This window comes from Brevundimonas sp. 357, from assembly GCF_003938605.1.
Taxonomy (GTDB): Bacteria; Pseudomonadota; Alphaproteobacteria; order Caulobacterales; family Caulobacteraceae; genus Brevundimonas.
The window spans coordinates 164,061-249,833 of the sequence record NZ_RHWX01000003.1 but is presented as its reverse complement, the minus strand read 5'-3'; the positions used below and the strand labels follow the sequence as shown (position 1 = coordinate 249,833).

Here is an 85,773-nt window from a genome sequence, read left to right as displayed (position 1 = left end):
GGACAGGCTCGCCCCTGGTGCCTGCAGCCCGGCATCAGGGGCGAGGTGCGCCTTGTGGAGAGAGCTTTTGGCATTGGACCCTCGGCGCTGACGGAGGCCATGGGCATGCTCAACCACCATTTCGCAGCAGCCGCCTGATCGGCGCAGAGCGACAGCCTACCTCTGACTGCCGCCAATCTTTGCAACAGAGCCACGGCGACTTCATCGCTGTCGCTGCGACAAAGAAAATCAAACGTGAAGATATTGAAGCGGGGCAGTATAGTCACGCTGGATTAAGCATAGACGGCTCCTTCATCATCGCCGTTGGTCCAACCCACCCCCCTGCCGATGCAGGAAAGTGGTCTGAGCGGAACGCTTATGGCTGGGACCGTAAGCGTGAGGATTGGCCGATGGTCCAGAAGACATGGACCTTCGAGTCACCCAACTTCGGGGACGGCGCGCGCAACGGCTGGACAATGCGTTCTTGGACAAAAGACGTTTACCAGCACCAAATTTTTGAACCGCAGGGCATGACCATCGAAGCGAGTGTACTTGAAGATAGAGGCGGCGAGCAGGTGGTAGTCAAATTTGCTCTCGCGCCCATGCTTAGCCGAAGCGCAGCCGAGTTCGACTTAATGCTGCTTTGGGCGATCAACGTCCTGCAAGAGAATACGGGCGTCACGGGCGTGTTCGCGAGCGACGCGACGCGCGAAGAATACATTTCAACCGTCGCGCTGGACTGGCAAATTTTCCCGCCGGGCAACGCTGACGAAGTTGTTGCTCGCTTGTTGGGATCGGCCGATCCGACGAACGCCGCCGACTTTGAGAAGCATGTTCGCGAGCGGGTGCGACTGTTCGAGGGTTTCGAGCCGAGGGCCTACATACGCGGTCAGGGCGGCTTCGGCTCATATTTCGGAGCACAGTTTGCTGACGATTTAGTCGTGTTCGAGAACCTTAGATACGGCAACGCGGTCTATTTGCTGTATCAAGATTGGAATGAAGCATCGCAACGGTCGCGGCTCGATCTTCTCCGCGATCAGGACGCACACTTTGATCGCGTAGTGCATACTGATGGATGGCAAGATAGGCTTGTATCACTGTTGCACGATAAGCTCTTTGAACGCGGCCTACGGCGGCGGCGGAGTGGCTACCGGTCAAAACGTAGCGGCCGCTGACTTGCTGGAAAACAACTTCAACGTTCCGACAGAACAGTGGATGAGCAGGAGGGGGAGAGCATATGGCTAGATGTACTGCACCAGTAAGGGGACACCGCTCGGCGGCGGCGGCAGCCGACTGCCCCGCATGCGGAGGGCGTTATGGTCGCTCGGGGGGGTATGGCAGCTACGGCAGTTACAGTGATTATAGTAGCTATCGGCCATCTCCCACCCCTTCTTCGTCGGTTAACCGGGGCGGTGGCAGTTCGGGGCAGCGCAGCTCAAAGCCGCGCTGGTCCCCATCGAGTTCCGGGGTGTGGTACACGACTGAAGAAGTGAGGACACTTACTCCTGTCCGTGAATCTGTCGAAAGCCTCGCAGTTTCGCAGCCTGATCTCCGAGACGTTTTCCTGTGCCACGCGTGGGATGACCGACAGGGGGCCGCGAAAGACCTTCATGACCTTCTCGAAGCGCGCGGTGTTCGCGTGTGGTTTAGCGAAAAGGACCTCGGCCTTGGGGTGCCAATGATGCGGGCGATTGACAAGGGCTTGGTGAACTCTCGCGTAGGTATCGTGCTGGTTACGCCGGCCATGTTGCGTCGCCTACCGGCAGAAGGTGTCGCGGACAAAGAGCTTTCAGCGCTTCTTCGATGTGAGCGGCTCGTGCCAGTTGTACACGGAACGACGTACGAGGAACTTGAGAAGGTCAGCCTTCTACTAGCGTCTCGGGCTGGGTTGAACACTGCCGAAGAATCTATGGCGGCAGTTGCGGCTAAGATTGCCGAGTTGGTCGCGGCTTAGGAAAATCGGGTGATAAGCGGGTTGAGCGTCCGAACTCGGGACTAGGTGCCACCAGATCGCGATTGTGCCTGAAAGGCGGGTTTCATGGAATGTCCGCTGGAACCCGCTACTCCGCTTCGCACCCCATTTTAGCCATTCGTTCTTGCTTCAATTTAGAGGGCTATAGCGTAGGTGTAGTTCTCCGTTTCGTCGGCTTCGGCCCGCCATTAACTTCCGACATTTTCCCCTCACCCGGAGTACTCGTCGCCCACGGCTTCGGCGCTACGGTCTGCAGGCGCCGCATGCTCGCCGTCTGGTCGCCGAGCTATCGCGTTCTTTCATCCGCTACGCAGGCGGAGCTCCCTTGTCATCCGCAGCCCGCGCGGCGCCCGCCGCATTTTCTCTTCTCGTGCTACCGTCGATCCAGCCCTCTGCCGCGCAAACAAGACTTTGCGTGATATCGAGGGTGCGGCACGCCCTGACGCCGTGGCCGATTTGAGCGATGCTGCAGGACGGGAGGCGTGATCCTGGAGTACAGCCTGGTGGTCAGCGCTGTGGCCGTCAGCTGGTCCGGCTATGCGGCGCCCCTGCTGCACGACTGGCTGGGCCTGCCCATGGCCCTGATGCAGGGCCCGCACGCGTGCGGCGTGGCCAACGTCCCGGCCCTGTTCATCATCCTGGTCATCGCCGGAATGCTGATCATCGGCACCCGCAAGAGCGCCACGCTGAACCTGGCCCTGGTGGTCGTGAAGCTGTCGGCCCTGGTGCTGTTCGTCTGGTTCGCCCTGCCCCACTTCAACGGCGCCAATCTGGAGCCGTTCAGCCCCTACGGCTTCGGCCGCACCATGGGCGAGGACGGGGTCGAGCGCGGCATCATGGCCGCCGCGGCCATCATCTTCTCGGCCTTCTAAGGCTTCGACGCCATCGCCACTGCGGCCGAAGAAACGCGCAATCCCAAGCGCGACCTGGCCATCGGCATCATCGGCTCCATGCTGGTCTGCGCGGCCATCTACACCGTCATCGCCACGGCGGCCCTGGGCGCCGCGCCCTTCACCTTGTTCGCCAACAGCCCCGAGCCGCTGGCCCTGATCCTGCGCGAGCTCGGCCAGCCGGGCGCCGCTCACTTCCTGGCGGTGACGGCCGTGCTGACCCTGCCGACCGTCATCCTGGCCTTCTTCTACGGCCAGAGCCGCATCTTCTTCGTCATGGCGCGTGACGGCCTGCTGCCGCGCGGCCTGTCGCAACTATCGGCCAAGGGCGCGCCCCTGCGCATCACCGCCTTCACCACCGCCGTCGTCGGGACCATCGCCCTGTTCTTCCCCCTGGGCGAGATCGTCGCGCTGGCCAACGCCGGGACGCTGGTGGCCTTCAGCTCGGTGGCGCTGTGCATGCTGATCCTGCGCCGCCGCTCTCCGGAACTGCCGCGCGGCTTCCGCACGCCCCTGGCCTGGGTCATCGGCCCCGTGGCCATCGCCGGCTGCCTGTATCTGCTGGCCAGCCTGCCGCAGAAAACGCAGCTGTGGTTCCTGATCTGGAACGTGATCGGCGTCGGCGCCTATCTGCTCTACGGCCGTCGCTTCAGCGTCGCCCGCCGCGAGGCCAAGGAAGCCGAACAGGCCGCCGCCGACTGATCCCTATAGAGGGGGCGCTGCAACCGGCGCCCCCGCTAATCCGCAACTGGCCCAGGCGGCCCCCGGCGCCGCCTGCTATCCAGACGCCTCGCCCCGATGGCCGGATGGCGGAGCGGTTACGCGGCGGAGTGCATATCCGTCCAGCCTGGTTCGATTCCAGGTCCGGCCTCCATCGGGCGCCCTGCCGTTCAGGAGCCGCCGCCATGCACCGTCTCGCCCCCTCGATCGACGCCGTGGAATGGCTGAACACGCCCGAGCCGGTGCGCCTGGAAGACCTGCGCGGCAAGGTCGTATGCATCGCCTTCCTGCAACGCCTCTGCCCCGGCTGCTCCCACTACGCCCTGCCCCAGGCCCGGCGCGTGGCCGAGACCTTCACCTCCGGCGAGGTCGCCGTCCTGGGCGTCCACAGCGTGTTCGAGCATCACGACCAGCAGTCGGACCGCGCAGGCCTGACAAAATGGCTGGCCGAGCACGGCTGCCGTTTCCCGGTCGCCGTCGACGCGCCCTCGGCCGATACGACGGCGCCGCGCACCATGACCGCCTTCAATCTTCAGGGCACGCCCAGTCTGGTGCTGGTCGACCGGCTGGGCCGGATGCGGATGCGCCGTTTCGGCCCCGTCTCGGACTTGATGCTGGGCGCCGAGATCATGGCCCTGCTGCTGGAGCCCGCAACCCCCGCGTGAAAAGCCGCCCGCGCCTGCTTGCCCCAGTGTCAAATGCTCATTTTATTGAGCACTCAGAACACAAAATCAGTGGCTTAGACCAAAACCATAAAGGGCTTGGCGCCTGATCCGTTATCGTGCCCACTATCCTGGACGGCGAACCAGAGGGGGATCGCCCTCACAGTGAGCCTAACGACATGGTCGCGCCCTTCCCCACGGATAAGGTCTTCATCGGCGGCGTCTGGCGCCCCGCAGACGGCGACGCGACCCTGCCGATCGAGAACCCGTCGACGGGCGAGGTCATGGGCCGGCTGGCCGCCGGAACCGCCGCCGACGTGGACGACGCCGTCCGCGCCGCGCGTACCGCCTTCGACGGAGGCTGGGGCCGCACCACCGCCGTCGAACGCGGCCGCATCCTGGCCCGCATGGGGCGCGAGGTCGAAGCCCGCATCGACCTGCTAAGCGAACTGGAAGCGCTGGATGTCGGCAAGCCGCTGAAGCAGGCCCGCAACGACGTGATCGCCCTAGCCCGCTATCTCGAATTCTACGCGGGCGCGGCGGACAAGCTGCACGGCGAGACCATTCCCTTCCAGGACGGCTACACCGTCTACACCCTGCGCGAGCCGCACGGAGTGACGGGCCACATCATCCCCTGGAACTATCCGATGCAGATCATCGGCCGCTCGGTCGTGGCCGCCCTGTGCGTCGGCAACGCCGTGGTGCTGAAGCCCGCCGAGCAGGCCTCGCTGACCGCCCTGGCCTTCGCCCATATCGCCGCCGATTGCGGCCTGCCCGCAGGCGTCTTGAACGTCGTGACCGGCACGGGCGCCGAAGCGGGCGCGGCTCTGGCGGCGCATCCGGGGATCAACCACCTGTCCTTCACCGGCTCGACCGGGGTGGGCGTGGCCATCCAGCAGGCGGCGGCGCTCAACGCCGTTCCGGTGACGCTGGAGCTGGGCGGCAAGTCGCCCCAGCTGGTCTTCGACGACGCCGATCTGGACAAGGCCCTACCCTTCCTTGTCAACGCGGGCGTCCAGAACGCAGGCCAGACCTGCTCAGCCGGATCGCGCGTCCTGGTCCAGCGCGGCGTCTATGACGAGGTCGTGCGCCGCATGGCCGAACGCTTCGCCGCCCTGACCGTCGGCCCCGCAATGGACGACCGCGATGTCGGCCCGCTGGTGTCGAAGAAGCAGCAGGCCATGGTCGACAGCTTCATCGAAAAGGGCCGCGCCGACGGCCTGATCGTGGCGCAGGCGACCCTGGCCGACCTGCCCGAGGGCGGCGCCTATGTCGCGCCCACTCTGTTCGCAAACGTCGCGCCCGACCACCCGCTGGCGCAGCAGGAAATCTTCGGCCCCGCCGTCGTCGTCATCCCGTTCGAGACGGAAGACGAGGCTGTCGCCATCGCCAACGGCACCGACTACGGCCTCGTCGCCGGGGTCTGGACTAGCGATGGCGGACGGCAGATGCGGCTGTCCAAGCGGCTACGGGCCGGACAGGTCTTCATCAACAACTACGGCGCGGCGGGCGGGGTCGAACTGCCCTTCGGCGGCGTCGGCAAGTCGGGCCACGGTCGCGAGAAGGGGTTCGAGGCGCTCTACGCCTTCACCACCCTGAAGACCGTCGCGGCCCACCACGGATAGCGCAAGGGAGTAGCGTCTTGGAGGGGAACAGATCGAAGCGGCTGGAGGGCAAGCGGGCGATCGTCACGGGCGGGGCCTCCGGCTTCGGCGCCGGAATCGCGCGCCGCTTCGCCGAGGAAGGCGCCCGCGTCATCGTCGCCGACCTGAACGGCGAGGACGCCCGCACGCTGGCCGCTGAACTGGGCGACGCCGATCTGGGCGTAAAGGTCGACGTGTCCAGCGCCGCTGACGTCGTCGCTCTGGCCGAGACCGCCAACCGCCTGCTGGGCGGCGTCGACATCGTGGTCAACAACGCGGGCGTCGGCCACACGCCCCAACCGCTGGACGAACTGTCGGACGAAGCCTTCGACCGCATCGCCGCCGTCAACATGCGCTCCATCTATCTGATGTCGAAGGCCTTCGTCCCCGCGATGAAGGCGCAAGGGTCCGGCGCCATTCTGAACATCGCCTCGACCGGCGGGGTCAGCCCCCGCCCGAACCTGACCTGGTACAACGCCTCAAAGGGCTGGGTCATCACGGCGACGCGGGCCATGGCGGTCGAACTGGCGCCCTTCCAGGTGCGGGTGAACGCCCTGAACCCGGTGGCGGGCGACACCCCCCTGCTGAAGACCTTCATGGGCGCCGACACCCCCGAGGTGCGGGCCAAATTCCTGGCCTCCATCCCCATCGGCCGCTTCTCGACGCCCGAGGACATGGGCGCCGCCGCCGCCTTCCTGTGTTCGGACGACGCCTCGATGATCACGGGCGTGGCGCTGGAGGTCGACGGTGGCCGCTGCATCTGACTGCGTGTTCAAGCTTCTGGTCCTGCCCGGCGACGGCATCGGACCGGAGATCATCCGCGAGACCCTGCGCGTCGTCGACTGGGCCCGGAACGCCGGGCTGCGGATTGAACTGAGCGAGGGATTGGCGGGCGGCGCCAGCATCGACATCGTCGGCGCGCCCATCGCCGAGGATGTGGTGCAGCAGGCGCTGGCCTCCGACGCCGTCCTGTTCGGCGCCGTCGGCGGGCCGAAGTGGGACCACCTGCCCCGCGCCCAGCGCCCCGAGATGGGTATCCTGCGCCTGCGTCAGGCGCTGGACCTCTACGCCAACCTGCGCCCCGCCGTCTGTTTCGACGAGCTTCTGGACGCCTCGGCGCTCAAGCCCGACCTGATCCGGGGCCTCGATATTCTGATCGTGCGCGAGGCCACCGCAGGCGTCTATTTCAGCCTGCCCCGCGCCAATGAGGTCGGCCCCGACGGCCAGCGCCGCGCCTATGACACCCAGGCCTACACCGAGGCCGAAATCGCCCGCGTGTGCCGCACAGCCTTCGAGCTGGCCCGCACCCGCCGGCGCCGCGTCTGCTCGGTCGACAAGGCCAATGTCATGGAGACCGGCGCCCTGTGGCGCGCGGTCGCCACCGAGGTCGCCGCCGACTATCCCGACGTGGAGCTGTCGCACATGTACGCCGACAACTGCGCCATGCAGTTGGTGCGACGACCCGACCAGTTCGACGTCATCGTCACCGACAACCTGTTCGGCGACATCCTGTCCGACGCGGCGGCGGCCCTGACCGGGTCGCTGGGCCTGCTGCCCTCGGCCTCCCTGTCCGGGCTTGGGCAGGGCGGCAACAGCCGGGGCCTGTATGAACCGATCCACGGCTCGGCGCCCGACATCGCGGGACAGGGCGTCGCCAATCCCATCGCGACCATCCTGTCCTTCGCCCTGTGCCTGCGCTGGTCGTTCGACCGCGCCGATCTGGCCGACCGGCTTGAGCGCGCCGTTCGGCGCGTCGTGTCCAGCGGCGTCCGCACCCCGGATATCGCCCACCCCGGCGTCGCCGCCGTTTCCACCATTGAGATGACCGACGCGGTTCTGGCCGCCTTGGCCGCCGAGTGAGGTTCCACCGATGAGCGCCCCGACCCTGCAGACCGTCATGGACCTGATCGACGGCCGCACCGACGAACTGGTCGCCCTGACCCAGGATCTGATCCGCTTCCCCACCATCAACCCGCCGGGCGAGGCCTATCGCCCCTGTGCCGAATACATCGGCGAGCGGCTGAAGAAGCGCGGCTTCACCGTCGAATATGTGCGCGGCGAAGGCTCGCCGGGCGACAGCGATCAATACCCCCGCACCAACGTCATCGCCCGCTGGACCGGCTCCGAACCCGGCCCCTGCGTCCACTTCAACAGCCACATCGACGTGGTCGAGGTCGGCGGGGGCTGGACCGTCGATCCCTTCGGCGGCGAGGTGAAGGACGGCCGCGTCTACGGCCGCGGCGCCTGCGACATGAAGGGCGGGCTCGCCGCCTCCATCATCGCGGTCGAGGCCCTGATCGATTCCGGCCTGCCCCTGCCCGGCGCGCTGGAGATCTCCGGCACGGTGGACGAGGAGTCGGGCGGCTACGGCGGCGTCGCCTATCTGGCCGAGCGCGGCTGGTTCTCGGAGCCGCGCGTCAATCACGTCATCATCCCCGAGCCGCTGAACGTGGACCGGGTCTGCATCGGCCATCGCGGCGTCTGGTGGGCCGAGATCGAGACCAAGGGCCGCATCGCCCACGGCTCCATGCCCTTCCTGGGCGACTCGGCCATCCGCCACATGGGCGCGGTGATGGAAGAGTTCGAGAGCAAGCTCTACCCCGCCATGGCCGCCCGCCATTCCGACATGCCGGTCGTCCCTGAAGGCGCGCGTCAGTCGACCATGAACATCAACTCCATCCACGGCGGTCAGGCCGAGGGCTTCGACGGCCTGCCCGCGCCCTGCGTCGCCGATTCCAGCCGCATGGTCATCGACCGCCGCTTCCTGATCGAGGAGACGCTGGAGGACGTGAAGGGCGAGGTGAAGGCCATCCTCGACGGGCTGGCGGCCCAGCGTCACGGCTTCCGCTACGAGATGCGCGACCTGTTCCAGGTAGCGCCCAGCATGGCCGACCGCGACGGCCCCGTGGCCAGCACAACCGCCGCCGCCATCGAGACGGTGCTGGGCAAGAAGGCCCAGTTCGTCTGTTCGCCCGGCACCTATGACCAGAAGCACATCGACCGTATCGGCAAGCTGAAGGACTGCATCGCCTACGGCCCCGGCGTGCTGGATCTGGCGCACCAGCCGGACGAATGGGTGGGCATCGACGACATGACCAACTCAGCCAAGGTCATGGCTAGGGCGGCCTATGATCTGCTGACCCGCAAGCGGAGCTGACAGGATGGCGCGTGGCGACATGGAAGAAGAGAACATCATCGGCCCGCGCCTGCGCGCCCTTCGGGATCGCCTGGGCCTGTCGCAGCGCGCCCTGGCGCGCAAGGCCGGCGTGCCGTCCAGCACCGTCAGCCTGGTCGAAAGCGGCCGCACCAGCCCCTCCGTCGGCTCGCTGAAACGGCTGCTGGACGCGGCGGGCATATCGCTGGGCGACTTCTTCAGCTCGGAGTTCGAGACCCCGACCAAATACTTCTATCGCCACGACGAACTGACCGACATTTCGCGCGGCGAAGTCTCCTACCGCCAGTTGGGCTCCAGCCAGGATTCCAGCCTGCAGATCCTGTATGAGACCTATCAGCCCGGCTCGGACAGCGGCCGGGTCATGCTGTCCCACGAGGGAGAGGAAGGCGGCATGATCATCTCCGGCCGTCTGGAAGTCACCGTCGACGGCCAGTCGCGGGTGCTGAAGGCGGGCGAAGGCTATCTGTTTCCCAGCGTCCTGCCGCACCGCTTCCGCAACATCGGCGACGCGCCCTGCGTGGTCATCAGCGCCTGCACGCCGCCGACCTTCTAACGGCGCCGTTGCGAATGATCAGTATTCCGATCATTGGATTATTTTATCCTTACGCGACAGGAAGATAGGCACCCAAAGAAACAGTCTTGCTCCAAATCGACCCAAGGCAGCTACTGATTGCCGAGGGAAGAGAGGTTTCCGTCGCCGACAGAGCAGCCGCACAAATGTGCTGCATTGCACAAGACGTCGACTACGGAGACAGTTCGGCGACCGGGCAATCCCGGCCGCGACGGCTGAACGCGGCCATAGACCGCGACGGCCTCATGGGGAGGAAGACGATGAATCGTCTGATGGTCAGCGTTTCCGCCGGGGCCCTGTTCGCCCTGTCCGCCACCTCCGTCGCCGCGCAGCGCGCGCCCGACGAGCCGGCCGCCACCACGGTCGACGAGGTCATCGTCACCGCCCAGCGCCGTGAACAGGCGGCCCAGGACGTGGGCATCGCCCTCAGCGTGCTCAGCGGTGAAAGCCTGACGCAGCAGGGCGTCACCAACGTCAACCAGCTTCAGAACGCCACGCCCAACCTGGAGGTCGAACCGGCCTTCGGCGGCGGCGCGGCCCAGTTCCGCATGCGCGGCGTCGGCTTTCAGGACTACGCCTCCAACAACTCGCCCACGGTCGGCGTCTACGTGAACGAGGTCGCTTATCCGGTCCCCGTCATGACGCAGGGACTGATCTTCGACATCGACCGGGTCGAGGTGCTGCGCGGGCCGCAAGGCACCCTCTACGGCCGCAACACCACCGGCGGCGCCATCAGCTTCGTCACCAAACGCCCGACCGAGGAGCTGACCGCAGGCCTGATGACCGAATGGGGCAGCCACAACCTGTTCCGGGGCGAGGGCTATGTCTCCGGCCCGCTGACCGACACGTTGCGCGGCCGTCTGGCCGTCTCGACCGAACAGGGCGGCGCCTGGCAGCGCAACCGCGACACGGGCGAAAGCCTGGGCGACGCCGATCGCACCGGCGCCCGCGCCCTGCTGGAATGGACGCCCAATGAGACCTTCACGGCCCTGCTCGACGTCCACGGCGGCGTCGACAAGTCCGAGAACCAGGGCCTGTATCTGATCAGCGAGCTGCACACCCGCCTGGGGACCGGCCCGGTCATTCCCGCCGACAAGGACCGCTCCAAGACCGGCTGGGGTCTGTCTCAACGCTTCGCTGACGCCATCGGCCGGGATGTGAACGCCAAGCCGGGCCGGGACAACTCATCCTGGGGCGCCTCGCTGAACGCCAATCTGGCGCTCAAGGGCATGAACCTGTCCAGCATCACCAGCTATGAGACCCTGGACCGCAGCGAATACGGCGACTGGGACTCCAGCGCCTCGGTCGAGGCCGACACCTTCTTCGGCAGCGACGTGAAGGTTCTGTCGCAGGAACTGCGCCTGGCCTCGGACAACGACAGCCCCCTGACCTGGGTGGCCGGATTCTACTATTCCAAACAGGATCTCAACGAGCGCTACTTCTCGGACTTCATCGACATCTACAACACCTACGCCCAGGTCACCTATGACCAGAAGGTCGAGTCGTGGAGCCTGTTCGGTCAGGCCGAATACGCCTTCTCCGAGCGGTGGAAAGCCATCCTGGGCCTGCGCTACGAAGAAGAAACGCGTGAACTTGAAGGCTTCGGCTCGGCCTTCGGCGGCGCCACCGCCCTGCCCCCGACCAGCGTCGACACCAAGATGACGCCTTTGACCGGCAAGGCGGCGCTGGAGTTCAAGCCCGCCGACAACGTCCTGATCTACGGTTCGGCCAGCCGGGGCGCCAAGTCGGGCGGCTTCACCACCTACAACACCGGCGACAGCAGCGGCATCGAGCCCTTCGATCCGGAAATCCTCTGGGCCTATGAGCTGGGCTTCAAGGCTGACCCGTCGCGCGCGGTGCAGATCAACGGCGCGGCCTACTACTACGACTACAACGGCCAGCAGGTGCTGTCGGCCGTCTGCGGCGCCAACGGCCCGGTCGGCCGCTTCACCAACGCCGATTCCAAGATCTACGGCGCGGAGCTGGAGGGCGTCTTCCGCCCCGCCGCCGGTCTGCGGATCAGCCAGAACCTCAGCTACAAGAAGGGCGAGTACACCGACTTCGTCGACCTGGACATCGGCGCCTGCCAGCAGATTCCCCGCGCCACCGTCTACATCGACAAGTCAGGCCAAAAGATCCCCTTCCCCGCTTGGTCGTACGGCGGCTCGGTCAGCTACGACTGGACGGTCGGCGGCTTCGCGGTCACGGCCGAGGCCAACTACAGCTATCGTGACGAGTACCCGTCCTGGCTGGGCGCCAAATACGATGTCGAGGCCTATTGGCTGGCCAACGCCAGCGTCACCATCGGCCCCGAGGACGCCGCCTGGTCCGTGGCCTTCTGGGCACGGAACCTGTTCGATCAGGACTACGACCTGACCCGCAACTTCTTCACCAGCGCCGACATCGCCCAACCCGGAACGCCGCGCACCATCGGCGCGCGGCTGACCCTGCGCTACTGATCGATCACCCCGCTCAGTAAATCGAGCATGCAGGCAAAATACCTTTTTTTATCTGCATGTTGCGCCTGACAAGTAACAGTCTTCCCTTTCGTCGCGGTTCGTCCGCTACTGGCGAAAGACAGAGGATGACCGCATGACCGCTGCAAGCGTCGGCAAGGCCGCCAACGACCTTGATCCATTCTGGATGCCGTTCACGGCGAACCGCGTCTTCAAGGCGCAGCCTCGCCTGTTCGCCTCAGCCAGGGACATGCACTACTTCACGCCGGACGGCCGGGCGGTGCTGGACGGCACCGCCGGCCTGTGGTGCGTCAACGCCGGTCACGCCCGCCGGCCGATCGTCGAGGCCATCCAGCGTCAGGCCGAGATTCTGGATTACGCCCCGACCTTCCAGCTGGGTCACCCGCTGGCGTTCGAGCTGGCCTCGCGTCTGGGCATGCTGCTGCCCGGCGACCTGAACCACGTCTTCTTCGCCGGTTCGGGGTCAGAGGCGGTCGACACCGCCCTGAAGATCGCCCTCGCCTATCAATCGGCCAGGGGGTTCGAGAACCGCACGCGCCTGATCGGCCGCCAGAAGGGCTATCACGGCGTCGGCTTCGGCGGTATTTCCGTCGGCGGGCTGGAGAACAACAAGCGCGGATTCCCCACCCTGCCCGGCGTCGACCACCTGTCGCACACGCTGAACCTGGACGAGGCCGCCTTCACGCGCGGCCAGCCCGCCTGGGGCCTGCATCTGGCCGATGAGTTGGAGGCCCTGATCGAGACCCACGGCGCCGAGACCATCGCCGCCGTCATCGTCGAGCCCATGTCCGGCTCGGCCGGGGTGATCGTGCCGCCGCTCGGCTATCTGGAGCGCCTGCGCGAGATCACGGCGCAGCACGGCATCCTGCTGATCTTCGATGAGGTCATCACCGGCTTCGGCCGCCTGGGCGCCCTTACGGCGGCCGAGGCCCTGGGCGTCACGCCCGACCTGATGACCTGCGCCAAGGGGCTGACCAACGGCGCCGTGCCGATGGGCGCCGTCGGCGTCAGCAGCGCCGTCTACCAGGCGGTGGTCGAGGGCGCCGCCGGGCCGGGCATCGAGTTCTTCCACGGCTACACCTATTCCGGCCACCCGCTGGCGGCGGCGGCCGGTCTGGCGACGCTCGACGTCTATGAGAGCGAAGGCCTGTTCCAGCGCGCGACCGAACTGACGCCCTATTGGCAGGACGCCGTGCACAGTCTGAGGGGGCTGCGCCACGTCATCGACATCCGCGATCTGGGTCTGGTTGCGGGGATCGAGCTGGAGCCGCGCCCCGGCGCGCCCGGCGCCCGCGCGACCGAGGTCTTCCACCAGGCGTTCGACGAAGGGCTGCTGATCCGGGTGACGGCGGATGTCATCGCCCTGTCGCCCCCGCTGATTATCAGCCGGGAACAGATCGACGAACTGATCGGCCGCCTGTCAGGGATCATAGAAAAAACACCCTGATCAGGGGTGTCGAGGAGAGGGAATAGAATGAGAAAACACCTACTGGCGTCGTCGGTCAGCCTGCTGACCCTGGCCGCCTTCTCCAACGCGAACGCTCAGAGCGACGCCCGATCGGGGGATCAGGCCACGCGCGTCGACGAGATCATCGTCACCGCCCAGCGTCGCGAGCAGGCCAGCCAGGACGTGGGCGTCTCGCTCAGCGTCATCGGTGGCGAACAACTGGACGAGAAGGGCATATCGGTCGTCAACGACCTGGAGAACGCCGTCCCCAACATGGAAGTCGACAGCCAGTTCGGCGGCGGCCAGCCTCAGTTCCGCATCCGCGGCATCGGCGCGCGCGAATACTCCTCAAACAACGCCTCGACGGTCGGCATCTATGTCGATGAAGTGGCCCATCCCTATACGGTGACGACCCAGGGCGCCCTGTTCGACGTGGCGCGCATGGAAGTCCTGCGCGGCCCGCAAGGCACCCTCTACGGCCGCAACACCACCGGCGGCGCCGTCAACATCATCACCAATGCGCCCACGGCCGACTTCCGCGCCGGCTTCAACGCCGAATACGGCACGTTCGATCGCTTCAAGGTCGAGGGCTATGTCTCGGGTCAGATCGCGCCCAACCTGCTGGGCCGCCTGGCTGCCGTCACCGAACAGGGCGGCGCCTGGCAATACCACCGCGATACCGGCGAAAAGCTGGGCGACCTCGACAAGAGCGCCATCCGCGGTCGCCTGACCTGGGACGCCAGCGAGGCCGTCACCGTCGACCTGGCCGCCACCTATTCAATCGACAAGTCGGACGGCCGCGGCTTCCGCCTGCTGGGGCCGTACACGGTCTCGGGCGGCGCCGTGACCTATCCCAAGGATACGGCCTGGAGGATCACGGGCTGGGGCATATCGCCGGAAATGGCGGCCGTGGCCGGGGTCGGCCTGAACGCCAAGCCGTTCCGCGACAACGACGGCTTCGACGTCAGCGCCCGCATCAAGGCCGACCTGGGCTGGGCCGACCTGACCTCGATCACCGCCTACCAGACCTTTTCGCGCAGCGAGTTCAACGACTGGGACAGCACCCGCTTCAACGAGTCGAACGTCTTCTTCTACAACGACATCGACGTCTTCGCTCAGGAGCTGCGCCTGAGCTCCAACGGCGACGGCCCCCTCAGCTGGATGATCGGCGCCCACTATGCTGACGAAAGCATCGACGGCGGCTTCTACACCAACTTCCGGGGGCAGCCGAACCTGATCAACACCGCCTATGGCCAGTCAGTGTCAGCCTTCGGCGTCTTCACCCACAACTCCTATCAGGTGAACGAGCGCCTGAACCTGATCGCCGGCCTGCGTTGGGAGACGGAAGAGCGGACCCTGGACAGCGGCGGCACCTCGGTCGCGCCCAATCCGCCGCCGCCGACCACCAGCTACGACACTGATCTGAACGAGGTCTCCGGCCGCCTGGGCCTGGAATACAAGCTGACGGACGACGCCCTCTTCTACGCCAGCGTGGCGCGCGGGGTGAAATCGGGCGGCTTCACCACCTACAACGCCACCTCGGCGACCCCGTTCAAGCCGGAAATCGTCATCGCCTATGAGACCGGGATCAAGTCGGACCTGTTCGACCGCCGCCTGCGTCTGAACGGCGCCCTGTTCTACTATGACTACAAGGACCAGCAGGTTCAGGGGCTGGAATACGACCGGATCACCGGCCGCCTGGGCAAGATCACCAATGTGCCCAAGTCGCACATCTGGGGCGGCGAGATCGAGCTGACCTGGGTGCCGGTCGACGGCCTGACCATCAGCCAGAACATCGGCTACAAGACCGGCGAGTATGACGAGTACTTCGCCATCGACGGCGCCAAGACCGACGCCGCCAATCCCAAGGACGGCCCCTGGGACGTCATCATCACCAACGACCGCTCCGGCGAGCGCCTGTCCTTCCCCAAGATGAACTATGGCGGCTCGGTCGCCTATGACTGGGAAGCGGCCGGGTGGGAGCTGCGCGCCGAGACCAACTACAACTATCGAGACGAGCTGTATTCCGTCAGCTCCTCATCGATCATCGACGCCTACTGGCTGTGGAACGCCAACTTCAGCGTCAGCCCGGCGGGCGCCAACTGGCGCGCGGGCCTGTGGGTGCGGAACATGTTCAACACCTATTACGAAGAGACCCGCAACGGCTTCAACGGCTCGGCGCGTCCGACCACCTCGCCCAGCCAGGGCCGCACCTACGGCGTGCGCCTGTCGGTGGACTTCTAAGGCTTCCTCCCGAGTGAGGCGGGCCGGTTCCGGCCGGTCCGCCTTGCGCCTTTTCCTGATGGTATGATGGCTTACTCCGCTTCCCGCCTTGATCGCCGCACCCTGCTGACGGGTCTGGTCGTCGCGCCCGCCGTGCTGAGTTTCGGTCGCGCCCAGGCAGGCGGCGCCTATCTGTTTCCGCTGGGCGTCGCCAGCGGCGATCCCGCGCCGGACGGCTTCGTCATCTGGACCCGGTTGGCCGCCGATCCCCTGGCCGCCGACGGTCTGGGCGGCCTCGACGCCGCCATTCCCGTGCGCTGGGAAGTGGCCGCCGACGACCAGTTCCGCCGCATCGTCGCCGCCGGCAACGCGACCGCCGACCGCGACGCCGCCCACAGCCTGCACGTCGAGGTCGCGGGCCTCAGCCCCCATCGCCCCTACTGGTACCGCTTCACCGCCCAGGGCCAGCAGAGCCCGACCGGCCGCGCCCTGACCACGCCCGCCCCGAACGCCAGCGCCGACCGGCTGCGCCTCGCCGTCGCCTCCTGCTCGCACTGGGAGCGCGGCTATTTCAGCGCCTACGGCCACATGGCCGACGAACAGCCGGACCTGACCCTGTTCCTGGGCGACTACATCTATGAGTACAGCCTGGGGCCGGACCGCGCCGACCAGGTGGTGCGTCCCTATAATCTGGAAGAGGCGACATCGCTGGCGGGCTATCGCAACCGCTACGCCCTGCACCGCACCGATGCGAACCTGCAGCGTCTGCACGCCGCCGCCCCCTGCCTCGCCGTCTGGGACGATCACGAGGTTCAGGACGACTATTCCGGCGTCTGGTCCAAGATTTCGGGCGTTGCGCCCAATGACTTCCTGCAACGCCGCGCCGCCGCCTACCAGGCCTTCTACGAAGCCATGCCGATCCGCCGCACGCGCCTAAGCGCCGCCCTGCAGATGCCGATCTATCGCCGCGTCCGCTATGGCAAGCTGGCCGAGTTCTTCATGCTGGACGGCCGCCAATACCGCTCGAAACAGCCGTGCAGCGACGGCGCCAACGGCGGCAAGGGCCAGATCGTCACCGACGCGACTTGCACCGACCGCCTGGACCCGTCGCGCACCTTCCTCGGCTTCGAGCAGGAACGCTGGCTGTACGACGGCCTGGCCCGCGCCGAGGCGCGCTGGAACATCCTGGGCCAGAACCTGGTCATGGCGGGCCTGCGCCTGGCCCGCAGTCCGGCCGAGGAGAACCGCTACTGGACCGACACATGGGACGGCTTCCCCGCCGCCCGCGAGCGTCTGACCTCGGCCCTGTCCGAGCTGAAGCCGTCCAACCCCGTGGTCCTCAGCGGCGACTACCACTCCTTCTGGACCAATGACGTGAAGCTGGACAGCCGCGACCCGTCGTCGGCCACAGTGGCGACCGAGTTCGTCGGCACCTCCATCACCTCGACCGGCCCCAGCTACGACGGGCTGATGGCCGTCATGCCCAATAATCCGCAGGTGAAGTTCTTCGACAGCCGCCCGCGCGGCTATATGTCGATCGACGTGCGCCCCGACCGCATGGATACGCGCTATCAGGTCATCAGCGACGTGCGCGACCCCAAGGCCAGCCTGTCGACCCTGAAATCCTGGACCGTTGAATCGGGCCGCCCCGGCGCCGTCGCCGCATGATCCCTTCTACCCGGAGTTTTCCCATGACCACCTCGCGCCGCTCTTCTTCCCTCATCGCGATGAGCCTGGCTCTCGCGCTCGGCGGAGCGTTGAGCGGCTGCGCCGGGGCCGTGTCGACGCAGACGGCGGCGACTGCGCCCGTCACTTTCTGGGAAGGCTTCCGCGATCATCCGCACGGCTATCTGACCGCCGAGAACACGCCCAACGCCGCCAACTTCCTGCCGCCGCCGCCCGCCGAAGGCTCGCTGCGCGAACAGGCCGACATCGCCGCCTATCGCGCCATGCGGTCGCTGGAAGGCACCGAGCGCTGGGCCATCGCCCGCGCCGACAATGAGATCGAAACGCCCGGCGCCCCGCGCGCCTTCGACTGCGCCCTCGGCTTCAAGTTCGAGCCGGAACAGATGTCCACCCTGACGCTGTTGATGGGCAAGATGCTGGGCGATCTGGAGATGATCCAGACCCCCGCCAAGAAGGGCTATTTCCGCAAACGTCCCTTCGTGGTCGAATCCCTGCCGACCTGCATCGCGCCGGAAAGCTGGCTGGGGGCCAGCGGTTCCTATCCGTCGGGCCACTCGGCCTTGGGCTGGGCCTGGGCCCTGGTGCTGGCCGAGTTGGCGCCGGACCGCGCCGACGCCATCCTGCGACGCGGCCTGGCCTATGGCGAAAGCCGCGCAGTGTGCGGCGTCCACTATCCCAGCGACGTCGAGGCGGGCCGCATCGTCGGCGCGACCATCGTCACCCGGCTGAAGGCCGATCCGGCGTTCCAGGCCGACTTCGCCCGCGCAAAGCATGAGTTCGACGCCGCCCGCGCCGCCGCGACCGAAGCCACGGCCGCCTGCCCCGCCTCGCTGGCGCGCCAGCCATGGTGAGGCGCACTTAATCCATGGCGTGAAAGCAAATCCATGACGTAGGCTGACGAAGATCGGCCACGTCGCAAGGGGGAGACCGAGGGAAGGTGACGAAGACAGGGGCGACACGCGTCGCGACAGCATCCCGACGGCGCGGCCGGAACGGCGGGCTTCGGCCCGGCCTGATCACGCTTATGCTGTCGCTGGCCCTGTGCCTCGTCTGGGGCCTGACCGCGCCACAGGTTCAGGCGCAGGCGCCGCGTGACCGCCTGATCCTCGGCCTGCCGCTGGAGCCGCCGAACCTCGATCCGACCTCGGGCGCGGCGGCGGCGGTGGATGAAGTCGTCTATGCCAACGTCTTCGAAGGCCTGACCCGTCTGACCCAAAACGGCGCGGTCGCCCCGTCGCTGGCCGAGTCGTGGGAGGCCGCACCCGACGGCCTGACCTGGACCTTCCACCTGCGGCGCGGCGTGACCTTCTCCGACGGCGCGCCATTCGACGCCGCCGTCGCAAAATTCTCTCTCGACCGCATCACCGCCGAAGGCTCGACCAACGCCCAGAAGGCCCTGTTCGAGCCTATCCGCAATGTCGAGGTCATCGACCCGGCCACCATCCGCATCCACCTGTCGCGGCCTATGGCCCCCCTGCCCTATGTTCTGGCATGGGGCGACGCGGTCATGGTCTCGCCCAAGACCGCCGCGACCAACGCCGTCGCGCCCGTCGGCACCGGCCCGTTCAAGTTGCAGAACTGGCAGCGCGGCAGCCAGCTGACCCTGGTGCGTCGCGACGGCTACTGGGGAACGCCGCCGCACCTGAACACCGTCGTCTTCCGCTTCATCAGCGACCCGACCGCCGCCTTCGCCGCCGTCAGCGCCGGCGACGTGGACGCCTTCCCCAACTATCCCGCGCCCGAGAACGTCGCCCAGTTCCAGCGCGACCCGCGCTTCCGCGTCGTCGTCGGCGCATCCGAAGGCAAGGTCATCCTGGGCATCAACAACACCAAGGCGCCGTTCAACGACGTGCGGGTGCGCCGCGCCCTCTCCTACGCCATCGACCGCGACGCCCTGATCCAGGGGGCCATGTTCGGTTTCGGCCAGCCGATCGGCAGCCACTATTCGCGTCAGGCGCCGGGCTATATCGACCTGACCGGCCTGTCTCCCCACGACCCGGCCAAGGCGCGCGCCCTGCTGGCCGAGGCGGGCTATCCCAACGGCATCGACGTGACGCTGCGCCTGCCGCCCCGCCCCTACGCCCGGCGCAGCGGCGAGGTGCTGATCTCGCAACTGGCCGAAGCCGGCATCCGCGCCAAGATCGAGAATCTGGAATGGGCCCAGTGGCTGGACCAAGTGTTCAAACGCCGTCAGTTCGACCTGACCATCGTCGAGCACGTCGAGCCGATGGACTACGACATCTACGGCCGAAAGGACTACTATTTCGGCTACGACAGCCCCGCCTTCGACGCCCTGTTGGCTCAGGTCAACGCCGCCCCGGACGAGCCGACGCGCAACCGCCTGCTGGGCGACCTGCAACGCCGCATCGCCGATGACGCGGTCAACGGCTTCCTGTTCCAGTCCTCGCGCATCGGCGTGTGGAAGGCGGACGTGAACGGCCTTTGGATCAACGGCCCCATCGCCGCCAACGACGTCACCGGGGCCGGATGGACCGGCGCGGGCGCAGCCGGGGCGGCGAGCGTCGAACGCGCGGGCGGCGCCCTGCCCTGGGGCTGGATCAGCCTGATCGCGGGCGTAGCGCTCCTCGCCTTCGTCGCCTGGCGCTTCGGCGCCGCATGGCTGCTGAAGAAGCTGGGTGGTCACGCCCTGACGCTTCTGGCCGCGACCGTCGTCATCTTCCTGCTGCTGCAGGTCGTGCCGGGCGATCCGGCCAGCTATATGATGGGGCTGAACGCCAGCCCGGAATCCATCGCCGCCCTGCGTCATCAGATGGGCCTCGAAGGCTCGGGCCTTGAGCGCTACTTCGCCTGGCTGGGCGACCTGCTGACCGGCAAGTTCGGGACCAGCTACACCTATCAGGTGCCGGTCGGCGGCCTGATCGCCGAACGTCTGGCCGTGTCCGCGCCCCTGGCCCTGATGGCCACCATCCTGTCGCTGCTGGTCGCCCTGCCCATCGGCGTCACCGCCGCCAGCCGCCGAGGCACCGCCGTCGACACCGGCCTGATCGGCGTGACGCAGGTCGGCGTCGCCCTGCCCAACTTCTGGATCGCCATGCTGCTGATCCTGCTGTTCTCGGTGAACCTGGGCTGGTTCTCGGCGGGCGGCTTCCCCGGCTGGAGCGCCGGCTTCTGGCCCGGCTTCAAGGCCCTGATCCTGCCCGCCGTCGCGCTGGCCGCGCCGCAGGCCGCCATCCTCGCCCGCGTCCTGCGCACCGCCCTGCTCGACACCATGAACGAGGACTATGTCCGCACCGCCCGCGCCAAGGGCCTGTCGGTCAATCAGGCCCTGTGGCGGCACGCCCTGCGCAATGCCTGGATCCCGGTCCTGACCATCCTCGGCCTTCAGTTCCCCTTCCTCTTGGCCGGCGGAATCATCATCGAGAACGTCTTCTCCCTGCCCGGCCTCGGCCGACTGGTCTTCCAGGCCATCACTCAGCGCGACCTGATCGTGGTGCAGAGCGTGGTGGTGGTGCTGGTCTTCGCCGTGGTTCTGGTCAGCTTCCTGATCGACCTGGCCTATCTGTTCGCCGATCCGCGCCTGAGGGGTCGCCGCGCATGACCGACGCCCCCGCCATTATCGCCCCCGCCAAGCCCCGCATGCGCTGGCCGCTGTCGCTGATCGTCGGCGCCACGCTGACCGCCGTGGTGCTGGCGACCGCCCTGCTGGCCCTCGTCTGGACGCCATACGACGTCGAGGCGGTCGACATCGCCGCCAAGCTGACCGCCCCCTCCGCCGCCCACTGGATGGGCACGGACCACTTCGGCCGCGACGTGCTGTCGATGATCATGGCGGGGGCCCAGAACTCCCTCGTCGTCGCCTTCGTCGCCGTCGGCATCGGCGTCGCAATCGGCACGCCTTTGGGCCTGACGGCGGCGGCGCGCGGCGGTTGGATCGACGAACTGGTCATGCGCGGCAACGACCTGATCTTCGCCTTCCCCGCCCTGCTGCTGGCCGTGATGATCACCGCCGTCATGGGACCGGGCGCGATCAACGCCGTCATCGCCATCGGCGTCTTCAACATCCCCGTCTTCACCCGCGTCGCGCGCGGCGCGGCGCAGGGCCTGTGGACCCGCGAATACGTCCTGGCCGCCCGCACGGCGGGCAAGTCCAAGACGCTGATCTCGATCCAGCACATCCTGCCCAATCTGATGAGCCTGCTGGTCGTGCAGGCCGCCATCCAGTTCGCCGTCGGCATCGTCGCCGAGGCGGGCCTGTCCTACGTCGGCCTAGGCGCCCAGCCGCCCGCGCCCAGCTGGGGCCGGATGCTGGCCGAGGCCCAGACCATGATCGGTTTCGCGCCCTGGCTGGCGATCATGCCGGGGCTGGCCATCTTCGTGACCGTGCTGGGCCTCAGCCTGACCGGCGACGGCCTGCGCGACCTGTTCGACCCGCGCGTGCGGCGGGAGCGTTGATCATGACCGTCCTCGACATCCGCGACCTCAGCCTCTCGATCGGCTCTATGCCGATCCTGAAGCACGTCAGCCTGTCCGTCGCCCCCGGCGAAATCCTCGGCCTTGTCGGCGAGAGCGGCTCGGGCAAGTCCATGACCTCGCTGGCCGTGCTGGGCCTGACGCCGCCGCGCGCAACCCTGACCGGCGAGATCCGCCTGAACGGCCAGCTTGTCTCGAACGCCTCCGACGCCGTGATGCAGCAGGTGCGCGGCCGCGACGTAGGCATCATCTTTCAGGAGCCGATGACGGCCCTGAACCCCGTCATGACCATCGGCGATCAGGTCGCCGAGACCGTGCGCCTGCACAAAAAGACGTCTCGCAAGGAAGCCCTCGCCGTCGCCCGTTCCGTGCTGGACCGGGTCGGCCTGCCCGCAGAGCGCTTCCCCCTGACCCGCTATCCGCACGAGCTATCGGGCGGCCAGAGACAGCGCGTCGCCATCGCCATCGCCATCGCATTGACGCCGAAACTGCTGATCGCGGATGAGGCGACGACGGCGCTGGACGTGACGACGCAGGCCCAGGTGCTGGACCTGCTGAAACGGCTGGTGCGCGAGGACGGCATGGGCCTGATCCTCATCACCCACGACCTCGCCGTCGTGGCCGAGACCGCCGACCGCGTGGCGGTGATGAAGGACGGCGAACTGGTCGAGGAAGCCCCCGTCTCGTGCATCCGCACCGGCATGGCGCATACCTATTCCCGTCGCCTTCTGGCCAACGCCACCCACGCCCCGACGCGCCGCAGCCGCCCGCAGGCCGACGCCGCCCCTGTGCTTCAGGTCGAGGGTCTGGTGCGTGAATACGGCGGCGCGCCCGCCCTGTTCGGCAAGTCAAAGACCTTCCGCGCCGTCGATCAGGTCAGCCTGTCGATCCAGCCGGGTGAGAGCGTCGGCCTGGTCGGCGAAAGCGGCTGCGGCAAGTCCACCCTGCTGCGCGCCATCCTAGCGCTCGAAACGCCGCAGTCGGGCCGCGTCCGGGTCAAGGGCCGCGACATCACCGCCGCGCGCGGCGACGCTCTGAAGTCCATCCGGCGAGACATTCAGGTGGTGTTCCAGGACCCCTACGGCAGCTTCGACCCGCGCTGGAAGGTCAGCGATCTAGTGGCCGAGAATTTCCACCTGCTCGACGCCAAACCCACCCCCGCCGAGGCCCGCCGCCGCGTCGATGAAATGCTGGAGCGCGTCGGCCTGACCAGCAACGCCGCCGACAGTTATCCGCATGAGTTCTCGGGCGGCCAGCGCCAGCGCATCGCCATCGCCCGCGCCCTGATCACCGAACCCTCGGTCATCTGTCTGGACGAGGCGGTCTCGGCGTTGGACGTGTCCGTGCGGGCGCAGGTGCTGGACCTGCTGGCCGACCTGTCGGACCGCTTAAGCCTGTCCTACCTCTTCGTCACCCACGACCTCAGCGTCGTGCGCACGGTGACGGATCGCCTGCTGGTCATGCAGGCCGGAAGGATCGTCGAACAGGGCGAGACAGCCGCCGTCTTCGCCGCGCCTTCGCACCCCTATACGCAGAAACTTCTGGCGGCGACGCCGGATCTGGTTCGCAATAAAGCTCTGGAAAAGGAAACCGCCGGATGAACCGCAGAACCGTCCTCGGCTCGGCCCTGATCGGCGCCGCAGCCTCCGCCGCCGGCGCTGCGAGCGCAAAACCCGCCGCTCAGAGCGCCGCCCGCGCGTCCGGCCGCACCGGGCCGCTGAACCTCATCACCGACGTCGAGGGCATCAAGGTCGGTCAGGCCCATGACGCGGGCGTCCGCACCGGCGTCACCGTCATCCTGGCCGAAAAGCCCGCTGTGGCCGCCGTGGACGTGCGCGGCGGCGGCCCCGCCGGGCGCGAGACCGACGTGCTGCGCCCCGAAAACCTGGTGCAGGAGGTGGATGCCATCATCCTGTCGGGCGGGTCGGTCTACGGCCTCGGCTCGGCCGACAGCGTCGCCGCCTGGATGGGCATGCGCGGGCGCGGCTACGGCATGGGCGGGGCGCCGGGCGTGCCCCCCTCGCCCATCATCCCGACCGCCTGTCTCTACGACCTGGCCAACGGCGGGAACAAGGCGTGGGAGATGGAGCCCCCATATCGCCGCCTGTCGGTTCAGGCGCTGGAGGCCGCGAGCGACCGCTTCGACCTCGGCACCGCAGGCGCGGGCTATGGCGCCGAGGCGGGCGCGCTAAAGGGCGGGATCGGCTCGGCCTCGGCGGTCATGGCGGCGGGCTGGACGGTCGGCGCCATCGTGGCGGTCAACAGCGTCGGCTCGGTCGTGGCGCCGGGCGGCAAGAGCTTCTGGGCCGCCCCCTATGAGATCGGCGACGAGTTCGGCGGTCTGGGATCATCGGGCCTGCACGCCTCGGCCGAGGACTGGGGGCCGTCCAAGTTCCGGCCCCAGCCGCGCGAGAACACCACCATCGCCTGCATCGCCACCGACGTGGCCCTGACGCGGGTCGAGCTTCAGCGCGTGGCCATCATGGCCCAGGACGGCATGGCGCGCGCCATCCGCCCCGCCCACGCGCCGTTCGACGGCGACACCCTGTTCAGCCTGTCCACGGGCAAGAAGGTCATCGCTGACCCGGCCCTGCGTCAGGTCGTGGTGGCCCAGCTCGGCAACGTCGCCGCCGACGTCCTGGCCCGCGCGGTGGCGCGCGGCGTCTATCACGCGACCAACTATGAGGGCATGACCGGCAAGACCTGGCGGGAGCTGTAACCCTCTCCTGTTGGGAGAGGGTCGCCTCTTCAGTCAGGGTCAGATCGGCGCCCCCGGCGGCACCGCCTGCGCGACCGGCAGCGTCTCGCTCAGCGCCTTCAGCCCCTCGACCGGCCCGGTCAGAGCCTCCGCCAGATAGGCGCACTGCGCCGTCTCCAGCCGGTCGCCGCGGCAGCGTTTCAACTGCTCCCCGAACCGCCGCGCGCTGTCGCGCACCGCGCCCTGCGCCGTCGAGGACAGATCCTTGCCCTGGATCAGCGCGGCCAGATGGGCGGTGTAGCGGGCGCGGGCGACGCGGCGCAACTCGGCCTGACGCGGGCTCAACGCCGCCCCTGGTCCGACGGCGACCGCCACCCGATCCAGCGTCTCGACCAGGCCCAGTTGCCCCGGATCGCGGCGCTCCTGCTCGACCAAACGGTTCAGCCGCTCCGGCGCCAACAGAGTTTCAAACACCACCTCGGTCGCCGCCGCCGCCGCCGAGGACGGATCGAACACGGCGTCGGTCTTGCCCTCGAACAGCTCGATCTGGGTCTGGCGATCCGAATTGCCCGACTGGGCCGAGGACAGCAGATCGATCAGATCGTCGCGCAGGTCCAGTTCGGCCGGAGACAGGGCCAGCATCAGGGCCTCCAGCGCCGCGCGCTGTTTGTCCGCAGGCACGACCTCGGCCCGCTCACGCCCGTCGCCGCTGACGGCGTAGCTGTAGTCCAAGCCCCCGATCTGACGCCCCACCGCCGTCGTCTGATAGCGGTGATAGAGATAGATCGGCACGATGACCCGGCGCAGGTCCGCCGCCGGCGCGCCCGCCGGCAGATTGGCCAGGCCGAAGCGCGACAGGGCGATGCGCCGCACCGCCAGGGTGTTGGCGAACTCGGCGGTCGGGTCTGTTCCGTTGTCCCACATGGCGCCGTAGGGCTGCAGGCTGCCCAGCGGACGGGTATCGGTGTCGTTGACGAAGCGGTAGCCCTTTGCTTGCGCCTCGGCGGCCAAGGCCGCTCGCCGTGCGATCGGATCACGTCCCGGCGCGTCGCCATAGAGCCAGTCGACGACATAGCGGTCCCAGGCGCCGACGCCGGTCGTATAGGCCTGGCTGAAGTCCAGCCGATCCCCGTCCGCGATCACCCACGGCGCCGGATAATCCATGACCGAGGCCCGCCCCTCGAAGGTGGAGGCGGCGAAGTTGTGAGCAATGCCCAGAGCGTGGCCGATCTCGTGCGCCGACAGGTGGCGCAGGCGGTGATAGGCCAGACGGTCCGGGTCGTCCTCGCCGCCCGTGCCGCTGCGGGCGGCGCCGATCAGGCCTTCGATGATCATCTTGTCCTGACGGTCGCGCAGGGAGCCCAGTTGCACCACGCCGCGCACGATCTCCCCGGTGCGCGGGTCGTTGACGCTGGTGCCGGTGGACCAGCCACGCGTCTCGCGGTGAACCCAGGAGATGATGTTGTAGCGGGCGTCCATCGGATGCGCCCCCTCGGGCAGGAGCTCGACACGGAAGGCGTTGAGATAGCCCGCCTGTTCAAAGGCCTGCGCCCACCAGTTGCCGCCCTCGATCAGGGCCTCGCGGATGGCGGGCGGGGCGGCGCGATCGACGTAGAAGACGATGGGCTTCTTCACCGGCGAACGGGCGGCGAAAGGATCCGTCTTCTCCAGCCGGAACCGGCGGGCCAGCCGACTGACCACCGGCTGATCCAGGTCGGCGGCGAAATCCGTCACCGTCACCTGAGCCGAGGTGCCCGACCGCGGATCATGCAGCACAGGCAGGAAGCCCTCGTCCGGCAGTCGGATGAACGAATGGCGCACCGCCAGGGTGACGGAACGGGTTTCCGGCGAAACGCGCGACAGCTCGCCGCCCGGCTCGTCGCTTGTGAAGGTCTGGACCGTCTGGAACTCGACATTGTCAGGGAAGACCAGGGTCTGGGCCGTATCGACGTAGCCGAGGCTGGCGGCCGGCTTGAACGTCCCCAGCCGCGCACGCTTCAGACGGGAAACCACATTGACCGCGTCGCGCTCGAGAAAGCCCGAAAGGTCCACCGTGACCGAACCGTCGGCCCCGGCGTCCGTCGCCTCAGTCGACCAGACGACCGGCGAGACGAAGGAGGCGGCGACGGCGTTGACCTGATCCGGGTCGGCGTCCACGGCGCGGAAGCGATGGTTCTCGAAGGCGGCGAAGACCCGGTTCCCGACCTTGCGGAAGACCACGATCTGCGTCTGCCCCAGGCCGGAACGATCCAGCCCCGCTCCGTCCATGCCCAGGCCCGCCGACAGACCCGGCTGATACAGATAACGGCCCAGAACCCCGTCCGCGTCCGGCGCGGGCAGGCGCACCGAGACCTTGCCCTTGTCGCTGTCCTGTCGCACGCCGAACAGGCCGTCCCGCCAGGCGGCCGACGCCGCCGCCGAGGCGGGCGCGGACTGCGCCGCTACGGGAGCCGCTGCTCCAGCCAGAACCAGACCCGCGGCGCCCGCCAGCAGAACCTTGCGCAACATCGGCTTCCCCCTCCGATTGATTCAACAGCGGTCGTTCAGACCATCGAACGGCCGAAACAGCAAGCGGCGGCTCAGCGTACGCCCAGGGCCAGAGCATCCGGACGCCGAGTGTCGGCCGCGCCCAGGAAACGGTCGCCATCGACCATGATGGACTGGGTGCTCCCCATGGTCATCGACGGACGCACGGCGTGCCCCCGCTCGCGCAGCAGGCGCTCGACGTCGGGCGAAAAACCGCCTTCCAGCTCCAGCGGACTGTCGCCTCCCGCCTGGTTCAGACGCGGACGCATGGCCGCCTCGGCCACGTTGAGATCGTGGTCGATCACGTTGGAGATCAGTTGGACCATGGTGGCGATGATGTAGCCGCCGCCGGGCGTGCCTGTGACCAGCCAGGGCTTGTCGTCCTTGAACACCACCATCGGCGTGATGGTCGAACCCAGGCGCTTGCCCGGCGCGGGCGAGTTCGGCTCCCCGCGCGTGCCCCACGAGAAGTTGTCCAGGTGGTTGTTCAGCAGGATGCCCGTCCCCACCGGGGCGACGTGCGCGCCGTAGGAGTTGGACAGGGTGTAGGTGTTCGACACCGCATTGCCGAAAGCGTCCGCGACCGAATAGTGGGTCGTGTCCTGGCTCTCATAGGGATAGGGGTTGCCCTCGGGGATATCGGCCGCTTTCAGGGTGCGGTCCAAGGCGATCAGTCGAACGCGTTCGGCGGCGAATTCCTTGCTCGCCAGCCCATGCGCCGGGGTGGTCCACTGCGGCGCCCCGCCGATCAGGCGACGGTCCGACGAGGTGATCTTCATCGCCTCGGAGATCAGGTGCAGGCTGTCGACGCTGCCCCACCTCATCGCGCGCAGGTCGAAATGCTCCAACAGGTTCAGCGCCTGGGCGACGCTGACGCCCGAGGCCGTCGGCGGCATATAGGCGATGCGATGGTCGCGATAGCTGCCCCAGATCGGCTCTGACACGTCGGCGCGGTAGGCGGCCATGTCGGCCATGGTGATCACCCCGCCCTGGGCCTGGACGCCCGCGACGATCTGGCGGGCCAACTCGCCCTTGTAGAACTCATCGGCCCCGCCGCGCGCCACCTTGCGCAGGCTCTCGGCCAACAGAGGCTGACGGAAGGTCTCGCCCGCGCGATAGGGGGTTCCGTCCGCCTTCAGATAGGCTTCGCGCGCGCCCGGATCGGTCGCCAGCACCCGCGCCCGCCCGGCCGTGGCGTCGGCCTCGCCGTCCGACAGGACATAGCCTTCCTCGGCCAGCTTGATCGCCGGCGCGATCAGATCGGCCCAGGGCATGGAGCCGAAGCGCGCGTGCGCCTCCCACATGCCCATGACCGTGCCCGGCACCGAGACGTTGATGAAGCCCGACGGCTTGCTGCGGTCAAAGCGGCCGCTGTCGTCCAGCAGCAGGTCCGGCGTCGTCGCCGCCGGGGCCGTGCCGTAATAGTTGACGGCGATGGTCTGGGCCGGCCGCTCGGCCGTGGCCGCCATATGGACGATCATGTAGCCGCTGCCGCCGATGTTGCCCGCACGCGGCAGGGTCACGGCTTCCGCGAAAGCCACGGCGACGGCCGAATCCACCGCATTGCCGCCCTGACGCAGGATTTCGACGCCCACGCGGGTGGCCGGGTCGCTCTGGCTGACCACCATGCCGCCGCGCCCCACCACAGGGCTGTGGATCTGGCCGTAGTTGACGATGTCGCCGCCGCTGCCCGCGGCGGGCCGGACCGGCGCGGTCTGTTTGGCCAGGACCGGCCCGCCCATCAGCATCAGGGCCGCCGTCAAGGCGACCAGGGTTCTGGGTTTGGTGATGTGCATGCAGCCCCCGTCACAATCTATCGCCGCCCCGCCTCGAACAGCGACGAGCGGACCGCGACGACTGACCTCAAATCCGATGAGCGAGCGATAGCATTGCTAAAAAGTCGACTTCAAGGGCATTTCTTAGTGATTATTGCGCTCATTATTTTTAATATCAGCAATATTTAACCCAAAAAGGTTGACGCCGCCAACTATGGCGTCTTTTAGTCCGAAGTGCGGCGCATTGTCCGCCATCGATAAAAACTCAGGCGACGGCGCGCTGCGCGACGGTCGCCGGCCATCAAACGACGCTCAATCGGAGGGGATGCCGAGGCGATGATCAAACACGGGGATGCCAAGCTCATGCGTTCAGTCCATGCACGTCGAAACATAAAGGCCGCCATGCTGGCCTCCACCGCCTTGCTCGCCGCCGGAACGGCGCACGCCCAGCAGACGCCAGCCAACGAACAGGCCGTCCAGGTCGAAGACATCGTCGTCGTCGGCTCCCAGATTCGGGGCGCGAAGGTCACGGCCGCCCTGCCCGTCACGGTCGTGGGCGAGGAATTGATCCAGGCGACCGCCGCCACCTCGGGCGACGAACTGCTGCGCTCCATCCCCCAGATGGGCGATGTGACGTTCAACTCGGGGTATCTTCCGGCCTCGTCCAACTCGGCGCGCGGCGACACCGGCTCGGTGAACCTGCGCAACCTCGGCATCGGCAACACCCTGGTCCTGCTGAACGGCCGCAGGGTCGTGGGGCACCCGACGTCCCAGGCGAACGAGCACCTGGTCCCCGTCCTGACCTACAACACCAACGCCATTCCAGTGTCGGGCCTGAAGCGGCTTGAAGTCCTGCGCGACGGCGCGGCGGCCATCTACGGCGCCGACGCCGTGGCGGGCGTGGTCAACACGGTCCTGCGCGACGACATGAACGACTGGACCGTCTCGGCCCAGTACGGCGCCGCCGAGGGCACCGACATGTGGGAGAGCAATTTCTCCTTCTACGGCGGCAAGGACATCGCCGACGGACGCGGCAACCTGTCCCTGTTCTTCAACTACGACCACCGCGACGAGCTTTCAACGCTGGATCAGGACTACACCGCCTCCGTGGACATCCGTTCTCTGTTCGCCGGAACGGGCTTCGAGAACGACACCACGCTGAACGGCGTCTCGTCGCTGACGCCCTGGGGCTATTTCCGCGTCGCGGACGGCGCCGCCTCGATCGGCGGCGCGAACCGCTCGGCCTTCACCATCCAGCCCAACACCCTGTCCGGCTGTATCCGGCAGTTGGGCGACGGCTTGTGCATCAAGAACGGCACCACGGTTGACGCTGCCTTGCGCGCCGATACGGCCCAGGAAGACCTGACGGTCATTCCCCAGGTGGATCGTTTCAACCTGTTCCTGACCGGCCGCTACGAGATCAACGACAACGTCGAATTCTTCGGCGAGCTGGGCGGCTACTACGCCAAGTCCAAGGCGCGGCAGGCGCCGATCAACACCCTGTCGTCCGTGGTCATGACGATTCCGGGCACGAATTTCTACAATCCGACCGGCGAGGATCTGCTGCTCAGCGGCTATCGCTTCAACGACTTCGGTCCGATCGGCGTCGAGGTCACGAACAAGCAGTTCCGCGCCCTGGGCGGACTGCGCGGCGAATGGCGCGGCTGGAACTGGGAAACCGCCCTGGTCTGGTCCGAAGCGACGGCCGAGGACGTGTCGGACAACATCTCGACCACGCGCCTGTTCGAGTGGGCGTCCAAGTCCACGCCCGACGCCTACAACTTCTTCAACGGCGGCGACCCGACGCACCCGCGCTACGGCGACTCCACCCCGTCGAGCCAGGCGGCGCTGGACGCCATCGGCGTCGACATGGTCCGCAAGACCAAGACCGAACTGGGCATGTGGGACTTCAAGATCTCGCGGCCTGACCTCTTCACCCTGCCGGCCGGCCCGGTCGGCATGGCCGCCGGCGTCGAGGCCCGTACGGAGACCCAGCTGGACGACCGCGACAGCCGCATCGACGGCACGATCACCTATACCGACCGATCGGGCGCGACCTACAGCGACCTGATCAACTCATCGATGAACCCCGACACCTACGGCGAACGGGACGTGCTGTCGGCCTATATCGAGTTCGCCGCCCCGCTGGTCTCGCCGGAGATGGGCGTGCCCCTGGTCCACAACCTGGAGGTCCAGATCGCCGGGCGCTTCGAGAATTATTCCGACTTCGGCGACGTGGCCAAGCCCAAGTTCGCGGCGGCCTGGGACATCGTCGACGGGTTCCGCGTTCGCGGTTCGTGGGCCCAGGGCTTCCGCGCCCCGAACCTGGAACAGATCAACGCCACGATCATCACCCGCTCCAACACCAGCACCGACTGGGCCTATTGCGAGGCCCTGCTGCGTCGCGGCGCGCTGAGCAACATGAACCTGTGCGGCGGCAGCTTCACCCCGCCCTCCACCTTCCCCGACGCCGACGCCGTCAGCACGGCCCGGATCGCGCGCCTGACCGCCGAGCAACGCTCGGGCAATCCGGACCTGCAGCCCGAGGAGTCCGAGACCCTGTCCTTCGGCCTGGTGGTGCAGCCGCGCTTCATCCCGGCGGACTACGGCGACTTTACCTTCACCGCCGACTGGTGGCGGGTCGAGCAGACCGGCATGGTCGGCATCTTCCGCGGCCAGAACGCCATCACCCTGGACTATCTGCTGCGCAAGAGCGGCGGCTCGAACCCCAACGTGGTGCGCGCGGCCCCGACGCCCGAGGACATCCGCCTGTTCGCGGGCACCGGCCTCGCCCCCGCGGGCGAGATTCTCTACATCAAGGACGCCTACACCAATCAGCAGCCCCAGACCGTCGAGGGACTGGACCTGGGCGCCATGTGGAGCCTGCGCGGCACCCGCTACGGCGACTTCAACCTGAACCTGAACGTCTCGCATTTCCTGAAATACTATCTGGAGCCGTCACCGGGCGTTCAGGAGCTGATGGACGCGATGGACGCCGGGGACATCGATCCGGCGATCAACTTCTCGGGCAGCGCAGGCGATCTGCTTCGCGACTTCGGCCGCCCGGAATGGAAGTGGTCGCTGTCGGGAACCTGGCGCTATCAGAACATCACCGTCGGCGCCTTCACCCAGTACATCTCGTCGCTCTACGACGACTCCGTCACCAATGCGGCGAACGAGCCCTGGACCGTCGACGCCACCCTGACGGGTAATCTGTACGGCGAATATCAGTTCGAGGACGGCGGCCTTCTGTCCGGCACGGCGGTCCGCGTCGGCGTGCGCAACATCACCGACGAACAACCGCCCCTGTCCAGCGGCGGCTATGTCGGCACCGTCTATCAGCCCTACGGTCGCTACTGGTACGCTAGCATCCGCAAGACCTTCTGACCGATCTCTGATCGTCCGGGGACGGCAGGCGGCGACGCCTTCCGTCCTCCCTTCTTTTGTTCCCGGAGTACTCCATGAAGCCCGTTTCAATGCGCGCCCTCGCCCTCGCCGCCGCCCTGGCCGGCGTCGGCGTCCCCGCCCTGGCCGGCGAGCTGTCGCCCCAGGCCCAGCAGCAGATCGTCTCGACCGTCGACCGCAATCAAGCCGCCCTCGACCACGCCGCGCTCGAAATCTGGAAGTTCGCCGAGTTGGGCTATCAGGAGACCCAGAGCTCGGCCCTGCTGCAGGGCCAGCTGCGCGACGCCGGCTTCACCGTCACGCCCGGCATCGCCAATGAGCCGACCGCCTTCCTGGCCAGCTTCAAGAACGGTTCCGGTCCGGTCATCGCGGTCCTGGCCGAATACGACGCCCTGCCCGGCCTGTCGCAGACCCTCAGCCCGATCCAGGAATCCGCGGGCGGCCATGCGGGCCACGGCTGCGGCCACAACCTGTTCGGCGCCGCCTCGATCCACGCCGCCATCGCGGTGAAGGACTGGATGGTCGCCAACAACATCAAGGGCGAGCTGCGCGTCTACGGCACGCCCGCCGAGGAAGGCGGCTCGGGCAAGGTCTACATGGTCCGCGACGGCCTGTTCGACGACGTGGACGTGTCGCTGCACTGGCACCCCGGCAATGTGAACTCGGCCCGCCAGGGCGACACCATGGCCAACGTCTCGGGCAAGTTCCGCTTCTACGGCACGGCGTCCCACGCCGCCGCCGCGCCGGACAAGGGCCGCTCGGCCCTGGATGGCGTCGAGGCCATGAACGCCATGGTCAACCTGATGCGCGAGCACGTGCCCGACCGCACCCGCATCCACTACGCCATCACTGACGGCGGCAAGGCGCCGAACGTCGTCCCGGCCTACGCCGAGGCCTATTACTACGTCCGTCACAACAACCCGGAGATCGTCCGCGACGTGCTGGAGCGGGTGAAGCTGGCGGCCGACGGCGCGGCCTTGGGCACCGGCACCCGCGTCGAGTTCGAGGCCATTGGCGGCGTCTACTCCATGCTGCCGAACGAAGCCCTGATGCACGTCATGGACCGCAACCTGCGCCATGTCGGCGGCATCAGCTGGACGGCCGAGGAAACCGCCCTGGCGTCGGAAATCCAGAAGACCCTGACCACCAAGCCCGACCTGGCCTCCGTCGGCCAGATCGAGGACGCCGTGATCGGCGGCGACTTCGGCGGCTCGACCGACGTCTCAGACGTGTCCTGGGTCACGCCGACGGTCGGCCTGTCGACGGCGACCTTCGTGCCGGGTTCGGCCGGTCACTCGTGGCAGAACGTGGTGGCGGCAGGCTCGACCATCGGCCTGAAGGGCGCCCATCTGGCGGCCAAGACCCTGGCCCTGACCACCGCCGAACTGTTCCAGAGCCCCGAGACGATCCAGGCCGCCAAGGCCGAATTCGAGCGCCGCCGCGGCCCTGACTTCCAATACCGCGCCCTGCTGGGCGACCGCGCCCCGGCGCTGAACTACCGCGACTAGCCGCCGCGCCCCTTCTCCCCTTGTGGGAGAAGGATCGAACATCGCCTATCGCGTCGCTCTAATCCCGGCAAAACACGGCGATTGCGCGTGGCTTACTGCGATCAGCCCGCCGCCTCCCGTCCGTCCGCCATCATGAGCGCTCCACCGACGGCGCGGAGCGATTTCAGACGATTCAGACGAATTGGACTCTGTTTTTTCGGCGGGGCCGATCAGGCCTCCGCGCGTGACGCCGGACGGCTCCTGACCGCCCGCGCGGGCTGGCCGGCGTGGATATCGCGGCCGCGCCGCTCGACCTCCTGCAGGATGGCCGCCAGCTCCTTGTCGGTCAGGTGCTCGATGCCGATGAAGCCCGCATCGGCCTTCTTCACCGCATAGATCAGCTCGTCCATCTTGGCGTGCATGGCGGCGGCGTCGCGGTTCTGGGTGTTCTGGATCAGGAACACCATCAGGAAGGTGACGATGGTCGTGCCGGTGTTGATCACCAGCTGCCAGGTCTCGTTGAACTTGAACGCCGGCCCCGTCACGGCCCAGATCAGCACCACCGCCAGGCAGACGATGAAGGTCCACGGCCGCCCCGCCAGCTTGGCCGTCGCGTTCGCCAGATGATTGAACAGCTTTTCCATTCCGGCGGAACGGCGGCCGCACGGCCGGGTTCCGCCGGATCAGAGTTGGCCTCAGTCCGCCTTCTGCGGCGCCCGCGTCCCGATCGTGCGGTCCAGGAAGTCCAGATAGGTCCGCCACTGATGCAACTGACGATCATTGCCCCGGATGCCGTGGCGCTGGCCCGGATAGAGCATGGTCTCGAAGGGGATGCTCTTTTCCTGAAGGGCGTTCAGAACCCGCGTGGTGTTCTCGAAGATGACGTTGTCGTCGGCCATGCCGTGCATCAGCAGCAGACGGCCGGTCAGATTGTCGAGCCGGTTCACCACATCCGAGGCGGCGTAGCCGTCCACATTGGCCTGCGGCGTCGACATATACCGCTCGGTATAGGCGGTGTCGTACAGACTCCACTCCGTCGGCGGAGCGCCCGCCAGCGCGGCGGCCAGCCCCATCTTCGGCTCGGTCAGCGCCATCAGGCTCATGAACCCGCCATAGGACCAGCCCATCATGGCGATCCGGCTGTCGTCGACATAGGGCAGCGAGCGCAGATAGTCCGCGCCGATGACCTGATCCGCGATCTCGGGCTGGCCCATCTTCAGATAGAGGGCCTGTTTGAAGGCCGCCGAACGGTCGCCTTCGCCCCGGTTGTCCAGGCGGAAGACGATATAGCCGGCCTCGGTCAGCAACTGGGTCTTGGCCGGCTGCCAGGCGTTCTTCACCCCGCCGCCCGACGGCCCGCCATAGACTTCCATCACCACCGGATAGGTCTTCGACGGATCAAAGCCCGGCGGCGTCGTCATCTGCCACATCAGCGTCTCGCCGTGGCTCTGAAGGGTTCCGAAGGTCGGCTTCTGCTGACGCTCGGCATAGGGCCAGAAGGGGTGGCCGGGTTGCAGCCTGTTCTCCTCGATCCAGCGCACGCGCTGTCCGTCGATCGAGTACAGCGCCGACTGCGCCGGGGTGTTCACGTCGCTGTAGTTGCCGACATAGGCCGTGCCGGTGTTGTTGACCGACGCGCTCCACCAGCCGCCGCGCGGGGTGACTTCGGTCGGGTTCAGCGTCCGCTTGTAGCTGGCGCGGAACAGTTGCTGCTCGATCGGGTATTCCCGGCCGTCGCGCATGGAGGCGGTGAAGAAGACCTCGCCCGTCTCCTGATTCACGCCCGCCAGCGACTTGACCGGATAGTCGCCGCGCGTGATCGGCCGCAGGCGGCGGCCGTCCTTGTTATGGAGATACAGGTGACGCCACCCGCTCTCCTCGCTGGACCAGATGAAGTTGCCGTCCTTCAGCGCCTTGAAATCATGAGTGACGTTGACCCAGGCGTTCGAGGTCTGGCTGACGATCACCCGGCTGGCGCCCGTGGCCGGATCGACGCTCAGCAGGTCCAGCCGCTTCTGGTCGCGCGACAGGCGCTGGACATAGGCGACCGAACCGTCCGCCGCCCAGTTCACCCGGCCCAGATAGATGTCGTTGTCGGCGCCCAGGTCGACCTTGACCCTCTGGCCGCTCTGCACGTCCTGCACATAAAGCTCGACCACGGCGTTGGGCCGCCCGGCGCGAGGATAGCGCTGCGAGATGACCGAGGCCCCGCCGCCCGTGATGTCCAGGCGCGGAATGACGTCGACCGTGCTCTCGTCCGTGCGTTGCAGGGCGATGTAACGTTCGTTCGGGCTCCACCAATAGCCGGTGTCGCGGTCCAGCTCTTCCTGAGCGATGAACTCGGCCGTCGCCCAGGTGATCAGATCCTTGCCGTCCGTGGTGATGGCCTGTTCGGCGCCCGTCTCCAGATTGACCAGGAACAGGTTCTGATCGCGCACGAAGCTGACGAAGCCCCCCTTGGGCGAGACCTTGGCGTCGATCTCATCGGCCGCCGTCTCGGTCAGACGCCGCACCGAGCCGTCGGCGCGATTGGCCAGAAAGACGTCGCCTTCCAGCGGGGCCAGGATGTAGCGGCCCTGTTCGTCCCACGAATATTCGACCACGCCGCGCTGGGAAATCCGCATCCGCTCGCGCCGCGCCTTCTCGGCCTCGGACAATTCGCCCGCATCGGGGACCAGGGCGCGGGCGTCGATCAGCTTGAACGGCTCGCCCCCCTTCACCGGCGCGGCCCACAGATCCAGCACGTCCACGTCGTCCTCGCGCGAGCGCAGGAAGGCGACCAGCTCGCCGTCGGGCGAAAGGCTGACCCCCTTGGCCACCGGCCCGGCCAGGGACGGATTGGCGAAGACCCGCTCGACCGTCAGGATCGAGGACGCGGGCGCCGTGGCGGCGGGCGGAGCCGCCGGGTGCGGCGAGGATTGGGCGAAGGCCGAGGTCGCAGCCATCAGGATCGTCGAAGCAAGAAGAAAAGTGCGCATGGCGGTGAAGCTAGAGACGGAATCTTCCGTCGTCATCCGCAATTCGTCCTTCTCCCCTTGTGGGAGAAGGTGGCAGGCGAAGCCTGACGGATGAGGGGTCTCGCGACCTGTCCGACCACGCGGCTTTCGCCACTGCCCGAGAAACCCCTCATCCGAGCCCTTTGGGCCCACCTTCTCCCACAAGGGGAGAAGGAAGAAAAACAGAGTCCAATTCGTCTGAATCGTCTGAAATTCCACGCGGTGCGCGATCGCTCACCCCTTGGATGGAACGCAGCCTAGCACAGGCCGAGAGGCAGGCTGGCTGATTGCGGTTCAGCCTGCCTTACGCCGCGAGGACGGAAGGATCGCCGCAGCACTCTTTCGCAACCGCCCGCGACGGCCTAGGTAGTCGCCATGTCTGACGCCTCCCTCTCCGCGCCGCCCGTCAAGGCCAGTCCGTTTCATGAGTTGGAAGTCCTGTGGGTCCGCCACTGGAACGACCAGTTGTTCAGCTTCGGCGTGAAGCGGCCCGAGGATTTCCGCTTCCGCTCGGGCGAATTCGTCATGATCGGCCTGCCGGGCGAGGACGGCGGCAAGCCCGTGCTGCGCGCCTATTCCATCGCCTCGCCCTTCTGGGCCGAGGAGCTGGAATTCTTCTCCATCAAGGTCGAGGACGGCCCCCTGACCTCGCGCCTTCAGAAGATCGTCGCGGGCGACAGCATCCTGATGGGCAAGAAGCCGACCGGCACCCTGGTGCTGGACGCCCTGACCGGCGGCGAGCGTCTGTGGCTGATCGGCACCGGTACCGGCCTGGCGCCGTGGCTGTCGGTGGCGCGCGATCCCGAGACCTATTCCCGCTTCAAGCAGGTCATCGTCTGCCACACGGTGCGCAACGTCGCCGACCTGGCCTACCGCGACTTCTTCAGCCACGGCATCCACGACGACCCGCTGATCGGCGACGAGGCCAAGGCCCAGCTGACCTATTATCCGACCGTGACCCGCGAGCGGTTCGAGACGCCGGGCCGCATCACCGACCGCATCAAGTCGGGCGACGTCTTCGCCGACCTGCAACTGCCCATCGGCTTCTCGCCCAACAGCGACCGCGTCATGCTGTGCGGCTCGATGGCCATGATCAAGGAGACTGGCGAGCTGCTGGAATCCTACGGCCTCAAAGAAGGCTCGAACGCCGAACCCGGCGACTATGTTCTGGAGCGCGCCTTTGTCGGCTGACCTGATGACCTCTCCCGCCGCTGTCGCCATCGACGCGCGCAAGGCCCCGGAAGACTGCGCCACCATGCTGGACGTGCGTCAGGGCGTGGACGCCCTTGACCGCGCTCTTGTGACCCTGCTGGCCGAGCGTCAGCGCTATATGGACGCCGCCGCCCGCATCAAGCCGAACCGCGACGCCGTCTTCGATCAGGCCCGCATCGACGACGTGGTGGCCAAGGTGCTGAAGGCGGCCGAACCCGCCGGCCTGTCGCCCGACATCGCCGAGCCGGTCTGGCGCCTGCTGATCGACCGCTGCATCGCCCACGAGTTCGGAACCTGGGACAAGACGCGGGTCTGACGACCTTTCAGCCCTTCAGGCTCTTCAACGCCAGTTCATGGCGATAGGCCGCCACATCGGCCAGGGCCGCATCCAGCGCCGTCTTCACCCGCTCCAGCCCGGCGGGCGCGGCGGATTGTTCGCCGAACTCCACCTCTTCGCAGACCTGGGCCAGGGCCTTGGCCCCGATGCCAGCCCCGGCGCCGCGGATGGTGTGAACCGCGTCGCGCCAGCCCTCGCTGGACGCGTCCAGCATGGCCGACCACATGCGGGCCTGTTCTGCGAACAGGCCCAGCACTTCTTCCGTCACATCATCCATGCCCGCCGTCATGGCTTCGAGGACGGTGAAATCCACCGCCCCCGACAGGTCGCGTCTCGCCATCAGGCCTCGGACTCCTCGCCCTTGGCCAGGCGCGAGTTGCGCGACGACCACAGCAGGTACAGAGCCAGACCGAACAGGTTCCACAGCAGGAAGTAGAGCTGCGTCGAGCTCTTCAGGCTGAAGAAGAACACGATGCAGCCGATGATGGCGATGCCGCCGACCAGCCACCACAGCGGCGCCTTGAACTTGCGCTCGCGGTTCGGTTCACGCACGCGCAGCACGATCAGGCTGACGCCCACGGCCATGAAGGCCATCAGGGTGCCGGCGTTGGCCAGCGAGGCCAGCTCGTCCAGACGCATGATGCCGGCCAGGAAGGCCACGACAATGGCGGTGAAGATCGTCACCACGGCCGGAACGCCGCGCTTGGAGATCTTGGCCAGGCGGTTGGGCAGCAGGCCGTCGCGCGCCATGCCCAGGAAGATGCGGCTCTGACCGAACAGGAAGGCCAGCAGCACGGTCGGCAGGGCGATCACGGCGGCGGCGGCGATCCATTGGGCGGCGACGCCCTGGCCCAGGCCGCGCATGATGTGCGCCAGCGGCTCGGGACTGTCGGCGAAGCTGGCGACCGGGGCGGCGCCGATCGCAGCGGCCGCGACGGCGATATAGAGCACGGTGCAGACCACCATCGAGCCGACGATGCCGATGGCCAGGTCGCGCTCGGGCTTCTTGGTCTCTTCCGCCGCCGTGGCGATGGCGTCGAAGCCGTAGAAGGCGAAGAAGATGATGGCGGCCGCGGCCATAACCCCTGTCTGCACGAAGGGCGCGCCGAAGCCGTGCGGCATGAAGGGGGTGAAGTTGGCCGTATCGAAGTGCGGCATGGCGATGGCCACGAACACCACCAGGGCGGCGATCTTCACGAACACCAGGATGGCGTTCAGCGTGGCGCTTTCCTTCGTGCCCAGCAGCAGCAGGCCGGTCACAATGGCGATGATGAAGATGGCCGGCAGGTTGATCAGCCCGCCCTCGACGTGCGGTCCCACGGTCAGGGCGAACGGCAGGTCGACGCCCAGCCCCGCCAGGAAGGGCACGGCGTAGCCGGACCAGCCGACGGCCACCGTCGACACCACCAGCGAATACTCCAGGATCAGGCTCCACCCCACGACCCAGGCGAAAATCTCGCCCAACGCGGCGTAGGAATAGGTATAGGCGCTGCCCGAAGCGGGCATGATCGTCGAAAGTTCGGCGTAGGCCAGGGCCGCGCAAGCGCACACCAGACCGGCCAGGGCGAAGCTGATCAGCACCGCCGGACCCGCCAGACCCGCCCCGACGCCGATCAGCGTCAGGATACCGGTTCCGACGATGGCGCCGACGCCCAGCGCCATAAGATGCGGCCAACCCAGGGTTTTCTTGAGCCCCGGCCCCGAATGCGGGGCCAGCATCGCGTCGATCGAGCGACGACGGTTCCAGAACGCCATAATCTTTACTCCCCCTCGCCGCGTCTTCTCGGCGGCTGATTCAAGGCGCGACCTTAGCGCGCGATGCAATCGCGATAAAAGACGCATTTGGCGCTTGCGTCGCCCCCCGGTCCTGAGTAATAGGAGCGCCCTTCGCCGAGGCCATCAACGCCGCCGCGAAGGACCGGCGCCACACCAAGGGCGCAGACGACGGTGCGGGTGATTAGCTCAGTTGGTAGAGCAGCTGACTCTTAATCAGCGGGTCCACAGTTCGAACCTGTGATCACCCACCATCGTCTCCTTCTTTTCATATGTTGGATGATCGTCGCGCCTCGGCGCGAGGCCATCCGGCTGCGCCCGGTTTCTGCTAGAAGGCGGACATGTCTGACACCGCCTCGATTCCCGCCGCCCCTTCCTCTTATGGCCCGCTTCACGGCGTGCGCGTGCTGGACCTGTCGCGGGTTCTGGCCGGGCCGTGGGCGACGCAGACGCTGGCGGACCTGGGGGCCGAGGTCATCAAGATCGAACGGCCGGGCGCGGGCGACGACACCCGCCACTGGGGGCCGCCCTTCACCACCACGGCTGAGGGAAAGCCCGGCGACGCCGCCTATTTCTTGTGCGCCAACCGGGGCAAGAAGTCGGTCGAGCTGGACATCGCCAGCCCTGAAGGCGCCGAAGCCGTGCGCCGTTTGGCGGCGACCTGCGACGTGGTGGTCGAGAACTTCAAGACCGGCGGGCTGAAGAAGTACGGACTCGACTACGCCTCGCTGGCGGCGGTCAATCCGAAGCTGGTCTATTGCTCCATCACCGGCTTCGGCCAGGACGGGCCGGACGCGCACCGGGCGGGCTACGACTATATGATCCAGGCCATGGGCGGGCTGATGTCCATCACCGGCCAGCCGGACGGCGCGCCAGGCGCCGAGCCGATGAAGGTCGGGGTGGCGGTCGTGGACCTGTTCACCGGCCTGTACGCCTCCAACGCCATCCTGGCGGCCTTGTGGCACGCGCGAGCGACGGGCGAAGGCCAGCACGTCGACATCGCCCTGTTCGACGTTCAGGCGGCCATGCAGGCGAACCAGGCGACCAACTACTTCGTATCGGGCAAGGCGCCGACGCGGATGGGCAACGCCCACCCCAATCTGGCCCCCTATCAGCCCTTCCCATGTTCGGACGGCATGGTGATCATCGCCGTAGGCAACGACGGCCAGTTCCGCGCCCTGTGCGGCGCCTTGAGGCTGCAAGTCGAGGATCGCTTCGCCACCAACGCCCTGCGAGTCGCCAACCGCGAGGCGCTAGGACCGTTGATCGCCGCGCAGACGCAAGGCTTCACCATGCAGGGGCTGATGCAGGCGCTTGAGGCGGCGGGCGTGCCCTGCGGCCCGGTCAACACCATCGATCAGGTGTTCGAGGAGCCCCAGGCCATCCATCGCGGCCTAACGGTCGAGCAGACGCGGCCCGACCTGGCCGATCCCGTCCGCACTGTCGCCTCGCCCATCCGCCTGTCGAAGACTCCGGTGCGATATGACGCCCCGCCGCCGAAGTTGGGACAGGATACGGAAGCCGTGTTGGGGGCGTTGAAGACGGAGAGGTGAGCCTTCCCTCTCTCTCTCAGTTCGTCATCCTCGGGACAAGCCCGAGGATGACGCCTGAATAGGGCAGGTCTCAGCTGACCTGCCGCTTCTCCAGTTTCCGCGCCAGGGTGCGGCGGTGCATGCCCAGGCGACGCGCGGTCTCGGAGATGTTGAAGTCGGTCTCGGCCAGCACCTCGTGGATGCGCTCCCACTCCAGCGTCTTGATCGAGGTCGAGCGCGCCGTCAGAGGCGCATCGGGATCGCCCGCCTCGCGGCCGAAGGCGGCCTCGATGGCGTCGGTGCCGGCGGGCTTGGCGAGGTAGTGCCGCGCGCCCAGCTTGATCGCCTCGACCGCCGTGGCGATGCTGGCGAAGCCGGTCAGCACCACGATCACCAGGTCGGGATCAAAGGCGTGCAGCGTCTGCACGCAGGTCAGGCCTGACGCGGTTCCCAGCTTCAGATCCACCACGGCGTAATCAGGATGGTGCGTCTTCAGCAGTTCGACCATTTGATCGTGGCTGTGCGCCGAGACGACCTGATAGCCGCGTCGTTCGAAAGATCGGCGCAGAGTGCGCGAAAAGGACTCGTCGTCCTCGACGATCAGAAGCTGGCGGGGCTCGTCGGTCATCTCATTCCCTCTTTCCAGGCCCCTCATTTCGGAGCCAGGGCGTCGATCGGCAAGGTCAGGCGCACCATGGCCCCCTGCCCGCCTTCCTGCTTTCTGGAACGGTTCACGGCCACCACCGTCCCGCCCAACTTGCGTATCACATTCACCAGCAGGAACAGGCCCAGGCCCGAGCCCGCCCGCGCCTTGGTCGACTGATAGGGCTGGCCCAGCTTCTCGAGGATCGCCGACGAGAAGCCCGGACCGTCGTCCTCGAAGGCGATGAACAACCCGCCCGCGTCGGCGGCGGCCCGCACTTCCAGGTTCCGCGCCCCAGCCTCGTGGGCGTTGTCCAAAAGCGCGCTGAACACCTGTTTCAACGCCGGGTCGGCGATGATCGACGGATTGCCAGGCGTCGGGCCGTCCAAGGTCACGCGCATGACCTCGCCCGCCTTGTCGGACCATTCCGCAATGATCTCCTGCAGGAAGGCTTTCAAGGTGGTGACGGTGGGCGCCTCGCCGCGCGCTTCGCCCGCCGACATCAGGATGTTGGTGACGATGGATTTGCAGCGCTCGACCTCGGCCTGCATCTGCTCGATGTCCTGCACCATATCCTCGTCGCGGTTCAGCGCGGGCATCCGTCGCCAGTCGCTGAGAATGACCGACAGCGAGGCGAGCGGCGTGCCCAGCTCATGCGCCGCGCCCGAAGCCAGCAGCCCCATGCGCACGATGTGGTCCTGTTCCGCCGCCTGCTGCCGCGCCTCGGCCAGATAGGCGTCGCGGGCGCGCACGTTCTGGCTGGTGCGGGTGACGAAGGCGACCAGCAGCACGGCGATCAGGATGAAGTTGATCAGGGCGCCCTGCTGGATCAGGCCCAGCCGCGCATCGGCTCCGGCAGGCAGGTCCAGCGGCTGCCGCCAGATCGCCAGGAAGGCCAGGCAAGCGCCCGTCGCCAGCACGAAGCCCCAGGCGTAGGCCGGGCGCAGCAGCACCGCCGCCAGCACCACCTGCATCAGGTACAGGGCCGCGAACGGATTGGTCGCCCCGCCGCTGAAGTAGAGCAGCCAGCTCAACGCCGCCACATCGACGCACAGGGCCAGCAGGATCTCCGGGTCGGTCACGACCTTGCGCCGCAGCGTCACCGGCGCGCTGACCAGGTTCATCACCGCCAGGGCCGTCGGTGCCAGCAGCAGCGGCCCCAGCGGCAGGCTGATGCCCAGGCCCCAGTGGACGATGACGATGGTCGCCACCTGACCGATCACCGCCAGCCAGCGCAACTGGATCAGCAGCAGCATGTTGCGGCGACCGGCCGCGCCCGGCGACACGGACGTCTCGGCATTGGCGTCCATGCCCATCAGGGTGCGGGCGAAGCGGCTCAGGGTCTGGGTCTGCATCATCGCCCCCCCAGCCTGCGGCGCCGCTCTTCGCGCAGCCACAGCACCGCCCCGCCCGCCGACATCAGCGCCAGGCCGAACCAGGTCAGGGCATAGACCAGATGGCTGTTGGCGAACCGCACCACCGTCAGCCCGCCGCGCGGCCAGCCGCCGGGATTGGGCGTCGCGTCCGCGTCGATGAAATAGGGCGCGACCGGGCCGCTCAACTGCTTGGCCTCAGCGATCGCGGCCACGTCGCGCGAGAACCAGCGGTCGCCCGCCGGATCGTTGTCGCGCAGAAAGCCGCCCTCGGGTTCGCTGATCCGCAACAGGCCGGTAACGGACACCGGCCCTTCCACCTGACCCTCAGCGCGGCTTTCGGGCGCGGCGCGCTCGGACGGAACGAAGCCCCGGTTGATCAGGACGGTGAAGCCGCGCGCGTCCGTCAGCGGCGTCACGACCCAGAAGCCAGGCCCCAGGTCCGTCACCGCCTTCACCCGCGTCTCGCGGTCATGCAGGAACCGGCCGCTGGCCGTGACGCGGCGGTACTGGTCCGCATCGCGCGTCACCGCATCGAAACCTGCAGGCCCCGGCGTAGGGACAGGGTCGGCGTGGATGCGGCTGTCGACCTGGCGGATCAGCTCCTGCTTCCACGCCAGGCGCTGGACCTGCCAGACGCCCAGCGCCGAAAAGCCCGCGATCAGTACGGCGAACGCCGCCAGTCCCGCGACCGTTCGACGGCGTGACGCCGGACGGGCGGCGGGTTCAGGGGCCGACGATGACGTCAAGCAGCGTCTCCGCGTGCGAGAGGGCTCAGCCCATCCCCTGCATGTCGTGGACGGGCATCATGTTGGTGTTCAGGTGATACATGACCCAGACCGAACCGGCGACGGCGATGACCACGATCACCAGGGTGAAGATCAGCGCCAGCATGTTCCACCCGCCCTCAGACTTATGGTTCATGTGCAGGAAGAAGATCATGTGGACCACGATCTGCACCACGGCGAAGGCGGTGATGATCAGGCCCGTCAACTGCGGCGCCAGCACCCCGGCCATGACCAGCCAGAACGGAATGGCGGTCAGCACGACCGACAGGGTGAACCCGATCAGATAGCCCTTGTAGGTGCCGTGATCATGGTCGTCGCCGTGGTGATCGTCGTGATGGTCCACGGCGTGCTCATTGTGGGCTTCAGCGCTCATCGCAGCATCCCGAACAGATAGACGAAGGTGAAGACGCCGATCCAGATGACGTCCAGGAAGTGCCAGAACAGGCTCAGGCACATGAGGCGGCGCTTGTTGGCCTGGATCAGGCCCTTCTGACCCACCTGGATCATCAGCGTGACCAGCCAGATGACGCCGAAGGTGACGTGCAGGCCGTGCGTGCCCACCAGGATGAAGAAGGCCGACAGGAAGCCGCTGCGCTGGGGCGTGGCGCCCAGGTGGATCATGTGGGCGAACTCATAGAACTCGATCCCCAGGAAGCACAGGCCAAACAGACCCGTGACCGCCAGCCAGACCTGCGTCTGCGCCACCTTGTTGCGGTACATCGCCAGCATGGCGAAGCCGTAGGTGATCGACGAGAACAGCAGCATCGACGTGTTCACCGCCACCAGCGGCAGGTCGAACAGATCCTTGGGCGCCGGGCCCGCCGCATAGTTGCCGCCCAGCACGGCGTAGACGGCGAACAGGATCGCAAAGATGAGGCAGTCGCTCATCAGATACATCCAGAAGCCCAGCATGGTGCTGTGGCCTTCCGGGTGGTGCGGCTCCTCTACCGGGTGGAAGATCGGCCGCCCGGCGTCGTCGACATAGTCGGGGTTGAGGGTTGGTGCGTGGCTCATCGGATCTTACCCTCGCGTCGCTGCTGCGGCCGCCAGGGCCTTGGTGCGCGCGTCTTCGGTCGCCTGAACCGTCTCGGCCGGGATGTAGTAGTCGCGCTTGTAGTTGAAGGTGTGGAAGATGGCGTAGCCGATCAGCGCCGCGAAGCTCGCCGCCGCCAACCACCAGATGTACCAGATCAGCGCAAAGCCCAGGATCAGCGACAGCGCCGACAGGATGAACCCGGCCCCCGTATTTGACGGCATGTGGATCGGCTTGAAGCCAGCGGTCGGGCGCTCATAGCCGCGCGCCTTCATGTCCCACCAGGCGTCGCCGTCGTGGATGATCGGCGTCTTGGCGAAGTTGTAGTCCGGCGGCGGCGACGAGGTGGCCCACTCCAGGGTGCGCCCGTGCCAGGGATCGCCCGTCTCGTCGCGCAGCTTGTCGCGGTTGATGATGCTGACGGCGAACTGGATCAGCATGGCCAGGATGCCGACGGCGATGATGGCCACGCCCACGCCCGCGATGATGAACCAGATCTGATAGGCCGGATCGTCGAAGACCCGCATCCGCCGCGTCACGCCCATGAAGCCCAGGACATACAGCGGCATGAAGGCCATCCAGAAGCCGACCACCCAGCACCAGAAGCTGACTAACCCCCACTTCTTCTCCAGCTTGAAGCCGAAGGCCTTGGGCCACCAGTAGTTGATGGCGGCGAACAGGCCGAACAGCACCCCGCCGATGATGACGTTGTGGAAGTGGGCGATCAGGAACAGGGAGTTGTGCAGCACGAAGTCCGCCGGCGGCACCGCCAGCATGACGCCCGTCATCCCGCCGATCACGAAGGTCAGCATGAAGGCGACCGTCCACATCATCGGCAGCTCGAAGCGGATGCGGCCGCGGTACATGGTGAACAGCCAGTTGAACAGCTTGGCCCCTGTCGGGATTGAGATGATCATCGTCGTGATCCCGAAGAAGGAGTTCACGGACGCGCCCGAGCCCATGGTGAAGAAGTGGTGCAGCCACACCAGGTAGGACAGGATGGTGATGACCACCGTCGCATAGACCATGGAGGTGTAGCCGAAGAGCTTCTTGCCCGAGAAGGTCGAGGTGACTTCGGAGAAGACGCCGAACAGCGGCAGGATCAGGATGTAGACCTCGGGGTGGCCCCAGATCCAGATCAGGTTCACGTACATCATCGGGTTGCCGCCGAAGTCGTTCGTGAAGAAGTTGGTGCCCACGTAGCGGTCCGCCGACAGCAGGACCAGCGTCGCCGTCAGGATCGGGAAGGACGCCACGATCAGGACGTTGGCGCACAGCGACGTCCAGGTGAAGACCGGCATCTTCATCAGGCCCATGCCCGGCGCGCGCATCTTCACGATGGTGGCGATCAGGTTGATGCCGGACAGGGTTGTCCCTACCCCCGCCACCTGTAGCGCCCAGATATAATAATCGACCCCGACGCCGGGGCTGTAGTCGATGCCCGACAGCGGCGGATAGGCCAGCCAGCCGGTGCGCGCGAACTCGCCGATAAACAGCGAGGCCATGACCAGCACGGCCCCCATCGTGGTCATCCAGAAGCTGAAGTTGTTCAGGAAGGGGAAGGAGACATCCCGCGCCCCGATCTGCAACGGCACCAGATAGTTCATCAGGCCGGTGATCATCGGCATGGCCACGAAGAAGATCATGATCACGCCGTGGGCGGTGAAGATCTGGTCATAGTGGTGGGCGTTCAGATAGCCCTCGGACCCGCCGAAGGCCATGGCCTGCTGAATCCGCATCATGATGGCGTCAGCAAAGCCGCGCAGGAACATGATCAGGCCCAGGATCATGTACATGATCCCGATCTTCTTGTGGTCCACGGTGGTGAACCACTCCTTCCAGAGATAGCCCCACAGCCTGTAGCGGGTGAGCAGGGCCAGCACCCCCAGCCCGCCGATGACGACGACGGCGAAGGTGGCGACCAGAATGGGCTCGTGGAACGGAAGCGAGTCCCAGTTCAACCGACCCAGAAGCGGCGATGAGGTTTGTTCGACAGTCATGATCGTTCAGGCGCTCAGGATTGCGACGCGGCGGGCGCGGACGCCGTGGATGGCGCGGAGAAGAGGGAGGCGAAACGCTCGTTCGGTTCGGATCGGCCGGGGCGTTGCAGCCCCTGCCCCATGACCCGGTTCAGCGGGGTGTCGCGGGCGACGTCCTCGCCGAAGGCCTGACGGCGGCGGGCGGCCTCGACGGCGGCGGCCTCGGCCTCCAGCGGGGTGCACAGCGTCATCACATAGGACTCGCCCGCGCCGAAGACGGCGTCGCCGCGACGGGCGTATTTGTCATAGACCAGCGGCAAGGTGTTCTTGACCGCCGTCAGACCCAGACCGCCCTTGCGATCGATGTCCATCATTTCGCCCATGCACATCTTGCCCGGCTCGACGCACATGTTGACCACGGCGTCGAACAGACGGTCGTCGACCGAGGCGTAGTGGATGACCGGCACCTTCTCGCTGGGCTTCTCCAGCTCCAGATAGGTGTCGCGATCCAGACCCTGACCGGCGGCGCGCACGCCCGCGACCCACTGATCGAAGCCGGCCTGATCCAGACCGTGGAAGGCGAAGCGCATGTTCGAGAAGCCGTCGCCGGAATAGTTGGCCGAGAAGCCGACGTATTCGCCCGGACGGTTGATGACGGCGTGCAGCTTCGTCTCCATGCCCGGCATGGCGTAGATCTGACCGGCCAGGGCGGGGATGTAGAAGGAGTTCATCACCCCGGTCGAGGTGATGTGGAAGCGGATCGGCCGATCAACCGGCGCGGCCAGCTCGTTCACCGTAGCGATGCCGTATTCGGGGTAGATGAACAGCCACTTCCAGTCCATCGCCACCACCTCGACCTGCAGCGGGCGATGATCTTCGGAGACGGCCTTGCCTTCAGCGATGCGGTCCAGCGGGCGATAGGGATCCAGCAGGTGCGTCCCGGCCCAGGTGATGGCGCCCAGGCAGATGATGATCAGCAGCGGCGCGGCCCAGATCACCAGCTCCAGATGGGTCGAGTGGTCCCAGTCCGGCTCGTACCGGGCTTCCCGGTTCGATTCCCGATATTTCCAGGCGAAGAAGACGATCATCGCCATCACCGGAATGACGATGATCAGCATCAGCGCCACCGACCATACCAGCAGATCGCGCTGCTGGGCGGCGATGTCGCCGGCGGGCGCCAGGACCACGGCCTCGCAGCCGGGCAGCAAGGCCAGAAGGGGCAACAGCAACAGGGGGCGCAGTCGGCGCACGGCGGCTCCAGTCGAGGTTCGAGGCAAGGGCACGGTCATCGTGCAGGCCCCGTAACCCCGCCCCCGAACAGGCGACATTGGACAATCTGCCCTATCCCCTGCTCCGACCATCGGGAGCAAAGGGGCTGTTTCAACATTCTATTGTCGCGGGCGCGCGTGCGCCCCGGTTCCTGGAGCCTCATCGGTCATGAACGCAGCCAGCGGCGCGCCTTCTTCAGAGCCCCTTGAACGGGACGCCAGCCGGATCAACGCGCGAGACGGCAAAATCGACGCGGGCGAAATCGCCATCGGCGTCATCATCGGCCGGACGTCGGAATTCTTCGACTTCTTCGTCTACGCCATCGCCTCGGTCGTGGTCTTCCCGCAGTTGGTCTTCCCCTATGCGGGGCCGCTGGGCGGGACGCTGCTGTCCTTCGCCGTCTTCGCCGTGGCCTTCATCGCCCGCCCCTTCGGCACCGCCCTGTTCATCGCCATCGACCGGCGCTTCGGGCGCGGGACCAAGCTGACCATCGCCCTGTTCTTGCTGGGCCTGTCGACCGTCTGCCTGGGCTTCCTGCCGGGACACGCGCAGGTCGGTCACTGGTCGGCCGCCGTGCTGATCGCCCTGCGGATCGGTCAGGGCGTGGCCCTGGGCGGCGCCTGGGACGGCATGGCCTCGCTTCTGGCCGTCGCCGCGCCCGAGAAGCGCCGCGGCTGGTACGCCATGGCGCCGCAACTGGGCGCGCCCTTCGGCCTGATCGTGGCCAGCGCCCTGTTCGCCTACTTCCTCAGCAAGCTGTCGGCCGCCGACTTCATGGACTGGGGCTGGCGCTACCCGTTCTTCGTGGCCTTCGCCATCAACGTGGTGGCCCTGTTCGCGCGCCTGCGCATCGTGGTGACGCCCACCTTCCAGGCCGCCTTCAAGACGCTGGAGCTGCATCCCACGCCCGTGACCAAGGCCGTGCGCGAAGAAGGCGGAAGCATCGTCATCGGCGCCTTCGCCCCCCTGGCCAGCTTCGCCATGTTCCACATGGTCACGGTGTTCCCGCTGTCGTGGGTCTTCCTCTACACGGACGAGGCGCCCAGCCGCTTCCTGATGATCGAACTGATCGGCGCCGTCTTCGGCCTGATCGCCATCATGGCCTCGGGTTGGCTGGCCGACCGCTACGGCCGACGCGCCCTGCTAGCCGTCACGGCGGCGGGCATCGCCGCCTTCTCGGGCTTCGCGCCCCAGCTTCTGGACGGCGGCCCGGCGGGCGAGCTGACCTATATGATCCTGGGCTTCATCCTGCTGGGCCTGTCGTTCGGCCAGGCCTCGGGTTCGATCGCCTCCAGCTTCAGCCTGACCAATCGCTATACCGCCTCGGCCCTGACGTCGGATCTGGCCTGGCTGTTCGGCGCGGGCTTCGCCCCGCTGGCGGCGCTGGCGCTGTCAGGCAAGTTCGGCCTGGTGGCGGGCGGCGCCTATCTGCTGTCAGGCGCCGTCTGCACCCTGCTGGCCCTGTGGCTGAACCGCGAACTGGCGAAGGGTAACGCGGGCGCCAAGGCGTAGAGCTACCCATCGTCCCATAAAGAAGGGGCGCGGCCGGCCGGTCGCGCCCCTTTTTGGTTGCGCTAGCGCTCGGCGCACGACGCCTCGCTGCTTGAGCGCATATTGATGTGGTGTTCAGCCCTGCGCCTTCGCCTTGCGGCGCCAGTGGGTCAGCAGGTGTTCGGTGTAGCCGTTCGGTTGCTCCCTGCCCTTGAACACCAAATCGCAGGCCGCCTGCCACGCCGGGCCGTCATACCCCGGCGACAAGGGGCGATAGTCCGCATCGCCCGCGTTCTGGCGATCCACCACCACGGCCATGCGCTTCAGCGCCTCCATGACCTCGTCCTCGGTCGTGACGCCGTGGCGCAGCCAGTTGGCCAGATGCTGGCTGGAGATGCGGAGCGTCGCCCGGTCCTCCATCAGGCCCACGTCGTGGACGTCCGGCACCTTGGAGCAGCCGACGCCCTGATCCACCCAGCGCACGACATAGCCGAGGATGCCCTGCGCATTGTTGTCCAGCTCCTGCCGGATCTCGTCGGCGCCCGGCGTTCCGGTCGCGAACGGCGGAGTCAGCAGAGACGTCAGCCCGGTCGGCGCGCGCTTAGCGATCTCGGCCTGACGCGCCCAGACGTCGACCTCGTGATAATGCAGGGCGTGCAGGGTCGCCGCCGTCGGCGAGGGCGTCCACGCCGTCGAGGCGCCCGCGCGCGGATGGCCCGCCTTGGCCGCCAGCATGTCGCCCATGCGGTCCGGCGCGGCCCACATCCCCTTGCCGATCTGGGCCCGGCCCGACAGGCCCGCCTTCAGGCCGATGTCGACGTTGCGGTCCTCATACGCCTTGATCCAGCCGGTCTCGCGCACCGCCTCCTTGCGGACGACGGGGCCGCCTTCCATCACCGTGTGGATCTCGTCGCCCGTGCGATCCAGGAAGCCGGTGTTGATGAAGACCACCCTGCCCTTCGCCGCCGCGATGCAGTTCATCAGATTGACGCTGGTGCGGCGCTCCTCATCCATGATGCCCATCTTCAGCGTCAGGGCGGGCAGGCCCAGCATGGTCTCGACCGCGCCGAACAGCTCGTCGGCGAAGGCTGTCTCGTCCGAGCCGTGCATCTTGGGCCGCACCACATAGACCGAGCCCGCCGGACTGTTGCGCGCCTCGGCCGGACGACGCAGGTCGTGCAGGCCGATCAGACCTGTCATGGCGATGTCCAGCAGATGCTCGGGCGTCTCGCGCCCGTGGGCGTCCAGCACGGCGTCGGTCGTCAGGTGCAGGCCGACGTTGCGCACCAGCATCAGGCTGCGCCCCTTGAGCGCCACCCGCGATCCATCCGGCGCCGTATAGACGCGATCGGGGTTCAGGCGCCGCTCGACCGTGCGGCCGTCCTTCTGGAAATCGGCCTGAAGATCGCCGCGCATCAGGCCCAGCCAGTTGGCGTAGATCAGCCGCTTGTCCGCCGCATCGACGGCGGCGACGCTGTCCTCAGCGTCGGCGATGGCCGACAGGGCCGCCTCGACCAGCACATCGGCGACGCCCGCTGAGTCGCTCTCGCCGATGCGGTGCGCGCGGTCGATCACGATCTCCAGATGCAGGCCGTTGTGGCGCAGCAGAACCCCCGACGGCGCGTCGGCCTTACCCGAATAGCCCGCGAACACATCCACGCCGGCCAGCCCCGTCTCCAGCCCGCCGTCCAGCGTCACGATCAACCGGCCATGCTCGACCCGATAGGCCACGGCCTGTGCGTGCGATCCGGTCGCCAGCGGCGCCGCCTGATCCAGAAGGGCGCGGGCGCGGGCGATGACCCTGGCGCCGCGTTCGACGTCATAGCCGCCCGCCTTCGGCGCCTCGCCCAGCGCATCGGTGCCGTAAAGCGCGTCGTACAGGCTGCCCCAACGCGCATTGGCGGCGTTCAGCAGATAACGGGCGTTGGTCAGGGGCACGACCAATTGCGGCCCGGCCAGGGTCGCGATCTCGGGGTCAACGTTCGCCGTCTCAGCCCGCACGCCGTCGCGCTCTGGCTCGATATAGCCGATCTCGCGCAGATAGGCCTGATAGGCCGCCTGATCCGGCTGGCCCGGATAGGCGCGGTGCCAGGCATCCAGCTTGCTCTGCAACTGGTCGCGGCGTTCCAAAAGGTCGCGGTTGCGGCGGCTAAACTGAGCCAGCAGCCCCTCGACACCGGCCCAGAAGGCGTCAGCGCTGACGCCCGAATCCGGCGCCGCCTGATCGCGAACGAAGGCGTCAAGCTCGGCGGCGACCTTCAGGCTGCCGTGGCGGACATAGGCATCGGCGGGGGTCTTGGGGGCGTCGAACATGGCGGTCTCCTTCAGGCTGAAGACTAGGCCGCGCGGCGCGCGCTATCCACGGCTAAGGAAGGCGTCTATCTTTGCCAAATATGCAATGATGAGACCCCGCCATGCTGGCCGAGTATGAAATCTTCGTCCGGGCGCTGGAGGAAGGCAGCCTGTCCGCCGCCGCGCGTCGGCTGGACCTGTCGCCCGCCGTGGCCTCGCGCAGGCTGGCGCGGCTGGAGGACCGGCTGGGCGTGCGGCTGATCGAGCGCACCTCGCGCCGTCTGGCCCCGACCGAGGCCGGGCGGCTGGTCTATGACCGCGCGGCGCAACTGCTGGAGGGGGTCGAGGATCTGGAGGCCGTGGTGTCGCGCCGCACGACGCAGGCGCGCGGTTTACTGCGCGTCTCGGCGCCGACCTCGTTCGGACGGCGGCGGCTGGCGCCGCTGCTGCAACCCTTCCTGGCGGCGCAACCCCGCCTGACGCTGGAGCTGAACCTGACCGACGCCTTCGTGGACCTGATGGCCGAGGACGTGGACGTGGCCGTGCGGATCGGCGGCTATGAGGCGGAAAACCCGCTGATGCATCGCCTGGCGCCGAACCGGCGAGTGCTGTGCGCCTCGCCCGACTATCTGGCCGAGCACGGCGCGCCGGGCGGTCTGGACGACCTGCGCCGCCATGCTCAGCTGGCGGCCGAGAACCAGTCGATCTGGCGATTGGAAGGCCCCGAAGGCCCCGTCGTCTTCCGCGCCCGCAGCCGGGTGCGCACCAACTCAAGCGAAGTGGCGCGCGAGCTGGCGCTGGCGGGCGGCGGCGTCGCCCTGCGCTCGACCTGGGACGTCGGCGACGAACTGCGCGACGGGCGGCTGAAGGTGGTGCTGCCGCAGTATGCCGGATCGTCGGACGTGGCGATCTTCGCCCTGACGGCCGGGCGGGCGCGGGCCGAAACCCGCGTCCGCGCCTTCATCGAATTCCTGTCCGGCCTCTACGGAGAGACGCCGGAGTGGGATCGCTGATCACTCCTGTCCAGCGATCGCCGTCGGCTTCATCCAGCGATCCAGCCAGGCGCCCATCTCGTACAGGGTGTGGCCGACCGATTCCCGCGCGCGATAGCCGTGATCCTCCTTGGGAAGAACGACATAGCGCGCCGTGGCGCCGTTGCCCTTCAGCGCGGCGTAGAAGCGTTCCGTCTGGATCGGGAAGGTGCCCGAGTTGGCGTCCGCCTCGCCGTGGATCAGCAGGATCGGCTCGTTCACCTTGTTGGCGTAGGTGAAGGGCGACATGGCGTTATAGGTCTCGGTCGCCTCCCAATAGGACCGTTGCTCCGCCTGGAAGCCGAAGGGCGTCAGGGTGCGGTTATAGGCGCCTGAACGCGCGATGCCGGTCTTGAACAGGTCGGTGTGCGCCAACAGGTTCGCCGTCATGAAGGCGCCGTAGCTGTGCCCGCCCACGGCGATGCGTTCGCGATCCGCCACGCCCAAGGCCACCACGGCGTCGACCGCCGCCTTGGCGCTTGCCGACAGTTGCTCGATGTAGGTGTCGTTCGGCTCGGCCCCGTCGCGGCCGATGATCGGCATCGTCGGGTTGTCCAGGATGGCGTAGCCCTGGGTCAGCAGGAACAGGTGGCTGGAGCCGCCGGGCCGCACGAAGCGGTTGTCGGTATCCACGACCTGCCCCGCCACGGCGGCATCCGTGAACTCGGCTGGATAGGCCCACATCAGCAACGGCAGCGGGCCGTCACGGCCCTTGTCGTAACCAGCCGGCAGATACAGCGTGCCTGACAGCTGCACGCCGTCTTCGCGGGTATAGGTGATCAGTTCTCGGCTGACACCGGCCAGTTGCGGCGCAGGGTCCGGGAAGGCGGTCAGGGCCGTCACGCCGCCATCCAGGTCGCGCACCCGCAGGTTGGCCGGATCAGTGCGGCTTTCGCGGTAGGTCACCAGCTTTCGGCCGTTCTCGTCCAGCACGCCGACCACGGTCTCATACTCGCCCTGCGCCGAGCGCCACAGACGCTCCGTTTCGCCGGTCTTCAGGTCCATCAAATCAAGAAAAGGATACTGACCCTGGCGCGTGGCGCCGTCGCCCTCGACGAAGACCTTTGAGCCGTCGGCGTTGAAGCGCATGACCGAGCGGCCGCGCGCGTTCGGTTCTGTCATCACCGAGCCCGGATCGTTGTAGCGGTCCTGATAGTTGCGATCGACCAGGACGCGACCCTGACCCGGATTCGACGGATCGACCAGGGTGCGGGTCTCGTGGCGGGTGTTGAACCAGCGGCTGTTGACGATGGCGACATCGTCGCGGCCCCAGGTGGTCCCGGCGTAGCGTTCTTTGAGGTCGAGCAGAGTCTGCGCCCGGTCGTTGAACGGCGCGCGCAGCATGAAGACGCGGTCGCGCACCTCGGCGGCGGTGCGCGGATCGCCGCCGTCCTGAGCCTCGGTCCAGACCAGGGTGGCGTCGGCGTCCGCTCGCCACTGGACCGAACGCGGCCCCGGCGCCACCGCGTCAAACGGCGTCGGCACATTGTCCCGCAACGGCAGGTCGGCGACGCGATGCGCCTCGCGGCCGTTCAGGTCGGTGACGATAATTTCAGACGGGAACAGACTGGCCGGCACGACATAGCTGTAGGGCTTCTTCACCCGCGTTTGCAGGATGTAGCGGCCATCCGGCGAGTTCGAGACGCCCAGGATGACGCCCGGCTGGCCCACAGTACGGGCGCGGCCGTTCAGCGACACCACGGTCGGCTGGCTGGTGAAATAATAGTCGAACAGGGCCTCGTCGCCCGCATTGGACAACAGATCCTGATAGGTGCGGACCGGGGCGGCGCGGCCGCCCGTCTCGGCCACGATGGGGCCCTCGGGCGGATGCTCGACGTTCGGCGCCACGCCGCGACCGGCTGGAACGGCCAGGACCAGCAGGCCAGACGAGTCCGGCAGCCACGAGAAGCCCGCGCCTGAGGCCGCGTTAACCATCGGTCCGTTCAATTTGCGCGCCTTGGCCTGGGCGACGTCAGCAACCCACAGATCCAGTCCGCCGGGCACGTTGACGAGGAAGGCGACCGTCTTGCCGTCCGGCGCCCAGCTGGTGTTCGTCAGGCGCGCATTGGCGGGCAGACCCGACACGGGCCGCGCGGGGCCGCCGTCGATCGACTGGAAGCTGAGCCCCGTCAGCCAGGAAACGCGGCTGTTGGCCGGGCCGTTGTTGCGAGGGTTGATACGATAACCGGCCAGTCGCAGCATCGGCTCAGACAGTTCTGCGATACTGGGCAGGTTTGAGCGGTCGGTCAGCAGCAGGGTCTTGCGGTCCGGGCTGACGCTGACGCCCGGGTTCGGCTTGGCGTCCAGGATTTGAGCGATCGGCTGCGGCGGCTGCTGGTAGGTCGGAGCCGCGTCCTGGGCGAGGGCGGCGGCGGGCAGAGCCAGGGCCGGCACGGCTGCGGCCAGCACCAGGGCGGGCAAGGCGGCCCGCATCAGTCGATTGCGCATGGAATTTCCCCAATGAGACGAGTCTTCTATGGCGATAGGTGTGTAGCCCTTGAGACGTGGGGTCAACCGCTCAGCCTCCGCCAGAGCTTCGCCATGCCTTCCCCTGCGTCGCGCTTGCCGCTTGCCCCTCTTCCCGGCCCGCTTTAAGGACGGAAGAGACCGCGATATTCATCAGACGGTGAAAAAGGGAGTCCGATGGGCAAGATTTACGCTGACGTGAAGTCCGCGCTGGAGGGGCTGACATTCGACGGCATGACCGTCATGTCCGGCGGCTTCGGCCTGTGCGGCATCCCCGAGAACCTGATCGCGGGCCTGCGCGACACGGGCGTCAAGGGTCTGACCGTCATCTCCAATAATGCGGGCGTGGACGGCTTCGGCCTGGGCCAGCTGCTGGAGACGCGTCAGATCGCCAAGATGATCTCGTCCTACGTCGGCGAGAACAAGGAGTTCGAGCGCCAGTATCTGGCCGGCGAGCTGCAGCTGGAATTCAACCCGCAGGGCACCCTGGCCGAGCGCATCCGCGCGGGCGGCGCAGGCATCCCCGCCTTCTTCACCGCCACCGGCGTCGGCACCCTGGTCGCCGAAGGCAAGGAAGTGCGCGACTTCGACGGGCGCAAGTACGTCATGGAGACGGGACTGGTCGCCGACCTGTCCATCGTCAAGGCGTGGAAGGCCGATGAGCGCGGCAATCTGGTGTTCCGCAAGACGGCGCGTAACTTCAACCCGATGATGGCCACGGCCGGCAAGATCACGCTGGTCGAGGTCGAGGAAATCGTCCCCGTCGGCTCGCTGGACCCCGACCACATCCATACGCCGGGCGTCTATGTCGACCGCCTGATCCAGACCGTGTCCGAAAAGCGCATCGAACAGCGCACTGTTCGTCAGCGGGAGGCTTAATCCAATGGCTCGTACTCGCGAACAACTGGCCGAGCGCGCCGCCAAGGAACTGCAGGACGGCTTCTATGTGAACCTGGGCATCGGCATTCCGACCCTGGTGGCCAACTACATCCCCGAGGGCATGGTCGTGACCCTGCAGTCGGAGAACGGCATGCTGGGCATGGGCCCCTTCCCCTATGAGGGCGAGGAAGACCCCGACCTGATCAACGCCGGCAAGCAGACCATCACCGAAATCCCCGAGAGCAGCTATTTCAGCTCCTCGGACAGCTTCGCCATGATCCGCGGCGGCCACATCAACCTGTCCATCCTTGGCGCCATGGAAGTGGCCCAGAACGGCGACATCGCCAACTGGATGATCCCCGGCAAGCTGGTGAAGGGCATGGGCGGCGCCATGGACCTGGTCGCGGGCGTGAAGCGCGTGGTCGTGGTCATGGATCACGCCAACAAACACGGCCAGTCCAAGGTGCTGAAGGCATGCACCCTGCCGCTGACCGGCACGGGCGTGGTCAGCCGCATCATCACCGATCTGGCCGTCTTTGACGTCAAGCCGGACGGTTCGGGGCTGGAGCTGATCGAACTGGCCGACGGCGTCACGCTGGACGAGGTCGCGGCCAAGACCGAGGCCGACTACACGGTGGCGGCGAACCTGGGCTGAACCGCCCGCCCCGCCTGAAACGCAAAACCCCGGCGACCGCGAGGCCGCCGGGGTTTTTCATGCTCACTTCGAAGGCAGAAGAAATTTAGTCCCGCGTCGCCTGGAAACCCTGCTGGTCGGTCCACAGGACGATCTGGCGGCTGGCCTCGGCCGTGGCGCGGTCGAAGGCGGCGACGATGGCCGACTGGCGGTTCTCGCCCGCGCTTTCGCGCACCGTGATGCGGTCCTCGACGACAAGGCTGCGGTCGCTCATGCGGAACAGACGCAGCAGCACCACGATGTTCGCATCCGGCACGGCGCCCGGCGCGGCGTAGGCCGCCTCGAAGCGGCGCACGTCCACGCTCAGCAGCAAGCCGTTGCGCGACAGCGGCCCGCTGCTCAGGACGGTGCACGTGCCGCCGTCCAGAAAGGCGTTGCGCAGAGCTTCCTCGAACAGGGTCTCGGCCGGCGACACCCAGCGCGCGCCCTTGATGTAGGCCGCCTCGGCCCCGGTGACGGCCAGGATGCGATCACCGCGCGCCGCCTCGGGGAAGTCCACCCGGCGCATGGAGACGTGAACGTCCGGACAGGCCGAGGTCGCGCCCGTCCCGGCATAGGCCGAGGCCCCGCCGAAGCGATACAGTTGAACCGGATCGGGCGACGACAACAAGGCGCACCCCGACAAGGCGACCGACGCCGCAGCGATCATGAAGGTAGAACGGATCACGGCTGCACCTCGATTTCCTTGGACGGCGCCTTGGCGATAAAGTCGCGCGGGCTTTCACGCACATTGTCGATCAACGACTGCAGCGACCGCGTCGCCTGATCCAATTGGCGGATGGTGTCGTTGAGCTGCGGCACGGTCTGGGTGCCGAAGTCGCCCAGCGGCCCTTCCAATCCTGTCGCCGAACGGTTGATCGAGGCGATGGCGGCCTGGGCCTCGCGCGTCGCGGCGTTGATGTTGGCGATGGCCTGCTTGCCGTCGGTGTCGACCATCTGGCGCGCGCTGGCGCCCAGGGCCTGATATTCGCCGACGGCGGCGTTGGCCTTGGTGATGGTCTCTTCAAGCTGTTGGAACATGCCCTTGCGGGCCTCCAGCTCGGCGGTCAGGGCCTCGACGTTCTTCACGCTGGTCGAGAAGCTGCGGATGTTGTCGTCCGACATCACGCGGTTGATGCGGTTCAGGGCGTCCACGGTCTGCGCCAGCACCGTGCCCGATCCGCTCAGCAGCTCGGCGATGGGGCTGGGCTGGCTCTGGATCACCGGCACGACATGGTCGGGATACTGATCCTTCAGAATGGGGCTGTCCGGCGAACCGGCAGTGATCTGAATATAGTTCAGGCCGGTGATGCCCTGCGGCTCCAGCTGGGCGCGCGAGGTCACGCGCACCGGCGTCGTGCCGTTCAGCCGCACGCGGGCGATGACCTGATCGCCCTTCTTCGGATCCAGATTCAGGTTGGTCACCTCGCCGACGCGGATGCCGTTGAAGTGCACCTCGCCGCCTTCCGACAGGCCGCGCACCGGGCCGTAGAAGACAATGTCATAGACGTCGAAGTCCTTGTTGAACTGCAACCGGGCCAGCCAGATGGTGAACACCGCCAGCGCCAGCATGAGGGCGACTGTGGCGATGCCGACGGCGGCGTAATGGGCGTCTCTTTCCATCGTTTCGCGCCCTCCTCAGGCCGCGCTCTTGTGGGCGGCGCGTCCGCGCGGCCCCAGGAAGTATTCCTTGATCCAAGGGTGGTCCGAGCGTTCCAGCTCGGCGACCGGCGCCTTGGCCACCACATGCTTGTCCGCCAGCACGGCCACCTGGTCGCAGATGGCGTAAAGGCTGTCGAGGTCGTGGGTGATCATGAAGACCGTCAGCCCCAGATCGTCCGACAGCTGACGGATCAAATCATCGAACGCCGCCGCCCCGATCGGGTCCAGCCCGGCCGTCGGCTCGTCGAGGAAGACCAGTTCGGGGTCCAGCGCCAGGGCGCGGGCCAGGCCGACGCGCTTCCGCATCCCGCCCGACAGCTCAGCCGGCTTCAGATAGAGGGCCTCGGGCTTGAGGCCCACCATGGCCACCTTCATCTCGGCCAGCTCGCGGATCGTCGACTTGGACAGCTTCGTATGCTCGACCAGCGGCGAGGCCACGTTCTCCAGCACCGTCAGGGACGAGAACAGCGCCCCCTGCTGGAACAGGACGCCGGTGCGCCGCTCGACGGCGGCCGCCTCGGCCTTGGACATGGCCGCGCGATCCTCGCCGAACAGACGGACCTCCCCGCCCTCCGGCTCCTTCAGGCCGATGATGGAGTTCAGCAGCACGGTCTTGCCGGTGCCCGACCCGCCGACAACGCCCAGCACTTCACCGCGCATCACGTCCAGGTCCAGATCCTGATGGATCACCCGCTCGCCGAACTGGCTGAGCAGGCCCCGCACCTGAATGACGGCCTCGCGGTCGTCCGATTTATGCGTCTCGTCCGTCATATCTTCAGCTCGATGAAGATCAGAGCGAAGACGGCGTCCAGAAGGATGATGGCGAAGATCGCCTGCACCACCGCCGCCGTCACCCGGCGCCCCAGGCTCTCGACGTCGCCCGCCACGGACATGCCCTGACGGCAGCCGATGGCCGCGACCACCAGGGCGAAGACCGGCGCCTTGATCAGGCCGACCATCATGTGCGTCGGCATATAGCCGTCCTCGACCAGCCGCTGAAAGAAGAAGGCCGGGCCCAGGTTCAGCTGGCTCCACGACACCAGCACCCCGCCCAGCAGGCCGCCCATCATGGCCAGGAAGGTCAGCAGCGGCAGCATGACCAGCAGCGCCGCCAGGCGTGGGATCACCAGGGCCTGGAAGGGATCGACGCCCATGACCTGCATGGCGTCCACCTCCTGCGTCATGCGCATGGAGCCGATCTCGGCGGCGAAGGACGAGGCCGAACGACCCGCCAGCAGCACGGCGGTGATGACCACGGCGAACTCGCGGAAGACGGCGACGCCGATCAGTTGCACGGCGAAGACCCCCGCCCCGAACTGGGTCAGCAGGTCCACGCCGATGAAGGCCACCACGGCGCCGATGAAGAAGTTGGTCACCACCACGATCGGGATGGCGTCCAGTCCCGTGCGCTCCGCCTGGCTGAACCAGGCGGCCCAGCGGATGCGGCCGGGATGCTTCAGCGTGGTCAGCACTGCGGCCATCAGACGGCCCAGGAAGGCCAGCGACAGCATGGCCTCGGCGCCGAAGTCATAGACCCCGCGCCCGACCTTGGCGAAGCCGCGCGTCATGGGAGCCGAGCGGCGCGGCGGCTCGGCCGTCATGCAGTCCAGCTTGGCCACCATGCGATACAGGCGCCCGGCTTCGGGGCGTGCGGACCAGGCGGATTCAGGGATAGGGCGGCTCATGGCCTGGGCCACGGCCAGGGCGCCGGCGGTGTCGAAACGACCCAGATCATCCAGGTCCAGCGCCGTCACGGCTCGACCGTCCAGCTCGGTCTTCAGCCGATCGCCCAGGCGGCCGACGGCGACGGTCGACCAGTCGCCGGCCAGCCGCAAGCGCGCCTGACCGTCCTGGTGTTCGTCAATCTGGAAGTCCGCCCGATTCATGAATCCGACACTGACACAGGCCCGCCTGCTCGCATACGCCGCTTAAAGCTCTGATTTTCGCGTCGCGTCAACGACTGATGACAAAACTCGATCTCTTCCGGCGTTGCTCGACGCAAGCCAAGGCCCTCCCGTCACGGCGCAGCTTTGTGAACGTCGTCGGGCGATTTTCGTTCAGCGTCCCGCGAATAACGGCGGCGTGAAAAGACCTAGCGCAGATAGTCGAGCAGGGAGACCTGGCGAAGCTGGCTGACCACCTGGGCCGACGCCTGCAGGGAGATCTGCGCCAGCTCCAGTTCGGTGACGGCTTCGGCCATGTTGGCGTCGGTCTTGCCGGACAGGATGGTGTCGATCGAAATCTTGCGCGCCTCCTGGGACTCCAGCAGACGGTCGACACGGTTCTGCATCCCGCCGTTGGCGGCCTGCAACTCGACCACCCCTTTCGCCGCCGCCTCGAAGCGGCCCATCTGCGTGGTCAGGAAGGTCTTCTGAGCGTCCGTCATCTGGCCGTCCAGCGGCGCCGCCTCATGGGCCAGCTGGATGTCGCGGAAGATGGCGAACAGCTCAGAGCCGATGGCGTCGGCCAGGAAGCCCGTGTCCATCGACACGTTCTCGTCCAGCCAGGACGACTGCTTCAGCTGGTCGTTGCGGAAGGCGGCGTTCTCGTCGGGCAAGGCCGCCAGCTTGGCCATCATGCTGGCCCCCGGCTGGCCGGGGATGTCGGGCAACTCCACCGCCGCGCGGTCTGTGACCCCGCCCCCGAACAGATACTTGCCCTGGTGCTTCATGTTCAACCCGTCCTGAGCCTCCACGAACAGGCTGTTCAACGTCCCCATCAGCGTGTCCATCCGCCCGGCGGCGATGGCGTCGGCGATGGCCTGACGCGCCGCCGTAGAAGCGTCCGCGACCCGGTCCATCGCCAGATCCTGGGTCTCCAGCCGCGCCGCGACGGTCTTGTTGGTGTCGATGAAGGTCTCGATGCGGGTCTGGCTGGACTTCAGCGCGCTGACCGTCTCTGAGCTCCGACCGAAACCGACCAGGTCCGTGGCGTTCTTCTTGGTGTTCACCTTCTGCTGGGCGTCCGCCATGCGCGACTGGGCCGACATCAGGTCAAGCAGGGCCGACTGATAGTTTCCGTAAGTCGAAACGCGGGTCATCGCACCATTCCCAGCAGGATGTCGTACATGTCCTTGGCGGCCTGAACCATGCGGGCCGAAGCGTTAAAGGCTTGCTGATAGGTGGTCATCAGCACCAGCTCCTCGTCCAGATTGACCCCTTCGACCGAGACGCGACGCGCCGTCGCCTCCTTGGCCAGAGCCGTGGCGCTGACGGCGTTGTTCTTTGCCATGGCGGCCCGGCTGCCGATCTCGCCCGACAGCTCCGACGCATAGCGCGCCAGCGACATGGAGCCGCCCGCCGCCCCGCCCGCCGCCGAGAAGGAAGCGGCGTTCTCGCCCGCGCTGGCCAGCAGACGCGCGCCGCGCGCATCGTTCTTGCTGACCACGGCCGTGCCCAGCCCGCCCGTCGCATCGGCCTTGGCGAAGGCCATCAGGGCCGGATCGCGGGCGATGTCAGCCCGGATCGAGAAGGCGTCGGCCCGCGAGGCGCGCGCCCCGCCCAGACCGAACAGTTCACTCATCGACACGTTCGAAGGAACCTGGGTCGTGCGGTCCTGAAGCACCGACAGGTTCGCGCCCGAACCGGGGCGCGGCGTGAACGTCATCTCGCCCGCCGGATTGAGACTGAACGTCCCCATCCGCCCCGCGCCCGTCATCGGGTCGTTCAGCGCCGCCAGCAGGCTGGTCATGTCGCCGCCGGGGGGGACCGCCACCTCGATGTCGCGCAGCTTGGCGCCCGCCGCGTCGCTGAAGCGGAAGGTGATGGTCTCGCCCGGCGTGAAGCCGTGCTGCGACGCCCCCGTCATGCCCGTTTCATAGATCGCCGGCTGCTCGCTGGTGATCAGATCGTTCAAGCCGAAGAAGTGCGAGAAGCCTCGCCCGCCCTTGTTCGAGGGCGCGGCCGGATCATCGACCACCACCACCCCCGTTCCGGGTGCGCCTTCTATCTTCAGACGCCCGTCGACGAAGCTGGCGCTGCCGTTGGTTCCTAGCTGGGCGTTCAGGTCGGCCAGGAAGGTCGCCGGATTCAGCGTCGCCAGGTCCAGGTCGATCTTCTGCAGGGCCACGCCCTGATCATTGGTGATGACGATGGAGGTGCGGCCGGTGAAGCCCTGCAAGGCGGTCTCGAGCGACTGTCCGACATTACGGCCGGTCAGGCTGTTGGGCGGCGGCGCGGCCGAGGAGGCGTTGTGCGCCCGGTTCAGTTCGTCGGCCATGCGCGACATTAGCTCAGCCAGCCGCTCGACCGTCGCCGGCGCCTCGCCGTCGCGCAACTCCAGCAGCCCCTTGATCTCGCCCGAGCTCAGACCTTCAGCCAGGGAGCGCGCCTTTCCGGCGGGGGGCTCGATGACCGTGATCTCGTTGAACACCGTCTCGGCCGAGACGGCGCCCGCCCGCACATAGTCCAGCTTGGCCGCCCCCTGCCCCGCCAGCAGGATGCCGGCGCCGGTGCGGATCTCGACCCCGCCGACCGCGCGGCCGGTGATGCGGACGTCCATCAGGCCGGACAGTTGGTCGATCAGGGCCGCCTGGGCCGTCTGCGCGCCCGAGGAGTCCGCATTGACCACCGCGGCCTTGGCGATCTCGACGTTCAGCTTCTCGATCTGCTCCAGCAGGCTGTTGGCCGTCTCGACCGCGCTCTTGATGCGGGCGTCGGCGTCTTCGCGCACCGACTGGATCTGGCTGTTGATGCGGGCGGCTTCGTCGAACAGGGCCTGCGTCTTCCAGACAGCCTCCTGGCGCCGCGGGCCAGAGGTCGCATCCTCGGCCGAAGCGGCGAAGGCGGCGAAGACGCTGTCGATCTGCGAAAAGAAGCCGCTGTTGGAGCCCGGATCGCCGAACATCGACTGGATGCGGTCGTAAAGCTCATAGCGCACCGTCTGACGGCCGGCGTCGGCGCTGGCGTTCAGACTGGCCGCCTGCAGGAAGCGGTCGGTGGCCAGACGGATGCGGGCGATCTCAACGCCCGCGCCGACGCCCTGGCTGGCCCAGGACTGCTGGTCGGCGATCTTGCGGACATAGCCGGGCGTGTTGACGTTGGAGACGTTGTCCGAGACCACCCGCAGCTGCGTCTGGGCCGCATTCATGCCCGAGGTGGCGATGTTCATGATCGAGTTGAGGGACATCAGACGTCTCCCACGCCGCAGCGCGCGCGCAGGCTGACGCCCGGCAAGCCTTGCAGGCGGCCGCGCAAATCTTGCCCGGCGGATTGAGCCGGCCTTCTAGCCATCTCTTTGATTTTATTCGACATCGGCATTCGGCCCCTGTGCATTCGTCAACAAGGGAGGCAAGCGACGGGCCAAGTCGAACGGCGCCGCCCGCGCCCGGCAAAAAGCGACGAACGCGGCAAGAAGCGCCCGGCGTCACGTCACGGCAACGGCGACCGAAAATCCATTAATATCGATAAATTTCAATACATTATATGAACTGCCTACACTTGGCCCAAGGCTTGCGGAGGCTCTGCCGAATGACCCAGGCGCAGCAGGCGCCGCTCCTCATCGACCGAAAGCGCCTGCCGCCCGCATGTCCGCCGTCAGCCTCATGTCCGTCCTGACGCCCGCCGCCCCCGGCGGCGCGAGCGCCGACGCCTCCGCCGAGGCGGCGACGGACAGCGCCGTCTTCGCGGACCTGATGCTGAAGGAAGAGGCGCAGGCCGCGCAGCCCGCCACCCCGGTCGCCGAGACTCCCGAAACCGTCGCTCCAGACGAACCCGCCAAAGAGGACGACGTCGTCGTCGCGGCCCCGCCCGCCTGGTTCGCGCCGCCCCCGCCGGTGCAACAGGCCGCCGTTCCGCAAGCCCCTGCCGATCCGGCGGCGCCGACGACAGAAGCGAAGCCTGCCTTCACCGCCGCAACGACGCCCGCACCGCAAGCCGTTTTCGAGGCCGCCCCCGAGACTATAGAGGCGGCTTCCGCCGCCCCTGCCGTCGAGCCCGCAGCTGCGGCTGCGCCGACCATGGCCGCACCGACCTCAGCCGCGACGATGCTCTCCGCCGCTGCGCCTGCCGCCCTCAAAGCCGCGTTTCCCGCCGCCTTTGCAGAATCGGACGCGGCGCTTGAAACCACGCCTGCCGAGAGCGACGAGCCGTCGGACGCGCCGCCGTCGTCGCGTCCTGGACCGGCGTCACTTTCTGCACACGACGCCGCCTTGCTGGGCGTGACCGGCTTTAGATCGGGCGCGGGCGAACGTCTGGCCTCAGCGCGAGAAGCGATACAGGCCGCCGCCGCGACGGGCGGCGCCGAAGCGGCCGCCAATCGTCCCGCCCAAGCCGACACCTCCGTCGACGCTGCCGTGTCAGCGCCAGCCGCGCGCCCGACCGCCGCGCCCACGCTCGTCCAAGCGCCTGCCGCAGCGACCGTCGCCGCGCCCCCGGTCGACGGCGAAGCCCCGGCCGCGCCGCAACAAGGCGCCGTCGAAGCCCCCTCTCAGGCGCCCGGCGCTCAACGCGATCTGGGCCTGTCCCAGCTGTCGCGCGCCACGGTCGAGACCACGGCCCAGATCGCCGCCCAGATCATCAAGAAGCTGGACGGCCGCTCGACCCGCTTCGACATGGCCCTGACGCCCGAAGGCCTGGGCCGCGTCGACGTCAGCCTTGAGATCGAGTCCGACGGCCAGGTCACGGCCCGCCTGGCCTTCGACAATCCTGCGGCGGCCGCCGACCTGCGCGCCCGCGCCGACGAACTGCGACGTCAACTTCTGGACGCGGGGCTGCAGCTTTCGCGCGATGACCTCAAGTTCGCAGAGCGTGATCCTTCATCCGGCTTCGGCGACGGCGCGTTCGAGCGCCAACCGGGCCGCCGCGCCTTCTCCGGCGCCGCTCGCCTGGCCGCCGAGGCCGATTCCGTCGTTCCGCCGCCCAGCGCCTGGACGTCCCTTTCCCTGACGCCTGACCGCGTCGATCTGAAGGTCTGATCGATGGTTGACGCCGTCTCTTCCAACAACGCCGCGGGCCGGGTGAACGCCGGGGGTCAGATGCTGGCCTCCAACTTCCAGACCTTCCTGTCGTTGCTGACCACGCAGTTGAAGAACCAGGATCCGCTGTCGCCGGTGGATTCCAACGAGTTCACCGCCCAGCTGACGCAGATGGCGGGCGTCGAGCAGCAATTGCTGACCAATGACCTCCTGACCGGCCTGCTGAAGGCGCAGCAGGGCGACGGCCTGACCGGCGCGGCGCAATATATCGGCAAGGACGCCACCGCAGTCTGGGCCGCGACCCGCTTCGAAGACGGCGAGGCCAACTGGAGCTATGAGCTGGCCGCCGACGCGACCGACGCCACGCTTCAGGTGCTGGACGCCTCGGGCAAGGTGGTCTGGAGCGGCCCGGCCCCCGACAAGACCAACGGCATGCATGACTTCAAGTGGGACGGAAAGACCACCGGAGGCGGCCAGGTCGACGACGGCGGCGTCTATACGCTGAAGGTCGTCGCCAAGGACGGCGCGGGCAAGGCCGTCGACAGCCAGGTGCTGATCCGCGGCCGCGTCACCGGCGTCGAGATGTACGACAACACGCCCTTCGTCATCATCGGCAACTCGATCATGCCGGTGTCCAGCCTGATCGCGCTGGAAGAACAGAAGGCCGCCGCCAAACCCGAGGACGACGCCGGCGCGGCCAGCGCCCTCGCCTCGAAACTCAACCCCTTCAATCTTCTCTCGTAAGGAACCCCAGACATGAGCATCAACGGCGCCATGATGGCCGGCGTGTCCGGTCTGACCGCCAACGCCGCGGCCCTTTCGACGATCTCGCAGAACATCGCCAACGTGAACACGGTCGGCTACAAGCGCGCGTCGACCGAGTTCGCGACCGTGGTCAACGCCCAGACGGCGGGCGTGAACTACTCCGCCGGCGGCGTTCAGGCCGCCGCCCGCCACTTCATCAGCCAGGCGGGCCAGCTTCAGCGCACGACGTCCGGCACCGACCTGGCCATCGCCGGCCAGGGCTTCTTCGTCGTCACCGAAAAGTCCGAGAACCTGACCCTGTCGGACGCGCGCCTGTTCACGCGCGCCGGGGCGTTCAAGATCGACGACCTGGGCTATCTGCAGAACACCTCGGGTCTGTATCTGCAGGGCTGGCCGGTCGACGCCGACGGCGTGGTCAACAGCGATCCGTCCGACATGAGCCGCCTGCGCACCATCAACGTCGGCTCCGTCGGCGGCGCGGCCGAGCCGACCACCCGCGTCGGCCTGAACGCCAACCTGAAGTCCAGCCAGCCGGTTAATGAGGCCGCCCAGACCCCGCCCCCGACCGGCGTCACGGCCTATGACCCGGCCACCCACTCCATGTCGATGTACGCCAACGACCCGGCGACGGGCGTGAAGCCGGACTTCGAGATCACCATTCCGGTGTCGGACTCCAAGGGCGGCCAACGCAACATCACCGTCTCCTTCCTGAAGAGCAGCGTCGCCAACGAATGGCACGCCGAAATCCGCGCCCCCGAAGGCACGGTGACCAACACGGACGGCTTGCTGAAGTCCGGCCGCATCGCCTTCACCCAGGACGGGCGTCTGGACGTGGCCAAGATGCAGGGCTGGACCGCGGGCACCGGCCTGTTCGACGACCCCACCAACGCCAGCCTGTCGCTGGGTTCGTCCGACGGGGCGACGCCGGGCGCCGACGGCGCCTGGGATCCGTCGCTGGGCATCGCGGCCCAGACCATCGCCTTCGACCTGAACGCCTCGGCGGGCGGCCTGACGCAGTACGACAGCACCTCCATCGTCCAGGCCACCTATACGAACGGCACGGCCTTCGGAAACCTGACCGAGGTGAAGATCGACGAGACCGGCTTCGTCACCGCCATCTTCGACAACGGCGTGATGCGCAAGATCGCCCAGGTCGCCCTGGCCACCTTCCCCAGCGCCGACAGCCTGACCGAAGTGTCGGGCAACGCCTTCCGCGTCAGCCAGAACTCCGGCACCTTCAACCTGAAGGCTCCCGGCACCGGCGGCGCGGGCCTGCTGGGCGCGCAGCAGCTGGAAGCCTCGACCGTCGACCTGTCGACCGAGTTCACCGGCCTGATCACCACCCAGCGCGCCTATTCGGCCTCGTCCAAGATCATCACCACCGCCGACGAGATGCTGGCGGAGCTGATCAACATCAAGCGCTGATCGGCCAACGGGAATCCATGAGCAAGGTCTCGTTAGACTCGATGAATCCTTCCTTTAGTCGGCGCAGAACGCGCCGGACCGGCCGGATGCGTCTTAGCCATTCCTTCACCACGACGCTTAAACGCCCCTTAGCGGGCGGGGGCCTAGCCTGCGCGTCTATGGTGGTGGTGAGAGAGGCTTAAGCCCATGCTGCAAGAGCGACGCCTTAACAGTAACGGCGAACAGTACGTGGTCGGCCCGACGGGCACGCCCCTGACCCTGCGGGATCTTCCCCCGTCGGACACGAACCGCTGGGTCATCCGCCGCAAGGCCGAGGTCGTGGCGGCCGTCCGCGGCGGTCTGATCAGCCTAGAGGACGCCCTGGCCAAATACCGTCTGACGGCCGAGGAGTTCCTGGCCTGGCAGAAGGCCATCGACAAATGGGGCATGCAGGGGCTGCGCACGACGCGCATCCAGAGCTACCGCGACTAGGCCTTCGCCTGGACGCATGATCATGGGCCGCTCCCTGATGGGGGGCGGTCTTTTTCATTGGCGCGCGCCTTCGTTTCGGGCCAGGCCTCGAAATCGCGCGCCTTAAGGCCTAAATGGCGGCGATGACCATGGACGCCCTGACCGACGACATCCTCTGCCCCGTTCCCGACATCGCCCCCATGTCGCAAGCCGACATGGAGGCTGCGATCGAGAGCGTGCGACAGGCCGTCGGCCTGCCGCAAGGCGCGCGCGTGGTCGCCGCCATGTCGGGCGGGGTGGATTCCACCGTCGTCGCCGCCTTGCTGCACAAGGCGGGCTATGACGTCGTGGGCGTGACCCTTCAGCTTTACGACCACGGCGAGGCGCTGAAGAAGAAGGGCGCCTGCTGCGCGGGTCAGGACATTCACGACGCCCGCCTGGCCGCCGATCTGATCGGCATCCCGCACTATGTCCTGGACTACGAAAGCCGCTTCAAGGACGCGGTGATCGACCAGTTCGCCGATTCCTACCTGAAGGGCCAGACGCCGGTCCCCTGCATTCGCTGTAATCAGACGGTGAAGTTCCGCGACCTGCTGGACGTCGCCCGCGACCTGGGAGCCGAGGCGATGGCGACCGGCCACTACGTCCGCCGCGCCACCCACGGCAACCGCTCGCAGATGAGGAAGGCGGTCGACCACTCGCGCGACCAGTCCTACTTCCTGTTCGCCACGACGCAGGATCAGTTGGACTATCTGCGCTTCCCCCTGGCCGATCTGGAAAAACCGCAGGTGCGCGGCGTCGCCGCCTCCCTGGGTCTGAGGATCGCCGCCAAGCCGGACAGCCAGGACATCTGCTTCGTGCCGACCGGCGACTATCGCACCCTGATCGACCGGCTGCGTCCGCAGGGGCGTGAGGCCGGCGACATCGTCCACATGGACGGCCGGGTTCTGGGCCGCCATTCAGGCATCACCGACTACACCATCGGCCAGCGCCGGGGGCTGAACGTCGCCGTGGGCGAGCCTCTGTTCGTAGTCAAGCTGGACCCTGACAACCGCCGCGTCATCGTCGGCCCGCGCGAGGCCCTGCTGACCGCGCGTCTGACGCTGGAGGAAATCAATTGGCTGGGCGACCAGGCCACGATCGAAGAGGCCGCCCGTGACGGCGCCCCGGTCCTGGCCCGCGTCCGCTCAACGCGCCAGCCCTCGCCCGCCCGCCTCGCCTTTATTGACGGCGCCGTGCAGGTCGTCTTCGATCAGGGCGAAGAAGGCGTCGCCCCCGGCCAAGCCTGCGTCCTCTACGATCCGGCCGACGACGAGCGCGTGATGGGCGGCGGCTTCATCCAGTCGACAGAGGCCGTGGCGGTCTAACCCCTATCGTCACCCTCGGGCTTGTCCCGAGGGCCCAGCGCGGCGACACGCTTTTCGCTGAATTCGCCAGCCGCACGGACAGCCGCTCAGGTCACGCACACGTCCGCCATGGGCCCTCGGGACAAGCCCGAGGGTGACGGTTCTGATGGGCCGCATAGACCCTCAGGCAGTTGCCGTCCGGGTCGCGCGCTACGAAACCGTGGCCGCAGTCCATGTCGCTGGGCGGCAGGACGATGCGCGCGCCCCGATCCCACCAGTCGATGTGCAGTTGGTCCACCACGGCGGGCGCCTCCATGCGCAGGTCCGCCTGCGCCCCGCCTCGCCCGCGCCACAAGCTGAGCGTCCGCCCCGGCGCCAGCAGGAAGACCGCATGGTCCGGCCCCGCCTCCACCGGCCGGCGGCCCAGCAATCCCGCATAGAAGCGTGCGCTCGCGCCCGGATCGGCCACGTTCAGCAGAATGTCGTCGCTCATGGCATGGCCCCTCCGCCTGTCTGAACAGAAGGAGAACCTAACCGCCGATACCGCCAATTTCTGTCAGCATCATCGCGGCGGCCCCTGACGGTCGCAGGCCTCGCGCCATCGCTTCAGCAACACCGCCTTGCGCGTGGGATAGCGGGCGTCCAGCACCTCGATCTCGACGATGCGGTCGGTGCGGAAGCTGCGGAAGTCGTCGCGCAGCTCGCACCATCCGATCAGCAGCCGCACCCGGTCGAAAAAGGCCAGGGCGAAGGGCCAGACCACCCGGTCCGACGCCGTCCCCGCCTCGTCGCGATAGTTCAGCCTCAGCTTGCGCTCGATGCGGATCGCCTTGCGCAAATGGGCCGGATCGACCGCATCGGCGGGGATCGGCGCGCCCGGCCCGATGAACAGGGCCGAGGCCTCCATCTCGTCGCGCAGATCCGGCGGCAGCACCGCCGCGATCCGCGCCTGGGCGCTCAAGGCCGCATCCCGCAGTCGCGCATCCGCCCGCTCGGCCACCCAGCGCGAGCCCAGGGCCAGGGCCTCGATCTCCTCCGGCGTGAACATCAGCGGCGGCAGCAGATAGCCGGGCTTCAGCACATAGCCCACGCCCGGCTCGCCCTCGATCGTCGCCCCCTGCGCCTGCAGGCTGGCGATGTCGCGATAAAGGGTGCGCAGGGAAACGCCCGTCTCGGCCGCCAGCGCACGTCCGCTGACCGGCCGACGATGCCGTCGCAGGGTGTTCAGCAGATCAAGCAGGCGTTCGGAGCGGGACACGCTCGAATCCTAACAGACTTGCTGCCAGAAAGCGGCAGCATGGATTTCAGCCAGGCTCTCAGGCGGCGACGTGAAGGACCACCCGGTTACGGCCTTCCCGCTTGGCGCGGTACAGCGCCGCGTCCGCCGCCTGCACCAGGGCGTCGCCGTCGCGGTCCATGCTCTTGGACCATGCGGCGACGCCGAAGGACATGGTGCTGCTGCCCAGCGGTTGTTCGCCCAGTCGAAGGGCGATGCCGGCAATGGCCTGGCGAACCGTATCGACTCGTTGCGACAGGGCCTCGGCCGTGGTGCCCGGCGCGATGATGATGAACTCTTCGCCGCCGTAGCGGCAGACGATGTCGCCGTCGCGGAACCGATGCCCCAGCTCGGCGGCGACGGCCTGCAGCACCACGTCGCCCGCGTCATGGCCGAACTCGTCGTTGAAGCGCTTGAAATGGTCCACGTCGCACATGACCACGCACAGGGGCGCGCCCGAACGCGCGGCGCGCGCCACCTCCAGCGCCAGCGCCTCCTCCATGTAGCGACGGTTGAACAGGCCGGTCAGCGGATCACGGATCGTCTGCTCCTTCAGGTCGCGCTGCAGCTTCTGATTGACCATGGCCGAGGCGATGTTCTCGGCGAGGACGTTGAGGCGGAACTGCGTCTCGGCCTCGACCAGCCCGTCCAGATGCAGGACGCCGATCACCTCGCCTGACGCCAGCAGCGGCTCGCAGTGATAAGGCGCCGCCATATGATCCACATGGCCGCAGACGACGTCCGCGCCCGGCTCGGACACGAAATGGCTCTGGCCCCGACGCAGGGCCCAGCACTGGTCCGGCGCAAAGCCGTCCTGCTCGCTCTCGTGCCCGCCCCAGCCCGACAGCGGGACCAGAAGATTGCGCGAGTTGTTGTAGGCGTAGAGCGCGCCCGGCAAGCCCGGCAGCACGCGCGGCACGAAGGCGTGGATGACCTGAGCCAGTTCGTCATCCGTCCGGGCCGCCTGCATCCGATGCGCCATGCCGCCCAGCAGTTCGATCACCTCGCCGCGCTCGCGCAGGGTCTGGGCGCTGGACAGCAGTTCCTCATGCACGCGCTTCAGTTCGCGCTCGCTGCGGCTCTGGTCGGTCGCCGCCGTCGCCAGACGGTCCGCCATGTCGTTATAGCCGCGCGCCAGGCGGTCGAACTCACGCGAGCCCATGCGGCCGTCAATCCTCTGGTTCAGGTCGCCCGCGCCCAGACCCGTCATGGCGCGTGTGATGACACGCACCGGCTGACGGATGCCGCGAATGACCATGAAGGACACCGACAGGGAGAAGAAGGCGATCAACGGCCCGCCGATCAGGGCCAGGCCTCGCACCCGCGCCAGCCGCTGTTCGGCGGCCTCGACGCGGCGCGTCTGCACCACCCGCTCCTCATCCAGCAGCGCTCGCGCCGCCAGCACGAAGGCGCTCATGGAATCGAATCCGCGTCCCTCGACGATGAAGGCTTCGGCCTGGGCGAAGTCCCCGCTCCGCGCCAGGATCAAAGGCTGACGCAACAGTTCGATACGGCCTGAAAGCTGCGCGCCCAGAGCCTGCACCCGCTCCTGTTGTGACGGGTTGTCCCGCGTCAGCTCCACCAATTCGCCGAACGCCCGCAAGGAGTCCGAAACCCGCGTGTCAAAGGACTGGGCGTAGGCCGGATTCCGCGTCAGCACATAGGCGCGCTGGCCCGACTCCGCGTCGCGCAGACCGGCCACGGTCTCTTCCATCGCCTGGATGACCTTGGCGGAGTGCGTCACCCAGCGGAAGCTCTCGCGGGTCTGCCGCGAAGCGTCGGCCAGGGCGGCTACAAGAACCAGTAAAGCGATCACCACCAGGGCGCTGACGGCGGCGATCCTGGACGTCAGGGACTGAAACATGCCCCACCGTTAACCTTCGACGGTTGACGGAGGTTGAATCGATCAGAGGGTTTTACGCCGCTTCGTCCTTGGCCGGCATGACCTCGCCGACGGTCGGGCGGTTCTCGGTGAAGACCACCTCCACCTCGCGCGGGCGAACCATCTCATTGCAGCAGCCGCAGGCGATGCGGGGCTTCAGATCGCGCCCGCAGGTCTTGTGACGCAGGACGATGCCCGACGGTTCGTCGCCATAGACATGCTTCTCGCCCCAGGCGTGCAGGGTGACGAGGACGCCGTACAGATCCTTGCCCTTGGCCGTCAGCACATATTCGTTGCGCGGCGGGCGCTGGGAATAGGGGCGCGGCTCCAGCACCCCATGATGCACCAAGGATTTCAGGCGTGCGGCCAGGACATTGCGCGCCACGCCCAGCCGCTCCTGCCATTGCTCGAAGCGGCTGACGCCGTTGAAGGCGTCGCGGATGACCAGCATGGTCCACGGATCGCCGATCACCTCGAGGGTGGCGGCGACCGAGCAGCTCTGGCGCGAATAGTCGGCGGTGCGTCCCATCAGCAGAAAGTGACCTCGCGTCAGGCTTTTGACAAGGGTTGCCAATCGCGACGGAGTAGGTCAGTTTCTATTTGCAACGGACGTGGCCGCTCCCCGGCCGTTTCCATCCCTCGACTCGGAGGCGGCGCCGTCGCAGGTTCCGCCTCCGCTTTTCGATGAGAGCCATGACCGAACCCGACCTGATCCACGCCGCCTTCCGCCTGACGCCCGAAGATGACGGCGTCCTGGCCGCCCATCTTTCCGGCGAGTTCTCGAACGGCCCGATCAGCGCCCCGCCCGAGGCGGGCTTCCCCTTCGGCGGCCTGCTGGCGGCCCTGTGCGCCGGGGCCATGCGCCAGGGGCTGGGGATCGAGGCGCCGTTGCGCAGTCTGACGGTCCAGTATCTGGCCGCCGCCCGTTACGGCCAGTCCCTGCACTTCCGGCCCCGGATGCTGCGCGGCGGCCGCAACGTCGCCTATGCCGTGGTCGAGGGCGGCCAAGGCTCGAAGCTGACCCACCACGCCAGCGCCACCTACGGCGCGGACGGCGCGACGCCTTCGCCGCTCACGCCGCTGCTGGCGCCGCCGCCGTCGCTGGACAGCCTGAAGGACGCGCCGGGCATCAGCGGCCCGATGGCGCCGCGCTTCTCGCAGCACGTCGACTATCGCTTCGAGAACGGCCCCAACATTCTGGGCGGCAACGAGGGCAAGCCGGTCGTCGAGCGGGTGTGGATGCGGGTGAAGGACGGCGCGCCGCTGGACGAACTGCGGATGTGCTACCTGCTGGACGCCCTCTATCCGCCCGCCTGGACGGCCTTCAAGGCGCCGCCGATGATGACGACGGTGGACCTGCGCTGCGACTTCCTGGCCGATCCGACGCCGGACAGCGCGCCCGACGGCTGGGTCTTCTTCGAATACCGCCTGCTGGACCACGGCCTGGGCTGGTCGGTGGACGAGGCGATCGCCTGGGGCGCGGACGGCCGCCCCCTCGCCCTGGCCCGCCAGCGCCGCAAGCTGCTGTGAAGCGCCGCTTGCCAGCGGGCCTTCGCCTCCCCTAATCCCCACGAAACGATTCACTTACGGAAACGCCTGTCATGACCGCCGCTGCTGATCCCGTCGTCATCTGCTCCTTCGCCCGCACCCCGATGGGCGGCTTCCAGGGCGCGCTGTCGCCGGTCAAGGCCACCGACCTGGGCGCCGCCGCCGTCAAGGCCGCCGTCGAGCGCGCCGGCGTCGCGCCGGAGAAGATCGAGCAGATCTTCATGGGCTGCGTTCTGCCTGCCGGTCTGGGTCAGGCCCCGGCCCGTCAGGCCGCCATCGGCGCAGGCCTCGGCAAACACGTCGAGGCGACGACGGTGAACAAGATGTGCGGCTCGGGCCTGCAGTCGGCCATGATGGCGCACGACGCCCTGCTGGCCGGCACGGCCGAGGTCATCGTCGCGGGCGGCATGGAGTCGATGACCGGCGCCCCCTATCTGATGAGCAAGCACCGCGGCGGCGCCCGCATCGGCCACGATGTCATCGTCGACTCCATGATGATGGACGGCCTTGAGGACGCCTATTCCCCCGGCAAGGCCATGGGCGTCTTCGCCGAGGATGCGGCGGCCCAGTATCAGTTCACCCGCGAGGCGATGGACGAATACGCCATCGAAAGCCTGACCCGCGCCCAGAACGCCATCGCCTCGGGCGCCTTCAAGGCCGAGATCGTCCCGGTCGAGGTCGCCACTCGCAAGGGCCCGGTGACGGTCAGTGAGGACGAACAGCCCGGCAAGGCCGATCCGGCCAAGATCCCGACGCTGAAGCCCGCCTTCGTCAAGGACGGCGCCGTCACCGCCGCCAACTCCAGCTCCATCTCCGACGGCGCGGCCGCCATGGTCATGACGCGCGAAAGCACGGCCAAGGCCCTGGGCCTGCCCATCGTCGCCCGCGTGGTCAGCCACGCCGCCCACGCCCATGAGCCGGCCCTGTTCACCACCGCCCCGGTCCCGGCCATGCAGAAGGCCCTGAAGAAGGCCGGCTGGTCCGTCGAGGACGTGGACCTGTGGGAGGTCAACGAGGCCTTCGCCGTCGTCGCCATGATCGCTCAGCAGGAGCTGGGCATCGACCGCGCCAAGCTGAACGTCAACGGCGGCGCCACGGCGCTGGGCCACCCGATCGGCGCCTCGGGCGCGCGCATCCTGTCCACCCTGCTGGCGGCGCTTCAGGCGCGCGGGGGCAAGAGGGGCGTGGCCTCGCTGTGCATCGGCGGCGGCGAGGCGGTGGCCATGGCGGTGGAACTGGTCTGAGCCTGCGGCGTTTTCGGCGGCCAAGCTTACCGACTGTGGAGACCTCCCCCTTGAAACTCCCTACCCTCTTCGCCGCCGGCGTCGCCGCCTTGAACCTGACCGCCTGCGCCACCGCTCAGGCTGAAGGCGTCATGACCCAGAACAACTCCGCGACCGCCCAGGCCGGGTCCGTCGACCTCAAGGCCTTCCCGGCCGCGACCGCAGGCCAGACGCGCCATGTCATCAACCTGCCGGCCCAGTCGGACGAGGACGCGCTGAAGGTCGAACTGATCCTCGGCAAGACCAAGACCGTCGACTGCAATCGCCAGTTCTTCGGCGGCAGCCTGGAGACCCGCACGGCTCAAGGCTGGGGCTACGACTACTATGTCCTGCCCGCGCTGGGCGCCGGGGCCGGCACCCTGATGGGTTGCCCGCCCGGTTCGGAGCGCGAAGCCTTCGTGACCACCCAGGAGCAGCCGCTGATCCGCTACAACTCGCGCCTGCCGGTGGTGGTCTACACGCCGTCGGACGTCGAGGTGCGCTATCGCGTGTGGCGCGCGGGCGAGACCCAGACGGCGCGCTGATCCGCGCCGTTCTTTGAAATCAGACGCGGGCGTCGGTCGGATTCGGTCGGCGCCCGTTCTGTATCAGACCCGCGTCGTCCGTCCGCATCCCGCTGCATCAGCGAGGCCAGTGAGGCGCATCCGGCGCTCAGGACGATCATGGGCCGACTCCTGCATCTGCGAACCATTTGCAGGTTTGCGCAGAGTCGGTCTTCGTGCAAGCGTCCGCCGCCATTTCTCTGGAGACTCGTCATGCGCGAAGACGGCAAGCTGGATTATCTCGAACTGCCCGCGACCGACCTGACGGCGCACAAAGCCTTCTACGCCCAGGCGTTCGGCTGGACCTTCCAGGACTACGGCCCGGCCTATGCGGCGTTCAGTGAAGGGCTGGACGGCGGCTTCACGCCCGACGCCATGACGCCCAAGCCCCTGCCCATCCTCTACGCCCACGATCTGGAGGCCATGCAGGCCAAGGTCGAGGCGGCAGGCGGCGCGATCACCCACGCCATCTTCGCCTTCCCCGGCGGGCGGCGCTTCCACTTCCGCGACCCTTCCGGCAACGAACTGGCCGTCTGGTCCGAGAAGTAAGACCCTACTTCGGGTCGACGGTCTGGGCGATGCGCTCGGCCTCGTCACGGTCGGCGCCGTCCTGGGCCATCACCCAGACGTGGATTTCGGCGGGCTTCGCCGAACGCTGGAACAGGTGCTCCATGGCGATGCGGCGCGCGCCCTCCGGTACGACGACCGAAATGCGCCCCCCCGCCGTCACCTGCTCCCCATCATAAATGGGAAACTGCGACGACGGCCCGGTGTAGATCATCAGATAGGTCTTGCCCGCCTTGCGCGCCGAATAGACGTGGGCGCCGGGGGCCGTGCGGCCCTCGATCAACAGGAAGCCTGGCGGCAGGTCGACGCTGAACGGCAAGGCCGCCTGCTGCGCCCCGCTCAAGCCTTGCGGATTCGGCGCGGACGGCGGAGCGGGTAGAACCGCCTGAGGCCGAGGGGTTCCGAGCGGCGCCTGACCGGCGATCTTCGGCGGTTGCGGGCGCGGGGCGGGGGTTGGCTGAGAACGCGGCTGCGGCGCAGCCTGAGCCGCAGCCGGAGGCGTCGCACGACGTGCTGTCTGGGGCACAGCCTGGGGCGCTGCTTGAGCAGGCGTCCGAGCGGTCTGCGGCGTGGTTGGCGGCGGCGTCTGCGGCGCGGGCATCGCCCCGTTCAGCCTGCGCGTCAGTTCCTCGATGCGGGCGCGTTCGGCAGGATCCTGCTGGGCGGCGGCGGAGGTCGCGAACAGCGCGGCAGGCGCGACGATCAACGACAGGGCGGCGACGGCGAATGCGGCTTTCATGCCCGCGACATTGGCTGCGCCCGCCCCGCCTGGTCAAGCGAAGGCGTTCAGACTCCGGGCAATTCGACCCAGAAGTTCGCCCCCTGGCCGACCGCTGAGATCACCCCGATGTCTCCGCCCTGAAGCTCGACCAAACGCTTGGCCAGGGTCAAGCCGACGCCATGCCCTTCGACGGTCGAGCGTTCCAGACCCAGACGGTTGAACGGCTCGAACAGTTGCGCCTGCTTTTCTTCGGACAGGCCCGCTCCCCTATCGATGACTTCAATGCGTATGCGATCCTCGATCCAGGCGGCGCGAAGGACGACCAGCCCGCCCGAAGCGCCGTACTTCATCGCGTTGTTGGCCAAATTGCCGATCACCTGGGTCAGTCGTTGGGAATCCGCCATCGCCACCAGGGCGTCGCCGTCGGCGACCACCTCGATCTTCAGACCCGCCGCTTCCGGCAACAGGATCATGGACCGACGCACGTCCTCCAACACCCCGCGCACGTCGGTCGGTCTCAGATCGACCTTCACCGCGCCGGCTTCGGCCCGGGCCACGTCCAGCAGATCATGCGTCAGCGCCTCGACCTGCCGCGCCGTCTTGACCAGCATCTGCGCCATCTCGACCTGGCTGTCGGTCGTCTGGCCCAAATGCCCCCCGGCCCAAAGTTCACCGATGCCGATGACCCCGCCGATCGGACTCTTGATCTCATGGGCCACATTGGCCAGCAGGCGCGACTTGGCGGCCGAGGCGCGCTCAGCGCGCAACCGGCCTTCCTTGGCCCTCAGCATCAACCGGTCTCGTTCTTCCAGCAAGGCGGCGACCATCAGGATCGGCATGTAACCCAGCAGTACGAGCAGTTGCGCCAGAAGAGCACGATCCTCGGCGCCGAACTGATGATAGGGGCCGTGCCCGGCCATGGTGCCGCCGATGGCGACCACCGACACGACCAGTAGCGCCCAGGCGGCGCCGATCACGCGAAACCGCACCGCCGCAATCACGATCAGCGGCAGCAGAAGAAAGCCGTAAGGCAGGCTCAGATGTGAGAAGATCGCATAACAGGCGCTGGCGAGCAGGACGCCCAGGCCGACGCCTTCGGCCAGTCGCGCCGGCTGCTTCAGAACTCTCAGATGGGCCTTGCGCAGGCTGAGACCGAACACCCCGATCACCGCGAAGCCCAGGGCGTGACCGCTCCACCAGATACGGAAGGCGTCCAGGAAGTCCTCCCCAAACATGCTGGACAGCGCCCCGGCGCTGATCAGAGCCGACGGCAGGGGCGCGATCGCGCATATGGTCAGGAAACGCGCCAACCCCTGCACGCTATCCACATGCAGCCCCGTAACCAGACGGCGCGTCAGCACCACCGCCAGAACGATCTCCAGCAGGTTGGTCAGGGTGAACAGAACCGAAAGCGACGGTCCGTTACCCGCCAGAATCTCCCCGGCGAAAACGCCCGCCACGACCAGAACGCCGAAACCGAGGTCATATTGCAGACCGCGGCCGCCGCGCAGCCAGGCGGCCATAGCCACGCCGCCTGCGCCCCACAGGGCGGCGACCAGACCATTGGCGCGGGCGAAACTGACAGCAAGAACCACCAGCACGGCCACGCCCAGCGCCGTCAGGATCGGCGCCAGGGGCTGGCGAAAGAAATCCGCGTTCGGGGGAGCCAGGGTTTCAGCCGGCGCGGCTCCCTTGCCCGTCGCATCCAATGCGACTTCTCCTCTTTGGAGCGCGCGGCTCATGCTCATCAATCCGGCCCAAAACTAGAGTCTTAGGCCCTGATCTTCGCGCGCGTTCCTAAACATCCCCTGAAGCGTGACCCTAGGATCAATACGAGGTTCGCAGCGCCTCGTCGAAAGCGCGCATCGCCGCCGCCGGGCCGTCGGGATGCGCCCAGACCCCGGCGCTGACGGCCACGAAGTCCGCGCCCGCCGCCGCCAGGCCGGCTGCGTTTTCGGCCGTAACGCCGCCGATGGCCACGCAGGGAACCTCCATCGTCTCCTGCCAGATGGTCAGGATGTCGGGCTCGGCGTGATGAACGACGTCCTTGGTTTCGGTCGGGAAGAAGGCGCCGAAGGCGACGTAGTCGGCCCCGCCCTCGGCCGCCTCCATCGCCAGGTGGCGGCTGTCGTGGCAGGTGACGCCGATCATGGCGTCCGGCCCCATGATGCGTCGCGCCTCGGCCAGGGAGGCGTCCTCCTGGCCCACATGCACCCCGTCGCAGCCCGTGGCGCGCGCCAGATCCGGCCGATCATTCAGGATCAGAGCCACGTCGTGCGCCTGGCAGATCGGCTTCAGCCGGGCGACCGCGGCGCGGATCGCCTCGTCCGAGGCCTCCTTCAGACGGATCTGCAAGGCGGCGCAGTCCCCGGCCGACAGGGCGGTCTCCAGCTCTGCGACGAAGGCCTCCAGGTCCGGGATGGCGACCGGCGTGATCAGGTACAGCCGGCAGGCCGGGCGGGCGGGAATTTGCGGTTGACGAGCCATGACCGAGCCCTGCCCGTCGTCGTCGCCGTCGTCAATGTCGCATGTGCATGCGAATGATTTGCACCCGCCTTAATAAATGCTATAGCGAGCCATTCTCAGTGTTCCGGGTGCCCCGCCTTGTACGTCTGCAACTGTAACGGTCTTCGCCAGCGTGACGTCGCCCTCGCCATCGAGGCGGGCGCCAACCGTCCGAAGGACATCTTCGCCAGCCACCAGTGCGCGCCCCAGTGCGCCAAATGCGTGTGCGAAATGCGTCAGATGATCCAGGAAACCCAGGCCGCCTTCGCCATCGCGGCCGAGTAGAGCCTAGCGCAAGAGCCGCCGCTTTTTGAAAGCGGATTTCACTCGCATTATCAATGCAGTGATAAAAACTCGCAAATAATCCACGGCGTTTCAGCCGTGCTATGAAATCCTTACGGGCGGCCGAGAGGCCCTGTCGTCGCGCCGACGTCGCTTTCGCCGCCGCTGAACAAGGACGACGACCATGAAGGGCGATCCCGCGATCATCCGCACCCTCAATGCGGTGCTGACCAACGAACTGACGGCGGTGAACCAGTACTTCCTGCACGCCCGCATGTTCGAGAGCTGGGGTCTGACCCATCTCGGCAACGTCATCTACGAAGAATCGATCGGCGAGATGAAGCACGCCGACATGCTGATCAAGCGCATCCTCTTCCTGGACGGCCTGCCCAACCTGCAGGATCTGCACAAGCTGAAGGTCGGCGAAGACCCCATCGAATGCCTGGGCGCCGACCTGCAGCTGGAAATCGACAGCCGCGCCGCCACCCGCGACGCCCTGACCCAGTGCGAGGAAGCCCGCGACTACGTCAGCCGCGACCTGCTGCTGAAAATCCTGGCCGACACCGAGGAGCACATCGACTTCCTCGAGAACCAACACAGCCTGATCAAGCTGATGGGCGCGCAGAACTATCTGCAGTCGGCCATGAAGGAAATCACCACCGACGGCGCCGCCACCGGGAACTGATCCGAAGACCGGGCGCGGCGTCGGAGGGCGGGAACGTCCGCCGCGCCCGGTTGTTCTTGGCTGCATGAGCAGCATGGACGACGCCCTCGACGCCGCCCGCGACCACGCAGCGGATTTTCTCAACGCCGAAGGCCGCGACTGGCGGCACGTCGCCCTGGGCGCCGCGCTGACCGTCGGCTTCGCCCTGGCGGCGACGGCTGTGGCGACCCGCGCCGTTCCCCCGCAGACACGCGGCCTGACCGGCGCCCGAAAACGCGAGGGTCCGATCACCGAGCGGCCGCGCGGACCGTTCAGTCTGATCCTGCCCGCCGTCTTCTCGGCCACCACCCTGTCGGCCCTGCGCGTGTGGAACGCCCCCGCCCGTCCCGGCCGCAACACTGCAATGGGTCTGTGGGCTGTCGCCCAGGCGGTCAACGCCGTCTGGCTGGCGGCGCGGCCTACTGGACGCTGGACCCAGATTCTGGCCGCCATGTCCTCAGCCGGTCTGGCCGCCGCCTTCGCCCATGAGGCGCGCAAGCTGGATCCCGGCGCAGGCAAGCTGGCAGCCCCAACGGGCATGGGGGTGCGCCTGGCTAATCAGGCGGAACGCGGCCTGGACGACGCCGCCTGAATCCGCGGGTCGCCGAGCAGCGCCATTGCCCTTTTTCGCTTGATCCTCTAGGGCTCGCCGCGATTTGGCGCGCCACGCCCTGGCGGTCGGCGCCTGCCGCCCCCCAGCAACGAGCCCTACGGTTCTCATGAAAATCAACGCCAACACCATCAAGCCCGGCATGGTCCTGCAACACAACGGCGGCCTGTGGGTCGTCACCAAGGCCAGCCACGTCAAGCCCGGCAAGGGCGGCGCCTTCGCCAACGTCGAGGCCAAGAACCTCGAAACCGGCAACAAGCTGAACGAACGCTTCCGCTCGGAAGACAAGGTCGAGCGCGTCACGCTGGAACAGCGCGACTACTCCTATCTGTTCGACAACGGCGAAACCCTCGTCTTCATGGACGACGAGTCCTATGAGCAGATCGAACTGCAAAAGGGCTGGGTCGGCGAAGACCGCATCCCCTACCTGCAGGAAGGCATGAAGGTCGTTATTGAATCGCACGAAGAGCGTCCGATCGGCCTGGAACTGCCGGAACAGGTCGTTCTGGAAGTCGTCGAGACCGAGCCGACCGTGAAGGGCCAGACCGCCTCGTCGTCCTACAAGCCCGCCAAGGCCTCGAACGGCATCCGCGTCATGATCCCCCCCTTCATGTCGACGGGCGAGAAGATTATCGTCGACACCTCGACCGGCGAATACGTCCGCCGCGCGGACTAACAAACGCCGTCATTCCCGGCCAAGGCCGGGCGCTGTAAAGACTACAGGGGCGCGGATGGTCCGCGCCCCTTTTGCTTCTCCGTCCATCCGGGCCGCAGGCTTTTGAGGATCGACGGATCAGGAGAACCGCCTATGGCCCTCGCTTCCGCCCTGCTCCAGGTCATGATGGACGCCGTCCGCAAGACCGCCCGCCCGATGCTCCGGGATTTCGGCGAGGTGTCCCAGTTGCAGGTGTCCCGCAAGGGCCCCGGGGACTTCGTCACCGCCGCCGACGTCAAGGCCGAGCAGACCCTGTTCGAACTGCTGCTGAAGGCCCGCCCCGGCTACGGCTTCCTGGGCGAAGAGCGCGGCATGGTCGAGGGCACCGACAAGACCCACACCTGGATCGTCGATCCGATCGACGGCACCACCAACTTCATGCACGCCATGCCCCACTTCGCCATCACGGTGGGCCTGGAGCGCAAGCATCCCGACGGCACGTCCGAGATCGTGGCCTGCGTCACCTACAACCCGGTCATGAACGAGATGTTCTGGGCCGAAAAGGGCAAGGGCTGCTACCTGAACGACACCCGCATCCGCATCGCCGGACGCGCCGACATGGCCGAGTGCCTGATCGCCACGGGCCTGCCCTTCATCGGCAAGACCGGCCACGGCCAGGCCATCAAGGACATCCACGCCGTCGGCCAGCGGGTCGCAGGCATCCGTCGCCTGGGCGCGGCCTCGCTGGACTTCGCCTGGGTCGCCGCAGGCCGCTACGACGCCTATTTCGAGCGCAACCTGCAACCGTGGGACGTGGCGGCAGGCATCCTGCTGGTCACCGAGGCCGGCGGCGTCGTCACCACCATCGATCAGGACGGCGACCCCATGAGCGGCAAGCAGATCGTCGCCGGCAACCCGGAAATCCAGGCCAAGCTGCGCAAGATCCTGCGCGAGGCGTAAGACATACAACCCTCTCCCGATGGGAGAGGGTCGCGTGATCACGCGCCTGTCACGTCCGCCCCCTACCCTTCGCGCATGATCGCCGCCATCCTGACCGCAGTCCTCCTGTCGTCGAGCCAACCGGCCATGCCCGCTCCCTCCGCCAAGCCGACCGTCATCGCCCATCGCGGCGCCTCGGGCGAGCGCCCTGAGCACACCCGCGCCGCCTATGATCTGGCCATCGAACAGGGCGCGGACTTCATCGAACCGGATCTGGTCATGACCCGCGACGGCCATCTGGTCGTCCGCCACGAGAACGAGATCAGCGAGACCACCAACGTCGCCGACCGTCCGGAGTTCGCTGCGCGCCGCACCACCCGCGACGTGGACGGCGTTCCCATCACCGGCTGGTTCACCGAAGACTTCACCCTGGCCGAGTTAAAGACCCTGCGCGCCCGCGAGCGCCTGCCCGCCCTGCGCCCCGCCTCGGCCGCCTATGACGGTCAGGAGCCGATCCTGACCTTCGACGACGTGGTCGAGATCGCGCGTGAGGCCAGCGCCCGCACCGGCCGCGTCATCGGCGTCGCGCCCGAACTGAAACACCCCAGCCATTTCGCCGCCCTCGGCCTGCCGATGGAGGACGCCTTCGTCGCCGCGCTGGAGCGCCACGACCTGACCGGCGCCGACGCCCCCATCCTGATTCAGTGCTTCGAGGTCGGGACGCTGGAGCGGTTGAAGGCGCGCATCGACGCGCCGCTGCTGCAACTGATGCAGGCGGGCGGCGGCCCCGCCGACCGGCCCGGCGCGACCTATGCCGAAATGGCGACGGCACAGGGCCTCGCGGAGATCGCCCGCTACGCCGAGGCGGTCGGGGTGCAGGATTTGATGGTCGTTCCCCGCGACGATGCGGGCCGTGCGCTGGAGGTGTCGCCCCTGACGAAGGACGCCCATGCGGCCGGCTTGAAGGTCGTGGTCTGGACCTTCCGAGCGGAGAACCTTTTCCTGCCCGCCCAATACCGTATCGGCGAAGCACCGGCCGACCACGGCGATCTGGCAGGCTGGCTGAAAGCCGTCTACGCGCTGGGCGTCGACGCCGTGTTCAGCGATTTTCCCGCCAGCGCCGTCAACGCACGCTAGCCCCTCTCCCGATGGGAGAGGGTTGGCGTCACGTCCCCTGAAACTGCAGCTTCGCCAGACGCGCATACAGCCCGCCCTTGGCCGAGAGTTCGGCGTGCGTGCCTTCCTCGACCACCTGGCCGCCGTCCATCACCACGATGCGGTCGGCGCGCAGCACGGTCGCCAGGCGGTGGGCGATGACCAGGGTGGTGCGCGCCTCCATCGCCTGATCCAGCGCGGCCTGCACCAGACGCTCGTTCTCGGCGTCGAGCGCGCTGGTCGCCTCGTCCAGCAGCAGGATCGGCGCCTCGCGCACCAAGGCCCGCGCGATGGCCAGACGCTGACGCTGGCCGCCCGACAGGCTCTTGCCGCGCTCGCCCAGAGGCGTGTCGAAACCTTCCGGCAGGGCGTCGATGAAGCCCAGCGCCTGCGCCTCGGCGGCGACCGCGCGGGCTTCGTCCAGCGTCGCGGCCTCGCGGCCGAAGCGGATATTCTCCAGCGCCGAGCCCGAGAACAGCGGCGCCTCCTGCGACACCCAGGCGAAGCGGTTGCGCACATCGACCGGATCGGCCGCGCGCACGTCCACGCCGTCCACCGACACCAGGCCCGACTGCGGGTCATAGAAGCGCAGCAGCAAGCGGAAGACCGTCGACTTGCCCGCCCCCGACGGCCCGACCAGAGCCACCGTCTCGCCCGGCCGCACGGTCAGGCTGAAGCCCTTCAGCGCCGGCAGGTCGGGGCGGCCCGGATAGGCGAAGTCCACCGCCGACATCGACACCTCGCCGCGCGGCGGCTGAGGCAGGGCGACCGGGCTGGCGGGCGGGGCGATGGCGGGGGTCGCCCGCATCAGTTCGTCGATCCGCTCCATGGCCCCGGCGGCCTTCTGGACGTCGCCCCAGCTTTCGCCCAAGGCGCCGACCGCGCCCGCCGCGAACACCGACAGCAGCACGAATTGCAGCAGGGCGCCCGGCGTCATGGTCCCGGCGATCACGTCCTGCGCCCCCAGCCACAGCACCAGGGTCACGCCGCCGAACATCACCATGATGATC

At 67.5% G+C, this 85,773-nt stretch carries 72 protein-coding genes, 2 tRNA genes and 1 pseudogene (1 of these 75 cut by a window edge); 46 read left to right on the top strand and 29 right to left on the bottom strand.

The genetic code is table 11. From position 1 onward, the window contains the following. The 21 genes and pseudogenes from EGK63_RS04530 to EGK63_RS04435 form a co-directional block, all read left to right on the top strand. Positions 1–138, top strand: a pseudogene (locus EGK63_RS04530) (IS6 family transposase); the annotation flags it as partial. Between the two features lie 41 nt (positions 139–179). After that, on the top strand, positions 180–1,154 hold the full coding sequence (locus EGK63_RS04525) for a hypothetical protein (RefSeq protein ID WP_165906528.1): 975 nt from the start codon (positions 180–182) through the stop codon (positions 1,152–1,154). 62 nt (positions 1,155–1,216) lie between these two features. Beyond that, positions 1,217–1,933: a toll/interleukin-1 receptor domain-containing protein gene (locus EGK63_RS04520; RefSeq protein WP_125900109.1), complete on the top strand. Its 717-nt coding sequence runs from the start codon at positions 1,217–1,219 to the stop codon at positions 1,931–1,933. 500 nt (positions 1,934–2,433) lie between these two features. Next, positions 2,434–2,823, top strand: coding sequence for a hypothetical protein (locus EGK63_RS16705; RefSeq protein ID WP_243637572.1), 390 nt, complete (start codon positions 2,434–2,436; stop codon positions 2,821–2,823). 12 nt (positions 2,824–2,835) lie between these two features. Further along, positions 2,836–3,543: an APC family permease gene (locus tag EGK63_RS16700; RefSeq protein ID WP_256375751.1), complete on the top strand. Its 708-nt coding sequence runs from the start codon at positions 2,836–2,838 to the stop codon at positions 3,541–3,543. A gap of 98 nt (positions 3,544–3,641) precedes the next feature. Continuing rightward, positions 3,642–3,715 (top strand) — tRNA-Cys (locus tag EGK63_RS04510). Positions 3,716–3,746: 31 nt separating this feature from the next. Further along, positions 3,747–4,226: a redoxin family protein gene (locus EGK63_RS04505; protein WP_125900108.1), complete on the top strand. Its 480-nt coding sequence runs from the start codon at positions 3,747–3,749 to the stop codon at positions 4,224–4,226. 176 nt (positions 4,227–4,402) lie between these two features. Further along, entirely contained in the window at positions 4,403–5,848 is a 1,446-nt protein-coding gene (locus tag EGK63_RS04500; protein WP_125900107.1) for an aldehyde dehydrogenase family protein, read from the top strand. 17 nt (positions 5,849–5,865) lie between these two features. Beyond that, positions 5,866–6,630 (top strand): glucose 1-dehydrogenase, encoded by a 765-nt coding sequence (locus tag EGK63_RS04495; RefSeq protein WP_125900106.1) that lies wholly within the window; start codon positions 5,866–5,868, stop codon positions 6,628–6,630. Between the two features lie 4 nt (positions 6,631–6,634). Continuing rightward, complete coding sequence (gene leuB, locus EGK63_RS04490) at positions 6,635–7,726, top strand: 3-isopropylmalate dehydrogenase (protein WP_165906534.1); 1,092 nt, start codon at positions 6,635–6,637, stop codon at positions 7,724–7,726. Positions 7,727–7,736: 10 nt separating this feature from the next. Continuing rightward, positions 7,737–9,023, top strand: a complete 1,287-nt coding sequence (locus tag EGK63_RS04485; protein WP_125900104.1) for an acetylornithine deacetylase/succinyl-diaminopimelate desuccinylase family protein — start codon at positions 7,737–7,739, stop codon at positions 9,021–9,023. A gap of 4 nt (positions 9,024–9,027) precedes the next feature. Next, positions 9,028–9,594, top strand: coding sequence for a cupin domain-containing protein (locus tag EGK63_RS04480; RefSeq protein WP_125900103.1), 567 nt, complete (start codon positions 9,028–9,030; stop codon positions 9,592–9,594). Positions 9,595–9,872: 278 nt separating this feature from the next. Beyond that, positions 9,873–12,071 carry a TonB-dependent receptor gene (locus EGK63_RS04475; RefSeq protein ID WP_243637571.1) on the top strand — a complete coding sequence of 733 codons (2,199 nt, stop codon included), beginning with the start codon at positions 9,873–9,875 and terminating at the stop codon, positions 12,069–12,071. A gap of 133 nt (positions 12,072–12,204) precedes the next feature. After that, positions 12,205–13,536 carry an aspartate aminotransferase family protein gene (locus tag EGK63_RS04470; protein ID WP_125900102.1) on the top strand — a complete coding sequence of 444 codons (1,332 nt, stop codon included), beginning with the start codon at positions 12,205–12,207 and terminating at the stop codon, positions 13,534–13,536. A 27-nt stretch (positions 13,537–13,563) separates the two neighbouring features. Beyond that, a complete protein-coding gene (locus EGK63_RS04465; protein ID WP_125900101.1) occupies positions 13,564–15,780 on the top strand; it encodes a TonB-dependent receptor in 2,217 nt (738 codons plus the stop codon). Positions 15,781–15,846: 66 nt separating this feature from the next. Next, positions 15,847–17,427, top strand: coding sequence for an alkaline phosphatase (locus EGK63_RS04460; RefSeq protein WP_243637570.1), 1,581 nt, complete (start codon positions 15,847–15,849; stop codon positions 17,425–17,427). Between the two features lie 23 nt (positions 17,428–17,450). After that, positions 17,451–18,296 carry a phosphatase PAP2 family protein gene (locus tag EGK63_RS04455; protein ID WP_243637569.1) on the top strand — a complete coding sequence of 282 codons (846 nt, stop codon included), beginning with the start codon at positions 17,451–17,453 and terminating at the stop codon, positions 18,294–18,296. Positions 18,297–18,469: 173 nt separating this feature from the next. Next, entirely contained in the window at positions 18,470–21,004 is a 2,535-nt protein-coding gene (locus tag EGK63_RS04450) for an ABC transporter substrate-binding protein (RefSeq protein ID WP_125900099.1), read from the top strand. Next, complete coding sequence (locus EGK63_RS04445; RefSeq protein WP_125900098.1) at positions 21,001–21,858, top strand: ABC transporter permease; 858 nt, start codon at positions 21,001–21,003, stop codon at positions 21,856–21,858. Before EGK63_RS04450 ends, EGK63_RS04445 begins: the two co-directional genes overlap by 4 nt. 2 nt (positions 21,859–21,860) lie before the next feature. After that, entirely contained in the window at positions 21,861–23,477 is a 1,617-nt protein-coding gene (locus tag EGK63_RS04440) for an ABC transporter ATP-binding protein (RefSeq protein WP_125900097.1), read from the top strand. Next, a complete protein-coding gene (locus EGK63_RS04435; RefSeq protein WP_125900096.1) occupies positions 23,474–24,595 on the top strand; it encodes a P1 family peptidase in 1,122 nt (373 codons plus the stop codon). Before EGK63_RS04440 ends, EGK63_RS04435 begins: the two co-directional genes overlap by 4 nt. 39 nt (positions 24,596–24,634) lie before the next feature. Here EGK63_RS04435 and EGK63_RS04430 read toward each other — a convergent pair whose 3' ends face one another. Together EGK63_RS04430 and ggt are read right to left on the bottom strand one after the other, a co-directional pair. Next, positions 24,635–27,082 (bottom strand): zinc-dependent metalloprotease, encoded by a 2,448-nt coding sequence (locus tag EGK63_RS04430; RefSeq protein ID WP_125900095.1) that lies wholly within the window; start codon positions 27,080–27,082, stop codon positions 24,635–24,637. A 71-nt stretch (positions 27,083–27,153) separates the two neighbouring features. Continuing rightward, positions 27,154–28,896, bottom strand: a complete 1,743-nt coding sequence (gene ggt, locus EGK63_RS04425) for a gamma-glutamyltransferase (protein ID WP_125900094.1) — start codon at positions 28,894–28,896, stop codon at positions 27,154–27,156. A 381-nt stretch (positions 28,897–29,277) separates the two neighbouring features. Here ggt and EGK63_RS04420 point away from each other — a divergent pair, with 381 nt between their 5' ends. Then, positions 29,278–32,262 (top strand): TonB-dependent receptor domain-containing protein, encoded by a 2,985-nt coding sequence (locus EGK63_RS04420; RefSeq protein WP_315023529.1) that lies wholly within the window; start codon positions 29,278–29,280, stop codon positions 32,260–32,262. A 74-nt stretch (positions 32,263–32,336) separates the two neighbouring features. Continuing rightward, positions 32,337–33,788: an amidohydrolase gene (locus EGK63_RS04415; protein ID WP_198398686.1), complete on the top strand. Its 1,452-nt coding sequence runs from the start codon at positions 32,337–32,339 to the stop codon at positions 33,786–33,788. 209 nt (positions 33,789–33,997) lie between these two features. Here the strand turns inward: EGK63_RS04415 and EGK63_RS04410 are convergent, their stop codons facing one another. Both EGK63_RS04410 and EGK63_RS04405 read right to left on the bottom strand, forming a co-directional pair. After that, complete coding sequence (locus EGK63_RS04410; protein ID WP_125900092.1) at positions 33,998–34,411, bottom strand: low affinity iron permease family protein; 414 nt, start codon at positions 34,409–34,411, stop codon at positions 33,998–34,000. A gap of 51 nt (positions 34,412–34,462) precedes the next feature. Next, the gene (locus tag EGK63_RS04405; RefSeq protein ID WP_125900091.1) at positions 34,463–36,745 is read right to left on the bottom strand and encodes a S9 family peptidase; all 2,283 of its coding nucleotides are present in this window, start codon (positions 36,743–36,745) and stop codon (positions 34,463–34,465) included. Positions 36,746–37,138: 393 nt separating this feature from the next. Between EGK63_RS04405 and EGK63_RS04395 the strand changes: the two genes are divergently transcribed. Together EGK63_RS04395 and EGK63_RS04390 are read left to right on the top strand one after the other, a co-directional pair. After that, positions 37,139–37,954: a ferredoxin--NADP reductase gene (locus tag EGK63_RS04395; RefSeq protein ID WP_125900089.1), complete on the top strand. Its 816-nt coding sequence runs from the start codon at positions 37,139–37,141 to the stop codon at positions 37,952–37,954. 4 nt (positions 37,955–37,958) lie between these two features. Further along, on the top strand, positions 37,959–38,291 hold the full coding sequence (locus EGK63_RS04390; RefSeq protein ID WP_125900088.1) for a chorismate mutase: 333 nt from the start codon (positions 37,959–37,961) through the stop codon (positions 38,289–38,291). A 7-nt stretch (positions 38,292–38,298) separates the two neighbouring features. Here EGK63_RS04390 and EGK63_RS04385 read toward each other — a convergent pair whose 3' ends face one another. Both EGK63_RS04385 and EGK63_RS04380 read right to left on the bottom strand, forming a co-directional pair. Then, on the bottom strand, positions 38,299–38,652 hold the full coding sequence (locus EGK63_RS04385) for an Hpt domain-containing protein (RefSeq protein ID WP_125900087.1): 354 nt from the start codon (positions 38,650–38,652) through the stop codon (positions 38,299–38,301). After that, positions 38,652–40,067 (bottom strand): amino acid permease, encoded by a 1,416-nt coding sequence (locus EGK63_RS04380; protein WP_125900086.1) that lies wholly within the window; start codon positions 40,065–40,067, stop codon positions 38,652–38,654. The genes EGK63_RS04385 and EGK63_RS04380 overlap by 1 nt, the downstream gene beginning before the upstream one ends. Positions 40,068–40,263: 196 nt before the next feature. On the opposite strand from EGK63_RS04380, the gene EGK63_RS04375 reads away from it, so the two are divergent. Beyond that, positions 40,264–40,339, top strand: a tRNA-Lys gene (locus EGK63_RS04375). 87 nt (positions 40,340–40,426) lie between these two features. Continuing rightward, the gene (locus tag EGK63_RS04370; protein ID WP_125900085.1) at positions 40,427–41,638 is read left to right on the top strand and encodes a CaiB/BaiF CoA-transferase family protein; all 1,212 of its coding nucleotides are present in this window, start codon (positions 40,427–40,429) and stop codon (positions 41,636–41,638) included. Positions 41,639–41,708: 70 nt separating this feature from the next. Here the strand turns inward: EGK63_RS04370 and EGK63_RS04365 are convergent, their stop codons facing one another. Genes EGK63_RS04365 through cyoA form a run of 7 tightly spaced genes read right to left on the bottom strand, consistent with a single transcriptional unit; the run spans position 41,709 to position 48,722 of the window. Then, a complete protein-coding gene (locus tag EGK63_RS04365; RefSeq protein ID WP_087141195.1) occupies positions 41,709–42,245 on the bottom strand; it encodes a response regulator transcription factor in 537 nt (178 codons plus the stop codon). Between the two features lie 23 nt (positions 42,246–42,268). After that, positions 42,269–43,618, bottom strand: coding sequence for an ATP-binding protein (locus EGK63_RS04360; protein ID WP_243637567.1), 1,350 nt, complete (start codon positions 43,616–43,618; stop codon positions 42,269–42,271). Then, entirely contained in the window at positions 43,615–44,382 is a 768-nt protein-coding gene (locus tag EGK63_RS04355) for an SURF1 family protein (protein ID WP_125900084.1), read from the bottom strand. The genes EGK63_RS04360 and EGK63_RS04355 overlap by 4 nt, the downstream gene beginning before the upstream one ends. Positions 44,383–44,407: 25 nt before the next feature. Further along, entirely contained in the window at positions 44,408–44,794 is a 387-nt protein-coding gene (gene cyoD / locus EGK63_RS04350) for a cytochrome o ubiquinol oxidase subunit IV (protein WP_125900083.1), read from the bottom strand. After that, positions 44,791–45,435 (bottom strand): cytochrome o ubiquinol oxidase subunit III, encoded by a 645-nt coding sequence (gene cyoC, locus EGK63_RS04345; RefSeq protein WP_125900082.1) that lies wholly within the window; start codon positions 45,433–45,435, stop codon positions 44,791–44,793. Before cyoC ends, cyoD begins: the two co-directional genes overlap by 4 nt. A gap of 6 nt (positions 45,436–45,441) precedes the next feature. After that, entirely contained in the window at positions 45,442–47,454 is a 2,013-nt protein-coding gene (cyoB, locus tag EGK63_RS04340) for a cytochrome o ubiquinol oxidase subunit I (protein WP_125900081.1), read from the bottom strand. Positions 47,455–47,468: 14 nt separating this feature from the next. After that, entirely contained in the window at positions 47,469–48,722 is a 1,254-nt protein-coding gene (gene cyoA / locus EGK63_RS04335; RefSeq protein ID WP_243637566.1) for a ubiquinol oxidase subunit II, read from the bottom strand. Between the two features lie 148 nt (positions 48,723–48,870). Between cyoA and EGK63_RS04330 the strand changes: the two genes are divergently transcribed. Continuing rightward, a complete protein-coding gene (locus EGK63_RS04330) occupies positions 48,871–50,214 on the top strand; it encodes an MFS transporter (protein WP_125900080.1) in 1,344 nt (447 codons plus the stop codon). 114 nt (positions 50,215–50,328) lie between these two features. On the opposite strand, the gene EGK63_RS04325 is transcribed toward EGK63_RS04330, so the two are convergent. Further along, entirely contained in the window at positions 50,329–52,506 is a 2,178-nt protein-coding gene (locus tag EGK63_RS04325; protein WP_125900079.1) for a malate synthase G, read from the bottom strand. A gap of 101 nt (positions 52,507–52,607) precedes the next feature. On the opposite strand from EGK63_RS04325, the gene EGK63_RS04320 reads away from it, so the two are divergent. Continuing rightward, on the top strand, positions 52,608–53,498 hold the full coding sequence (locus EGK63_RS04320; protein ID WP_125900078.1) for a LysR family transcriptional regulator: 891 nt from the start codon (positions 52,608–52,610) through the stop codon (positions 53,496–53,498). On the opposite strand, the gene EGK63_RS04315 is transcribed toward EGK63_RS04320, so the two are convergent. Next, on the bottom strand, positions 53,499–55,964 hold the full coding sequence (locus tag EGK63_RS04315) for a prolyl oligopeptidase family serine peptidase (protein ID WP_243637565.1): 2,466 nt from the start codon (positions 55,962–55,964) through the stop codon (positions 53,499–53,501). Between the two features lie 195 nt (positions 55,965–56,159). Between EGK63_RS04315 and EGK63_RS04310 the strand changes: the two genes are divergently transcribed. Then, positions 56,160–56,861, top strand: coding sequence for a CoA transferase subunit A (locus EGK63_RS04310; RefSeq protein ID WP_125900077.1), 702 nt, complete (start codon positions 56,160–56,162; stop codon positions 56,859–56,861). Positions 56,862–56,865: 4 nt separating this feature from the next. After that, positions 56,866–57,516, top strand: a complete 651-nt coding sequence (locus EGK63_RS04305; protein ID WP_125900076.1) for a 3-oxoacid CoA-transferase subunit B — start codon at positions 56,866–56,868, stop codon at positions 57,514–57,516. 85 nt (positions 57,517–57,601) lie between these two features. On the opposite strand, the gene EGK63_RS04300 is transcribed toward EGK63_RS04305, so the two are convergent. The 6 genes from EGK63_RS04300 to flgK all read right to left on the bottom strand — a co-directional run bounded on the left by EGK63_RS04300 (position 57,602) and on the right by flgK (position 64,323). Further along, a complete protein-coding gene (locus EGK63_RS04300) occupies positions 57,602–58,222 on the bottom strand; it encodes an ABC-type transport auxiliary lipoprotein family protein (RefSeq protein ID WP_243637564.1) in 621 nt (206 codons plus the stop codon). After that, positions 58,219–59,157 (bottom strand): MlaD family protein, encoded by a 939-nt coding sequence (locus tag EGK63_RS04295; RefSeq protein WP_125900075.1) that lies wholly within the window; start codon positions 59,155–59,157, stop codon positions 58,219–58,221. The genes EGK63_RS04300 and EGK63_RS04295 overlap by 4 nt, the downstream gene beginning before the upstream one ends. 15 nt (positions 59,158–59,172) lie before the next feature. Next, positions 59,173–59,967, bottom strand: a complete 795-nt coding sequence (locus EGK63_RS04290) for an ABC transporter ATP-binding protein (RefSeq protein ID WP_125900074.1) — start codon at positions 59,965–59,967, stop codon at positions 59,173–59,175. Next, positions 59,964–61,082: an ABC transporter permease gene (locus EGK63_RS04285; protein ID WP_125900073.1), complete on the bottom strand. Its 1,119-nt coding sequence runs from the start codon at positions 61,080–61,082 to the stop codon at positions 59,964–59,966. Before EGK63_RS04285 ends, EGK63_RS04290 begins: the two co-directional genes overlap by 4 nt. 206 nt (positions 61,083–61,288) lie before the next feature. Beyond that, the gene (locus tag EGK63_RS04280; protein WP_125900072.1) at positions 61,289–62,236 is read right to left on the bottom strand and encodes a flagellin; all 948 of its coding nucleotides are present in this window, start codon (positions 62,234–62,236) and stop codon (positions 61,289–61,291) included. After that, positions 62,233–64,323: a flagellar hook-associated protein FlgK gene (flgK, locus tag EGK63_RS04275; RefSeq protein WP_125900071.1), complete on the bottom strand. Its 2,091-nt coding sequence runs from the start codon at positions 64,321–64,323 to the stop codon at positions 62,233–62,235. The genes EGK63_RS04280 and flgK overlap by 4 nt, the downstream gene beginning before the upstream one ends. A 397-nt stretch (positions 64,324–64,720) precedes the next feature. Between flgK and EGK63_RS16695 the strand changes: the two genes are divergently transcribed. From EGK63_RS16695 to mnmA, 5 genes are all read left to right on the top strand, one after another. Next, positions 64,721–66,109: a flagellar hook-length control protein FliK gene (locus tag EGK63_RS16695; RefSeq protein WP_243637563.1), complete on the top strand. Its 1,389-nt coding sequence runs from the start codon at positions 64,721–64,723 to the stop codon at positions 66,107–66,109. Positions 66,110–66,112: 3 nt separating this feature from the next. Next, positions 66,113–66,853 (top strand): flagellar hook assembly protein FlgD, encoded by a 741-nt coding sequence (locus EGK63_RS04265; RefSeq protein ID WP_125900070.1) that lies wholly within the window; start codon positions 66,113–66,115, stop codon positions 66,851–66,853. A gap of 12 nt (positions 66,854–66,865) precedes the next feature. Beyond that, complete coding sequence (flgE, locus tag EGK63_RS04260) at positions 66,866–68,299, top strand: flagellar hook protein FlgE (protein WP_040345797.1); 1,434 nt, start codon at positions 66,866–66,868, stop codon at positions 68,297–68,299. Positions 68,300–68,485: 186 nt separating this feature from the next. Continuing rightward, positions 68,486–68,770: a DUF1153 domain-containing protein gene (locus EGK63_RS04255; protein WP_087139603.1), complete on the top strand. Its 285-nt coding sequence runs from the start codon at positions 68,486–68,488 to the stop codon at positions 68,768–68,770. A 179-nt stretch (positions 68,771–68,949) separates the two neighbouring features. After that, positions 68,950–70,116, top strand: coding sequence for a tRNA 2-thiouridine(34) synthase MnmA (gene mnmA / locus EGK63_RS04250; protein ID WP_125900125.1), 1,167 nt, complete (start codon positions 68,950–68,952; stop codon positions 70,114–70,116). Positions 70,117–70,207: 91 nt separating this feature from the next. Here mnmA and EGK63_RS04245 read toward each other — a convergent pair whose 3' ends face one another. From EGK63_RS04245 to EGK63_RS04230, 4 genes are all read right to left on the bottom strand, one after another. Next, complete coding sequence (locus EGK63_RS04245; protein WP_125900069.1) at positions 70,208–70,588, bottom strand: VOC family protein; 381 nt, start codon at positions 70,586–70,588, stop codon at positions 70,208–70,210. 69 nt (positions 70,589–70,657) lie between these two features. Further along, positions 70,658–71,353, bottom strand: a complete 696-nt coding sequence (locus EGK63_RS04240) for a YafY family protein (protein WP_125900068.1) — start codon at positions 71,351–71,353, stop codon at positions 70,658–70,660. 58 nt (positions 71,354–71,411) lie between these two features. Further along, positions 71,412–73,235 (bottom strand): diguanylate cyclase, encoded by a 1,824-nt coding sequence (locus EGK63_RS04235; protein WP_125900067.1) that lies wholly within the window; start codon positions 73,233–73,235, stop codon positions 71,412–71,414. Positions 73,236–73,287: 52 nt separating this feature from the next. Beyond that, complete coding sequence (locus EGK63_RS04230) at positions 73,288–73,782, bottom strand: helix-turn-helix domain-containing protein (protein WP_125900066.1); 495 nt, start codon at positions 73,780–73,782, stop codon at positions 73,288–73,290. 164 nt (positions 73,783–73,946) lie between these two features. On the opposite strand from EGK63_RS04230, the gene EGK63_RS04225 reads away from it, so the two are divergent. The 4 genes from EGK63_RS04225 (at position 73,947) to EGK63_RS04210 (ending at position 77,175) form a co-directional block, all read left to right on the top strand. Then, complete coding sequence (locus EGK63_RS04225; RefSeq protein ID WP_243637562.1) at positions 73,947–74,783, top strand: acyl-CoA thioesterase II; 837 nt, start codon at positions 73,947–73,949, stop codon at positions 74,781–74,783. A gap of 71 nt (positions 74,784–74,854) precedes the next feature. After that, complete coding sequence (locus tag EGK63_RS04220) at positions 74,855–76,045, top strand: acetyl-CoA C-acyltransferase (protein WP_125900064.1); 1,191 nt, start codon at positions 74,855–74,857, stop codon at positions 76,043–76,045. 50 nt (positions 76,046–76,095) lie between these two features. Further along, positions 76,096–76,608, top strand: coding sequence for a serine protease inhibitor ecotin (gene eco, locus EGK63_RS04215; RefSeq protein WP_125900063.1), 513 nt, complete (start codon positions 76,096–76,098; stop codon positions 76,606–76,608). A gap of 231 nt (positions 76,609–76,839) precedes the next feature. Further along, a complete protein-coding gene (locus EGK63_RS04210) occupies positions 76,840–77,175 on the top strand; it encodes a VOC family protein (RefSeq protein WP_125900062.1) in 336 nt (111 codons plus the stop codon). Between the two features lie 4 nt (positions 77,176–77,179). Here the strand turns inward: EGK63_RS04210 and EGK63_RS04205 are convergent, their stop codons facing one another. The 3 genes from EGK63_RS04205 to thiE all read right to left on the bottom strand — a co-directional run bounded on the left by EGK63_RS04205 (position 77,180) and on the right by thiE (position 80,401). Beyond that, complete coding sequence (locus EGK63_RS04205) at positions 77,180–77,932, bottom strand: hypothetical protein (RefSeq protein WP_125900061.1); 753 nt, start codon at positions 77,930–77,932, stop codon at positions 77,180–77,182. A gap of 47 nt (positions 77,933–77,979) precedes the next feature. After that, complete coding sequence (locus EGK63_RS04200) at positions 77,980–79,656, bottom strand: HAMP domain-containing sensor histidine kinase (RefSeq protein WP_243637561.1); 1,677 nt, start codon at positions 79,654–79,656, stop codon at positions 77,980–77,982. 85 nt (positions 79,657–79,741) lie between these two features. Next, positions 79,742–80,401: a thiamine phosphate synthase gene (gene thiE, locus EGK63_RS04195; RefSeq protein ID WP_125900059.1), complete on the bottom strand. Its 660-nt coding sequence runs from the start codon at positions 80,399–80,401 to the stop codon at positions 79,742–79,744. A 117-nt stretch (positions 80,402–80,518) separates the two neighbouring features. On the opposite strand from thiE, the gene EGK63_RS04190 reads away from it, so the two are divergent. The 6 genes from EGK63_RS04190 (at position 80,519) to EGK63_RS04165 (ending at position 84,745) form a co-directional block, all read left to right on the top strand. Beyond that, the gene (locus EGK63_RS04190; RefSeq protein WP_003165676.1) at positions 80,519–80,704 is read left to right on the top strand and encodes a bacterioferritin-associated ferredoxin; all 186 of its coding nucleotides are present in this window, start codon (positions 80,519–80,521) and stop codon (positions 80,702–80,704) included. Between the two features lie 181 nt (positions 80,705–80,885). Next, entirely contained in the window at positions 80,886–81,386 is a 501-nt protein-coding gene (gene bfr, locus EGK63_RS04185) for a bacterioferritin (RefSeq protein WP_125900058.1), read from the top strand. A 73-nt stretch (positions 81,387–81,459) separates the two neighbouring features. Beyond that, positions 81,460–81,996, top strand: coding sequence for a TspO protein (locus EGK63_RS04180; protein WP_223850832.1), 537 nt, complete (start codon positions 81,460–81,462; stop codon positions 81,994–81,996). A gap of 127 nt (positions 81,997–82,123) precedes the next feature. Beyond that, positions 82,124–82,690, top strand: a complete 567-nt coding sequence (gene efp / locus EGK63_RS04175; RefSeq protein WP_125900057.1) for an elongation factor P — start codon at positions 82,124–82,126, stop codon at positions 82,688–82,690. 132 nt (positions 82,691–82,822) lie between these two features. Next, positions 82,823–83,629, top strand: coding sequence for an inositol monophosphatase family protein (locus EGK63_RS04170; RefSeq protein ID WP_125900056.1), 807 nt, complete (start codon positions 82,823–82,825; stop codon positions 83,627–83,629). Positions 83,630–83,704: 75 nt separating this feature from the next. Further along, positions 83,705–84,745 carry a glycerophosphodiester phosphodiesterase gene (locus EGK63_RS04165; RefSeq protein WP_125900055.1) on the top strand — a complete coding sequence of 347 codons (1,041 nt, stop codon included), beginning with the start codon at positions 83,705–83,707 and terminating at the stop codon, positions 84,743–84,745. A gap of 28 nt (positions 84,746–84,773) precedes the next feature. On the opposite strand, the gene EGK63_RS04160 is transcribed toward EGK63_RS04165, so the two are convergent. Continuing rightward, a protein-coding gene (locus EGK63_RS04160) for an ABC transporter transmembrane domain-containing protein (protein ID WP_125900054.1) crosses the window boundary here: on the bottom strand, positions 84,774–85,773 show its 3' portion. Its footprint extends 845 nt past the window's final position; 1,000 of the gene's 1,845 nt are visible here — the last part of the coding sequence; its start codon lies off the right edge, out of view; it ends in the stop codon at positions 84,774–84,776.

Coding starts and splice junctions, on each gene's coding strand:
- cyoB (WP_125900081.1), bottom strand. CDS start 47,454: ATGACTGTCGAACAAACCTCATCGCCGCTTCTGGGTCGGTTGAACTGG.
- EGK63_RS04435 (WP_125900096.1), top strand. CDS start 23,474: ATGAACCGCAGAACCGTCCTCGGCTCGGCCCTGATCGGCGCCGCAGCC.
- EGK63_RS04465 (WP_125900101.1), top strand. CDS start 13,564: ATGAGAAAACACCTACTGGCGTCGTCGGTCAGCCTGCTGACCCTGGCC.
- EGK63_RS04470 (WP_125900102.1), top strand. CDS start 12,205: ATGACCGCTGCAAGCGTCGGCAAGGCCGCCAACGACCTTGATCCATTC.
- EGK63_RS04225 (WP_243637562.1), top strand. CDS start 73,947: ATGACCGAACCCGACCTGATCCACGCCGCCTTCCGCCTGACGCCCGAA.
- EGK63_RS04460 (WP_243637570.1), top strand. CDS start 15,847: ATGGCTTACTCCGCTTCCCGCCTTGATCGCCGCACCCTGCTGACGGGT.
- EGK63_RS04405 (WP_125900091.1), bottom strand. CDS start 36,745: ATGCGCACTTTTCTTCTTGCTTCGACGATCCTGATGGCTGCGACCTCG.
- EGK63_RS04450 (WP_125900099.1), top strand. CDS start 18,470: ATGCTGTCGCTGGCCCTGTGCCTCGTCTGGGGCCTGACCGCGCCACAG.
- cyoD (WP_125900083.1), bottom strand. CDS start 44,794: ATGAGCGCTGAAGCCCACAATGAGCACGCCGTGGACCATCACGACGAT.
- EGK63_RS04360 (WP_243637567.1), bottom strand. CDS start 43,618: ATGATGCAGACCCAGACCCTGAGCCGCTTCGCCCGCACCCTGATGGGC.
- EGK63_RS04320 (WP_125900078.1), top strand. CDS start 52,608: ATGCTGGCCGAGTATGAAATCTTCGTCCGGGCGCTGGAGGAAGGCAGC.
- EGK63_RS04205 (WP_125900061.1), bottom strand. CDS start 77,932: ATGAAAGCCGCATTCGCCGTCGCCGCCCTGTCGTTGATCGTCGCGCCT.
- EGK63_RS04230 (WP_125900066.1), bottom strand. CDS start 73,782: ATGGGACGCACCGCCGACTATTCGCGCCAGAGCTGCTCGGTCGCCGCC.
- EGK63_RS04380 (WP_125900086.1), bottom strand. CDS start 40,067: ATGGCGTTCTGGAACCGTCGTCGCTCGATCGACGCGATGCTGGCCCCG.
- EGK63_RS04420 (WP_315023529.1), top strand. CDS start 29,278: ATGCTGGCCTCCACCGCCTTGCTCGCCGCCGGAACGGCGCACGCCCAG.
- EGK63_RS04365 (WP_087141195.1), bottom strand. CDS start 42,245: ATGACCGACGAGCCCCGCCAGCTTCTGATCGTCGAGGACGACGAGTCC.
- EGK63_RS04455 (WP_243637569.1), top strand. CDS start 17,451: ATGACCACCTCGCGCCGCTCTTCTTCCCTCATCGCGATGAGCCTGGCT.
- EGK63_RS04500 (WP_125900107.1), top strand. CDS start 4,403: ATGGTCGCGCCCTTCCCCACGGATAAGGTCTTCATCGGCGGCGTCTGG.
- EGK63_RS04370 (WP_125900085.1), top strand. CDS start 40,427: ATGTCTGACACCGCCTCGATTCCCGCCGCCCCTTCCTCTTATGGCCCG.
- EGK63_RS04415 (WP_198398686.1), top strand. CDS start 32,337: ATGAAGCCCGTTTCAATGCGCGCCCTCGCCCTCGCCGCCGCCCTGGCC.
- EGK63_RS04445 (WP_125900098.1), top strand. CDS start 21,001: ATGACCGACGCCCCCGCCATTATCGCCCCCGCCAAGCCCCGCATGCGC.
- EGK63_RS04210 (WP_125900062.1), top strand. CDS start 76,840: ATGCGCGAAGACGGCAAGCTGGATTATCTCGAACTGCCCGCGACCGAC.
- EGK63_RS04385 (WP_125900087.1), bottom strand. CDS start 38,652: ATGGCGAGACGCGACCTGTCGGGGGCGGTGGATTTCACCGTCCTCGAA.
- EGK63_RS04305 (WP_125900076.1), top strand. CDS start 56,866: ATGGCTCGTACTCGCGAACAACTGGCCGAGCGCGCCGCCAAGGAACTG.
- EGK63_RS04285 (WP_125900073.1), bottom strand. CDS start 61,082: ATGAATCGGGCGGACTTCCAGATTGACGAACACCAGGACGGTCAGGCG.
- EGK63_RS04295 (WP_125900075.1), bottom strand. CDS start 59,157: ATGGAAAGAGACGCCCATTACGCCGCCGTCGGCATCGCCACAGTCGCC.
- thiE (WP_125900059.1), bottom strand. CDS start 80,401: ATGGCTCGTCAACCGCAAATTCCCGCCCGCCCGGCCTGCCGGCTGTAC.
- EGK63_RS04235 (WP_125900067.1), bottom strand. CDS start 73,235: ATGTTTCAGTCCCTGACGTCCAGGATCGCCGCCGTCAGCGCCCTGGTG.
- EGK63_RS04505 (WP_125900108.1), top strand. CDS start 3,747: ATGCACCGTCTCGCCCCCTCGATCGACGCCGTGGAATGGCTGAACACG.
- EGK63_RS04485 (WP_125900104.1), top strand. CDS start 7,737: ATGAGCGCCCCGACCCTGCAGACCGTCATGGACCTGATCGACGGCCGC.
- EGK63_RS04395 (WP_125900089.1), top strand. CDS start 37,139: ATGTCTGACGCCTCCCTCTCCGCGCCGCCCGTCAAGGCCAGTCCGTTT.
- ggt (WP_125900094.1), bottom strand. CDS start 28,896: ATGCACATCACCAAACCCAGAACCCTGGTCGCCTTGACGGCGGCCCTG.
- EGK63_RS16695 (WP_243637563.1), top strand. CDS start 64,721: ATGTCCGCCGTCAGCCTCATGTCCGTCCTGACGCCCGCCGCCCCCGGC.
- EGK63_RS04325 (WP_125900079.1), bottom strand. CDS start 52,506: ATGTTCGACGCCCCCAAGACCCCCGCCGATGCCTATGTCCGCCACGGC.
- EGK63_RS04315 (WP_243637565.1), bottom strand. CDS start 55,964: ATGCGCAATCGACTGATGCGGGCCGCCTTGCCCGCCCTGGTGCTGGCC.
- EGK63_RS04170 (WP_125900056.1), top strand. CDS start 82,823: ATGGCCCTCGCTTCCGCCCTGCTCCAGGTCATGATGGACGCCGTCCGC.
- EGK63_RS04280 (WP_125900072.1), bottom strand. CDS start 62,236: ATGACCCGCGTTTCGACTTACGGAAACTATCAGTCGGCCCTGCTTGAC.
- cyoA (WP_243637566.1), bottom strand. CDS start 48,722: ATGACCGTGCCCTTGCCTCGAACCTCGACTGGAGCCGCCGTGCGCCGA.
- EGK63_RS04245 (WP_125900069.1), bottom strand. CDS start 70,588: ATGAGCGACGACATTCTGCTGAACGTGGCCGATCCGGGCGCGAGCGCA.
- EGK63_RS04255 (WP_087139603.1), top strand. CDS start 68,486: ATGCTGCAAGAGCGACGCCTTAACAGTAACGGCGAACAGTACGTGGTC.
- EGK63_RS04475 (WP_243637571.1), top strand. CDS start 9,873: ATGAATCGTCTGATGGTCAGCGTTTCCGCCGGGGCCCTGTTCGCCCTG.
- EGK63_RS04265 (WP_125900070.1), top strand. CDS start 66,113: ATGGTTGACGCCGTCTCTTCCAACAACGCCGCGGGCCGGGTGAACGCC.
- bfr (WP_125900058.1), top strand. CDS start 80,886: ATGAAGGGCGATCCCGCGATCATCCGCACCCTCAATGCGGTGCTGACC.
- efp (WP_125900057.1), top strand. CDS start 82,124: ATGAAAATCAACGCCAACACCATCAAGCCCGGCATGGTCCTGCAACAC.
- flgK (WP_125900071.1), bottom strand. CDS start 64,323: ATGTCCCTCAACTCGATCATGAACATCGCCACCTCGGGCATGAATGCG.
- EGK63_RS04520 (WP_125900109.1), top strand. CDS start 1,217: ATGGCTAGATGTACTGCACCAGTAAGGGGACACCGCTCGGCGGCGGCG.
- EGK63_RS04220 (WP_125900064.1), top strand. CDS start 74,855: ATGACCGCCGCTGCTGATCCCGTCGTCATCTGCTCCTTCGCCCGCACC.
- EGK63_RS04440 (WP_125900097.1), top strand. CDS start 21,861: ATGACCGTCCTCGACATCCGCGACCTCAGCCTCTCGATCGGCTCTATG.
- EGK63_RS04290 (WP_125900074.1), bottom strand. CDS start 59,967: ATGACGGACGAGACGCATAAATCGGACGACCGCGAGGCCGTCATTCAG.
- EGK63_RS04310 (WP_125900077.1), top strand. CDS start 56,160: ATGGGCAAGATTTACGCTGACGTGAAGTCCGCGCTGGAGGGGCTGACA.
- EGK63_RS04165 (WP_125900055.1), top strand. CDS start 83,705: ATGATCGCCGCCATCCTGACCGCAGTCCTCCTGTCGTCGAGCCAACCG.
- mnmA (WP_125900125.1), top strand. CDS start 68,950: ATGTCGCAAGCCGACATGGAGGCTGCGATCGAGAGCGTGCGACAGGCC.
- EGK63_RS04480 (WP_125900103.1), top strand. CDS start 9,028: ATGGCGCGTGGCGACATGGAAGAAGAGAACATCATCGGCCCGCGCCTG.
- EGK63_RS04200 (WP_243637561.1), bottom strand. CDS start 79,656: ATGAGCCGCGCGCTCCAAAGAGGAGAAGTCGCATTGGATGCGACGGGC.
- EGK63_RS04430 (WP_125900095.1), bottom strand. CDS start 27,082: ATGTTGCGCAAGGTTCTGCTGGCGGGCGCCGCGGGTCTGGTTCTGGCT.
- EGK63_RS04410 (WP_125900092.1), bottom strand. CDS start 34,411: ATGGAAAAGCTGTTCAATCATCTGGCGAACGCGACGGCCAAGCTGGCG.
- EGK63_RS04330 (WP_125900080.1), top strand. CDS start 48,871: ATGAACGCAGCCAGCGGCGCGCCTTCTTCAGAGCCCCTTGAACGGGAC.
- flgE (WP_040345797.1), top strand. CDS start 66,866: ATGAGCATCAACGGCGCCATGATGGCCGGCGTGTCCGGTCTGACCGCC.
- EGK63_RS04390 (WP_125900088.1), top strand. CDS start 37,959: ATGACCTCTCCCGCCGCTGTCGCCATCGACGCGCGCAAGGCCCCGGAA.
- cyoC (WP_125900082.1), bottom strand. CDS start 45,435: ATGAGCCACGCACCAACCCTCAACCCCGACTATGTCGACGACGCCGGG.
- EGK63_RS04180 (WP_223850832.1), top strand. CDS start 81,460: ATGGACGACGCCCTCGACGCCGCCCGCGACCACGCAGCGGATTTTCTC.